Annotated in this window: 79 protein-coding genes, 1 pseudogene and 2 riboswitches; of the genes and pseudogenes, 27 read left to right on the top strand and 53 right to left on the bottom strand. The window is 66.7% G+C overall.

Annotated features, from left to right (window positions below; all coding sequences use genetic code 11):
* Positions 1 to 144 precede the first annotated feature (144 nt).
* Positions 145 to 1,230 (top strand): S1 family peptidase, encoded by a 1,086-nt coding sequence (locus A5732_RS13430; protein ID WP_076102549.1) that lies wholly within the window; start codon positions 145 to 147, stop codon positions 1,228 to 1,230.
* 12 nt (positions 1,231 to 1,242) lie between these two features.
* The gene (locus tag A5732_RS13425) at positions 1,243 to 3,114 is read left to right on the top strand and encodes a hypothetical protein (protein WP_253189064.1); all 1,872 of its coding nucleotides are present in this window, start codon (positions 1,243 to 1,245) and stop codon (positions 3,112 to 3,114) included.
* Positions 3,115 to 3,194: 80 nt separating this feature from the next.
* On the opposite strand, the gene A5732_RS13420 is transcribed toward A5732_RS13425, so the two are convergent.
* The 4 genes from A5732_RS13420 to A5732_RS13405 all read right to left on the bottom strand — a co-directional run bounded on the left by A5732_RS13420 (position 3,195) and on the right by A5732_RS13405 (position 6,344).
* A complete protein-coding gene (locus tag A5732_RS13420) occupies positions 3,195 to 3,494 on the bottom strand; it encodes a hypothetical protein (protein WP_142256604.1) in 300 nt (99 codons plus the stop codon).
* Positions 3,495 to 3,703: 209 nt separating this feature from the next.
* The gene (locus A5732_RS13415; RefSeq protein ID WP_076102450.1) at positions 3,704 to 4,396 is read right to left on the bottom strand and encodes an NUDIX hydrolase; all 693 of its coding nucleotides are present in this window, start codon (positions 4,394 to 4,396) and stop codon (positions 3,704 to 3,706) included.
* A complete protein-coding gene (gene wzt, locus A5732_RS13410; protein WP_253189059.1) occupies positions 4,389 to 5,174 on the bottom strand; it encodes a galactan export ABC transporter ATP-binding subunit Wzt/RfbE in 786 nt (261 codons plus the stop codon). Before wzt ends, A5732_RS13415 begins: the two co-directional genes overlap by 8 nt.
* A 90-nt stretch (positions 5,175 to 5,264) precedes the next feature.
* Positions 5,265 to 6,344, bottom strand: a complete 1,080-nt coding sequence (locus A5732_RS13405; protein WP_076102448.1) for a DUF190 domain-containing protein — start codon at positions 6,342 to 6,344, stop codon at positions 5,265 to 5,267.
* 152 nt (positions 6,345 to 6,496) lie between these two features.
* Between A5732_RS13405 and eno the strand changes: the two genes are divergently transcribed.
* Positions 6,497 to 7,765, top strand: a complete 1,269-nt coding sequence (gene eno / locus A5732_RS13400) for a phosphopyruvate hydratase (protein WP_076102447.1) — start codon at positions 6,497 to 6,499, stop codon at positions 7,763 to 7,765.
* A gap of 29 nt (positions 7,766 to 7,794) precedes the next feature.
* On the opposite strand, the gene A5732_RS13395 is transcribed toward eno, so the two are convergent.
* From A5732_RS13395 to A5732_RS13365, 7 genes are read right to left on the bottom strand one after another with little or no spacing between them, the layout of a single operon-like run.
* Positions 7,795 to 9,816: a proton-conducting transporter transmembrane domain-containing protein gene (locus tag A5732_RS13395; RefSeq protein ID WP_076102446.1), complete on the bottom strand. Its 2,022-nt coding sequence runs from the start codon at positions 9,814 to 9,816 to the stop codon at positions 7,795 to 7,797.
* Positions 9,813 to 10,619, bottom strand: coding sequence for an NADH:ubiquinone oxidoreductase (locus tag A5732_RS13390; RefSeq protein WP_076102445.1), 807 nt, complete (start codon positions 10,617 to 10,619; stop codon positions 9,813 to 9,815). Before A5732_RS13390 ends, A5732_RS13395 begins: the two co-directional genes overlap by 4 nt.
* On the bottom strand, positions 10,620 to 12,125 hold the full coding sequence (locus A5732_RS13385; RefSeq protein WP_076102444.1) for an NADH-quinone oxidoreductase subunit C: 1,506 nt from the start codon (positions 12,123 to 12,125) through the stop codon (positions 10,620 to 10,622). It lies immediately after the preceding gene.
* Complete coding sequence (locus A5732_RS13380; RefSeq protein ID WP_076102443.1) at positions 12,122 to 13,636, bottom strand: proton-conducting transporter transmembrane domain-containing protein; 1,515 nt, start codon at positions 13,634 to 13,636, stop codon at positions 12,122 to 12,124. Before A5732_RS13380 ends, A5732_RS13385 begins: the two co-directional genes overlap by 4 nt.
* Positions 13,637 to 13,640: 4 nt before the next feature.
* Entirely contained in the window at positions 13,641 to 14,324 is a 684-nt protein-coding gene (locus A5732_RS13375; RefSeq protein ID WP_076102442.1) for a hydrogenase, read from the bottom strand.
* Positions 14,324 to 15,283, bottom strand: a complete 960-nt coding sequence (locus A5732_RS13370) for a respiratory chain complex I subunit 1 family protein (RefSeq protein ID WP_076102441.1) — start codon at positions 15,281 to 15,283, stop codon at positions 14,324 to 14,326. Before A5732_RS13370 ends, A5732_RS13375 begins: the two co-directional genes overlap by 1 nt.
* Positions 15,280 to 15,735 (bottom strand): NUDIX hydrolase, encoded by a 456-nt coding sequence (locus A5732_RS13365; protein WP_076102440.1) that lies wholly within the window; start codon positions 15,733 to 15,735, stop codon positions 15,280 to 15,282. Before A5732_RS13365 ends, A5732_RS13370 begins: the two co-directional genes overlap by 4 nt.
* A 55-nt stretch (positions 15,736 to 15,790) precedes the next feature.
* Positions 15,791 to 15,864, bottom strand: a riboswitch (Fluoride riboswitch).
* A 215-nt stretch (positions 15,865 to 16,079) separates the two neighbouring features.
* On the opposite strand from A5732_RS13365, the gene A5732_RS13360 reads away from it, so the two are divergent.
* Positions 16,080 to 16,652 (top strand): histidine phosphatase family protein, encoded by a 573-nt coding sequence (locus A5732_RS13360; RefSeq protein ID WP_076102439.1) that lies wholly within the window; start codon positions 16,080 to 16,082, stop codon positions 16,650 to 16,652.
* Positions 16,649 to 17,884 (top strand): MFS transporter, encoded by a 1,236-nt coding sequence (locus A5732_RS13355; RefSeq protein ID WP_076102438.1) that lies wholly within the window; start codon positions 16,649 to 16,651, stop codon positions 17,882 to 17,884. Before A5732_RS13360 ends, A5732_RS13355 begins: the two co-directional genes overlap by 4 nt.
* Positions 17,885 to 17,949: 65 nt before the next feature.
* Here the strand turns inward: A5732_RS13355 and A5732_RS13350 are convergent, their stop codons facing one another.
* From A5732_RS13350 to A5732_RS13340, 3 genes are read right to left on the bottom strand one after another with little or no spacing between them, the layout of a single operon-like run.
* Entirely contained in the window at positions 17,950 to 18,216 is a 267-nt protein-coding gene (locus A5732_RS13350) for a hypothetical protein (RefSeq protein WP_076102437.1), read from the bottom strand.
* Between the two features lie 32 nt (positions 18,217 to 18,248).
* The gene (locus A5732_RS13345) at positions 18,249 to 19,754 is read right to left on the bottom strand and encodes a MutS-related protein (RefSeq protein ID WP_076102436.1); all 1,506 of its coding nucleotides are present in this window, start codon (positions 19,752 to 19,754) and stop codon (positions 18,249 to 18,251) included.
* Positions 19,751 to 21,301 (bottom strand): MutS-related protein, encoded by a 1,551-nt coding sequence (locus A5732_RS13340; protein ID WP_253189058.1) that lies wholly within the window; start codon positions 21,299 to 21,301, stop codon positions 19,751 to 19,753. The genes A5732_RS13345 and A5732_RS13340 overlap by 4 nt, the downstream gene beginning before the upstream one ends.
* A 21-nt stretch (positions 21,302 to 21,322) precedes the next feature.
* A riboswitch (Fluoride riboswitch) is annotated at positions 21,323 to 21,382 on the bottom strand.
* 179 nt (positions 21,383 to 21,561) lie between these two features.
* Here A5732_RS13340 and ettA point away from each other — a divergent pair.
* From ettA to A5732_RS13325, 3 genes are all read left to right on the top strand, one after another.
* On the top strand, positions 21,562 to 23,292 hold the full coding sequence (gene ettA, locus A5732_RS13335) for an energy-dependent translational throttle protein EttA (protein WP_076102435.1): 1,731 nt from the start codon (positions 21,562 to 21,564) through the stop codon (positions 23,290 to 23,292).
* A gap of 9 nt (positions 23,293 to 23,301) precedes the next feature.
* Complete coding sequence (locus A5732_RS13330) at positions 23,302 to 23,634, top strand: hypothetical protein (RefSeq protein ID WP_076102434.1); 333 nt, start codon at positions 23,302 to 23,304, stop codon at positions 23,632 to 23,634.
* Between the two features lie 475 nt (positions 23,635 to 24,109).
* Positions 24,110 to 26,074, top strand: a complete 1,965-nt coding sequence (locus A5732_RS13325) for a hypothetical protein (RefSeq protein WP_142256602.1) — start codon at positions 24,110 to 24,112, stop codon at positions 26,072 to 26,074.
* Between the two features lie 130 nt (positions 26,075 to 26,204).
* Here A5732_RS13325 and A5732_RS13320 read toward each other — a convergent pair whose 3' ends face one another.
* The 4 genes from A5732_RS13320 to A5732_RS13305 all read right to left on the bottom strand — a co-directional run bounded on the left by A5732_RS13320 (position 26,205) and on the right by A5732_RS13305 (position 28,821).
* A complete protein-coding gene (locus A5732_RS13320; protein ID WP_076102432.1) occupies positions 26,205 to 26,741 on the bottom strand; it encodes a hypothetical protein in 537 nt (178 codons plus the stop codon).
* A gap of 189 nt (positions 26,742 to 26,930) precedes the next feature.
* Entirely contained in the window at positions 26,931 to 28,178 is a 1,248-nt protein-coding gene (locus tag A5732_RS13315; RefSeq protein WP_076102431.1) for an AAA family ATPase, read from the bottom strand.
* Positions 28,175 to 28,561 carry a hypothetical protein gene (locus tag A5732_RS27050; RefSeq protein ID WP_142256601.1) on the bottom strand — a complete coding sequence of 129 codons (387 nt, stop codon included), beginning with the start codon at positions 28,559 to 28,561 and terminating at the stop codon, positions 28,175 to 28,177. Before A5732_RS27050 ends, A5732_RS13315 begins: the two co-directional genes overlap by 4 nt.
* Positions 28,561 to 28,821 (bottom strand): helix-turn-helix transcriptional regulator, encoded by a 261-nt coding sequence (locus A5732_RS13305; protein ID WP_076102429.1) that lies wholly within the window; start codon positions 28,819 to 28,821, stop codon positions 28,561 to 28,563. Before A5732_RS13305 ends, A5732_RS27050 begins: the two co-directional genes overlap by 1 nt.
* A gap of 104 nt (positions 28,822 to 28,925) precedes the next feature.
* Here A5732_RS13305 and A5732_RS13300 point away from each other — a divergent pair, with 104 nt between their 5' ends.
* Positions 28,926 to 29,531: a DUF6214 family protein gene (locus A5732_RS13300; RefSeq protein ID WP_076102428.1), complete on the top strand. Its 606-nt coding sequence runs from the start codon at positions 28,926 to 28,928 to the stop codon at positions 29,529 to 29,531.
* Positions 29,515 to 30,654, top strand: coding sequence for a tyrosine-type recombinase/integrase (locus A5732_RS13295; RefSeq protein ID WP_076102427.1), 1,140 nt, complete (start codon positions 29,515 to 29,517; stop codon positions 30,652 to 30,654). Before A5732_RS13300 ends, A5732_RS13295 begins: the two co-directional genes overlap by 17 nt.
* 333 nt (positions 30,655 to 30,987) lie before the next feature.
* On the opposite strand, the gene A5732_RS13290 is transcribed toward A5732_RS13295, so the two are convergent.
* Complete coding sequence (locus A5732_RS13290; RefSeq protein ID WP_076053874.1) at positions 30,988 to 31,275, bottom strand: hypothetical protein; 288 nt, start codon at positions 31,273 to 31,275, stop codon at positions 30,988 to 30,990.
* A gap of 949 nt (positions 31,276 to 32,224) precedes the next feature.
* Between A5732_RS13290 and A5732_RS13285 the strand changes: the two genes are divergently transcribed.
* Positions 32,225 to 32,560, top strand: coding sequence for a hypothetical protein (locus tag A5732_RS13285; protein ID WP_076102426.1), 336 nt, complete (start codon positions 32,225 to 32,227; stop codon positions 32,558 to 32,560).
* A 9-nt stretch (positions 32,561 to 32,569) separates the two neighbouring features.
* Here A5732_RS13285 and A5732_RS13280 read toward each other — a convergent pair whose 3' ends face one another.
* The 5 genes from A5732_RS13280 to A5732_RS13265 form a co-directional block, all read right to left on the bottom strand.
* The gene (locus A5732_RS13280) at positions 32,570 to 33,241 is read right to left on the bottom strand and encodes a DUF2510 domain-containing protein (protein ID WP_076102425.1); all 672 of its coding nucleotides are present in this window, start codon (positions 33,239 to 33,241) and stop codon (positions 32,570 to 32,572) included.
* A gap of 67 nt (positions 33,242 to 33,308) precedes the next feature.
* Positions 33,309 to 33,443, bottom strand: coding sequence for a hypothetical protein (locus tag A5732_RS27750; protein ID WP_290439400.1), 135 nt, complete (start codon positions 33,441 to 33,443; stop codon positions 33,309 to 33,311).
* 350 nt (positions 33,444 to 33,793) lie between these two features.
* The gene (locus A5732_RS13275; protein WP_064953314.1) at positions 33,794 to 34,228 is read right to left on the bottom strand and encodes a DUF4383 domain-containing protein; all 435 of its coding nucleotides are present in this window, start codon (positions 34,226 to 34,228) and stop codon (positions 33,794 to 33,796) included.
* Positions 34,229 to 34,303: 75 nt separating this feature from the next.
* Positions 34,304 to 34,882: a cyclic nucleotide-binding domain-containing protein gene (locus A5732_RS13270; protein WP_076102424.1), complete on the bottom strand. Its 579-nt coding sequence runs from the start codon at positions 34,880 to 34,882 to the stop codon at positions 34,304 to 34,306.
* 75 nt (positions 34,883 to 34,957) lie between these two features.
* Positions 34,958 to 36,514 (bottom strand): succinic semialdehyde dehydrogenase, encoded by a 1,557-nt coding sequence (locus A5732_RS13265; protein WP_076102423.1) that lies wholly within the window; start codon positions 36,512 to 36,514, stop codon positions 34,958 to 34,960.
* A 195-nt stretch (positions 36,515 to 36,709) separates the two neighbouring features.
* Here A5732_RS13265 and A5732_RS13260 point away from each other — a divergent pair, with 195 nt between their 5' ends.
* Positions 36,710 to 37,417, top strand: coding sequence for an ANTAR domain-containing protein (locus tag A5732_RS13260; RefSeq protein ID WP_436971825.1), 708 nt, complete (start codon positions 36,710 to 36,712; stop codon positions 37,415 to 37,417).
* 10 nt (positions 37,418 to 37,427) lie between these two features.
* Here the strand turns inward: A5732_RS13260 and A5732_RS13255 are convergent, their stop codons facing one another.
* Positions 37,428 to 38,228 (bottom strand): GAP family protein, encoded by an 801-nt coding sequence (locus A5732_RS13255; RefSeq protein WP_076102421.1) that lies wholly within the window; start codon positions 38,226 to 38,228, stop codon positions 37,428 to 37,430.
* A gap of 1,205 nt (positions 38,229 to 39,433) precedes the next feature.
* Here A5732_RS13255 and A5732_RS13250 point away from each other — a divergent pair.
* The 5 genes from A5732_RS13250 to A5732_RS13230 all read left to right on the top strand — a co-directional run bounded on the left by A5732_RS13250 (position 39,434) and on the right by A5732_RS13230 (position 76,295).
* Entirely contained in the window at positions 39,434 to 39,658 is a 225-nt protein-coding gene (locus A5732_RS13250) for an MbtH family protein (protein WP_076053886.1), read from the top strand.
* Between the two features lie 57 nt (positions 39,659 to 39,715).
* The gene (locus A5732_RS13245; protein ID WP_076102420.1) at positions 39,716 to 70,966 is read left to right on the top strand and encodes a non-ribosomal peptide synthetase; all 31,251 of its coding nucleotides are present in this window, start codon (positions 39,716 to 39,718) and stop codon (positions 70,964 to 70,966) included.
* A 156-nt stretch (positions 70,967 to 71,122) separates the two neighbouring features.
* A complete protein-coding gene (locus tag A5732_RS13240; protein ID WP_076053890.1) occupies positions 71,123 to 72,928 on the top strand; it encodes an N-acetylglutaminylglutamine amidotransferase in 1,806 nt (601 codons plus the stop codon).
* Positions 72,925 to 74,718, top strand: a complete 1,794-nt coding sequence (gene ngg, locus A5732_RS13235; RefSeq protein ID WP_076053892.1) for an N-acetylglutaminylglutamine synthetase — start codon at positions 72,925 to 72,927, stop codon at positions 74,716 to 74,718. Before A5732_RS13240 ends, ngg begins: the two co-directional genes overlap by 4 nt.
* Before the next feature lie 92 nt (positions 74,719 to 74,810).
* The gene (locus A5732_RS13230) at positions 74,811 to 76,295 is read left to right on the top strand and encodes an MFS transporter (RefSeq protein WP_076102419.1); all 1,485 of its coding nucleotides are present in this window, start codon (positions 74,811 to 74,813) and stop codon (positions 76,293 to 76,295) included.
* A gap of 10 nt (positions 76,296 to 76,305) precedes the next feature.
* On the opposite strand, the gene A5732_RS13225 is transcribed toward A5732_RS13230, so the two are convergent.
* The 6 genes from A5732_RS13225 to A5732_RS13200 all read right to left on the bottom strand — a co-directional run bounded on the left by A5732_RS13225 (position 76,306) and on the right by A5732_RS13200 (position 82,895).
* A complete protein-coding gene (locus tag A5732_RS13225) occupies positions 76,306 to 77,808 on the bottom strand; it encodes a serine/threonine-protein kinase (RefSeq protein WP_076102418.1) in 1,503 nt (500 codons plus the stop codon).
* A 95-nt stretch (positions 77,809 to 77,903) separates the two neighbouring features.
* A complete protein-coding gene (locus tag A5732_RS13220; RefSeq protein ID WP_076102417.1) occupies positions 77,904 to 79,667 on the bottom strand; it encodes a serine/threonine protein kinase PknE in 1,764 nt (587 codons plus the stop codon).
* A 171-nt stretch (positions 79,668 to 79,838) separates the two neighbouring features.
* Positions 79,839 to 80,180: a hypothetical protein gene (locus tag A5732_RS13215; RefSeq protein WP_064953303.1), complete on the bottom strand. Its 342-nt coding sequence runs from the start codon at positions 80,178 to 80,180 to the stop codon at positions 79,839 to 79,841.
* A gap of 122 nt (positions 80,181 to 80,302) precedes the next feature.
* A complete protein-coding gene (locus A5732_RS13210; protein WP_076053604.1) occupies positions 80,303 to 81,019 on the bottom strand; it encodes a pyrimidine reductase family protein in 717 nt (238 codons plus the stop codon).
* Positions 81,020 to 81,022: 3 nt separating this feature from the next.
* Positions 81,023 to 81,520, bottom strand: coding sequence for a flavin reductase family protein (locus A5732_RS13205; RefSeq protein ID WP_076053601.1), 498 nt, complete (start codon positions 81,518 to 81,520; stop codon positions 81,023 to 81,025).
* A gap of 94 nt (positions 81,521 to 81,614) precedes the next feature.
* A complete protein-coding gene (locus A5732_RS13200) occupies positions 81,615 to 82,895 on the bottom strand; it encodes an APC family permease (protein WP_076053599.1) in 1,281 nt (426 codons plus the stop codon).
* A 109-nt stretch (positions 82,896 to 83,004) separates the two neighbouring features.
* On the opposite strand from A5732_RS13200, the gene A5732_RS27745 reads away from it, so the two are divergent.
* Together A5732_RS27745 and A5732_RS13190 are read left to right on the top strand one after the other, a co-directional pair.
* Complete coding sequence (locus A5732_RS27745) at positions 83,005 to 83,748, top strand: ArsR family transcriptional regulator (protein ID WP_076102416.1); 744 nt, start codon at positions 83,005 to 83,007, stop codon at positions 83,746 to 83,748.
* Positions 83,749 to 83,750: 2 nt separating this feature from the next.
* Complete coding sequence (locus tag A5732_RS13190) at positions 83,751 to 85,226, top strand: multicopper oxidase family protein (protein WP_253189057.1); 1,476 nt, start codon at positions 83,751 to 83,753, stop codon at positions 85,224 to 85,226.
* 5 nt (positions 85,227 to 85,231) lie between these two features.
* Here the strand turns inward: A5732_RS13190 and A5732_RS13185 are convergent, their stop codons facing one another.
* Positions 85,232 to 86,356 (bottom strand): FAD-dependent oxidoreductase, encoded by a 1,125-nt coding sequence (locus tag A5732_RS13185; RefSeq protein ID WP_076053595.1) that lies wholly within the window; start codon positions 86,354 to 86,356, stop codon positions 85,232 to 85,234.
* 70 nt (positions 86,357 to 86,426) lie between these two features.
* On the opposite strand from A5732_RS13185, the gene A5732_RS13180 reads away from it, so the two are divergent.
* Positions 86,427 to 87,317: a hypothetical protein gene (locus tag A5732_RS13180; RefSeq protein WP_371915850.1), complete on the top strand. Its 891-nt coding sequence runs from the start codon at positions 86,427 to 86,429 to the stop codon at positions 87,315 to 87,317.
* Here the strand turns inward: A5732_RS13180 and A5732_RS13175 are convergent.
* Positions 87,314 to 88,231, bottom strand: coding sequence for a TIGR03619 family F420-dependent LLM class oxidoreductase (locus A5732_RS13175; RefSeq protein ID WP_076102415.1), 918 nt, complete (start codon positions 88,229 to 88,231; stop codon positions 87,314 to 87,316). The two genes, A5732_RS13180 and A5732_RS13175, sit on opposite strands and share 4 nt — an antisense overlap.
* Before the next feature lie 191 nt (positions 88,232 to 88,422).
* Between A5732_RS13175 and A5732_RS13170 the strand changes: the two genes are divergently transcribed.
* The gene (locus A5732_RS13170; protein ID WP_249266774.1) at positions 88,423 to 89,034 is read left to right on the top strand and encodes a PadR family transcriptional regulator; all 612 of its coding nucleotides are present in this window, start codon (positions 88,423 to 88,425) and stop codon (positions 89,032 to 89,034) included.
* Positions 89,035 to 89,038: 4 nt separating this feature from the next.
* Here A5732_RS13170 and A5732_RS13165 read toward each other — a convergent pair whose 3' ends face one another.
* Positions 89,039 to 90,790, bottom strand: coding sequence for a 3-ketosteroid-delta-1-dehydrogenase (locus A5732_RS13165; protein WP_076102414.1), 1,752 nt, complete (start codon positions 90,788 to 90,790; stop codon positions 89,039 to 89,041).
* 103 nt (positions 90,791 to 90,893) lie between these two features.
* Here A5732_RS13165 and A5732_RS13160 point away from each other — a divergent pair, with 103 nt between their 5' ends.
* Both A5732_RS13160 and A5732_RS13155 read left to right on the top strand, forming a co-directional pair.
* Positions 90,894 to 92,015, top strand: a complete 1,122-nt coding sequence (locus A5732_RS13160) for a Rieske 2Fe-2S domain-containing protein (RefSeq protein WP_076053613.1) — start codon at positions 90,894 to 90,896, stop codon at positions 92,013 to 92,015.
* A gap of 2 nt (positions 92,016 to 92,017) precedes the next feature.
* Positions 92,018 to 92,302, top strand: coding sequence for a ferredoxin (locus A5732_RS13155; protein WP_076053586.1), 285 nt, complete (start codon positions 92,018 to 92,020; stop codon positions 92,300 to 92,302).
* Between the two features lie 152 nt (positions 92,303 to 92,454).
* Here A5732_RS13155 and A5732_RS13150 read toward each other — a convergent pair whose 3' ends face one another.
* On the bottom strand, positions 92,455 to 93,363 hold the full coding sequence (locus A5732_RS13150; RefSeq protein WP_076053583.1) for a hypothetical protein: 909 nt from the start codon (positions 93,361 to 93,363) through the stop codon (positions 92,455 to 92,457).
* 360 nt (positions 93,364 to 93,723) lie between these two features.
* Here A5732_RS13150 and A5732_RS13145 point away from each other — a divergent pair, with 360 nt between their 5' ends.
* Entirely contained in the window at positions 93,724 to 94,269 is a 546-nt protein-coding gene (locus A5732_RS13145) for a TetR/AcrR family transcriptional regulator (RefSeq protein WP_249266773.1), read from the top strand.
* 67 nt (positions 94,270 to 94,336) lie between these two features.
* On the opposite strand, the gene A5732_RS13140 is transcribed toward A5732_RS13145, so the two are convergent.
* The 12 genes and pseudogenes from A5732_RS13140 to A5732_RS13085 form a co-directional block, all read right to left on the bottom strand.
* Positions 94,337 to 94,780 carry a nuclear transport factor 2 family protein gene (locus tag A5732_RS13140; protein ID WP_076053579.1) on the bottom strand — a complete coding sequence of 148 codons (444 nt, stop codon included), beginning with the start codon at positions 94,778 to 94,780 and terminating at the stop codon, positions 94,337 to 94,339.
* A 1-nt stretch (position 94,781) separates the two neighbouring features.
* The gene (locus A5732_RS13135; RefSeq protein WP_076102413.1) at positions 94,782 to 95,564 is read right to left on the bottom strand and encodes an SDR family NAD(P)-dependent oxidoreductase; all 783 of its coding nucleotides are present in this window, start codon (positions 95,562 to 95,564) and stop codon (positions 94,782 to 94,784) included.
* Positions 95,565 to 95,584: 20 nt separating this feature from the next.
* Positions 95,585 to 96,661: a hypothetical protein gene (locus tag A5732_RS13130; RefSeq protein WP_076053574.1), complete on the bottom strand. Its 1,077-nt coding sequence runs from the start codon at positions 96,659 to 96,661 to the stop codon at positions 95,585 to 95,587.
* A 45-nt stretch (positions 96,662 to 96,706) separates the two neighbouring features.
* Positions 96,707 to 97,691, bottom strand: a pseudogene (locus A5732_RS13125) (alpha/beta hydrolase).
* A gap of 12 nt (positions 97,692 to 97,703) precedes the next feature.
* Positions 97,704 to 98,576, bottom strand: coding sequence for an SDR family NAD(P)-dependent oxidoreductase (locus tag A5732_RS13120; RefSeq protein ID WP_076102412.1), 873 nt, complete (start codon positions 98,574 to 98,576; stop codon positions 97,704 to 97,706).
* A complete protein-coding gene (locus A5732_RS13115; protein WP_076102411.1) occupies positions 98,576 to 99,067 on the bottom strand; it encodes a nuclear transport factor 2 family protein in 492 nt (163 codons plus the stop codon). The genes A5732_RS13120 and A5732_RS13115 overlap by 1 nt, the downstream gene beginning before the upstream one ends.
* A 72-nt stretch (positions 99,068 to 99,139) precedes the next feature.
* Positions 99,140 to 100,165 (bottom strand): acyl-CoA dehydrogenase family protein, encoded by a 1,026-nt coding sequence (locus A5732_RS13110; RefSeq protein ID WP_076053567.1) that lies wholly within the window; start codon positions 100,163 to 100,165, stop codon positions 99,140 to 99,142.
* Positions 100,162 to 101,301 (bottom strand): acyl-CoA dehydrogenase family protein, encoded by a 1,140-nt coding sequence (locus A5732_RS13105; protein WP_076102545.1) that lies wholly within the window; start codon positions 101,299 to 101,301, stop codon positions 100,162 to 100,164. The genes A5732_RS13110 and A5732_RS13105 overlap by 4 nt, the downstream gene beginning before the upstream one ends.
* Entirely contained in the window at positions 101,301 to 102,077 is a 777-nt protein-coding gene (locus tag A5732_RS13100) for a crotonase/enoyl-CoA hydratase family protein (protein ID WP_076102410.1), read from the bottom strand. The genes A5732_RS13105 and A5732_RS13100 overlap by 1 nt, the downstream gene beginning before the upstream one ends.
* Positions 102,074 to 103,492: an aldehyde dehydrogenase family protein gene (locus A5732_RS13095; protein ID WP_076102409.1), complete on the bottom strand. Its 1,419-nt coding sequence runs from the start codon at positions 103,490 to 103,492 to the stop codon at positions 102,074 to 102,076. The genes A5732_RS13100 and A5732_RS13095 overlap by 4 nt, the downstream gene beginning before the upstream one ends.
* 20 nt (positions 103,493 to 103,512) lie before the next feature.
* Positions 103,513 to 104,619, bottom strand: coding sequence for a zinc-binding dehydrogenase (locus tag A5732_RS13090; protein WP_076102408.1), 1,107 nt, complete (start codon positions 104,617 to 104,619; stop codon positions 103,513 to 103,515).
* Positions 104,620 to 104,656: 37 nt separating this feature from the next.
* A complete protein-coding gene (locus A5732_RS13085) occupies positions 104,657 to 106,255 on the bottom strand; it encodes an acyl-CoA synthetase (protein WP_171975017.1) in 1,599 nt (532 codons plus the stop codon).
* A gap of 94 nt (positions 106,256 to 106,349) precedes the next feature.
* On the opposite strand from A5732_RS13085, the gene A5732_RS13080 reads away from it, so the two are divergent.
* Positions 106,350 to 108,290, top strand: coding sequence for a flavin-containing monooxygenase (locus tag A5732_RS13080; protein ID WP_076053554.1), 1,941 nt, complete (start codon positions 106,350 to 106,352; stop codon positions 108,288 to 108,290).
* A complete protein-coding gene (locus A5732_RS13075; RefSeq protein WP_076102406.1) occupies positions 108,287 to 109,174 on the top strand; it encodes an SDR family NAD(P)-dependent oxidoreductase in 888 nt (295 codons plus the stop codon). The genes A5732_RS13080 and A5732_RS13075 overlap by 4 nt, the downstream gene beginning before the upstream one ends.
* Positions 109,175 to 109,204: 30 nt before the next feature.
* Here A5732_RS13075 and A5732_RS13070 read toward each other — a convergent pair whose 3' ends face one another.
* From A5732_RS13070 to A5732_RS13060, 3 genes are read right to left on the bottom strand one after another with little or no spacing between them, the layout of a single operon-like run.
* Positions 109,205 to 109,642, bottom strand: a complete 438-nt coding sequence (locus A5732_RS13070; protein ID WP_076053549.1) for an SRPBCC family protein — start codon at positions 109,640 to 109,642, stop codon at positions 109,205 to 109,207.
* Positions 109,643 to 109,650: 8 nt separating this feature from the next.
* Complete coding sequence (locus A5732_RS13065; RefSeq protein WP_076102405.1) at positions 109,651 to 110,286, bottom strand: Dabb family protein; 636 nt, start codon at positions 110,284 to 110,286, stop codon at positions 109,651 to 109,653.
* Positions 110,279 to 110,626, bottom strand: a complete 348-nt coding sequence (locus tag A5732_RS13060; RefSeq protein ID WP_076053544.1) for a hypothetical protein — start codon at positions 110,624 to 110,626, stop codon at positions 110,279 to 110,281. Before A5732_RS13060 ends, A5732_RS13065 begins: the two co-directional genes overlap by 8 nt.
* 99 nt (positions 110,627 to 110,725) lie before the next feature.
* On the opposite strand from A5732_RS13060, the gene A5732_RS13055 reads away from it, so the two are divergent.
* Complete coding sequence (locus A5732_RS13055; RefSeq protein WP_076102404.1) at positions 110,726 to 111,964, top strand: NADH:flavin oxidoreductase; 1,239 nt, start codon at positions 110,726 to 110,728, stop codon at positions 111,962 to 111,964.
* Here A5732_RS13055 and A5732_RS13050 read toward each other — a convergent pair.
* The 3 genes from A5732_RS13050 to A5732_RS13040 form a co-directional block, all read right to left on the bottom strand.
* On the bottom strand, positions 111,941 to 112,864 hold the full coding sequence (locus A5732_RS13050; protein WP_076102403.1) for an alpha/beta hydrolase: 924 nt from the start codon (positions 112,862 to 112,864) through the stop codon (positions 111,941 to 111,943). The genes A5732_RS13055 and A5732_RS13050 overlap by 24 nt on opposite strands.
* Positions 112,861 to 113,724 (bottom strand): IclR family transcriptional regulator, encoded by an 864-nt coding sequence (locus A5732_RS13045; RefSeq protein ID WP_076053538.1) that lies wholly within the window; start codon positions 113,722 to 113,724, stop codon positions 112,861 to 112,863. The genes A5732_RS13050 and A5732_RS13045 overlap by 4 nt, the downstream gene beginning before the upstream one ends.
* A gap of 155 nt (positions 113,725 to 113,879) precedes the next feature.
* A partial coding sequence (locus A5732_RS13040) for an FAD-dependent oxidoreductase (protein WP_253189056.1) occupies positions 113,880 to 115,343 on the bottom strand: 1,464 nt, incomplete at its 5' end.

The raw sequence follows: 115,343 nt of genomic DNA, 5'->3' as shown, positions 1-115,343 counted from the left end.
GCGTCGGTAATCATGACAGTCACCACCAACAACGACGCGGGCGCCCAGAACACAACGCCGCCACGGCCCGCGGCCGCCGATCTTGAACCCGGCACACTCGACTGGCGGGTCCAGGTGGCAGACGGCGCGCACAAGTTCTTCAGAATGCCGCAGAACCCGGACGCTGCCGCGGCGATCGGCAAGACCATTCACCCCAAGACGATCGAGCCATGGTCCGTCGCCGACTTTTCGAAGTATTGCCAAACAATGGGCCTACGTGATGCCGGTAATGTCGTCGCCCTGACCCAGGTAACCCGCGCACTCGAGCGTGTCGGCTTCCTATTGCCGTGCGGCGAGGCGCGCAACGTGCCATTCCTGGCACAGCGGTACATCACGCAGGGTGGCGCCTCGCCGGGCCAGGTGGGTGGATACCTCTGGCTGTCGGCAATTTTCGGCGCGGACCTCATCATCCAGAGCTACAACGCGGTGACCGTCCAAATCTCCGGCACAGATGCCTCCGGCAAGCCGCACTGGGGCAGCGGCCTCGTCCTTGACCACACACACATCGTCACCAACAAGCACGTCGTGGCCGCGCTGGCTCCCGGCGAGCCCGTCGTGGTAAGCCCGTCGACCGGTGACGAGGACACCCAGGAGATCGCCGCCCAATTCGCCGCGTACCCGCACCCGGCGTTGGACGTCGCGGTCATCGAAGCACGGTTTCCCGCGGGCGAAGGTATGCCGCGATTACCTGGGATGGCTTTCCGCGACCCGGCATGGGCCGATGATGTGTGCCTGTTCGGCTACCCGCGCGTCCAGATGATCGCCGGGATGGAAATAACCGTGCAGCGCGGCGAGGTGGTCAAGCCGACCGCCGAGACACCCCGTGATGGCGACCTGCCGCGGCAGAAAACCTTCCTCTATTCGGCGATCGCGCGGCCGGGGAACAGCGGTGGGCCGATCGTCGCCCAAGATGGTCGGGTCATCGGCCTGGTGGTCGAGGACAGTTCGCCGACGACGCGCGCCGGCGCCGCAGGCTACGAGGACCCGACGCCGGTGACGCCCGAGGAACGGATCGCGCGCCTGGAGGCCGAGGTCGAGGAATTGAAGGCCAAGGTCCGCGCGCCGTCGTTCTATCGCGGCATCCCATCGAGCGAAGTCATCAAAGCGCTGAACGACCTCGGATTCGGCGGACTCGCGAAACTAGATGATTTGCCCCTCGGCGGCTCGTCGGTCTATCACCCAAGGGGATAGGTCGGCGTGGCTATGTTCGAAGAACGCGGCGTGCGGATGTTCGCCGCAGATGATACCGGCGGAGGAGGATCTGTTCCGAAGGAAGCGCCGCCGTGGTTTCCGTCACAGGCGGCCTACGAGGCCTTTCTCAAGCTGGTCGCTATGGACCTCGGGCCCCGATCTATTACCGCGACGAGCATCGACCTCGAGCATCTCGACGAGGACGACCGCAAAGACCTGCTGGGCAAGTACGCGCTGCGACCCTCACTGCAGTTCGTCTGCTCAACCTATGCTCGCCTGGACGCCGAAGCGCTCTATGGGCGCGACGCCGCCTTCGAGAAGCGCTTCACCGCGAACTTAGGCGGCGACCTAGCTGCGAAGATCAAGCCACCCATGAGCAAGGGCAGCCGGCTGATGCCGCCGCCGGCCCTAAATCAACTGATCCGCGAAGTGATCGAGTGGTGCGCCGACGACACCGGCGATGACAGCTTCGGTGCCTTGGGCAAGGCCGATTTCGTTCGGCTCCTGCTGTCCATCAACGGTGACCAGGAAACCCAGGCACGCCCGGACTTCTTCACCTCATGGCCGCCCAGCGAGGACGAAATCGCCGCCTACAACGCGGCAATGACCGCCGATGACGACATGGTGTTGCAGGAGATGCGGCGCCAAATGTCCTACGAATTCGCCCGGATGCAGACCGCCGCGACTCCGGTGCCCCACCTCGTCCTGGGCGACACGAATGAAACGTGGTTCAAGGCTTGGCCCGACGCGGCTCCGCACGACCTCATCGGCGATACCCCCGAGAAAGCATTTCTAAGCGCCACGAAAGTGCCTCTGCACGAAGTCATTCGGATGGGTTTGCTGTTGTGGGATCACACGAAGGCCGGCGACGTAACGCTCAACGCCAGCACACTGGAGACCGCGGTAGATCCCGCCGCGCTCGGGCTGCTGTCGTCGGCGGTGTTGCCGGTCAAGGCGTACCGCAAGCGGCTCGCGAAGGAGCGGACGAAGGGACTTCTTGCGCACCGCAGATACACATTCACCGAGCGGCCTTTGATCGAGATCGCCGGCGGCGAGTACATCGTGTTGCGACCCGCCTGGGTTCTGGACCGCTTCAGCGGCTCGCAGCTGTACTGGGAGACCTTCTTCGCATTCGGCGAAGACAAGACACCAACCGGTGAACAGTTCAGCCAGGCGATGAACTACGTGTTCGAAGCCACCGTCGGGTATTTGTTCCGGCGGATGACGCGCCGCGCCCGCCCGCAAATCACGCTGATCACTGAAGCCAAGATGCAGCAAGCTTGGACGAAGGGCGACAAAATCCCGTCGGTATGCGACTGGGTGCTGGTGTGGGACAACACATGTCTGTTGGTGGACGCGACTAACCACTGGCTCGACGCGAAGGCGGCGCAGGGTCTCGCCGATCCCGAGGACTACGCGGCCGACCTAGAGGAAACGTTCGTCAACAAGAAATTCGAGCAGCTACGGTCCACGAAGGACCTGCTCATCGACAACGGCTGGGAAGGACGCACATTCGACCAAAACACCGTGTTTGTGCCATTGGTCGTGGTCCCCAACGCCGGCATCCCGGCCAGCGTATCCGCCGATGTCGACATCAAGTTGCGGCTGGGTCAGCTCGGCCCGAACGTGAGGTCCCCGGGCATCCTCGTGTATCACGAGCTGCAGGTGTTTGAAGGGGTTGCTGAGCACCGAATGCCAACGAGGTTCGTCGACCTGATTGCGCAATGGCGGACCATGTGCACTAATTCAATGCCGGTGCGCCCGCAAACCTTCCTCGAACTACGGGGGCTCGACCGCCCGATGAGCGGCTTCGTCAAGGTTGCGAAGCGGGGCCTGCTCGACAACCTGGGGCAGCCGGTCCCTCAATCCGTGTCAAATCTTTGAATATCCCGCTCCCGAAGGCACCGTTGCCGATGTAATTGAGGGCCTCATCGGTCCGCCCATGCCGTCACCCCTGAAAGCGTTCAACCCTGATCCTCGAAGAGGTTGGCGGCTACGTCGGAGAGTTCCAACCCGAACCCGCCAGGTGCGTGATCGAGGAGACCCGCTCCGATAATGTCGCCAGTCAAGAGATCGACTAACCGGTACAGGCCGAACGTGATAGCCCGCTCATCCCGGCGACGCGACTTCTCCAACCGGTACCCCCGCCGATCGGCGACGCGACGAAGCCGGTTTTCATAGATCTTTCGTTCCATTGCCGTCAACGACTCAATATCATTCCGCGACAAAACGTCTCGTATTCCTGGAGTCGTGCTGTAAGCCATGCTCAGAACTGTACCCAGAAGTCGCTCTTGGATACTCGCAGCTCAGAACCTTGCGCCGTCGGCATATTTCTGGGAATGCGTACAGAGCAGAATCAGCAGTTTCGGCCATGTGCGCGCCGACAGGGCGGTACGGGGGGACCCTACCCCTCACGGTCAGCGTCGGGATCTTCACGCTGGGAAGTTGGCCATTGCCCCCAACCGATACACCTTCAATCTGGTCGACCTTGACCGGCTGGGCGATGGTTGGGACGTGCGCGTGCGATTTGAGCGTTGCTGTTGCGCCCGGCGATCGAGTGCGTCTGCGGCGACCGCCGTGGCGAAGTGAGCGGCAATGGTGGCAGCGCGGCGGGCCCCTGGCTGCGTAGCTTGGTGATGACGTCAGCGGCCTTTTTCGCGAGGCGGCATTCGTCGGCATGAGCCAGTCTGGAAGGCAGTTCGTCGATCGGTATCCATGCCACATGCGTGACCTCGTGGTCGTCGGCGGCCGTAAGTTCGCCGTCCCGAAAACGCAGCAGGTAGTGCTGGACGGTCTTGTGCACTATGTGAGCTTCCGCGCGGAACCAGTATTCGATACTGCCGAGCGCGGCGAGGATGTCGGCGCGGATTCCGGTTTCTTCCGCGATCTCTCTTACTGCGGTCTCTTCGGCCCTCTCGCCAACCTCGATGTGGCCCTTGGGCAATGACCATCGAATGCGGCCTCGACGATCAGGCGTGCCGATCACGACAGCCATTTGCGTGTCGCGGTCCAGGCCGTCAACGACGAGACCCCCAGCTGAGAATTCGTGCAGGGTCGGTAGGTGCGCCGGCCGGCGGCCGGCGGCGTCGCCCGACCCACCGTCTCGCGGACGGCGCCTCCGACGGCGCTGTCGAGGCGTGGCGTTTTTCCGGTTCGACTCAGCCATGAGACCGTGCGTCCGCTAGGAGCTCGCCAACGTAACGGGCAGCCTCGTTTCCTTCGTAGGCCCGCACCACCTCTTCGACACCGCCCATCGTCTGAATCTGGCCGCGATCGATCCATACCGCGGTCTTGGACAGTCGGGCGAGGAACTCGTTGGAATGACTGGCGAACACCAGGATGCCGGAGCGCTCGACGACGTTTTGCAGCCGTGTGACGGCCTTCCTCAAAAAATCGGAGTCGACTGATCCGATGGCCTCATCCAGCAGAAGTATTTCCGGGTCGATGGTGGTAACGACGCCCAGCGCGAGCCGGACCCGCATACCGGTGGAGTACGTGCGCAGAGGCATCGATAGGTAGTCGCCGAGCTCGGTGAATTCGGCGATTTCGTCGACTTTAGATTGCATTGCCTTGCGTGTTTCGCCGAGGAATAGCCCACGGATGATGATGTTCTCGTAACCCGAAATCTCGGGGTCCATGCCTACACCGAGGTCGAAGATGGGCGCTACTTTGCCCTTCACCGCAGCCGTCCCGCGCGTCGGCTCATAGATGCCGGACAGCAGCCGCAGCAGTGTCGACTTGCCAGCTCCGTTGTGGCCGACTAGGCCGAGTCGGTCGCCCACATTGAGCGAGAGTGTGACGTCGCGCAGCGCTTCGATCACGACGTTCGAGGTGTTGCGGCCGATGGTACCGCCAGCCTTGCCCAGAACTGTGTGCTTGAAGGAGCGGGTTTTGGCGTCGAAGATCGGAAACTCGACCCACGCGTGGTTGACGTCGATTCGCACTGGCGCTCGCGACGATTTGGCATACGGACCAATCATCCTGGGCCCCTGGCGATTCTCTGCTGACTCTGACATCGTTCTCACCACGAACACTCAATAATCGTGACGGGCAAGATCAGTTCCGCCTCGGCGGTCATCCCCGTCGACGGCGAGCAGTGCGGGGACCATCTCGCTGGTGACCAGTCCGTGTTCTTGGGTGAGTTCGTCAATGATGTCGAAGCTTTGCGCGATGTTGTCCGGAGTATCGACGATGATCGTGGTAACCGGGACATGGCGGACAAGCTGGAATAGCTTGTCGCCGTGGGGCAGGTGGTTTCCGTGAAATCCCCAAATACCGCGCAGCGCGGTAGCGCCTCGTGCATGGTCGGACTGACGCAGACGGCGTATCAGGGCGCGGTGGATCGGAAGGCCGTCGTGACGTTGTGCTTCTGACGTGTAGACCATGATCTTTTGCCACATCGCCATACCGTGTTCGTCGACTCCAGGCAGAGCGTGCGGCCGTGAGAACAGTTGGCCGTCGCGTTTGCAAACCTGAAGTCTCTCAACGGTGATCAGCGGCCGCCGCATTAGCCCCGGGAGTTCGTGCAAGACGCGCTCGACTTGTCCGCCGGAATCGACGGCGATGATCATCATCGGCACGTCGACGTTGCGCCCGAAGAATCGCGCGCGTTCCCGCTCGCCGCGCACGGTGCCGTCGACGCCGAGGAAGACAGAGGCCCCGGCCAGCTCTCGCCGGTGAAGCAGATCCACGATCGCGTAGTGGGCAGGCTCGGCAAAGACCTTCTGCTTACGGCCCACATAGACGGTGAGCTTGGTCGCGTCATGCTCCGGGTCGTCAAGGCTGAGTCCATCGTCGTCCTCCTGGAGGAGACGCGCTCTCTCGAGGGTGATCAGGCCTCGCTTGGTCAAAGCGGTTTGCCAATCAAGCACTCCTTCTATCTTGTCGCGGGTGTCGACGGCGATCACCGCCACGGGTGGGTCCTCGGACAGGCTCAGCGAGGTGTCGGTGCGCAGGTGGTGGCGAAGCCCAAATCCTTCGATCCCGCGCAACATCACGCTTGTGGCGATTTGGTGCCGGCCGTATAGGTCAAACAATGCCTCGGCGAGAAATTTGCCGTTGGCGCGTTGGCGTTCGCCGAAGTAGCTCGTCAGCTTGAGGCAATCGGTGGTCATGTGTCTCCCTCGTCTGAGTGACCGGCTAGTCGCCCCCGCTGGTAGTGTTCGTCTCCGACGGCGGTGGGGCTCGCCACAACCGCGGCGGCCACAGTGATGGCTGTGGCCGTGCGCCAACGGTCCCTGACTGGTTTGAGCTCAGGAGACCCGTTATGTCTGTGACGTTTTCGGCCGTTTCGGCGATGGAGGTGCTGGATTCCCGCGGGCGCCCCACCATATCGGTGCGGATGGCGTTGTCCGATGGACGCGAGGTGGTCGCCGGTGTGCCGTCGGGGGCATCCACCGGCAGTAGGGAAGCAGCGGAACTGCGCGACGGTGACGCGACGCGGTTCGGTGGTCGCGGTGTGAGCCAAGCGGTGTCGCACGTTGAAGGCGCGGTTGCCGACACACTGGTCGGCCACGCGTTCGACACCCTGGAGCAGCTCGATGCGGAGCTGATCCGGCTCGACGGCACTTCGAACAAGTCGCGGCTCGGCGCCAATGCGATCGTTGGCGTGTCGATGGCGGCGGCGCGGGCGTTCGCGATCGAATCGCAGCAGCCGCTGTGGCGCTCGCTGGCCCGTTATGGCGTGACGCCACGGTTGCCGGTTCCGCATTTCAACGTGATCAACGGTGGCGTGCACGCGCCAAACCCATTGGAGTTTCAGGAGTTCATGATCGCCCCGGTGGGTGCGCCATCGTTGCCTGAGGCGATTCGCGCCGGAGCGGAGATCTATGCGCGGTTGCGCGCCGAGCTCCAAGAGCGAAAGTTGGGCACCGGTTTGGGTGACGAGGGCGGCTTCGCTCCCGACATCGACTCCCCCGAGGAGGTGCTCAAGTTGCTCGTGGAGGCGATCACTGCGGCCGGTTACACGCCCGGGCCTTCCGGGGTGGCAATCGCGTTGGACCCCGCGGCCAGTGAATTTCACCGTGGCGGCTGCTACGAAGTTGGCGGGCAATCGCTTTCGAGCGAAGAGTTGATCCAACGGTATGCGCAGATGGTGGAAGAATTCCCGATCTGGAGTATCGAGGACGGGATGGGGGAATCGGACGACGATGGGTGGCGTGCGTTGACCGAGCGGCTTGGCGAGCGTATTCAGTTGGTCGGCGACGACAACTTCGTCACCAATCCGGCACTGATCCGCACGGCGATCGGGGAGGGAATCGCTAACGCAGCGTTGATCAAGGTCAATCAGGTTGGCACGGTCAGCGAGACATTGGAGGCGCTGCGGGTGTGCCGCGACGCTGGTTATGGGGCGATGATTTCGCACCGCTCGGGGGAAACCTGCGACACCTTCATCGCCGACCTGGCTGTCGGATCCGGTTGCGGGCAAATCAAATCCGGCGCACCAGCGCGCGGCGAGCGTGTTGCAAAGTACAACCGGCTGGCCGAGATCGCGGTGGATGCGCCCGACTTTGCGTTCGGTCCGCCGCCGCGCTGAGCGGCGTTGTGTGCTGCCGGCTCGGGTGGTCATGGTCGCGACACCGCGATGATCACGGCCAGTACGGCGAGCACGGCGAGCAGCATGTAAGCCATGTAGGCGTCGAGGCGACCCGATTGCAGGCGCTTGGCCGCCCGAGCCGCAGCCAGCAACGCCGCGATCGCCGGTCGGTACACATAACGATCGACGATTTCGACCACCTCGACCCGGTAGGTCAGGACGGGTTGACCGATGGTCTGGGTGGACGGCTCGACTGGGGCGCCGCGTAATTCGGTTCGGGTCAACAAGACATTGCCGAGCACGTTGCGCATGGGGTTGGCATAGGCGAAGGAGGTGTATCCGACGCCGCGGTCCACACCGGGCGACGCCGAGGACCACGGCGCCACCCACCGCACTCGGTCCAGGCGGCGCCCGGCCAGCCCGCTGGCCACCACGGCGATGAGCACGACCATCGCGGGCAGCACGATCCACAGCCAACTCGGCGACAGCGCGGAGAAGTCGCTGAAAACGGGCTGCAGCACCCAAGGTTTGGCGTTGGCACCCCGCGCCTGGTCGCCAACGAGCGGGGCCAGTCCGCGAGCGATGACGCGGATCTCTAGCGGCGCCAGCGCGGCCACGCCAAGGCAGCCGGTGATGAGCAGGGCGATCCCGATCCGCAACCATGTGTTGCGGTCCACACGGGTGCCGGCCGGGTAGAACGCGGGTTCGTCGATGCGGGGCGGGCCGAACGCGGTCAGCGCGACGACCCGGACGAATGTCACGCCGGCGACGCCGACGGTGAGGGCGACGAGTACACCGGCGACGGCGGTGCACAACTGCATGGCAAGGCTGGATACCCGGAATTGCTGCATCAGTGATTGCAGGATGAACCATTCCGAGGCGAACCCGGCCGTCAGCGGCAGTCCCGCCAAGGTGAGCGAGCCGATCACCAATCCTGTTCCCGCCCAGGGTAATCGACGCACAATGCCGCCCAGGCGATCCAAATTGGTGGTGTCCGTCGCGCCCTCGATCACCGACGCTGCGGTGAACAGCAGTGATTTGCCCAGGGCGTGCGTAATGACTTGGGCGGTGGCCGCGACCAGGCCGGCGGCAGTCAGCAGCGGCACACCGGCGGCGGCGCCGACCAGGGCAGCGCCGAAGGCGGCGAGGATGAGCCCAGCGTTTTCCACGCTCGACCAGCCGATCAACACCGTGAGGTCCGGGTGCACCGCGGCTTGCGCGATGCCGAATATTGCACTCATTCCGGCCAGTACCAGCACCACGCACGCCAGCCACAGCGGCGGGGCGCCGAACAGCTGCAGGGTACGCCACATGCCATAGAAGCCGACATTGACCGCGGCACCGGCCATCACCGCGCGTGCTGGCCCAGGCGCGGCGGCGTAACCGCGCGGCAGCCACACGTGCCCGGGCAACAGTCCGACCTTGATCGCGAACCCGGCCAACAGCAGCGCGTAGGCTGCCTGCCCCAGGGCACTGTGTGGGTCGACGCCAGCGGCGTCGAGGGCGAAGGTGTGAGTGTGCGCGGCCAGCAGCAGACCACCGAGCAGCAGTGCCGCGCCGCTGACCTTGCCAAACACGACCGTGACAAAGGATGCGCGTGCCCGCCCCGGCCGGTTCCGGTCGAATCCAGTCAGCAGGTAAAACGCGACAGTCAGGGCTTCCCACCCGAACAGCAAGACGAAAACGTTGTCGGCCGTGACGACGACCGCGACGGCGGCGATCGTCAGCACCAGCGCGGCAGTCAATCGGCCCTGCCGGGGGCCGGCAAACGCGGCTGCAGCGCACAATGCTGGAACGGCCACCCCGCCCGCGATGACCAGGAACAGTCCGGACAACGGGTCAACGTGCAGGGTCGCAGGGCCCAGCCCGCCCAGGGCACCCAGCGACAACCGCTCTTGGTGCCCGGCCAGCCCGCGTGCACCGGCAATGCCGAAAGCCACAGCCGACGCGGTCACCGCGGCCGAAGCCGTCAGGCGCAGTCCGCGCCGCTTGCTGGTGGACCATCCGGCGACCACAGCCAGGGCCGCAAGTGCTAGCCCGGCGGCGATCATGACGCCCTCCTTGACACGGCGGGGAGCCGGCCTAGTGCGAGCAGAATGCCGTGCAGCAGGCTGAAGGGGGAGGCGGGCGATCCGGGGATCCACACGTCGACAGGTAGCAGGCCGCCGATGCCGGTGCCGCCGGTGTAGCCGCCGCCGACCAGGCCGCCGCTGATCGCGTCGGTGCCAACCGCGATCACCACGGTGGGTCGGGGCATGCCCTCAAGGGTGCGGCGTAGCGGTTCGGTCATGCCGACCGCCCCGATTCCCGTGACTAGCAGCATGTCCGCGTGGCGCGGGCTCGCGGTGAAGAAGATGCCCAGCCGATGCAGGTCGTATACGGGATTGGTGAGGGCTTGTACTTCCCATTCGTCGCTGCCGTCGGAGCCGGCGTCGACGTGGCGTAGGTGCACCGAACGGCGCAGCCGCCGTACCCGTTTGGCTAGCTCGGCCCGCACCCCATCGAGTGCCTCATCGGTTTCGGGGACAGGGGAGACCACCAGACCGCCACGCTGCAACCGCGCGGTGTCGGCGCCGTGCGCCCATCCGAACCAGTCCGGGGCGGTGGCGACGCAGCGTCCGCACAAGATGCATTTACCCCTGTCCAGTGTGGGCATCTCGGCGACGGCGATCGCCTCGGTGGGACACCCAGCGGCGGCGTCGAGGGCTTGGCGCAACGGGACGTGATGGCCAACTCGACGATCGCGGGACAAGACCTCGACCGCGGCGGGGAACGCGTTGAAGTAAGTGTCAGGACGCTTCGGCCATTTCGTGGTGAGCAGGCCGTCACGCAAACCGCGGAAAAACACCACCATCTACATCGCCACCCCGGCATAACAGAGGCCGAAACTCGCCTCTATGAAGGGAAAGTCGGTGAATACGTCACCGTGGAAGACGTCGTGGAAGAGCACCATGTTGTGCAGCGAGGGTGTGCGGGCAAAGCAGCGCCCGACTCGGCCGTCGCGCAGCTCCAGGCCGTAGAGGACCTCGCCCTGCGGTGATTCGGCCCAGCCGGTGGCGAAGCCGTCGTGCGGGTTGACCGGTACATTCAGATTCCCATCGACCGGCCCACTGAGCCGCTGGCAAGCATGTTCGATCAGGTCGACGGCGGCGTCGATCTCGGCCCACCGGACCCGCAGACGCGCCATCGCGTCGCCATCCGCGCTAACGGCGGGCTCGAACACGGGCAATACTGGATAGCCGTCATACGGCCGATAGAGCCGGGCATCGTCGTCGAACCCCGACCCGCGACCGACCGGTCCCAACGCTCCATGGGAGGCCGCCAGCTTTCCGTCCAGCCGACCGGTGCCGCGGATGCGGTCCAGGAACGACGGGCTCTCCATCAACGCACGCCGATCCGCGCGGATGCGATGCGCCAAATCACCAATAACGGCGTGGAGGGCGGGCGGATCTATGCGCGGTGATGCGGATACGCCACCGACGCACACCACCGAGCGGCCAAACCTATTGCCGCACAGATGCGATACCAGTCGCATGGCCTGTTCTTTATGCCAGCCGAAGCGAGCGTTACCGATGGCGAGGCCGGCAGCGTCGCAGAGCCGCACGACCACGTCGAGGTGATTGGCGATGCGTTCGAGTTCTGCGTGGATGACACGGATGAGCTCGGCGCGTGGCGGGATTTCAATCTCGGCCAGGGTCTCTACTGCGTGGGCGAAAGCAAGGGCATGGGCGACGGAGGCGATGCCCTCGACGCGTTCAGCGATGAAGATGGCGTCGTCGACGCCGAGGCCTTCGAAGCGTTTGGCGATACCCCGGTGCTTGTAGTGAGGACGAATGTTGAAGTGCGGGATATCTTCTCCCGGCGTTTCGATGAGGAATTCGATCGATTCGTAGACGCCCGAGCGCACGGGTCCTAGCGGCAGCGTGAACACGCCATGCCCGGTGACGTCGACCGGACCTTGCCGGTCGCTTGCCGGCACCTCGCCGCCGGGTTCGCGATGTCCTGGGCGTGGGTGCAGCTGGCCGGGCTCCCACGGCAGCAGCAACGGATCCAACCGCGGGTGCCCGAGCGGTGTCACCCCGGACAAGTCGTGCAGGGCACGCTCGTACCAAAATGCCGCGGGCACATCTGATGTCAGCGCCGGATAGGTTAAGCCGCCGTCGGCGCCGGGGCTTAGCTCGGCGGATAGACATTCGACACCGATGCGGGTGACCAAGAGTGCGCGCAGTTGCGCGTCCTCGTCTTCTTGGTGGGTGCAATACAATCCCCCGAAGCGAGCGCCGGCGCCAAGGCGAGTCAGTACTTCGGCCCGCCATTCGGGAAGCGGCAGTCGGACTTCCATCGTGGCCGCGGTGGTCATCGGCCGGCTCCCGCCAAATCATTCGCCGCGTGGGTGAGCAGTTGGATCAGGTCGCCCGGCGGGGCAAGGCCAAGCAGCAGCAGCGCCGCGATACCCATCACTACGGGGATCACCATCCAGGCGCTGGGCTCGCCGCGCTCCATGGCGGCGGCCGTCGCGGCCCCAGGGCCGTCGGAGCGCGAGGGCGCGAACAGCATCCACGTGGTGGCGCCGGTGAGCCCGGCGAACGCGACAGTGACCAGGCATACCAAGGCCACCGCGGCGGCGTTACGGCGATCGGTCAACCCTCCGGCGATGATCTGAAATTCGCTGCGGAACAACCCGAATGGCGGCATTGCGGCGAGCGCGAATACCGCCAACAGGAACATCGGCGCCGACCACGGCAGCCGCGACATTGCGTCGCGAATGCGGTGAAGTTCCTTGGTGCCGTATTTCCGCACGAGCACCCCGGCGCCCATGAACGCGTTGCCCTTGGCTGCGGCATGGGCCAACACGTGGAGCAGCACACCGGCCAGGGCAAGCGGAACCCCGAAACTCACCCCAATCGTCAAGATGCCCATGTGCTCGACGCTTGAGTAGGCAAGCAGTCGTTTGATGTCACGCTGTTCCAGCAGATACAACGCCGCCAGCAGCAGGGAGGCGGCGCCGAATATCAGCAACACCAACTGCGGGAAGCGGGCGCCCAGTGGGATGATGGCGATCTGATAAAACCGCAGGATCGCGTAGAACGACACCGCCAGAAGTGATCCCGATAGCAGCGTCGAGACCGGGGTGGGGGCTTCGGCGTGCGCGTCGGGTAGCCAGGTGTGCACCGGAAACAGTCCGACCTTGGTGCCGAATCCGACAACGGCCAGCACAAAGGCAAGCGCCACCGGAGTGTGTGGCATGTTCGCAGCACCGCGCAGCAGCGGGTCGAACGCCAAGTCATAGGATTCGCCGAGCACCGTGGAGCCGGCGTAGTACATGAAAATCGTTGCCAGCAGGGCGATGCCGAGCCCTGACGAAGCAATGAGAACGTATTTCCATGCCGCCTCGGTCGCGCCCTCGGTGTCGTCCAGGGCCACCAGGAGCGCTGAGACGACGGTGGTGATCTCCACGGCGATCCACACCAGCGCCAGCCCGTTGACCAGCGGCGCGGCGAGCATCGACCATGCGAACGCATTGAGGCCGATGTAGAAGAGTCTGCTATAGCGGGCGAAGATGCGCCGGTCTTCGGCACCTGCCGCGACCGATGCGGCTTCGGCGGCCTGATAGCCAACGGTGTAAATGGCAGTCGTCATGTACAGAAAGGCGGTTGCCAACACGAAGACAACCGACAGCGCATCGGCGCGCAGGTAACGCAGTGCAGTCAATGTGTGATTAGTCGCGGGCACGATGAGCGCCACTGCGAATGCAAAAGTGGCAAAGCCGGTCGCCACCGTCAGCGCTGCGGCAACTTGCCGTGGCACCACGACGCAGGCGAGGGTTGTTAGCGCGGGCACCGCGACCAGAAGGACGAGCAGCACAGACATTTCGCTATCCCCTCAGCCGGTCCAGGGTTTCGGTGGATAGTGAGCGGGTGCGGCGGTGATGTGTGCGCATCAGCACGCCGAAGACCACGACCGCGACGAGCAGATCGAACAGGAACGCCACTTCGAGAATCAGCGGCATGCCTGCCGCAACCACGAGGCTGGCGAGCGAGACGCCGTTCTCCAGAGAGAAGAATCCGATGGCTTGGCTCACGACGTCGCGGCGCATGATCATCAGCACGAACGCGACCAAGACCACGGCCACCGAGAGGCTCAGCGCGGTTGTGGGTAGCACCGATGAGTGAATCCCGAGTATTCCTACGGAGAAGAACCCGAATCCGGTGATACCGATGGCCACCAGCACCTGGTTGGCCACTCCAACTGCGCCGCTGCCGGCGATCTCCGCGCGCGCGTCGCGCAAGAGCGCCAGCACAACCAGAGGGACTACGACCACCTTAAGCAGTAGTGAAAGGACTGCCAGTGCATACAGTTCGGGAACATTGCGGCCGTAGGCAACGACCGCGGCCAGCACGCTCACCGCCAGGGATTGTCCTGCGTACAGGCGCACCTGGGAGCGCAGCAGCGTCGCGCGCAGCATCCCGAATTCGAGCAGCAGCACGACGACCGCGACGGTGTTCGCGATACCGTCGAACACGGTGGGCACGGTCTGGCTGGCCGCCAGCGCGCTCATTAGCCACCTCCTAAATACAGAGTGAATACCGCGAGAACCGAGAGCAGTAGGGCGGCCGAGACGAACTCGGTGATCTTGAACAGCCGAAGTTTGGCGAAACTGTTGTCCAACACCGCGATCACGCATCCAAGCAGCGCCGCCTTGCCCAATAGCGCCGGGACCGCCAACGCAACGTCAAGCGGATGCGTAGTCGACGCCATGCCCCAGGGGGCGACGAAAACGTTCAGGAGAATTACATACAGGACAAGCTGTTTGGCCGCCGAGCCCCAATGCAGCAGCGCCAGATCTGGGCCGGAATACTCGAAGGACCGACCCGTTTCAATCATCCCAAATTCCGTAGTGCCAGTGTGGGTTTCGACAGGAATTCGGCCGGTTTCGTACAGAATCACCATAAACAACGCTGCGGAGGCCAGCAGGTGCGCTGGGCGCACGATCTGGTCGGGGCCGCTGCGCACCGTCGCGCCGAGCACATAGGGCAAATCCGTCGTGGTGATCGACGCGACAGCGAAGAACACAAGCAGCATTACCGGCTCGGTGATTGCAGCAAAAGTCTTGGCGCGACTGGACGCTAATTGCGCATAGCTGTCACCTGTTTCGGCCGCTGCGACCGCGACGACGAAGCTCGCGAACGCGAGAATGAGGCCGCCACCGAGGATATCGCCCATGTAGCCCAGCGGCAGCGGGTAGCTCGTCAGTACCGGAATCAGCATCGGAACCGTCAGGTAGCAGGCGAGGGACATCACCGGTGCCAGCCGAAAGAACGGTCCGGCGCCCACCGGTGTGAGGCTCTCCTTGGCAAAGAGCTTGGACAGGTCGAAATACGGCTGCAGGATCCGCGGACCGCGCCGGCCCTGCAGCCTGGCCTCAAACCAGGCGATGAGCCCGGTAACCGCCGGTGCGCCGGCCGCCACGGTCAGCACCTGCAGCACCTGCACGAACGGCAGCGGCAGACTCGTCATCGATCGCCCCAATCCGGGCGCCACATGTTGCCGAGGTAGCGGGCGTAACCGCCACGGCGCAGGTCGGGGAGGAAGCCGGCGATCGGCGGGCGCAGGATGAGTGTCTTCAGTTCGTCCCATCGGACCCATGCGGGCTGACGGCCCGGTTCGCCCGCCAGCCGCGAAGCGGTGTCGAATTCTTCGGCGATGAAGATGATTTCGACGACGCGATGATGGTTGACGGGGTCATTGACCTCTAGGACCAGGGCGCATCTGTTTGGGAAGACGTCGAGACCCGTCTCTTCACGGGTTTCGCGCCGCGCGCATGATGCTAGCCCCTCGTGTGGGTGTGGACGGCCGCCGGGCAGTACCCAATCACCGCGATCGAAACGCTGCACCAACAGGACAGCATCACCACGGACGACCGCTACTGCACAACGCAATTCAACCGGCGAATCTTCCACCGATGTCATCGAGCTGCCGCGCCCGGGTGCGTCCCAAAAGCAATAAAGGCCACCTGCGACTCCTTTGTTCGCAGGGGCCATCAGCCTTGTGGCGGTTCGGAAGTCACCTTCCGGGCGGGCACCATCGCCAGTCATCCAGTTGGTATCAGTTAATCAACAGTCCTACGGCCGGTCAAGCGACACCGTTGTGGTCGGCTACTGAGGGCGCGCCGAGGGTGGCTCCCGTCGCCCCTTGGCGACCGGTATGGCTTGGCCGGTAGGCTTGCTCGCGGCGATGGATCTCCGCCGGGATGACGCTACGTGTCCGAACCGCCCAGACGGGTTGATGGCTCCTAACGAACGGAAGGAGAGCCATGCCTGCCAGCGGTATCGACCGGGTCTATTTGGCCCGGCATGGACGCACCGCACTCAACGCTGACGGACGATTACGCGGCCTATCCGACCCCCCGCTCGACGACGTTGGGCAGGCGGAGGCCAAGCGCCTCGGCGAGGCGCTCGCCGCGTTTCGGCCGACGGTAGTTATCAGCAGTCCACTGCAGCGGGCGGTATCCACCGGAGAAGCGATCGGCGCCGCGTCACACGTCCGCGTCGAGGTCGATCAGCGGCTCAACGATCGCGACTATGGGCCGTGGACCGGTCAGCCACGCGCCGAGGTCGAACAACGGTTCGGCAGCGTCGATGCCGCACCTGGCGTCGAGCCGGCAGACGCGGTAGCTGCGCGTGCATTGGCGGCATTCATCGAGTTGGCCGACGAATACCGCGATGGGCCGCTGGTCATGGTTTCTCATGATGCGTTCAACACCGCGCTCCTTCGAATGCTCGATCCCGCTCTGGAGGGCATCGAGCAGCGCACGGCCTGCTACAACCAGCTCAGCCGCAGCGGTGCAGGGTGGCGAGTCGATTTTTACGATCGCAAGCCGGAATGACTCGCGTGAGGTCCGACGAGCGTTGGTTGACGCCCGGTGTCGGCGCCGTCGGGGCGGCGAGTTTCTTCTCCGACTCCGGCCACGAAATTACGACCGCGCTGCTGCCGACATTCTTGACGAGCACGCTGCACGGTTCCGCGGCGGCCCTGGGCGTGATTGATGGCTTCAGCGACGCGCTGGTTGGGGTGATGCAGCTCGTTGGCGGGCCGCTGGCCAATGATCCGCGCAAGCGAGCGCGCACCGCATCCGGTGGCTACCTCGGCACCGCTGTTGCCACGGGGGCCATCGGGCTGGCGGCCACGGTATGGCAGGCAGGGGTGTTGCGTGCGCTGGCATGGGTGTCTCGTGGGTTGCGTTCACCCTCGCGCGACGCTCTACTCGCGTCGATTACCCCGACCGCGGCCCACGGGCGAGCGTTCGGCCTCGAGCGCGCAGGTGACAATCTGGGCGCGGTAGCTGGGCCGCTGCTGGCGGCCGGCCTCGTGGCTTGGGTGGGTGTGCGCTCGGCTCTGCTGTTGGCCGCAATCCCAGGTGTATTCGCCGCCATCGCGATCTTTGTGGCCGCGCGGGAGGGCCGGCGGCACACCCGTGCTAACGGTGTAGCAGCGCGGCGCCGGCTTGATTTGGCGGCCTTGCGCAACGCCGGAATGCTTCGCGCGCTGGCGCCGGTGGCGCTTTTTGAGTTTGGCAACGTCGCGACCACACTGCTGATCCTTCGTGCCACCCAGCTACTGAGCACGCCATACCGATCGGTCACCGCGGCCACGTCGCTTGCAATCTTGATTTACGCCAGCCACAACATGATCGCGACGCTTGCCTCGTTGGTTGCGGGCCGATGGTATGACCGTGCTGGGCCACGCATCGTCTTCGCCACCGGGGCCGCGGTCTACGTGATCGGGTACGGGCTCTTCGCTGCGGGCGCGCACAGCATATGGCTCCTTGTGGTGGCCTTCGGCGCCGCCGGGGCGGGCATCGGGCTGGCCGAACCCACCGAATCCACGGTGGTGGCTCAGCTGCTACCGGACCACCTGCGCGGCAGCGGATTCGGTGTCTTGGGCGTGGTGCAGGCGGGGGGTGATGTCATCGCTACGATGGTTGCTGGGGTTTTGTACACGGTAATTTCCCCGGCGGCCGCGTTCGCCTATGCGGCCGCGTGGATGTTCGTTGCGGTTCTGGCCTCGGGCATGCTGCGTCGCCCGGCTGATCACCGATTCGACTCTGAGTCAGCCTGATTGCGGTAACTGGCACCGTCAGGTGCCTCCCGAACATGCGACCGGAACGAGTGCGTGGCGTCCGATCAGGACTCTTGCGTAATGCGGAAACCAAACAATGCCACGCCATCACTGTCAACGAACACGCCATCCGCAGCGACAACCTCTGCGCCCACCTTCCAGCAGTGCCGGGTGTCAACCGTCAGATGGTCCACGGCAGCACTCCCACCGGCACCCGCACGCGCGGCCTGGTAACTGTCGTAGACCGAGACGGTGCGTGAGCGCCCCGAGCAGGTGTCCGCGAAGGTCGTGACGGTGAGCACGTACATTCCGATCCCCAAATCCTCGTGCATGACACCAAATTGGCTTACCCTCGTTGCAATTCTTACTGTGCACCGGCTGGCGCACCGAACACGCGCCGGAACGAGTCGCCGCCGTAGCTAGTGGGTTTGGGCTCGGCGGGTGTCATCCGGAAGGTGCGCACGCCATCGGGGCGTCGCTCGGCGCGAAGGAACAAATACTCAGCGTCTTCGCGCCGATACAGGCCGTGCGCGAGATCATACATGTGGGTCACGTATACCACCTTGACGCCACATTCGAGCATCGCGTCAATGATCCCGCGGGCGATCTCGGCTCCCTCGCGTTCATTGGTCGACGCAAACGACTCGTTGCACAGCAGCATCGACTGCCGCCCGACGACGTCGACGATCGCGCTCATCCGGGCTAGTTCCTCATCGAATTTGCCGTGCGTCATGGTGTCGTCTTCTTCGCGTTTGAAGTGGGTGAACACGCCGTTGACGACGTTCGTGCGCAGCGATTGCGCTGTGACGAACATGCCCGCCTGTATCATCAGTTGCGCGGTGCCGACGCTACGCAGGAACGTCGACTTGCCGCCCTCGTTGGCACCGGTAAGCACGATCAGGGAGGCGCCGTCGGCGTCAATGGCGTTACCGGACACGGGCTTTTCGGTAGCCAGGCAGAGACCAACATCGCGGAGATCACGGCATGTGAAGGTTCGTGTGCCGATGGGGGTCGGCTCCGGGAAGCAAGTCGGCACACCGGCTTTGGTGAGCCTGTCGTACAGGTTCACACACCCCAAGTAGAACGCCAGCTCGGTGCGCAGCCGCCCGAAGAATCCTCGCACGTGGTCGGCGGATTGGGTGACTGTGTTGGCAATGTCGTTGAGAGCCTTGCCGGCCAAATCGGCCAGCGCCTGTGAGCCGGCCTCGTCGTGTGGATCGAGTTCAAAACCATAGCCGGTGTGGTTTCCAGTGAGTTTGTCCCACCAGCCTCGTCGCGGCGGCACATGCAGCGTGTGATCGTGCCCCTTGTTACCCGGCCCCAGTGTTGCCGAAAGCAGTGTGCCCCGTGGGAGGTTCAGCTCGGTGAGGTGCTCGACGAGTTGCCGCAAGTAGTCGTCGGTAAGCTGATCGGCGATCATTGTCGTCAGCTGGCGTAATCCGCCCGAACGAAATCGGTCTGCATGCTCGTCGCAGAGTCTGCGCAATTCTTTGAGGTTATCCACCAGCGGTCCTAGCAGCCGCACGGATCCGCTCAGGATTTGGCCGGGATCACGGAACACCAAACCGGCCAGGTACACCTTGCGCCGCACCTCGTCACCTTCGACAGCGATCGCGTACATGTGCTCGACAACATCGCGATTCGCCAGGCAATCGGCAAGTATGTGCTGGCGATAGACGATGACGTCGGGGTCGGACACACTGAGCGGGACCACCTTCTTGGCGACTTCGAGCAGAAAAGAGTCGCCGCCCGCCATGGCCTTATAGAGCCTCTGAAGCTCCAGATCATCCTCGGTGAGAAATGTCAGCGTGTTGGGCAGCCGCGGTGACAAGTCAATGTCGCGTTCGGGGTGCAGCAATCGGACTTTCATTGGCCAATCCTCCGCACCAGCACATCGCGCGCGAGACCGTATTTGTCTGCCAGTGCAGCCGCGTGGGCGAGGCCGTCGGCCGGCCGTCGCGTGAATTTGAAGGTGCGCCTTGTGGGATCGTCGTATGCCACTTCAGCGACCATGCTGACGCACGCTCGATGCAGGCTCGCGAGCTCGTCAAGGAAGGTGACGTAAACCGCCACGCAGTCGAGCGCGATAATCCGTTCGAGGACTTCGGCGCCGATCTGCAGGGAGTCATCCACGGTGGTGGACGAGAAGCTTTCGTTCATCACGATGATGGACGTGGGAGTGGCCCGTGACAGGATTTCGTGAATTCGCACCAGTTCGTTGTCGAGCTTGCCGTGCAGCGTGTCCAGGGTTTCCTCGCGCTCGAAGTGCGTGTAGATATCGTCGGGCAGCGTCAGTGTGGCTCCGCCGGCCGGCACGGGGCAACCGAGTGTCGCCAGATACGACAGCTGGCCGATCGTGCGTGCCAATGTGGTCTTGCCGCCCTGATTGGGTCCGGTAATCACAAAGATCCGCTCGGGTCCTTCGAGGCGAAAGTCATTGCACACCACAGTGTTACCGTCCTTTACTGCCTTCGCCGCTAGTGCGAGATCGAAGGCATCCTCGGCATATATTGAACCCGGATCATCGGTGATACTTGGATAGCTGAACCTCAGCCCGGCGTCAGTGAAGCGGCGGATGAATGTGAGGTAGGAAAGGTAGAAGTTCACCTCGCGGTGGAATCGTGCGATGGTGGCATCCAAGTAGGTCCGATGCTGAGTGCAGAATGCGTCGAGGTGCTTAAACTGCTCGGGATACAGCTTGGCAACGCACTGCAAAACCTGCTCTTCCACGTGGTTCATGTCGGGGAAATCCTTCATCCGCACGTGATAATCCTTGACCGTTTCGGAGGCGAACCGCTCGAAGGTCGCGGCGATGTCGAGGCTGTAATCGGGTTGGCCGTCATAGCGATCGACGTGGACCTTCAGCCCATCGATATGCACCACATAGCGGATCTTGCTCAATTTGGCTTGCATGTCGCCGATTTCGGCGACCAGCATCCGAAATCGACCACTATTCACGTAAGACGCGACATACTCGGCGAACTCACGTAGACCTTGCGACGACAGGGTGGTGCCTTCTAATTCGTCGCGCAGCTTGGCCACCGCGTCGCAAAACGCCTCGACTGCATACACAAACCAGCCCTGCCGTTGCAATGGATGCCAGAGCCGCCCGGCCCGGTCGAGCCGTTGCCGCATGGTACGCATGCCCCGGACAAATGCTTCGATCGGCGCGCGTACGTCGTCACGCTCCATGTCCCGGAAGACGTCATGGCGGTAGATAACAGCCGAAATGTCATGCAGGGGGAGGCAGAAGTAACGATCGAGATGTTCGTCGGCGTTGCCCCGGACGACATCGTTGACGATCTGGTCCAGATACAGATCCGAGAAACACTCTGGCGTAGTGAGATCATCGATACCCGCGCCAGCATCCGGGTGCATGAACAGGATGCTCTTGAATGAGGTCATCTTGCCGCTCACCTGCCTCTACCATGCACGGTTCAACGGGTAGAAGCCATCAGCCGGGCGGCGGTCGAGGCGAGCTTCATCGCCTTTCACGATGCTAGCGTCGCCAGCCTCTAGCCGCCAACGTCGACGCCCGTCCTGATCACCCAGGCTCTGGCTGGTCCAGGTTGACCCCTGCCTTCCCATCGGGCGAATCCGCGCTGGCAGGGGGCCGCCTCGGCGAGCTAACCTGGGAAGAACGCTGGCGGTGGGACTCGCCACCAATTGCGGCCCGCATGATTGGGCCCGCCGATGGTTCCTGGACGAAGAGCGATCCATGGGAGGCGGTCGTCGTGCAGTGGATCTATCAGCTAAAGTGCGCTCGGGCTGTGCGCGGCGAAAAAGTCATCTTTGACGACGTCACACTGTCGTTCCTGCCCGGCGCCAAGATCGGCGTCGTCGGCCCAAACGGCGCGGGGAAGTCGACCCTGCTGCGGATGATGGGAGGCTGCGAGCGGCCATCGAACGGCGAGGCGCGCCTGGCGCCGGACGTCACCGTGGGGCTGTTGCCGCAAGAGCCAGTTCTCGACGAGAGCAAGACGGTGCTTGAAAATGTGCGCGACGGCGTAGCCGACACCGCGGAGCTGCTGGCCCGTTACACCGAGATCTCTGCGCGTCTCGCCGAGGACGACAGCGACGACCTCATGGCCGAAATGGGTTCACTGCAAGAGCAATTGGACCAGCGCGATGCATGGGATCTCGACGCCCGACTCGAACAGGCGATGGACGCGCTTCGATGCCCAGCCGCCGAAACCGACGTCCGCGAGCTCTCAGGCGGGGAACGTCGCCGGATTGCGTTGTGCCGCCTGCTGTTACAGCGACCAGACTTACTGCTGCTGGACGAGCCCACCAACCATCTTGACGCCGAAAGCATAGCTTGGCTTGAACAACATCTCGCCAGATACCGCGGCACAATCGTCGCGGTCACCCACGACCGCTACTTCTTGGACAGCGTCGCGCAATGGATCCTCGAACTCGACCGCGGCCGCGCCTACCCATATCAGGGCAACTACACCACCTACCTGGCTACCAAAGCCGCGCGGTTGCAGGTAGAGGGGCGCAAGGACGCCAAGCGGCTGCGTCAGCTGCAACGCGAACTCGAATGGGTACGCGCCGGGGCGAAGGCCCGACAGGCGAAAGGCGGTGCGCGGCTGCGCCGTTACGAACAGATGGCGGCATGCGCGGCGAAAACTCGCCACCTCGACTTCGACGAGATCCGGATTCCGCCGGGCCCTCGGCTGGGAAGTCTGGTTATCGAGGCCGACCACGTGAGCAAAGCCTTCGGCGATCGAGATCTATTCCGCGAGCTCTCTTTCTCTCTGCCGCCCAACGGAATCGTCGGCGTCATCGGCCCCAACGGGGTCGGCAAGACCACGCTGTTCCAGATGCTGGCCGGCAACGAAGAACCCGACGCGGGCACCTTCAGAATCGGCGAGACAGTGCGGATTGCCTACGTCGATCAGAATCGGGCGAACATCGACCCCAACCGCACCGCGTGGGAAGTTGTCTCCGGCGGCGACGACGTGCTCCACATCGGGCCGGTGGAAGTGCCGTCACGTGCCTATGTCGCGGCTTTCGGCTTCAAGGGCCCAGAGCAGCAGAAACCAGCCCGGCTATTCTCGGGCGGCGAACGCAACCGACTCAATCTCGCACTGACTCTTAAGCAAGGCGGAAACGCGTTGCTACTCGACGAGCCGACGAACGACCTCGACACCGAAACACTAACATCGCTCGAGAACGCGATCGCTGAGTTTCCCGGCTGCATGGTCATCGCCGCCCACGACCGCTGGTTCCTCGACCGTCTGGCCACCCACATCCTCGCCTGGGAGGGCACAGAAACGGTTCCCGCGCAATGGTATTGGTTCGAAGGCAATTTCGCCGCGTACGAACAGAACAAGCTCACCAGGCTCGGCGCGGAAAGAGCTCGACCGCATCGAGTGAAATTTCGTCGCCTTAGCTGGGACTAAGAGAGTTACATGAGTTCACCGATACGTCGGATCCCGAACCTAGCCGGCCGTCACATCATGTTTTGGCTGCCGCCCGGTGGCGTCGACAACGGGGTATGGGCCAGCGCATGGGCGGAATTGGCCGATCTCGAACCAAGCGATATCGCACCAGTGTTGCACCTGCTGGCTGAGGCGGATGTGGGCGGCTACATCGCCACCCCCGGCGGCGCGTCACGAACAGGCAAAGTGATCCACCGCTTGTGGGTCGACTCGCTGCAATATCACCTCGCCGAGGACGTATTGATGCTGTACATGAACACGCGGCGTCAAGCTTCAGTCACTGATCGCCCCGAGTCACGCTAGGGCGACTAACCTGATGTAGGCCGGGCGGACAGTCCTAGACGCCGGTGCCTGCGAAGCATTGTTGATTACTGGGTGGGAAAACGACCACAAGTGCACCCCGGGCAGGGAGGGCGGCTCACTGTCAAAAGCCCCCCCAAACGTATCCGGCGACTTTGCCTGTTTCGGCCATGTTCCGGTGAACGGTGGCGGGAGGGGGTCTGGCCCCTGGGGTGGCGGTGCGTGACCTTAGTGGAGGGGTGCGCTTGCGCTAGCCTCCCCATTGCTAAAAACCTCTTCCATTCAGACATCAGCAGCGATCGAACCAGTCAGGTTGCACATGCAAAAACGTCGCTCGGACCACGAAAGAGCCGACGCATCGGCACGCTGTTTGTCACCACCGGCCATGGAGGCGCTTGAATCCCTTCGGAAGTTGCCTGATTCGAGATCGTTTGGCAGGGCTCGACAGCTGATCTCAAGCGAAGGCGCTGCAGCCCGCTTGAGCATCCAAGCTGCGATCGACGCCCTCCAGGCGATGATCGACCGTAGTGATCCGCTGCATCTCTACGGGGCTTTACACATGTGGGATGTTAGAGCAAGAAGCCTTTTGACTGCCCCGCAGATACACGGCTCTGACGCCATGCTTGAGTTCTTCGCCGGCTTGGTGACCAGCCGCCCCGAATCAGACGTCGTTGCAAATCTCCGTGGACGATTCGACCCGCAGATAGTCTTGGACGCCGAGAATCAACTGCGAACCATCGCCGAACTGCAAGCATCGATCGATTTCGCCGACGCATTCGAACGACCCGCACGGTCCTCCATCGAGAGAGCAATTGAACTGCTAAACCTCGAACGCCACTTCGACCGCATGGCTGGGTTTGACCGTCATTTGCGACGTATCGCCGACGCTATTTTTGGCCTCGTTGACGAAACCGCTAAGCAGACCTTGGGATTCAAGCTGAGCGATGCTCTTCGCTTTGCCGACATTTACAGTCAACGACTGCTCGAGCATTGGCAGTCAACCAGCGATCGGATCGTCGCCCATCACATGCCATCTAATCCAGGGGCGGACGAGGCGACTAAGTTGCAGTGGATGGTTTCGGAAATGCTGGCATTTGTCCTTGATGCGGCCGCTCCAGTTGAGGCGGAGGACGCAGATGAGCTGATTGCAGATAGGCTCGGCTTGTCCTCAACCTCGTTCGACAAGTTAGTCGCGGCGCTCGCCACTCCGCTTGGATCACAACAAATTTGCAACCTCCACGAAGACAATCACGTCCGCAATCACCCGATTCTCTTAATCTCAGATGGCCAGTGGATGTGGTGCCGACCGGAAGATTTTGTGCACTGCATGTTGGACTGGGCATTCGACGTCTGCCAACAGTCCGACAAGTTGCTCAAATCGTTCGATAAGGCCCGCCAGACTGTGGCCGAACGTATGCCCGGCCAGGTTCTGGCATCAATATTCGGTGAAGAAAGAACGTTTTCGAACGTCACTTATCCCGACGCCGAGTCGGATGCAGAGGCTGACATCGTCATGTCGCTTCCGGGAGCGCACCTGATAGTTGAGTGCAAGGGCGGTCGCATCACGGCGGCGGCACGTCGTGGAGCGCCAGGACGAGTTGAAAAGCACGCCGACCAGATGATTACGAAAGGTGCGGACCAGAATCTACGCACGGCCAATGCCATCAAAGCCGGCCTACCTCTGAAGGCTGGCGAAGGCGGCAAGGGACGTACCGTCCCGGTCGAGCGAGATGATTTGAGCTTGGGGATCATTGTCACACTCGACCGAATCGATCCGTTCAACACTCTGCTAGGCCGCCCAAGTTCCGACAGCCTCGGTGATCGCTCCTGGATATTGACACTGGCAGATCTTCTACTCATCGCCGACGTCCTGCCCAATCCAGCCGAACTTTTTGCATACGCGCATCGACGTACGGAAATGGTTCGGTCAGACAGTCATCGCGTACTCGTGGAGGCTGATGCGCTCGGGTCTTGGTGCGAGGACCGCCTCGCCTCGTTCAAACCGGTGATCCCGGGCAGATTTGTGTTGGTCGACCAGACTTCGAAACTGATAAACGACTACTTTGCTCTTAACACAGCTCTGAATGAGCTAGTCAGCGGAGCCGCGGCCGCTGAGCACATACCACGGCCGACCGCCGACGTACCTCCCGCCGTGCTTGACGCCCTCGACCGTCTATTCGCCGCCGGCGAGCGTATCTGGACGGAGCGGTGCGACCAAGCTTTTGAAGTACGCCCTTCCGACTGGGAAGTCTTTAAACGGCGTCTCGCGCTCGCCGAACATCCAGGATCTGCTACTAGTCGGATAGCACGCAAGAACCTTGCTCAAGCTCAGCGTGGATTCATGGTAGCCGGCTCACTCCCGGTAAAGCTCATGCCCGCCGGGACGGAGCCCGTGGATGACGAAAACTTCCTCGTGATTCGGATCAACCAAATCACACCGTAGCTCGGCAAACTACCGACCGAGAAACCATGGCTGAATGGTGCAGACGCGGCTCAAACTTAAAGGCGGGAACTGGCGTCCGCTGTCGGCGGTGTGGGCGCCAGCGGCGATTTGGGCGTCCTGAGCCAGCCCCTCAGTGTTCAGCTTTCACAGCAGCAATTCGACTCTCCAGTTCGGCTTCGACCTCGCGGCACTGCGCCCCCAGCGCGAAATAGGCTTGCAAAATCGGGGATTCGTCGCGCTCATCGGTAGAGGTGTTGCACCAGCGCCACTCGTCGGAAAGATCCCAATCGTCAACGACTTTCAATGCCGCGACCACTTGATCGTTCAACCCGGACTCAGGCGCAATCTGGTCGGCGGTGATCACACCGGCCTCGATTGCGTCCAGGCTGACACCGAACCACACCCTCAGTTGCCAGGACGGGTTCCAGTAGTCGAACCGCTTACGGGGTCGCGGGTTGTCAATGTTCGCGATGATGGTATCCGCGTCGTCAGCCAAGACCGGGTCCCAGTCGCCGGTCCATTTGACCTCGGACTGAACGCCGTTCGCGTCGACCCAGCCTTGGCGAGCCGTGTAGCGTTCCGCCTTGCCGTCGCTAATGCGAACCAGTTTCTGGGCATATTCTGGGAGTGCGTCGGCGTAATAAAACCACCGTTCCTCGATGCTCATTGCACCTCCACCCATAGCAGCGCGTACGCGACCGGGTCTATTCCGTGCCAAGCCCGGTTCCCCGGGGCCCTGAGGTGGCAGCTCGTAAACACTCAAGGTCACTTCAAGGCGGCAAGCTCGAGCGTGCGAGGTGCCGGACATCCCGTTGTTACGCCGGCACCGATCCCTTCCGGCGCAGCCTGCTGATGGTCACTGTTTGCTGAGCTTCGACGTGGCTGCGTTCGATTTGTGACCGTTTCGCCTTGCATGGTCGAGCGCTTGCTGGACCCGATCAGTCAGCCCTGGTGTTTCCCCCGTCAGACCTCCCGGAGGTGCATGTGGTGGTGATGAATCTGATGAAAGTACTGAATTGGCAGGTAGCCGGCCTGATCCGGTTTCATCACTTTCATCACTCGGTGATCGATCCGAAAAAATGACCTGACCGGCGTTTTCATCGCTTTCACCATTTTCACTCCCTATCGGTGTATAGGTGCCGCGGGCAGGTTTGGCAATGTGGTCGCTATCGGCCAGACGGGCTAGCAGATTGCCGGCCATGCGGTTATCGATTTGAAGATGCGCGGCCAGCTCGGCGGGGCTCGTGGCCGACCGGGAGTTGACGAACTCCAGGGCATCTAGGGATTGAGCGCCGAGTCGTGTTTGCCGCGTGGACTCGTTGCGAGTAGTCACGGTGGCGGCCGCGTCAAGTATGTCCATCCCGTCAAGCGACCAGATGCCCCGGTTGAATTTGATCGCGTATTCGTTTTCGGCGATGTCGCGACCGGTTACAGCAAGGACACCGTCGTCGCTCTTACGCCTCCGGCTGAGCAGCAAGGTGTAGTCGGCTGACCCAGTGATGCCCTGAGTGCCTGATACCGTGTCGAGCCAGTCGTCGGCGCGCATCTTGCGGGTGTGGTGGACGGCGACCAGTGCGGCCCCCGGCACGGCGTCGACAGTCATCTTGATGAGGGATCCGACTTGGTAGTCCGCGATGTACGGGTCGTCGCCAGGGCGGCGCTGTGGCCGAGCCTTGCCCAAGGTGTCGAGAATGATCAGCGGTGGAGTCGTGTCACCGCGATGCCTTTCCAACCATTCGGTCATGGTCGCAGTCACGGCGCCCGGCGAGACGTAGGTAATGATGTCCAGCCTTTGTGGTAGCGGCTGGTCGTGGTTGAGGGCCAGGAGCAGAACATGGCGGCCTTGTACGCTGATGCCGCCGAGTACGGCGCCGCCGTCGGCGCAGGCGAGAGCGACACCCGCTGCGAGCCAGCTCTTCCCGATCTTGGGTGACCCGGCCAAGATGCCAAAGCCCTCGGTGATGAGATGCGGCACGTGCTCGATTAGCGGGGGAAAGGTCATCACGTCTAGTTCTGCGGCGGTGATCATCCCGCTGAGTAGCGTTTGGTCGCGCCGGTCGGCCCTATCCGCAGACGCCTGGTGCGACGCGTGGTTGCCGCTCATAACGCCACCTCGCGATCGGAGTTGCTGTAGTCAGCGGCGATCGCTCTTACCGCGGCGCGGTGCTCGGTCGGGATGAATGCCCATATCCGTTGCAGCGCATCAAGGCCGCCGCGGGCGAAGCCTTCGCGGAAATGAAACGCAGCAATACCGAGTGCGGGGCGGTGATATTTGCGCCCTGGGTGCTCCGGGTCACCGCCTTCCATCCGCATCGCTGCTTCACGGCGCCGGCGCAATGCCGCCAACTTGTCGTACGCAAGGTTGCGGCCTGATCGGTTACGATCGCAGCTGTCGGTAGTGTCTGCTAACGATTTTTCGACGTCGGTCGGGTCTGGCTGGGCTCGGCCTTCGTCGTCTTCAAGGCCCGGCGGTCCCTCTTCCGCCATTAGTCCGCGCCAACAGGTTCGGTCCCGCGTGTGCCCGAACCTTCACCGACTGTCAGCCCCCGTCCGCCACCGCGAAGTCGAGCGACGTACGCATGAATCGATTCCGCGGTAATGAACGACCGTCGGCCGATCTTTACTTGCTCTAACTCACCTTCGTTGACCAACCGCCACAACGTCGTGTTCCCGACGCCGCCGATCAGTCGGCGCGCGTCGAGCTTCGGGTAGAGCAACCGATCGTCGGGCTCGGGTGCGATTGCCATTAGGTCCAGACTCCGTTTCGCTGTCACTCGCCGTGGTTCCGGCGGATACTGACAACAGTGACGTAGACAGACTGCTAATGACTACGTCACTAGCAGGTCAGATAATGACTATCTTCAAAGAAGAAGGCGCGATGTTATACCTGCAGGGCGACGGTGCATGGCTGGAGACGCGCGGGAAGATGGTGGCCGTCGGTGATAGGGCGATCCCGCGCAAGCTCGCTTACAGACAGCCGGGTGGCGACGGTATGCCTGCTTTGGAGGTCAGGATTGAGTTGATGGACGGCGCCCCGGTGGTGACATCTATCCAGTTCTCCGCAGCGCCCGGCACAAGCGGTGTGCGAGTCAACGACTTAAAGAGCCTCGCGGCCCAGCTTGAGGATCTGGTCGAAGATATCTGTGCTACGGCTGCCTGGGTCCGAAACACGTCTGGCGCTTTTAGGGACTTTCCGATATCAGCGGAGTCGCGACAGGCGGCAATGCCGTCGATTCGACGCGCGCGCAAAGCAACTCGGCGCAAGATCAACAAAGAGCTCTTGAAGCGGGTCGCCGACACGTACCGCGCCGCTGGCCGGGCCCCGACCAAGGCCGTGGCCGCGGCGTTCGGGGTGGATCATCGCACCGCCGGGCGTTACGTAGCGGAAGCGCGAAGAGAGCGTCTGCTCCCGGCGACAACACGAGGGAAAGGCAATGTTGATGGCGAAACGAGCTGACGGCGAGGGTAACGTCCGGCAGCGGGCCGACGGCCGCTGGGAGTCCCGTCTGAGCTATATCGATCCGGTAACGGGTTTGCGTCGCTCGGCCTCGTTTTACGGGGCGACCGCAGAGGCTGTGCGCATCAAGCTGGAGAAGGCCCGCGACCGCGTCAAAGTCGAAGCACCGGTACAGGATTCAAACACCCGGCTAGCCGAGTGGATCGACCATTGGGCGGATACGGCGCTGGAGGCATCGTCGCGAAAACTGTCCACAAAGTCGCTCTACAAGACGCTGGCGCGAAAACACCTGTGCCCAGCCCCATTAGGAATCACGCCGCTAGGCAGGCTGCGAAAGTCCCATATCGACGGACTGTTGGTTAGGCTGCGCAGCCAGGGTTTGTCCGATAGCACAGTGCGCCAGGTGTATACGGTGCTCCGCACGGTCCTTCATGACGCGAAACTGGACGGCTTGATCGCTGAAAACCCGGCGGTGCGGGTGGCAAGGCCCAGGGTGACGCGCACTGAGGCTAGGCACTTGAGTGCGATGGAAGTGACCGCGGTACTGGCGGCGGCCGAGGGGCTGCGGTATCGACCTGTGTTGATGTTAGTTGCAGCGACTGGCCTCCGCCGCGGCGAAGCGCTGGCGCTGCGCTGGGAGCACGTCAACCTCAATGAGGGCGCCTTAACGGTTGCGGCCACGCTGGCGCGTGTGGGGGAGAAGTTGGTGATCACCGAACCAAAGACGACGCGCTCGCGCCGCACAGTTCCGCTCTCACTCGGCATCGTATCGATGCTGAAGGCCAATAAGGCCGCGCAGGCGGCGGAGCGACTGCGTGCGGGCAAGCTGTGGATCGATAGCGGCCTGGTGTTCACCACCGAGTTCGGCGGCCCGGTCGAACCACGTAACGTGCTGCGGACGATGGAGACCGCCGCGGTGAAGGCGGGGGTCGAGAACGTCGGGGTTCACACACTGCGTCACTCCGCCGCGGCGGCGTGGCTGGACGCCGGCGTCCACATCAAGGCGGTTGCCGATCTGCTTGGGCACAGCTCGATCAGCGTTACCGGCGACATTTACGGACACGCCAGCGACGCGACGACGCGGGCTGCGATCGACGGCCTATCGGGCGCGCTCGGGCTGTAGTTTGCTGGTTTGACCCAAACGGTGACCCAAACCAGCCCCATTTTCGCCCACTTTCGCCGATCTTCGCTGAATGCCCCAAAATGGCTGTCTAGCTGCGCGTTCCGACTGTCGGCGAACTTCGGCGAACCTGGTCAATTTGACTGGGGGTCAAGTGGTCGCAGGTTCAAATCCTGTCAGCCCGACACAGAGAAAGAGCACCCCACAGCACCTCCGTCATCGACGGATGCGCGCCAAGCACCTTGTTTGAATCGCTGATTAGGTTGCATCAGTTGTCTCCCTTTGCTTTTCGCCCTTTGGTCCATTGAGTCGACCGGTGATCAGGCAGCGGGCGGGTCAGCAGAACTCGAGGTCCACGCTCCACTGGCCGTAGGCCCGGCCCGCCGCTCCGTCCTTGGCGGGTCCGACCCTGGGGTTCCAGTAGGACGCCTTGAACGGTCCACCCAGAGCCGGGTTGGCGTCATGGATATGACCTTCGCCGCCGACGGCCGGGTAGAAGTTGTCCCAACTGATCGACTGAAGGGCTGGCGGAGTACGCGGTGTGCAGCGAGCCTGCACTTGGTTGTAGATGGCCGTCACTGCCTGCTCGGCCGAGGCTTGATCACCGCTGTCCGCCTCCGCCAATGGGGCGCAGGCTATACCCGCCGCCAACACGACAGGTATCACAAGTGCATTCTTCACCAGCGCATCACTCCTCTTTCGGCACGCAAACGCCGGACCAGTTGCAATGGAGCCATCGCTGTGCATAGTTGCATTGCAGGGGTGTTGATATGTGCGATAAGCGGACACGTAGTCGCAGTCCGTGAATTGCGGCGTGTTGACGTTGTACACCATGCACTCGGGGTAAGCCGGTGGCTTCGCCGGAGATGACTGTGCCGCACCGGGATTAAGCACCGAGGGCCCTGGGGATTTGACGTGCATTATTCACCCCTTCGTCGGTAGCGACTGGCTGCCGTTACTCCGGCACAGTGTCGCGCCTTACATGAAACTCAAGTGAGTTTTGGCGAGCTTCATTGACTTCTATCGTTTAATGAGGTGGCGGAGATCCGCCGGAATATTGACGTTGAGTATTGAGATCCCCTGACGCGAGTAACGACGCGACTGTGGGCGTCGACAAGACTTCCCGGCTCTCCTCGCGGGCGGCCCGTGCTTAACAGCACAATGGCGGGGTAATCCAATGCGATGAGGCGAAAAGATGTTTCTGTCGGCGGATCCAAGGCCGCGCCGGCCCGCATACGCGACCTCGAGACGATTGATACCGAGCTGAGATTGCTGGCGACCCTTCGGTCGAGCGGCTCGGGAGCGGGGTGAGCCGCTGCCGTCCTTAGACGCAGCGGATGCGCTATTGGATGAGCGCCTTCGAGCCACTGAACGGCCGCAACCAATAAGCGCCGTGCGCGCGCCACACGCCATACAGGCGTAACGCTTTTTGTCCACCCTAAGCCGGCAACGGCGGACCATCGCCGTCAGTCAAGGCCACGACACTAAGGCAGGCGACTCCACGAACAGCACAAAATTCCCAGCAGCGGGGAGGGCGATCGCGCCGTCCGACGCGATGAGAGCATGGCCTCCGATGACCACGCACACCTGCATGGGCTGCGGCCTCAAAACCCGTTACTCCTATTGGCGCAACTGCACGGGTTGCGGCTTAGACACCCGCTGCTCAGCCGACCGAGTTTGGCCGGATCGGTATCAGCAGGCCGCGCTGGCATTCGCGGCGCTCGCGAGGATCGTCACCTTGATCGAGAAGCATCCGTCGGCCGCGTTGGCGCTGCTGGTGCCGGGCTCGCTCATCGCCATGGCCGCAGTCGCCGCCTACCCACTGGTGGCCGTGCCAGTGCTGATCCTGCTCACCGTGGCTATGGCGGCGTCCGTCCGCTACGAGGACACCCGCACCCCGCCGAAGTAGTGGACCGGCCTACGGCTGAAAGGCCGGAAGAACATTGCCGGAGTCGCGAATCTCCCAGATGCTGGCTTTGCTGATGCCATCGAAGTTGATTTTGTCCAAAGTCGCCCGCGAGTACGTGAGGTCGATGGCCACCTGGGTCGAGGTGTTGCCGTACGGGTCGGTCATCGGGAAGGTGCCCTGCACATTGACCGCGGACGCGTCCGGATAGGTCGCTCGCGCGTATTTGAGGATGTCGATGGTGTCCAGCCGGGCGCCGTCTTTGATCAGCTGCTCGGTGTAGTTGTCGCGGATGGCGAATCGGGCGTTGACCACGTCGCCGCTCGGGCTTGGAGCGGTGGTGAAGGTGACGCCGTCCGGCTTCTTGGGGCCGGCCGGTGTCGACGGCGTTGCCTCCGTCGGTCCCGCCGCGACCGAACCGCTCGATGGGGTCGAGTGGCCGGCCTTCTGCGGGTCGAAGATCCAGCTTTTGCCCACGAGGATCAGCAGGACAAGGACGCACAGCGCCGCCAGCGCCAGGACCGCCTTTCCGGAGAGACCCTTCTTCGGCGGCTCTGCGGAGAACGCCCACTCGCTGGTCCAGCTGGTGCCGTCGAAGTACCGCTGCAGCCCGTGGCCTACGGCGGGGTCGGGGTACCAGCCCGGCGCCGATTTCGGCGGGGGCGGCGCCTGTTCAGACGGCATCTATCCATTTTGGTCGTGCCAGAAAGATCCGGGCTACCCACCCCGGCGGCCGGTCGAGTCGCACCATTCAGTCCTCGCGGTCCGGCGCGGTGAGTTCCGGCGCGTTCTCGCGGGTCGCCATCCCGCCTTCGCGCCCGTGATCCACCGGGCCGGGGCGGCCGCCCTTGGGCTCTTCGTCGTCCCTCTCCGAATGCTTGCCCATCGCAACCTCCCTTCATCGACTGAACGACTACCCGCAGCCACCGATCCGAAGACCTCGAGGATAGAAGCGGGACCGCGGAAGCCGCTCCGCCAAGCCTAGGCTGCGAGCATGTCTGACGGCGACGCGCCAGGAGATGTGAATTCGAGATGGCCCCGGCGTGACGGTTCGGCGTTCGACGCGTCGGCGCGCAAGGCGCGGCCCGGGTGGCCTCCGAAGGCGCCCGCGGCTCCGCCCAGCCGGCCAACGAGAAGCGCGGCGAAAAGCTGGAGATCTTCGACGAGGCGCTGGCCCGGGTCGGCGAGCGCCTTGGCGCCATCGAATAGCGGCTAAACGGCCCCAAATACGTTGCGCTACGGCGCTTTCCGGAGATCAGCGAGCGAGTTTCGAAGCCCGCCATCCATCCGGATTTGGACGGCGGCGACCGCAACCATGATCGCGGCGGTTACCAAGTGCACCACCGCGTCGACCGTGTTGTTGGGAAAGTTGAACACGAACGCGACCTGATGCGAGAAGAAGGCCCAAATGCCCGGCAGTGCACCGGCTATCGCGGCGAGCAGTAGATATAGCACGGCCAGCGACTTCCGCAGCGCGCACACGAGCCCCGGAGCGAACAGCGCCAGACCGGCGACGGCGTGCCAGCCGTTGTAGTCCATGCCTAGCAGCTGCACGGTCGGCGCATCGGGCCCGGTCGCGAAGCTGGGATTGAGGATGAACCCGATCACGGCCTGAATGACATGAAAAACGCAGATGATCACCAGCCCGACCTGGGCGAAGCTCCACCTCACATTGCACCCCCTTGTGCGTGGCGAGTTGCCCGAATACTACGCCCGGTAGTAGATGGGGGTCAATGAAAGCAGCGGCTACGCTTTGCCGTCCCGTTCGATCCAACGGGTAAGCGCATCTTCGAGCGCGGTCGCGAGGTCCACACCGGCGCTGTCGGCGGCCTGCTCGAACCGCTCGACCAGGTCGGTGCGGACGGAGGCGCCCAACCGGGAGAACGGCGGTTTTGGCTTCGGCGGCAGGTCTACCGGCACGTGTCGCGCGACGGAGGCGTCGACTATTTCGCGGAGTGCCGGTATCTCGTCGAGCAACGTGTCGAGATCGTCGCGTTCTATCCGCAATAACTCGGCCGGCCCCATCGTCGTCACGGTCGCGGAACGCAGCCTGCCACGATGCAGCGCCGATTCGCCGATCACCTCGCCCGGACCCAGCGCGGCGACCTGGTCCCGGCCGACGTACACTCCCACCTCCCCGCTGAGCAGGATGAAGCAGGAGTCCGACGGAGTCTGCTCATGAATCAGCGGCAATGCCGCCGTTGTCGCGGTGCGATGGGCCACTCGGGCGAGACGCTGTAGTTGAGCATCCGAGAAGTTGCCGAATGTGGCGTACCCGCGTAGCCGCCGAGCGTCTTCCTCATATTGCTTCGCGTCGGCCTTCATAGCGGACTCCTGACGTGCGATGTGCCGCTGACATCGAGAGCGTAACGCGGATTTACGCTGGGCCGCCGGCGAATCTCACTTTCGGCCGGGAAGCTTCGATACCGTTCGCACGATGGGCAACAGCGACTTCTGCCACAGTTTTCCCGGAATGCCAAGGGGCGGATCGAGATTGAACATCCGCGCGGTCGCGATCGTCTGCGATTCGGTGTACTTCAGCAGGCCCTCGGGGCCGTGCCGGCGGCCGACGCCGGACTGGCCCATCCCGCCCATCGGCGCGCTGAGGCTGCCCCACGCGAATGCGTAACCCTCGTTGACGTTCACCGTCCCCGACCGCAACCGCGCGGCGACCCGCTCGCCGTCGGCCGATGAGCCGGCCCACACGCTGGCGTTGAGCCCGTACTCGGTGTCGTTGGCCTTCTCGACGGCCTCATCCACGTCGGCGACGGGATAGATCGAGACGACCGGCCCGAACGTCTCGTTGGCCGCGCACTCCATCTCCTGCGTGACGTCGGTCAGCACCGTCGGCTCGTAGAACAGCGGTCCGACGTCGGGGCGGGGCTTGCCGCCCGCAATCACCTTGGCGCCCTTGGCTTTCGCATCGTCGACGTGGTCCGTCACCGTGTCGAGCTGACCGGCGGAGATCAGGCTGCCCATGTCGACCGAGAAGTCATATGCGGTGCCCAGCTTCATGTTTCGCACCGCGGCACCGAACTTGCCGACGAAATCGTCGGCGATGTCCTTCTCCACGTAAATTCGCTCGATGGAGATGCACAGCTGGCCCGCGTTCGAGAAACACGCACGGGTGGCGGCCTTGGCGGCCTTGTCCAGGTTGGCCCCCCGCGTGACGATCATCGCGTTCTTGCCCCCGAGTTCGGCCGAGAAACCGATCAGCCGACGGCCCGCGTGTTCGGCGAGCTGCCTGCCGGTGGCGGTCGAACCGGTGAACATCAAGTAGTCGCAGTTGTCGATGATCGCGGTGCCGACCACCGAGCCCGGCCCGGGCACGATCGCATAGAGCGCCCGCGGCAGGCCGGCCTCATAGAGCAGCTCGGCGCACGCGAGCGCGCAGTACGGGGTCTGGCTGTCCGGCTTGAGCACCACCGCGTTACCCGCGAGCAGCGCCGGCACCGAGTCCGACACGGTCAGCGTCATGGGGTAGTTCCACGGCGAAATCACCCCGACGACGCCCTTGGGCTGGTAAGCGACCGTGGTCTTGCCGATCCCGGGAAGCAGCGCGGGCACCGTGTGGGGTTTGAGCAGGTCCGCGGCGACGCTGGCGTAGTAGTTCGCGTTCGCCATCAGGTCGATGATCTCCTCCTGCGCCGCCCAGCGGGCCTTACCGGCCTCGGCCTGCAGGAGATCCATCAGGAACTCGCGGTTCTTCACGACGAGGTCGCGATAACGGGCGATGACTGCGACGCGCTCGGTGACCGGGCGGTTCGCCCAGGCGGCCTGGGCCGCGCGCGCTTCGGCGAACGCGGCTTCGACGTCTTCGGCCGTGCCCACCGGGATCGAGGTCAGCGGCCTGCCCGTGAAGACCTCGTCGATCGTCTTCGTCTCGCGCGCGGTGAGGTCTTTGATGGCGGCGAGCTGACGCAAACGGTCGAAGACCTCGGCTGACGGTGCGGGCATGTCATTACCTCTCGAGCGGTGTCCAAAACACCAGCCTATGGGACGGAAGATTCATGCGCCGGGAGCTCTGGAGACGCTCCGCCTAGCCGACGAATCACGCTGCAGCGCAACCTGCGCGGGTTAGACGTTTCGACAAACGGGTAAGCGATTCCCACTGTGCGCAGCCACGATCGGTTCGAAGTGATCGCCCGAGAAATGGTCCAAGGGGCATCGGGCGTGTGTTGCCTGCTTCTCGATCGCGATTTGCGGATACGCGCGGCAAGCAAAGACTACGAGCGCGTCACGCTTCGCGAGCATGGCGAACTTCCCGGGCAATACCTCTTCGACGCCTTTCCGGACAACCCGAAGGATCCGCACGCCGACGGCACGGCGAAGCTCGCCTCGTCGCTGGAGACCGCGATGCGCAGCGGCAATCCCCACATGATGCGGATGCAGCGGTATGACATTCCCGATCCCGCCGCCCCCGACGAATTCCTGCCGAAGGTGTGGAGCCCCACCAACTCCCCGTTGCTCGATCACGGCGAGCTGGTGGGCGTGGTGCACACGGTCAAGGAAGTCTCGCAAAGCAGGCAACTTCTCGACGAGGTGGCGCGCGACGTCGATCACGGTGTCGCCTGGGATCCGGCGGACCTGCTGCACACCCTCGACGCCGTCAGCGCCGTGGAATCCACCCAATACCGCCGGCGCCAGCAGGCGCTGGCCACGGAGAACAGGCAACTGATGCGCGCCATCGCGACCCGAGACATGATCGGCCAGGCCAAGGGGATGCTGATGGAGCGATTCAACGTCGACGCCGATCGAGCGTTCGGCCTGCTGACCAGGCTCTCGCAGGAGACCAACACCCGGGTCGAGGAGATCGCCCGCAACCTGGTCCAGGCGGAGCGCCCGCCGCGCTCGGGCTGAGGCCCCCGCTTCAGAGGATGTGCAGACCCTGGGCCAGCTGTGACACCCCGACCACCGTGAACAGGGCAACCAAAATTTGCCGGTGGTAGGTCCGCACCCAGTCGTGCAGCACGAGCAAGAGGGATTGAGTTTTCGCCGGCGTGACCACGTAGCCGACGAGGATGACCTCGACCACGGCGTACATCAGGATGATGAACGCGACGGAAGCGCTGGCCTGCGCGGTGACGGATGCACCCGAGGCCGCGATGATCGCGACGATGAACAGGACGCCGTCGACCGGCACCGAGATGATGCCGATTACCCACGCGACCCACGAGGAGCCGCTCTCCCACGCGTTGTGAATGCGGCCGAGCAGACGCCGGAATGGCGATGGGTTCTCGGTGGACTCATCCGGGACCCGGGTCAGCAGCCGCGGCATCGCGATCGGTGCACCCGAGACCATCGACAGTTCCCGAGAGCGCTCGTCCTCGGGCGCGGGTTGCGGCGTCGGCGTCCGTCGACGGGTAAGGAAACGCACCGCCATCACGGCGGCGATCGACAAGCCGACCACGCCGAGCCCGATTTGGATCTTGCCGAGGGTCGAGCTCGTGGACGGGGCCGCCGAACCGTGCGCAACATGTCCGAACATCGGGGTGAGGTTCAGCAGCATCAGTGGGATGAGCAACTCGGGAATGCACACCGTCAACCCGCCGAGCCAGTACGCGAGCAGACTCGGGCCGGGCCGTGGCCGAGAAATCATCAGCAGCGCGAGCCCGAGACGGACAGGATTGAGCGCGGCCAAGATCCCCAAGCCCAGCACTGACCCCCACATGGTTCGAGGCTCTACCCGCGAGTGGTGGGGTCTAAACGCCGCCGAATCACTCGCGAGAACCTGAAAAATTCCGTTCGGCAAAGTGGGCTATGAATCAGCTGTGTGCGCCGAAACTCGATCGTGTCCAACGGATTCGGGCTGCGCCGACGCACGCGCAGCGGCGCAGGTGAGGGCGCGGATCTGCCGGGCGTTGATTCTGCGGCTTATGCCAACGGTTTTGGGGTAGCAGCGTTAGCCGGCGCGCGCCATACACGTGCGCTGGCGAACTTCGTGCCCGTTATGGGTGCGTGAGATCAATCACAACGTGCCTGCGTGACGGCCTGGCCGCGTGCCGGCGGCAGGCGAGCGGCAAACGTAGCCAGCGGCACCGCGCGCTCGACGCAACCCGACGGGCGCGGCTGCCCGGCCCTAACGCATCGCCGTGACACACCAGCTGTTGATAGCTACTGGCGGAAAGGTTCTGCGCGGACTGAGGCCATAACATGGGCCTTCGTATAGCAAGCGTCCATACGTTTTCGCATGGTGTGCGTGTGAGATTCGACATCAGCGCGATCGACGCTAGGCTTGTACAGCATATCCGTGAATGCGCTGCTAGGGGCCATTTAGTGACGCCTTTGCGGGACTGCGCTCGGTGGCGCCGCCAGGCGACCGCCGTGCGCTCCGGGTGAAACCGAAAGTCAGAAGCAAAGATTGGGTGATCGTCCGGGCGCGCTTTGCCTGTCGACTTGGGCAAACGGCCAACGTCGAGGGGCCTGACCGGCCGCGCAAGCGTTAGACGCGCGTGCCGGGCAGTGATAAATGCAACACCTGCACAACACGGTCTTTTGCTGCACGGCCACGCAACTGTGCACGAGTAGAATTTGGCGCGGATCGGGTTATCTAAGAACGGAATTCAGATGTTTCGGGATAGGACTGCTGGGTATCCGGCGATCGTGGATCGCGACGTCGATAGTCGTAGTGCAAGCGCGCGCCGGTTGCGCTGCTCGGTAACAACGGCTGTCGGCGCGGGGCCGAAATGGGTACCGCGACGATCGCGTCGCGGCGCCACACCCTCACGACCGAGCCCGCCGGCGCTGATATCCGGTGGGTGGGCCGGTCGTCATGCTGGCCGGGCCTAACGGCTCAATCCTCTTGCGCTGCAAGGACGCTCGCGTTGCGCGCAGCGTGAGTTGTAAATTTTCGTTGATGTAAAGGGGTCCATCCGTATGCCGCTCAATCCGTTCGATGACGACAATGGCCGTTTTTTCGTCTTGGTCAATAATGAAGAACAACACAGTCTTTGGCCAACATTCACTGTTATTCCTGCCGGTTGGAGAGTAGTTTTTGGAGAAGCCGACCGCGCCACATGCCTGCACTACATCGATGAAGCCTGGCCCGATATACGGGCGAAAAGTTTGCGCGACACGCTGAACGCGCCGGTTTCCGATTGATAGACAAATGTCGGTAAGAAGGGTTTCGGGGTCAAACTTTTAGTGGGGGGGCGTGTAGTGGAGCGTGCTGACCGGGCACTTTCTGTAACGCGGGGTCAACTGGATATCTGGCTGGCGCAGCAAACGGGCCATTTCGATGTGGCCTGGCAGTTGGGTGTGCTCGTACACATTGAAGGCGCAATAGACACCAATTTGTTGCATCAAGCTATGCGACACGTGGTGAATGAGGCTGAGAGCCTAAGGGCTTCGTTCTTCGAGGCCGATGGCCAGGTCTTCCAGAGGGCCGTCGAATACGACGATGTCGATCTTGTCTTCTACGATTTGACCGAGTCGCGTGATCCCGAGCGGGAAGTTCGTGAAACGGCTTCATCGATTCAGAACACGCCGATGCCACTCACCGGCCCGATGATCAAATTCGCTTTATTCCGGACCGCGCCGGAGGAGTACTACTGGTTCACGACCTGCCACCACATCGCCATCGACGGGATGGGCATTGCGCTGATCGGCCGGCGGATCGCGGCCATTTACTCCGCGCTCGCATCCGGGAAACCGATTCCGCCCGCGTTCTTCGGCTCGCTGCACGACCTCGTCAGTGGCGAGTTGGAATACGAGGCATCGCCCAAATTCGTTGAGGATCAAGAATATTGGACCGCGCACCGCCCCCAGGGCGACACGGCGGCCTATCCGACGACCGCGGCCGACGATGGCCGTGACCCGTATTCACCCTCTCCGCCAGTGCAACTGGATCGGTCGGTGGTCGGCAAGCTCAAAGAGCTCTCCAAGGCGCTGGGCGTCCGTCGGTCATCGGTTCTGACGGCCGCCTGCGCTCTTCTGGTGCGCGGCTGGTCCGCCGACGGCTCGGACGAGGTCGTGCTCGACTTCCCGGTCAGCCGGCGAGTCGATCCGGAGTCGAAGACCCATCCCGGCATGCTGGCCGGGGTTGTGCCACTTGTGTTGAATGCTGCGCCGGACACGACGTTCGCCGAGTTCTGCCAGCACGTCGATACGCGATCACGAGAAGCTTTGCGGCACCAACAATTTCCAACACGCACGCTCGACGGCGAAGGAGACTTCAGCGGTCCGAGGCAGGCGCCCAACCGTGTCGTCGTCAACTTCGTCCCGGCCCGCCTTACGCTCAGTCTCGGCGGCGTGCCTGCCACGGCGAAATACACCAGCTATGGCCCGGTGGGCCACTTCGGGCTGTTCTTCCTCGGATTCGGCGACCAGCAGTTCCTGAGCACCGTCGGTACGGGGCAACCGTTCTCGAACTTCGATGTTTCGGACCTGCGGGAACGGCTGGAGCGGATCCTGGCGGCGATGGTGGCCCATCCCGAAGGGCACTTGTCGTCGTTGGACGTGCTGCATGCGGATGAGCATGCCCACCTGGAAGAGGTTGGAAACACTGGGGTTTTGACCGAGCCGGTGAATTCGCCGATGTCGGTACCGGAGTTGTTCGCCACGCAGGTGGCCCGCGTGCCCGACGCCGTGGCGCTGGTGTGCGAGGGCGTGTCGGTGACGTACCGGGAGCTTGACGAGGCGTCGAACCGGTTGGCGCATTGCCTGCTGACCCACGGCGCGGGTCCGGGACAGACTGTGGCGCTGCTGTTTTCGAGGTCGGCCGAAGCCGTCGCGTCGATCTTGGCGGTGCTCAAGACCGGGGCCGCGTATCTGCCCATCGATCCCTCGTCGCCTAAGGCGCGGATCGAATTCATGCTTGCTGATTCTCGGCCGGTCGCCGCTGTGACGGCCGGGGAACTGGCGGAACGGTTCGACGGCCACGGCCTGACCGTCATCGACACCGCCGATCCTGGGATCGATGCCCAGCCTGCCACGGCACTGCCGATTCCCAATCCTGCCGATATCGCCTACCTGATCTACACCTCGGGAACCACCGGCGTACCCAAAGGCGTTGCGGTGACTCATCGCAATGTCACTCAGCTGATGAGCTCGCTGGATGCGGGCCTGCCGGCTGAAGGGGTGTGGTCGCAGTGTCATTCGTATGCATTCGACGTTTCGGTGTGGGAGATATTCGGCGCGCTGCTGCGCGGCGGACGCGTGGTGGTGGTGCCTGAGGACATAACCCGATCGCCCGAAGAACTCCACGACGTCCTGGTGGCCGAGGAAGTCAGCGTCCTGACCCAGACGCCGTCGGCGGTCGCGATGCTGCCGCGCGAGGGCCTGGAGTCCGTGGCGCTGGCGGTGGTCGGCGAGGCCTGCCCGCCCGAGGTCGTCGATCAGTGGGCGCCCGGACGGGTGATGGTCAACGCCTACGGCCCCACCGAAACAACGATGTGTGTCGCGATCAGTGCGCCGCTGGCGGCGGGATCCGGCGTGCCGCCCATCGGTTCCCCGGTCCCCGCCGCGGCCCTGTTCGTCCTCGACGGCTGGTTGCGACCATTACCACCCGGAGTGGTCGGCGAGCTGTACGTGGCCGGCGCCGGAGTGGCCGGTGGCTACGTCGGCCGATCCGGGCTGACGGCGTCGCGGTTCGTGGCGTGCCCGTTCGGCGAGCCGGGTGCACGCATGTACCGCACCGGCGACCTCGCGTCCTGGGGCCCCGATGGCCAGCTGCAGTATCTGGGCCGCGCCGACGAGCAGGTCAAGATTCGCGGCTACCGCATCGAACTCGGCGAGGTCCAGGCCGCGCTGGCCGCCCTCGACGGTGTCGACCAGGCCGTGGCGATCGCCCGCGAAGACCGTCCGGGCGACAAACGTCTGGTCGGGTACGTCACGGGGACCGCCGACCCGGCCCAGGCGCGCGCCGCGCTGGCCGAACGGCTTCCGGCCCACATGGTGCCGACCGCGGTCGTGGCACTCGAGGCGCTGCCCCTGACGGTCAACGGCAAGCTGGACACCCGCGCGCTGCCGGCGCCCGAGTACACCGCACGCGAGTATCGCGCCCCCGGCAACGCGATTGAGGAGATCCTGGCCGGCATCTACGCCGAGGTGCTCGGTGTGGACCGCGTCGGCGTCGACGAGTCGTTCTTCGAGCTCGGCGGCGACAGCATCATGTCGCTGCAAGTGGTGGCGCGAGCGCGCACCGCCGGGCTGACGTGCCGGCCGCGAGACGTGTTCGTCGAACAGACCGTGGCCCGGCTGGCCCGGGTGGCCGGCGTCGCCGACGGGGCAGCCCGTGAGGTCGACGAGGGTGTCGGCCCGGTGCTGGCCACCCCGATCATGCGGTGGCTGCAGGGCATCGAAAGCGCCGGCGGTCCGATCGACGAGTTCAACCAGACCGTGATGGTTCAGGCCCCCGCCGGGGTGACCGAGGCCGACGTCGCAATCGTGTTGCAGGCCTTAGTGGATCGGCACGCCATGCTGCGGCTGCGCGTCGACGACGACGAAGCCGGCGGCTGGTCCCTGCAGGTACCCGAACCGGGGTCGGTGCGGGCCACCGATTGCCTGCAATCGGTGGACGAATTGAACGACAAGGTGCTGCTGGAGGCGCGGTCGCGGTTGAACCCGGCCGCCGGGGCGATGCTGAGCGCGCTGTGGGTCGAGACCACCGGTCAGCTGACTGTGATCATTCACCACCTGGCCGTCGACGCGGTGTCGTGGTGGATCCTGTTGGAGGACCTCAACATTGCCTGGGCGCTGCAGAGCGCGGGGCAACCGGTGGAGCTGCCGCCGACGGGCACGTCCTTTGCCCGGTGGTCGACGCTGCTGGCCGACCACGCCCACCGTCCCAACGTCGTAAGCCAGCTGGGCGCCTGGAAGAAGGTGTCGGCGACTCCCGCCGCCCTGCCCGCGGCCGATGCCGAGCTTGATACCTACGCATCCGCGGGGCGCTTGTCGTTGCAGCTCGATGCCGAGACCACCGAGGCGCTGATCGGTGACGTACCCACGGCGTTCCACGCCGGCATCCAGGACATCCTGTTGATCGCGTTCGGCCTGGCCTGGGCCGAATTCCTAGGTGAGGCAACCGATTCGATCGGTATCGACGTCGAGGGCCACGGGCGCCACGAGGAACTAGGTTCGGACGTCGACCTGTCCCGCACCGTCGGCTGGTTCACCACCAAGTACCCGGTGTCGCTGGGCGTGGCCGGGCTGAGCTGGGCCCAGGTGACGGCTGGCGACCCGGCGCTGGGCCCGGTGATCAAACACGCCAAGGAGCAGCTGCGGGCCCTGCCGGATCCGATGACCTATGGGCTGCTGCGCTATCTCAACAACGAGGTCGAGCTGACCGGGCCCGACCCGTCGATCGCCTTCAACTACCTGGGACGTCAAGGCGCAGCGTCAGATTCGGCGGGGGAGGGTTGGCGGATCAGCCAAGACGGGCTGTCCCTGATCGGCGCCGCCGCGGCGGTGCACATGCCGCTGATGCACACCGTCGAGGTCAACGCCGGCACCATCGACACCGCCACGGGCCCACACCTGCATGCCGAATGGACTTGGGCGACTTCGGTTCTCGACGCAAGCCAGATAACCCGGCTGAGCCGGCTGTGGTTCGAGGCGCTGGCCGGTGTGTGCGCGCACGTGCGTGCCGGTGGGGGCGGATTGACCCCGTCGGACATCGCGCCTGCCCGCTTGAGCCAGCAGCAGATCGACGAGTTGCAACGCCAGCACCACGTCGCAGACATCCTGCCGTTGACCCCGCTGCAGCAGGGATTGCTGTTCCACTCCAGCACCGCGCAGGGCAGCGACGACATGTACGCGGTGCAACTGGATTTCACGCTGACCGGACCGCTGGACCCGGACCGCCTGCGCGACGCGGTGCACACCGTCGTCAACCGGCACCCGCACCTGGCGGCCCTGTTCTGCGAACAATACGAAGAGCCGGTGCAGGTCATCCCTGCCGATCCCGTCGTCGCGTGGCGATACCTCGATCTCGCCGGCACCGACGAGGCCGAAGCCGGCCGGATGATCGAGCAGCTGTGCGTTTCCGAGCGGGCCGCGGTGCGCGACCTCGCCGGCCAGCCGGCATTCCGGGTGGCGCTGATCCGCAGCGCGGACCGCCGGCACCGGTTCTTGCTGACCAATCACCACATCCTGCTCGACGGCTGGTCGTTGCCGATCCTGCTGCGCGAGATCTTCACCAGTTACTACGGCCAGCGGCTGCCCGCCGCCGGTTCCTACCGGGCGTTCCTCACCTGGCTGGCCGCTCGCGATCTCGACGCCGCCCGCGAGGCCTGGGGTGAGGTGCTGCACGGCTTCGAAACCCCCACCCTGGTCGCGCCGGATGGCCGATTGGGACAGGGCAGCCGCGGCTTCGAAAAGTCCTCCGTGCCTGAGCAAACCACCAAGGCGCTCACCGAGCTGGCGCGCTCCTGCCACACCACCGTCAGCACCGTTCTGCAGGCCGCCTGGGCGGTGGTGCTGACGTCGCTGACCGGTCAGCACGACGTCGTCTTCGGCACCCCGCGGTCCCGCGTCGGCCAGTTGGAGGTCGACGACGCCGAATCCATGGTGGGATTGTTGATCAACACGGTGCCGGTGCGCGCCAACATCAGCCCGACGACCACCACTGCGGAGCTGCTGGCCCAGTTGCAGAACAGCCACAACGACGCGCTCGAGCATCAGCACCTGGCGCTCAGCGAGATTCACCGCGTCACCGGTCACGACCAACTCTTCGACACGCTGTTCGTGTACGAGAACTATCCCGTCGAAGACGGCATGACGCTGGGTGCCGACGGGCTGGCCATCGCCGAGATCACCAACCGCGAGTACAACCACTACCCACTGACAGTGGAGGCGCTGCCCGGCAGCGAGCTCGGCCTGCACGTCGAATACGACGCCGAGGTCTTCGACACCGCCGGAATCGCCTCGCTGCTGGACCGATTCCAGCGCGTGCTGGCGGCGATGACCACCGATCCCACTCAGCGCCTGTCGACGGTCGAGCTGCTGGATCGCAATGAGCGCGAGCTGGTGCTCTCGCAGTTGTCGGGCGCCGGTGTCACCGGGCCGATCGGGGTGGCTCCGCAGCTCTTGGCCACGGCGCTCGCGACCGCCCCCAACGCGACGGCGGTGGTCGACGGTGATCGGGAACTGTCGTACCGCGAACTCGACGAATGGTCGACGCGGCTGGCGCGCAAGCTGATCGACGCGGGCGTCGGTCCGGAGCGCGCCGTCGGCGTGGCGATGGGCCGGTGCGCCGAACTGGTGGTCGCGTGGTGGGCCGTGGTCAAGGCAGGTGGCATCCACGCTCCGGTGGACCTCGACCATCCTGTCGACCGCGTCGCCTCCGTGCTGAACTCCGTTGACGCGGTGTGCGTGCTGACGCGTGGCACCGACGAGGTCGCCGGCGCCGGGTCGCGCCCGGTCGTGCGGATCGACGGACTGGACCTGTCCGCGCACAGCGCGGCGGCGATCACCGACGCCGACCGTCTGACACCCCTGACCGCGCACGACTCCGCCTACGTAATCTTCACATCGGGTTCCACCGGCACGCCCAAGGGTGTGCTGGTGAGCCATGCAGGTCTGCTGGGATGGGCTGCGGCGCAATGCAAGTCGTCCGGCTTGGACACCGACACGCGGGTGCTGATGGTGGCCTCGCCGACCTTCGACGCGTCGATCGGCGAAATGTCGATGGCCGCCGCGTCGGGGGCCGCGGTGGTGGTGGCACCGCCACAGGTGTACGCCGGCGAGCCGCTGACCGCCTTGCTGCAGAGCCAGCGGGTCAACGCGGCATTCCTGACTCCAACGGTGCTGTCGTCGCTGGATCGCGCCCGGCTGCCCGGCTTCGACAAGCTGATGATCGGGGGCGAGGCCTGCCCCAAGGAACTGGTCGCCGCGTGGGCGCCCGGGCGGCGGATGTTCAACGTCTACGGCCCGAGCGAGACCACCGTGTGGGTCACCTCCAGCGCGCCGCTGTCGGCCGACGGCCCGGTTCGCATCGGCACCCCGCTTCCGGGGGTGTGCGCGGTCGTGCTCGACGCCTGGCTGAAGCCGGTTCCGGTCGGCGTGGTGGGCGACCTGTATGTGAGCGGGCCGGCGCTGGGGCACGGCTACCTGGGGCGGGTGGACCTGACCGCGGAACGATTCGTGGCCAACCCCTTTGGCGCTCCAGGTGAGCGCATGTACCGCACCGGAGACCTGGTGCGCTGGACGCGCGAAGGCGACTTGGACTTCGTCGGTCGCGCAGACAGCCAGATCAAGCTGCGCGGCCAGCGCATCGAGCTTGGCGAGATCGAGAACACCTTGCTGGCCTGCCCGCAGGTCACCCAGGCCGCCGTCACGGTGCGCGACGGCGGCACCGGTTCCCACCTGGTCGCCTACATCACGCTCGACCACACCATCAGCGCCGACCACGACGAGGACAACGTCGAAGAGTGGCAACAGCTTTACGACGACCTCTACGGCGCCGACCTCGAGTCCGGCTTCGGCGAGGACTTCCGCGGCTGGAACAGCAGCTTCACCGGCGACGCCATCCCGCTCGAGGAGATGGTCGAGTGGCGCGCCGCCACCGTGGACCGGATCACCGCCCTGCGGCCGCGGCGTGTCCTCGAGATCGGTGCGGGCTCGGGGTTGCTGCTGTCGCAGATCGCCCCGCAGTCCGATGAGTATGTGGCCACCGATTTCTCGCCGGTGGCAATCGAGAACCTGGCCCAATCGATGGAGCGGCTGCGGTTGCCGTGGCGTGACCGGGTCGAGCTGCGAACCCAACCGGCCCATATCACCGACGGGCTGCCGCACGGCCATTTCGACACGATCATCCTGAACTCGGTCGTTCAGTACTTCCCCAACGCGGGATACCTGGCCGATGTCATCGACAAGGCCATGGACCTGCTGGCCCCGGGCGGCTCGGTCTTCATCGGTGACATCCGGAACCACAGCCTGCAGGGCGCGTTCCAGACCGCGATCGCGCTGGCGCGCGGCGGCACCTCCGCCACCGAGGCCGCGGAACTCCGCAAGCGGGTGCGCCACGCCATGCTCGGTGAGACCGAATTGCTCTTGGCCCCCGAATTTTTCACCACCTGGGCTGTCAACTGCCCATCGGCCGGTGGCGTCGACATCCAAGTCAAACGTGGATTCGCCGACAACGAATTGAACCGGTACCGCTACGACGTCGTCATCCGCAAAGCGCCGGCGCCCGTGCGCTCCGTCGCCGACGCACCCACCTGGTCGTGGACCGAATGCGCGGGTTTGGACGGGCTGCGCGACGTGTTGGCGTCCCAACGGCCCGCCGTCGTCCGCGTCACCGACATCCCGCACGCTGGCGTCATCGCCGACGTCCGCGTCGAAGCAGCGCTCGCCAAGGGGCAACCCGTGGCCGACGCGCTCGCCCAAGCCGACTCCGTCTCCGACACCGCCGTCGCCGAAGAGGTGCACCGCATCGGCGAGTCGCTCGGGTATCGCGTCGCGGTGACCTGGGGCGCCCAATCCGGCACTCTGAGCGCCGTTTTCGTCGGTGCCGCCGATACCACGCCCCTGACAGATCTCTACTTGCCGCCCACCGGAATGCGGCGGCGCACTAGCCACGCCAACGACCCGCGCACCAACACCAAGGTCGGCGAGGTACGCGAGCGGCTGAGCGCGTGGCTGCCGGAATACATGGTGCCCACGCACATCGTGGCGCTGGAGGAATTCCCGATGACCTCATCGGGCAAGCTCGACCGCAAGGCCCTGCCGGAACCGGAATACCAGGACGTGGACCGTTATCGCGCCCCGGCCACCGCGGCCGAGGAGATCCTGGTGGGCATCTACGCCCAGGTGCTCGGCGTGGAGCGGGTGGGCGTCGACGACTCGTTCTTCGACCTGGGTGGCGATTCCCTGTCGGCGATGCGCTTGATCGCCGCCGTGAACACCAGCATGAACTCGGATCTCAGCGTGCGCGCCGTGTTCGAGGCGCCGACCGCGGCCGAGCTGGCGCTCCTGGCAAGCGGCGACGGTGATCGGCCGGAGCCGTTGGTGGCGGGGGAGCGCCCGGCGGTAATTCCGCTGTCGTTCGCCCAGACGCGACTGTGGTTCATCGACCAATTCCAAGGGCCCTCACCGATTTACAACGTCACCGTTGCGTTGCGGTTACGCGGGGAACTTGACGCGGACGCGCTGGCCGCGGCGCTGGCCGATGTGGTCGGCCGCCACGAGAGCCTGCGCACGGTGTTCGCGGCAGCCGACGGAATCCCACAGCAGGTGGTGGTTCCCGCCGAGCAGATCGGCTTCGCCTGCGAGGTCATCGATGCCCGCGGCTGGCCGCAGGACCGGGTGCGTGAGCGCATGGCGGCAGCGGCCCAGTACGCGTTCGACCTGTCGAGCGAAAGCCCATTACACACAGAGCTTTTCACCGTCAACGACGACGAACACATGTTGGTGGTCGCCGTGCACCACATCGCCGCGGACGGCTGGTCGATCACGCCGTTCGCGCGCGACCTGGGCGTGGCATACGCCAGCCGGTGCGACGGGCACGCCCCCGACTGGGCACCGCTGGCGGTGCAGTACGTCGACTACACGCTCTGGCAGCGGGCGTATCTGGGCGACGTGGAAGACAGCGGCAGCCGCATCGCCGCGCAGCTCGACTTCTGGGCGGGCGCCCTGGCCGGGCTGCCCGAACGGCTGCAGCTGCCCACCGACCGGCCCTACCCGCCAGTCGCCGACCACCGCGGCGCCCGGCTGGCGGTGGACTGGCCGGCCGAGCTACAGCAGCAGCTGCGCCGGGTGGCGCGCGAGCACAACGCGACCAGCTTCATGGTGATCCAGGCCGCGTTCGCCGCGCTGCTGTCCAAGATGAGCGCCAGTGACGATGTGGCAGTGGGCTTCCCGATCGCCGGGCGCCCCGAGCCCGCGCTCGACGAGCTGATCGGGTTCTTCGTCAACACCCTGGTGCTGCGCGTCGACGTCGCCGGGGACCCCACCTTCGCCGAGTTGCTGGCCCAGGTGCGCCAGCGCAGCCTGGCGGCCTTCGAACACCAGGACGTGCCCTTCGAACTGCTCGTGGAGCGGCTCAACCCGACTCGAAGCATGACCCATCACCCGCTGATTCAGGTCCTGTTGGGCTGGGAGAACTTCCCCGGGGAGGTCAGCACCCCCGCGGCCGGGCTGGCACTGGGCGACCTGCAGGTCACACCCATGCCTCTGCACACCGACACCGCCCGCATGGACCTGACGTTCTCGCTGGCCGAACGGTTCACCGAATCCGGTCAGCGCGCCGGCATCGCCGTCACGGCCGAGTACCGCACCGACGTGTTCAATGCGGACACCGTCGAGGCGATGATCGAACGGCTGCAACGACTGTTGACGGCGGTCACCGCCGAGCCCGAGCGGCGGTTGTCCTCGGTGGATCTGCTGGATTCCGCCGAGCACGCCCGGTTGGCGAAGTGGGGCAACGAGGCCATCCTTTCCGAGCCGATGGAACCCGTGACGGTCGCGGGGCTGTTCGCCGCGCAGGCGGCGCGCACTCCGGACGCGGTGGCGCTGACGTTCCAGGACCGGTCGATGACGTACCGCGAGCTCGACGAAGCCGCCAACCGATTGGCGCACGTCCTGGTCGACCGCGGCGCCGGCCCGGGAGAGTCTGTCGCGCTGCTGTTTTCGCGTTCGGCCGAGGCGATCGTGTCGATCCTGGCGGTGCTCAAGTCCGGGGCGGCGTACCTGCCGATCGACCCCGCGCTGCCGGCCACCCGTGTCGAGTTCATGCTGACCGACGCCGCGCCGATGGCCGCGGTCACCACGGCCGAGCTGGCCGGCAGGTTCGACGGCTTCGACCTGATCGTCGTCGAGGTGGCCGATCCCGCGGTCGCGACGCAGCCCAGCACCGCGCCGCCCGCACCGGCGCCCACCGACCTGGCCCACATCATCTACACCTCCGGCACCACCGGTGTGCCCAAAGGTGTTGCGGTAACCCAACACAACGTCGCGCAGCTGTTCGACGACCTGCGCCTCGGTTTCGCCCTGTCGGCCGACCAGGTGTGGACCCAGTTCCACTCGTATGCCTTCGACTTCTCGGTGTGGGAGATCTGGGGCGCGCTGCTGCACGGCGGGCGGCTGGTCGTGGTGCCCGATTCGGTGTCGCGTTCACCCGAGGAGTTCCACGCCCTGCTGGTCCGCGAGGGCGTCACGGTGCTGACCCAAACCCCCTCGGCCGTGGGGCTGTTGCCCACCGACGGCCTGGACGGGATGTCGCTGGTGATCGGCGCGGAGCCCTGCCCGCCGGAGCTGGTTGACCGCTGGGCGCCGGACCGCGTGATGGTCAATGTCTACGGCCCGACCGAGACCACGATGTGGGCCTGCAAGAGCACGCCGCTGCAGGCCGGGTCGGGATTCCCGCCGATCGGGTCGCCCGTGACGCGCGCGGCGTTCTTCGTGCTGGACGAGTGGCTGCGCCCGGTGCCCGCCGGCGTGGTGGGCGAGCTCTACCTGGCCGGCCAGGGCGTCGGCGTCGGGTACTGGCGTCGCCCCGGGCTGACCGCGTCGCGGTTCATGGCCTGCCCGTTCGGCGAACCCGGCACCCGCATGTACCGCACCGGCGACCTCGTCTGCTGGGGCCCGGACGGACAGCTGCGCTACTTCGGCCGCGCCGACGAGCAGGTCAAGGTCCGCGGCTACCGCATCGAACTCGGCGAAATCCAGGCCGCGCTGTCCGCGCTCGACGGCGTCGAGCAGGCCGTCGTCGTCGCCCGGGAGGACCGCCCCGGCGACAAGCGCCTGGTGGGTTACGTCACCGGGTCGGCGGCTCCCGGCCCGGCGCGCGCCGCGCTGGCCGAGCGGCTCCCTGCCTACATGGTTCCGGCGGCGGTGGTGGTGCTCGACGCGCTGCCGGTCACGGTCAACGGCAAGCTCGACGCCCGCGCCCTGCCGGCACCCGATTACCGGGCCGTCGACAACTACCGCGCCCCGAGCACCGCGGTCGAGGAAATCCTGGTCGGCATCTACGCCCAGGTTCTCAATGTCGAACGCGTCGGCGTCGACGACTCGTTCTTCGACCTGGGTGGCGATTCGCTGTCCACCATGCGCCTGGTCACCGCGATCAATGCCGCGCTGGAAAGCGACCTTCCGGTGCGCGTCGTCTTCGAGGCGCCCACCGTCGCGCAGCTTGCCCCGCGCGTCGCGGAGAGCGCGGGCGGCCTGGAGCCGCTGGTGGCCGGAGAGCGGCCCGCGGTGGTTCCGTTGTCGTTCGCGCAGAACCGGCTGTGGTTCATCGACCAATTCCAGGGCCCCTCACCGCTGTACAACATGGCGGCCGCGCTGCGGCTGCGCGGGCAGCTCGACACCGAGGCCCTCGGCGCTGCGCTGGCCGACGTGGTGGGTCGCCACGAAAGCCTGCGCACCCTGTTCCCGGCGCACGAGGGCACCCCCCAGCAGGTGGTGGTGCCCGTCGAGAGCGCCGAATTCGGCTGGGACGTCGTCGATGCCACCGCATGGTCGGCCGGCCAGCTAAACGACGCCATCAAGGCGGCGACCCGCTACACCTTCGATCTGGCAGCCGAAATCCCCATGCGGGCACAGCTTTTCGCGGTTGCCAAGGACGAGCATGTGCTGGTGATCGTGGTACACCACATCGCCGCGGACGGCCTGTCGCTGACTCCGCTGGGCGCCGACTTGAGCGCGGCCTACACCAGCCGGTGCGCCGGGCAGGCCCCCGGATGGGCCGAATTGGCGGTGCAGTACATCGATTACACGCTGTGGCAGCGGGCCCAATTCGGTGACCTCGACGACAGCGCCAGCCGCATCGGCACCCAGCTGGCCTACTGGGAGCAGGCGCTGGTCGGCATGCCCGAACGGCTGCAGTTGCCCACCGATCGGCCCTACCCGCGGGTGGCCGATCAGCGCGGCGACAGCGTGGTCGTGGACTGGCCGGCCGAGCTGCAGGAGCAGGTGCGCCGACTGGCGCGCGAGCACAACGCGACCAGCTTCATGGTGGTGCAGGCCGCCCTGGCGGTGCTGCTGTCCAAGATCGGCGCGAGTTCCGATGTGGCGGTGGGCTTCCCGATCGCCGGGCGCCGCGACCCCGCCCTCGACCAGCTGGTCGGGTTCTTCGTCAACACCCTGGTGCTGCGCGTCGACGTGGCCGGTGACCCCAGCTTCGCCGAACTGCTGGAGCGCGTACGGGCGCGCAGCCTGGCGGCGTTCGAGCACCAGGACGTGCCATTCGAGGTGCTGGTGGAGCGGGTCAACCCGACCCGGAGCCTGACGCATCACCCGCTGGTGCAGGTGATGCTGGCCTGGCAGAACTTCGCCGGCCACGACGACCCGGCCGCCGGTCTGGCGCTGGGCGACCTCGAGGTCACATCCGTGCCGGTGGAGGACCAGTCGGCCCGGATGGACCTGGTGTTCTCACTCGCCGAGCGTCAGAACGCCGCCGGTGAGGCCGCCGGCATCGGCGGGCGGGTCGAATTCCGCACCGACGTGTTCGACGCGGCCACCATCGAGACGCTGATCGCGCGGTTGCAGCGGGTGTTGACGGCGATGACCGCCGACCCCACGCACCTGCTGTCGTCGGTGGACCTGCTCGACGAGGCCGAGCATGCCCGCCTGAAAGAGCTTGGGAACAACAACGTTCTGACCGGATCGGCGAACGCACCCGCGTCGTCGGTGCCCGAACTGTTCGCCACCCAGGTCGCCGCAGCGCCGGACGCCGTCTCGCTGGTGTGCCAGGGCCTGTCGGTGACCTACCGCGAGCTGGACGAGGCGTCGAACCGGTTGGCGCATTACCTCGCGGAGCGGGGCGCCGGTCCGGGACAGACTGTGGCGCTGCTGTTTTCGCGCTCGGCCGAGGCGATCGCGTCGATCCTGGCGGTGCTCAAGACCGGGGCGGCCTACCTGCCGATCGATCCCTCCTCGCCGGACACCCGGATCGAGTTCATGCTCGGTGACGCCAAGCCGGTCGTCGCGGTCACCACCGCCGACCTGGCCGGGCGGTTCGCGGGGTATGACGTGTCCGTCATCGACGTCGACGATCGACGCATCGATGCCCTGCCCGAAACGGCGCTGCCGCTGCCGACGCCGGACGGTGTCGCCTACCTGATCTACACCTCGGGTACCACCGGTGTCCCCAAAGGCGTTGCCATCACTCACCGCAACGTGACCCAGCTGCTCGTATCGCTGGACGCCGGCCTGCCGGCGCCGGGGGTATGGTCGCACAGCCATTCGCTGGCGTTCGACGTCTCGGTGTTTGAGATCTTCGCCCCGCTGCTGCGGGGCGGGCGGCTGGTCGTGGTGCCCGAATCCGTGGCTCACTCGCCGAAGGACTTCCACGCGCTGCTGGTCGACGCGCAGGTCACCGTGCTGACCCAGACCCCGTCGGCGCTCGGGATGCTCGCGCCCGAGGGCCTGGAGTCGGTGTCGCTGGTGATGGCCGGCGAGGCCTGCCCGGCCGAGGTGGTGGACCGGTGGGCGCCGGGACGGCTGATGATCAACGGCTACGGCCCGACCGAGACCACCATGTGTGTGACCATCAGCGCGCCCTTGGCGCCCGGCTCGGCCGCCAACGGGCCGGTGCCGATCGGGTCGCCGGTGCCGGGGGCTGCGCTATTCGTGCTCGACGAGTCGTTGCGGCCGGTGCCGCCCGGCGTCGTCGGGGAACTGTACGTCGCCGGAACCGGTGTGGCCGTTGGATATGTCGGCCGTCCCGGCCTTACCGCGTCGCGGTTCGTCGCCTGCCCGTTCGGCGGAGCCGGCACCCGCATGTACCGCACGGGCGACCTGGTGCGCTGGGGCGCCGACGGCCAACTGCAGTACTTCGGTCGCACCGACGAGCAGGTCAAGGTCCGCGGCTACCGCATCGAACTCGGCGAAATTCAGGCCGCGCTGGCCGGACTCGACGGCGTCGAACATGCGGTCGTCATCGCCCGCGAAGACCGGCCCGGTGACAAGCGCCTCGTCGGCTACATCACCGGCAGCGCCGACGCGAGCCTGGTGCGCACCGCGCTGTCCGAACGGCTGCCCGCCTACATGGTCCCGGCCGCGGTGATGACACTCGACGCACTTCCGTTGACCGTCAACGACAAACTCGACACCCGCGCGCTGCCGGCACCCGAATACGCCGCCGGTGAATACCGCGCCCCGGAAACCCCCACCGAGGAAATTTTGGCCGGCATCTACGCCGAGATCCTCGACGTCGAACGGGTCGGCGTCGACGACTCCTTCTTCGACCTCGGCGGCGACAGCATCTCCGCCATGCGCCTGATCGCCGCGATCAACGCGAGCCTGGACGCGGGCCTCGCGGTGCGCGTCGTGTTCGAGGCGCCCACGGTGGCCCAGCTGGCGCCCCGGATCGGCGAGGGCGGAACCGGACTGGACCCGTTGACGGCCGGGGAGCGGCCGGCGGTGATCCCGCTGTCGTTCGCGCAGAACAGGTTGTGGTTCCTCGATCAATTGCAAGGTCCCTCACCGGTTTACAACATGGCGGCCGCGCTGCGGCTGGACGGCCGGCTCGACGCCGACGCGCTCGGTGCGGCGCTGGGTGACGTGGTGGCCCGCCACGAGAGCCTGCGCACGCTGTTCGCGGCACCCGAGGGAACCCCGCAGCAGGTGGTAATCCCCGCGGACAAGGCCGATTTCGGCTGGGAGGTCGTCGACGCCGGCGGCTGGTCGGAAAGGCATCTGGAAGAGGCGATCGGCGACACGGCCCGCTATACCTTCGACCTGTCGGCCCAAATCCCCTTGCGGGCCGAGCTTTTCCGGCTCCGCGATGACCAGCACGTGCTGGTGGCCGTGGTGCACCACATCGCCGCCGACGGCATGTCCATCACCCCGCTGGTCCGCGACCTGGGGGTGGCGTATGCCAGCCGGGCCGCCGGGCGCGGCCCCGACTGGACGCCGCTGCCGGTGCAGTACGTCGACTACACGCTGTGGCAGCGCGCGCAATTCGGCGATCTGGACGACGGCAACAGCCGCATCGCCGCCCAGCTGTCCTACTGGGAAGACGCCCTGACCGGGATGCCCGAGCGGGTGCAGCTGCCCACCGACCGGCCCTACCCGCTGGTGGCCGACCAGCGCGGCGCCACCGTCGAGATCGACTGGCCGACCGAGCTGCAGCGGCGCGTGGGTGAGGTGGCGCGCCAGCACAACTCCACCAGTTTCATGGTCGTCCAGACCGCGCTGACGGTGCTGCTGTCCAAGATCGGCGCCAATCCCGATGTGGCCGTGGGCTTCCCGATCGCCGGCCGGCGCGACCCCGCGCTCGACGAGCTGGTGGGCTTCTTCGTCAACACCCTGGTGCTTCGCGTCGACGTCGCCGGTGACCCCACCTTCGCCGAGGTGTTGTCGCAGGTGCGCCAGCGCAGCCTGTCCGCCTACGAACACCAGGACGTGCCGTTCGAGGTGCTGGTGGAGCGGCTCAACCCGACCCGGAGCCTGACGCATCACCCGCTGGTGCAGGTGATGCTGGCCTGGCAGAACTTCGCCGGGCACGACAGCGGCCCCGCGGCCGGGCTGTCCCTCGGTGACGTCGACGTCACGCCGATGCCGGTGGACACCCAGACCGCCCGCATGGACCTGACCTTCTCGCTGGGCGAGCGCTGGACCGACGGCGGTGAGCCCGACGGCATCGGCGGCACGGTCGAATTCCGCACCGACGTCTTCGACGCGGCCAGCATCCAGGCGCTGATCGACCGGTTGCAGCGCGTGCTGCTCGCGATGACCACCGATCCCGCACAGGCGGTCTCGTCGGTCGACCTGCTCGACGACGCCGAACACGCAAGGCTCGACGAGATCGGCAACCGCGCCGCGCTGACCGGATCGGCGAGCCACACCGATTCCGTCCCCGCGCTGTTCGCCGCCCAGGCGGCCCGCACCCCGGACGCCGTCGCGCTGGTCTGCGACGACCGTTCGCTGACCTACCGCGAGCTGGACGAGGCGTCGAACCGGCTGGCGCACATCCTGAAGGCGCATGGCGCCGCCCCGGGACAGACTGTGGCGCTGCTGTTTTCGCGTTCGGCCGAGGCGATCGTGGCCATCCTGGCGGTGCTCAAGTCCGGGGCGGCCTACCTGCCGATCGACCCGGCGCTGCCCGAGTCGCGGATCGGCTTCGTGCTCGGCGACGCCGCGCCGATCGCCGCGATCACCACCGCGGAGTTGACCGACCGGTTCGACGGCCACGAGCTCAAGGTCATCGACGTCAACGACCCCGCCATCGACAGCCAACCCGCCACGGCGCTGCCGGCGCCGGGTCCGGAGAACCTTGCCTACCTGATCTACACCTCGGGCACCACCGGTGTCCCCAAAGGCGTTGCCGTCACGCATCGCAACGTCACCCAGCTGCTGACGTCCGGCGACTCCGGACTGCCGCGCAGCGGCGTGTGGTCGCAATGGCATTCGCTGGCCTTCGACGTCTCGGTGTGGGAGATCTTCGGCGCCCTGCTGCACGGCGGCCGGCTGGTCGTGGTGCCCGAATCGGTCGCGCGCTCACCGGAAGACCTGCACGCACTGCTGGTCGCCGAACAGGTCAGCGTGCTCAGCCAGACCCCGTCCGCGGCCGGAGCGCTCTCGCCCACCGGGCTCGAGTCGGTCACGCTGGTGGTGGCCGGTGAGGCCTGCCCGTCCGAACTGGTGGACCGGTGGGCGCCGGGCCGGGCGATGATCAACGCCTACGGCCCCACCGAGGCCACGGTCTACGCCGCCATCAGCGCGCCGCTGGAGGCGGGAGTACCGGGCGTGGTGCCGATCGGCTCCCCGGTGCCGGGCGCCGCCTCGTTCGTTCTCGACGAATGGCTGCGGCCAGTGCCCCCGGGCGTGGTCGGCGAGCTGTACGTGGCCGGCGCCGGAGTGGCCTGCGGCTACTGGCAGCGGTCCGGCCTGACCGCATCGCGCTTCGTCGCTTGCCCGTTCGGCGAGGCCGGCGCGCGCATGTACCGCACCGGTGACCTGGTGCGCTGGCGCGCGGACGGGCAGCTGGACTACCTGGGCCGCGCTGACGAGCAGGTCAAGATCCGCGGCTACCGCATCGAACTCGGCGAGGTGCGCGCGGCGCTGGCCTGGGTGGACGGCGTCGAGCAGGCGGTCGTGATCGCCCGCGAGGACCGCCCCGGTGATAAGCGCCTGGTCGGATATGTCACCGGCACCGCCGACCCGGCCGCGGTGCGTGCCGCGCTGGCCGAGCGGCTGCCGGGTTACATGATCCCGACCGCCGTGGTGGTGATGCAGGCCCTGCCGCTCACCCCCAACGGCAAGCTCGACACCCGCGCCCTGCCCGCACCGGACTATCAGGACGCGGACCGATACCGCGCCCCCGACAACGCGATTGAAGAAATTCTGGCCGGAATCTTCGCCCAGGTGCTCGGCCTCGAGCGCGTCGGCGTCGACGATTCCTTCTTCGACCTTGGTGGCGACAGCATCTCGTCGATGCAGGTGGTGACGCGGGCGCGGGCCGCCGGCCTGGTGTGCAAGACGCGCGACATCTTCGTCGAGCAGACCGTGGCCCGGCTGGCCCGGGTGGCCGAAGTGGTCGACGCCGAATCCGCCGTGGCCGACGAGGGCCTCGGGCCGGTGGAGGCCACCCCGATCATCCGGTGGCTGCAGGACGTGGAAAGCGCCGGCGGACAGGTCGATCAGTTCAACCAGGCCATGCTGGTGCAGGCCCCGGCCGCGGTCACCGAGGCCGACGTCGTCACGGTGCTGCAGGCCCTGCTGGATCGCCACGCCATGCTGCGGCTGCACGTCGACAAGGACGCCGCCACCGGCTGGTCGCTGACGGTGCCCGAGCCCGGCTCGGTGGATGCCCGCGCCTGCCTGCACGCGGTGGACGAACTGTCCGACGAGGCGGTCATCGAGGCGCGGTCGCGGTTGAACCCGGCCGCCGGCGTGCTGCTCAGCGCGGTGTGGGCGATCACCACCCGCCAACTGGTGGTGATCGTGCACCACCTGGCCGGCGACGGCGTGTCCTGGCGAATCCTGTTGCAGGACTTGAACATCGCGTGGGCTCAGCATCACAGCGGGCAGCCTGTGACGCTGCCCATGGCGGGCACCTCGTTCGCCCGGTGGTCGTCGCAGCTGGCCGAACACGCGCACCACCCGGACGTGGTGGATCACGCCGACACCTGGAAGCGGGTGGCTGCAACGCCCGCGGCGTTGCCCGCGGTGCGCCCCGACGTGGACACCTTCGCCACGGCCGGACACCTCTCGATGGAGCTGGACGCCGAGACCACCGGCGCGCTGCTCGGTGACGTCCCGGCGGCGTTCCACGCCGGCGTGCAAGACATCCTGCTGATCGCATTCGGGCTGGCGTGCGCGGAATTCGCCGGCGGTTCCGGCGCGCCGATCGGCATCGACGTCGAAGGCCACGGGCGCCACGAGGAACTGGCCCGCGACGTCGACCTGTCCCACACCGTGGGCTGGTTCACCACCAAGTACCCGGTTTCCCTTGCGGTGCAAGGTGTTTCGTGGGCCCAGGTCGCTTCGGGCGGCGCTGCGCTGGGCGCGGTGCTCAAAGACGCCAAGGAACAGCTGCGGGCCCTGCCGGATCCGCTGAGCTACGGGTTGCTGCGCTACCTGAACACCGACGTCGACCTGGACGCCCCGGAGCCGCCGATCGGCTTCAACTATTTGGGACGCCAGGGCGGTGCGGCCGAGCTCACCGACGACATGTGGCGTCCCGAGCCGGGCGGCTGGTCGGTCACCCGTGCGGCGACCGCGATCCCCATGCCGTTGATGCACACCGTCGAGCTGAACGCGGTCACGGTCGACGCCGCGGACGGCCCGCAGCTGCACGCCAACTGGACCTGGGCGCCGTCGGCGCTGAACGACGAGCAGGTGACCCGGCTGGGCCGGCTGTGGTTCGAGGCCCTGGCCGGCATCTGCGCGCACGTGCGCTCCGGCGGCGGCGGCCTGACGCCGTCGGACATCGCGCCCGCCCGCCTGAGCCAACAGCAGATCGATCAGCTTGCGCGCCAACATCACATCGCCGACGTGCTGGCGCTGACGCCGGTCCAGCAGGGCCTGCTCTTCCACGCCAACACCGCGCGGGCGACCGACGACCTCTATGCGGGACAGCTGGACATCAGCATCGCCGGCCCGCTCGACCCCGACCGGCTGCGCGACGCGGTGCAGGCGATGATCGGTCGTCATCCCAACCTGGTGGCGCGGTTCTGCGACCGGTACGACGAGCCCGTCCAGATCATCCCGGCCGACGCGGCGGCGTCCTGGCAGTACCTCGAGCTGGACGGCGACGCCGACGCCGACGCGCGGGTTCAGCGGCTGTGCGCCGCCGAGCGCGCCGCGGTCTGCGCCGACCTCGCCGAGCAGCCGGCCTTCCGGGTGGCGCTGGTCCGCACCGCACCCGACCGCCACCGGCTGGTGCTGACCAACCACCACATCGTGCTGGACGGCTGGTCGATGCCGATCCTGCTGGGGGAGATCTTCGCCGGTTACTACGGCCAGCGCCTGCCGGCGGCCGCGCCCTACCGCGGCTTCGTCGACTGGCTGGCCGAGCGGGACGTCGACGCCGCCCGCACGGCCTGGGCCGAGGTGTTCGCCGGCTTCGACGCCCCGGCCCTGGTCGGCCCCCAGGACCGCACCGAGCTCGGGCCGCAGAGCGTCGAGTCGTTCGCGCTGCCGGCCGACCTCAGCCAGGCCGTCACCGACCTGGCGCGCTCCCGCCACACCACCGTCAACACCGTGCTGCAGGCCGCCTTCGCGCAACTGCTGTGCGGCCTGACCGGCCAAGGCGACGTCGTGTTCGGCACCACCGTGTCGGGCCGTCCGGCCGAGGTCGCCGGCGCGGACACCATGGTGGGCCTGCTGATCAACACGGTGCCGGTGCGGGCGAACATCACCGCGACCACCACCACCGCCGACCTGCTCGACCAACTGCAGGGCGCCTACAACCACACGCTGGATCATCAGCACCTGGCGCTCAACGAGATTCACCGCATCACCGGCCAGGACCAGCTGTTCGACACCCTGTTCGCGTACGAGAACTATCCGATCGACGCCAGCGCGCTGTCGGCCGACCAGGAGCTGGCCGTCACCGACATCACCAGCCGGGAATCCACCCACTACCCGCTGACCGTGCAGGCCCAACCCGGCAAGGAACTGCGCCTGCAGGTCGAATACGACACCGACGTCTTCGACGCGGCGCGAATCGCAACGCTGATCGAGCGGCTGCGGCGGCTGCTGGTCGTCATGACCACCGACCCGGCGCGGCGGCTGTCCTCGATCGACGTGCTCGACGACGCCGAACACGACCGGCTGGACGGCTGGGGCGAGCGGGCCGTGCTGGCCCAGCCCGGAACGTCGGAGTCGATCCCGGCGTTGTTCGCCGCGCAGGCGGCGCGCAGCCCGCGCGCCGCGGCGGTGACCTTCGAGGGCCGGTCCATGTCGTACCGGGAGCTCGATGAGAAGTCGAACCGGTTGGCGCACTTGCTGATTGAGCGTGGTGCGGGTCCGGGCGAGTCGGTGGCGCTGTTGTTCCCGCGGTCGGCCGAGGCGATCGTGGCCATCCTGGCGGTGCTGAAAACCGGTGCGGCCTACCTGCCGATCGACCCGGCGCTGCCGGCGGCGCGCATCGAGTTCATGCTCACCGACACCGCGCCGATGGCCGCGGTCACCGTCACCGCGCTGGCGGACAAGCTGAGCGCCCACGACCTGATCGTCATCGACATCAACGACCGCGCCGTGGCACGCCAGCCCCGCACGGCCCTGCCGGCGCCGGCCCCCGAGCATGTCGCGCACATCATCTACACGTCGGGCACCACCGGTCTGCCCAAGGGCGTTGCGGTCAGCCACCGCAACGTGACCCGGCTGTTCGACGCGCCGGCCGTGTGCGTCCAGCTGTCGGCCGACCAGGTGTGGACCCAGTTCCACTCGTATGCCTTCGACTTCTCGGTGTGGGAGATCTGGGGCGCGCTGCTGCACGGCGGCCGGCTGGTCGTGGTGCCCGATTCGGTGGCCCGCTCACCCATGGAATTCCACGCGCTGCTGGTCGCCGAGAAGGTCACCGTGCTGAGCCAGACCCCGTCGGCGGTGCGGATGCTGTCGCCGCAGGGCCTGGAGTCCGCGGCACTGGTGATCGGTGCCGAGCCCTGCCCGCCCGAGCTGGCGGACCGCTGGGCCCCGGGACGGACGATGGTCAACGTCTACGGCCCGACCGAGGCCACCATCTTCTCGACGGCGAGCACACCGCTGGACGCCGGCTCGGGCGCGCCGCCGATCGGCTCGCCGGTGCCCGGCGCCGCCCTGTTCGTCCTGGACGGGTGGCTGCGCCCGGTGGGGGCCGGAGTGGTCGGCGAGCTGTACGTCGCCGGTCGCGGCGTCGGCTACGGGTACGTGCGCCGGCCCGGGCTGACCGCCACCCGATTCGTGCCCTGCCCCTTCGGCGAACCCGGATCGCGCATGTATCGCACCGGCGACCTGGTGAGCTGGGGTCGAGACGGCCAGCTGCAGTACCTCGGCCGCGCCGACGAGCAGGTCAAGATCCGCGGTTACCGCATCGAGGTCGGCGAAGTGCGCTCGGCCCTGGCCGCGCTGGACGACGTCGAGCAGGCGGTCGTCGTCGCCCGCGAGGACCGGCCCGGCGACAAGCGCCTGGTCGGCTACATCACCGGCACCGCCGATCCCGCCGAGGCCCGCGCGCAGCTGGCCGAGCGGCTGCCCGGCTACATGGTCCCGGTGGCGGTGGTGGTGCTCGACGCGCTGCCGATGACCCTCAACGGCAAGCTCGACGTCCGCGCATTACCCGCACCCGAATATTCCGCGGCCGGGTATCGCTCGCCGACCACCCCCACCGAGGAGATCCTGGCCGGCATCTACGCCCACGTGCTCGGGGTCGAGCGCGTCGGCGTCGACGACTCCTTCTTCGACCTCGGCGGCGACAGCATCTCCGCGATGCGGGTGATCGCGGCCGTCAACAGCGCCATGGACGTCGGCGTCCCGGTCCGCGTCATCTTCGAGTCGCCCACCGTCGCCCAGCTGGCGCCGCGCATCGGCGAGGACACCGGCCGGCTGGACCCGCTGGTGGCCGGCGAGCGGCCGGCGGTCATCCCGCTGTCCTTCGCGCAGAGCCGGCTCTGGTTCCTGGACCAGCTGCAGGGTCCGTCGCCGGTCTACAACATGGCGGCGGCGCTGCGGATGCACGGACGCCTCGACGTCCGGGCGCTGGGCGCGGCGTTGGGCGACGTGGTGGCTCGCCACGAGAGCCTGCGCACTGTGTTCGCCGCGACCGACGACACGCCGCAGCAGGTGGTGATCCCGGTCGAGCAAGCCGATCTGAGCTGGCGGACCGTCAACGCCCGCGGCTGGTCTGCGAGCCGGCTGCGCGAGGCCATCGACGCCGCCGCCCGCGAGACCTTCGACCTGGCCACCCAGATCCCGTTGCGCGCTTCGCTGTTCCACGTCGACGACGACGAGTACGTGCTGGTCGCCGTGGTGCACCACATCGCCGCGGACGGCTGGTCGCTGCGGCCGCTGGTCCGCGACCTGGGCGTGGCGTACGCCAGCCGGTGCGCCGGGCAAGCCCCCGACTGGGAGCCGCTGGCCGTGCAGTACGTCGACTACACGCTGTGGCAGCGCGCCCAGTTCGGCGAGCTCGCCGACAGCGGCAGCCGCATCGCCGGGCAGCTGGCCTACTGGCAGGACGCCCTGGCCGGCATGCCGGAGCAGTTGCAGCTGCCCACCGACCGGCCCTACCCGCCGATCGCCGACCAGCGCGGTGCGGCCGTCGAGGTGGACTGGCCGGCCGACCTGCAGCAGCAGGTCGCGGGGCTGGCCCGCGAGTACAACTCCACCAGCTTCATGGTGGTGCAGGCCGCCCTGGCGGTGCTGCTGTCCAAGATCAGCGCCAGCACCGACGTGGCGGTCGGCTTCCCGATCGCCGGCCGGCGCGACCCCGCGCTCGAGGACCTGGTCGGCTTCTTCGTCAACACCCTGGTGCTTCGCGTCGACCTGGCCGGCGATCCGAGCTTCACCGAGCTGTTGACCCGGGTGCGCACACGCAGCCTGGAGGCCTTCGAGCACCAGGACGTGCCGTTCGAGGTGCTGGTGGAGAGGGTCAACCCGACCCGGAGCCTGACCCATCACCCGCTGGTGCAGGTGATGCTGGCGTGGCAGAACTTCGCCGGGCAGGACAGCGAACCGGGCGCCGGGCTGGCGCTGGGCGACGTGCAGGTCACGTCGATACCGCTGGACACGCAGGTCGCCCGCATGGACCTGGTGTTCTCGCTGGCCGAGCGCTGGGAAGAGGACAACGAGCCCGCCGGGATCGGCGGGCGGGTGGAGTTCCGCACCGACGTGTTCGACGCGGAGACGATCCGGACGCTGATCGCGCGCCTGCAGCGCGTCCTCGAGGCGATGACGGCCGACCCCACCCGCGCGCTGTCGACCGTCGACCTGCTCGACCGGCGCGAGCACGCCCGGCTGGACGCCCTCGGCAACCGCGCGGTGCTGACCGCGCCCGCCACCACCGACGCGTCGGTGCCCGCGTTGTTCGCCGAGCAGGTGGCGCGCACCCCGGACGCGGTGGCGCTGCGCTGCGACGACCGCTCGTGGACCTATCGCGAGCTCGACGAGGCCGCCAACCGGCTGGCCCACCGCCTGGCCGGGCTGGGCGTCAGCCGCGGCGAGCGGGTCGCGCTGCTGTTCGGTCGCTCGGCCGAGGCGATCGTGTCGATCCTGGCCGTGCTCAAGGCCGGGGCCGCGTACCTGCCGATCGACCCGGGGCTGCCGGACGAGCGGATCGGCTTCATGCTCGCCGACGCCGCGCCGATGGTCGCCATCAGCACCGCCGAGCTGGCGGCGCGGCTGTACGGCCATCACGTCGTCGTCATCGACGTCGACGATCCCGCCGTCGACGCCCAGCCGTCGACCCCGCTGCCGACGCCGAACGCCGACGACATCGCCTACCTGATCTACACCTCCGGCACCACCGGTGTCCCCAAAGGCGTTGCCGTCGCACACCGCAACGTCGCACAGCTGCTGGCGTCGGGGGAGTCCGGCCTGCCGCGCGAGGGTGTTTGGTCGCAGTGGCACTCGCTGGCCTTCGACGTCTCGGTGTGGGAGATCTTCGGCGCGCTGCTGCAGGGCGGGCGCCTGGTGGTGATCCCCGACTCCGTGGTCCGCTCGCCGGACGACTTCCACGCGCTGCTGGTCGCCGAAGAGGTCACCGTGATCAGCCAGACCCCGTCCGCCGCCGACGTGCTGTCGCCCGAGGGCCTCGAGTCCGCGGCACTGGTGGTCGCCGGTGAGGCCTGCCCGACCGAGCTGGTCGACCGGTGGGCCCCCGGCCGCGCGATGATCAACGCCTACGGCCCCACCGAGGCGACGGTGTACGCCGCCGTCAGCGCGCCGCTGCAGGCGGGATCGCCTGTCGTGCCCATCGGCTCCCCGGTGCCCGGGTCCGCGGCGTTCGTCCTGGACGAATCCCTGCGACCGGTGCCGCACGGCGTGGTCGGCGAGCTGTACGTGGCCGGCGGCGGCGTCGCGGTCGGCTACTGGCGACGCGCCGAGCTGACCGCGTCGCGCTTCGTGGCCTGCCCGTTCGGGGCGCCCGGCTCGCGCATGTACCGGACCGGCGACCTGGTGCGCTGGGGCGCCGACGGCCAGCTGCAGTACCTGGGCCGCGCCGACGAGCAGGTCAAGATCCGCGGCTACCGCATCGAACTCGGCGAGGTGCGCTCGGCGCTGTCCGCGCTGAACGGCGTGGAGCAGGGCGTGGTCATCGCCCGCGAGGACCGGCCCGGCGACAAGCGCCTGGTCGGCTACATCACCGGGGGAGCGGACCCGGTCGAGATCCGGACCCGGCTGGCCGATCACCTGCCGGCCTACATGGTCCCGGCCGCCATCGTGACCCTCGCCGCGCTGCCGCTGACGCCCAACGGCAAGCTCGACGTGCGGGCCCTGCCGGCACCCGAATACCACGACGCCGACCGGTACCGCGCACCCGGCACCCCCGTCGAGGAGACCCTGGCCGGCATCTACGCCCAGGTCCTGGGCGTCGACCGGGTCGGCATCGACGACTCCTTCTTCGACCTCGGCGGCGACAGCATCTCCTCGATGCAGGTCGTGACCCGCGCGCGGGCCGCCGGCCTGGTGCTGCGCACGCGCGACATCTTCACCGAGCAGACCGTGGCCCGACTGGCCCGGGTGGCCGGCGTGACCGACGGCGAGTACGGCGTGGCCGACGAGGGCGTCGGCGACATCGCCGCCACACCGATCATCCGCTGGCTGCACAGCGTCGACGGTCCCGTCGATCAGTTCAACCAGACGATGGTGCTGCAGGCCCCGGCGGCTGTCACCGAGGCCGACGTGGTGACGGTGTTGCAGGCCCTGCTGGACCGGCACGCCATGCTGCGGCTGCGGGTCGACGATGACGCGGGCGAATGGTCGCTCACGGTGCCCGAGCCGGGCTCGGTTGACGCGGCCCAGCGCGTGCACGCCGTCGACGAGCTGTCCGACGCGGCGATCATCGAGGCGCGGTCGCGGTTGAACCCGGCCGCCGGCGTGATGCTCAGCGCGCTGTGGGTGGCCTCCACCCGCCAGCTGGTGCTGATCGTTCACCACCTGGCCGTCGACGGGGTGTCCTGGCGAGTGCTGCTGGAAGACCTCAACATCGCCTGGGGCCAGCACCACCACGGGCAAGCGATCGCGCTGCCCGCCGGCGGAACGTCGTTCGCCCGGTGGTCCGCGCTGCTCGCCGAGCACGCGTCGTCGCCGGCCGTGGTCGCGCAGGCCGACGCCTGGCGGCAGGTCGCCGCGACCCCGGCCGCGCTGCCCCCGGTGCGGCCCGAGGTCGACACCTACGAGACCGCCGAGAACATGTCGGTGACACTGGACGCGAGGACCACCCGCACGCTGCTCGGCGAGGCGCCGGCCGCATTCCACGCCGGCATCAACGACATCCTGCTGGTCGGGTTCGCGCTGGCCTGGGCCGAGTTCCTGGGTAATGTCGGCTCGCCGATCGGCATCGACGTCGAGGGCCACGGCCGCCACGAAGAGCTGGCCCCCGGAGTGGACCTGTCCCGGACCGTGGGCTGGTTCACCACCAAATACCCGGTCGCGCTGAACGTCGGCGGGCTGTCCTGGGCACAGGTCACGGCCGGCGCGCCGATCCTGGGCGCGCTGATCAAGGACGCCAAGGAACAACTGCGGGCGCTGCCCGACCCGCTGAGCTACGGGTTGCTGCGCTACCTGAACACCGAAGTCGACCTCGACGGCGCCGACCCGGCGATCGGGTTCAACTACCTTGGCCGGTTGGGCGGCGCGGCCGCCGAGCTCTCCGACGAGCTGTGGCGGATCAGCCCGGACGGCTCGTCGGCCACCGCCACCAGCACCGCGGTGCCGATGCCGCTGATGCACACCGTGGACCTCAACGCCGGCACCATGGACACCGCGGACGGCCCCCAGCTGCACGCCAACTGGACGTGGGCGGCCTCGGCCCTGGACCGCGAGCAGGTCGCCCGGCTTAGCCGGCTGTGGTTCGAGGCCCTGGCCGGCATCTGCGCCCACGTGCGCTCCGGTGGCGGCGGCCTGACCCCGTCGGACATCCTCCCGGCCCGCCTGGACCAGCAGCAGATCGACGAGCTCGAGCGGCGGCTGCGGATCGCCGACGTGCTGCCGCTGACCCCGCTGCAGGAGGGGCTGCTCTTCCACGCCGACACCACGCGAGGCAACGACGACCACCTGTACGTCGTGCAGCTGGACCTCACCCTGACCGGCCCCCTGGACGGCGACCGGCTGCGCGACGCGATGCACACCGTGGTCGGCCGGCACCCGCACCTGGTGGCCCGATTCTGCGACCAGTTCGACGAGCCGGTCCAGATCATCCCGGCGAATCCCGCGATGGTGTGGCGGCACCTCGAGTTCAAGCCGAACGGCAGCGAGCCCGAAGAGAAGATCCAGCGGCTGTGCGCCTCCGAGCGGGCCGCGGTCTACGACCTGGCCGACCAGCCCGCCGTCCGCGCGGCGCTGGTGCACACGGGCGACGACCGGCACCGCCTGGTCCTCACCATTCACCACATCGTGCTCGACGGCTGGTCGGTGCCGATCCTGCTGAACGAGACGTTCGCCTGCTACACCGGACAGCGGCTACCCGCGCCCGCGCCGTATCGCAGGTTCGTCACCTGGCTGGCCGACCGGGACCTCGACGCCGCGCGCGCGGCGTGGGGTCAGGTGCTGGACGGCTTCGACACCCCGACGCTGGTGGGGCCGCCGCAACAGCTGGAATTCGGCGCCCGCGGCGTGCAATCGTTCGCGCTGTCCGAGGACACCACCCGGGCGCTCAGCGAGCTGGCCCGCTCCAGCCACACCACGGTCAGCACCGTGCTGCAGGCCGCGTGGGCGCAACTGCTGGCCTGGCTGACCGGCCAGCACGACGTCGCCTTCGGCACCACCGTGTCGGGGCGGCCGGCCGAGGTCGCCGGCGCCGAGTCGATGGTGGGGCTGATGATCAACACCGTGCCGGTGCGCGCCAACATGACGCCGGCGACCACCACGACCGAGCTGCTCGGCCAGATGCAGCGCGGTCACGCCGAGACGCTCGACCACCAGCACCTGTCGCTGAGCGAGATGCACCGGATCACCGGTCACGAGAAGCTCTTCGACACCCTGTTCGCCTACGAGAACTACCCGCTGGACGCCTCGGCGATGGCGGTCGATCACGAACTGGCGATCGCCGACGTCAACATGTTCGAGCGCAACCACTATCCGCTGACCATGCAGGCCGCGCTGTCCGGCCAGGAACTGGGCCTGCGGGTGGAATACGACACCGGCGTTTTCGACACGGCGACCATCGCCGCGCTCGGCGACCGGCTGGAGCGGGTGCTGCTGGCGATGACCGCCGATCCGGACCGGCCGCTGTCGGCGGTCGACCTGCTCGACGCGCCGGAGCACACACGACTGGACGAGATCGGTAACCGCGCGGTGCTGGACCGGCCGCTGCCCGCATGGCCGTCGATTCCCGCCATGTTCGACGCCCAGGTCGCCGACCGGCCCGACGCGGTGGCGATCAACTGGGGCGGCACGTCGATGACCTACCGCGAGGTCGACGAGGCCGCCAACCGGCTGGCCCACCTGCTCGCCGAGCACGGTGCGGGCCCGGGAGAGTCTGTGGCGCTGCTGTTTTCGCGGTCGGCGCAGGCGATCGTGGCGATCCTCGCGGTGCTCAAGACCGGGGCGGCCTACCTGCCGATCGACCCGGCGGCGCCCGGCACCCGGATCCGCTTCATGCTCGACGACTCCGCGCCGATCGCCGCCGTCACCACGGCGGGCCTGCGGTCGCGGCTGAACGGGGCCGACCTGACGGTCGTCGACATCGAGGACCCGCGGATCGAGCACCAGGCGGCCACGCCGCTGCCGGCGCCCCCGGCCGACGACATCGCCTACGTCATCTACACCTCGGGCACCACCGGCGTCCCCAAGGGTGTCGCCATCACCCACCGCAACGTGACCCAGCTGCTGGAGTCCCTGGACGCGGGCCTGCCGCGGGTGGGCGTGTGGACGCAGAGCCACTCGTACGCCTTCGACGTCTCGGTCTGGGAGATCTTCGGCGCGCTGCTGCGCGGCGGGCGGCTGGTCGTGGTGCCCGAGTCGGTGGCGCGCTCGCCGAAGGACTTCCACGCCCTGCTCGTCGACGCGGAGGTCACCGTGCTGACCCAGACCCCGTCGGCGGTCGCGATGCTCTCGCCGGAGGGCCTGGATTCGGTGTCGCTGGCGGTGGTCGGCGAGGCCTGCCCGCCCGAGGTGGTGGACCGGTGGGCGCCGGGACGCGTGATGATCAACGCCTACGGCCCGACCGAGACCACCATGTGCGTGGCGATCAGCGCCCCGCTGACGCGGGGTTCCGGGACGCCGCCGATCGGGTCGCCGGTGGACGGCGCGGCCCTGTTCGTGCTCGACCCATGGCTGCGGCCGGTGCCCGCGGGTGTGGTCGGCGAGTTGTATGTGGCCGGCGACGGCGTGGCCGCCGGGTACGTCGGGCGGCCCGGGCTGACGGCGTCACGGTTCGTGGCCTGCCCGTTCGGGGCGTCGGGGACGCGCATGTACCGCACCGGCGACCTGGTCTGCTGGGGCGCCGACGGACAGCTGCAGTACTTCGGCCGCGCCGACGAGCAGGTCAAGATCCGCGGCTACCGCATCGAACTCGGCGAGGTCCAGGCCGCGCTGGCGGCGCTCGACGACGTCGACCAGGCTGTGGTGATCGCGCGCGAGGACCAGCCCGGCGTCAAGCGTCTGGTCGGCTACATCACCGGGACCGCCGACCCGGGCGAGGCGCGCACCGCGCTGGCCGGGCGGCTGCCGGTCTACATGGTTCCGGCGGCGGTGGTCGCGCTCGACGCACTCCCGTTGACGCCCAACGGAAAACTCGATACGCGGGCCTTGCCGGCGGCGCAATACACCGGCAGCGGGTACCGGGCCCCGGCGACGGCGACCGAGCGGGCCCTGGCGGACATCTACGCTCAGGTGCTCGGGGCCGACCCGGTGGGTGTCGACGACTCGTTCTTCGACCTGGGCGGCGACAGCATCACGGCGATGCGCGTGGTCGCCGCGATCAACGCCGGACTGGGCGTTGACCTGGCGGTACGCACCCTGTTCGAGGCGCCCACCGTCAAGGCATTGAGCGAGCGGCTGCAGGCCGGGGCGACCGACGCCGACGAGGTGGTTCCCGTGCAGACCCTCAAGGAGGGGTCCGGTGTGCCGCTGTTCTGCATCCACCCGGCGGGCGGGGTGAGCTGGCCGTACCGGGTTCTCGGGAAGTACGTGGACTGCGCGATCTTCGGCATTCAGCAAATCCCGCACGCCGACCAGGCCGCTCCGCGGTCCATCCGCGAACTTGCCGAGTTGTACGCCGACCGGATCCAAGAGGTCTATCCCGGCGGGCCGTACAACATCCTGGGCTGGTCGTTCGGCGGCGTCGTCGCCCACGAGATCGCCATCGAGCTGCAACGCCGCGGCCGCGTGATCGGGCGCCTGATCCTGCTCGACGCCCAACCCAGCATCGACGACGGCATCGCCCTGCCGGAGCACGCGCTGGGCGAGCAGCAGGTGCTCGACGACGTCCTGCGGGCCTACAACATCAGCACCGACGCGCACACCGGCCCGCCCACCGATGAGCAGTTGGCGGAACTGCTGCGCGAATCGGGGGTCGCGGACATCTCGCGGCACCAACAGCTCGTCGATTTGCTGGTCGGGAACCTCAACGACAACATCGAGCTGTACCGGCTCCACGAACCGAGGCTCTTCGACGGTGACCTCACCGTCTTCTCCGCGGTGCGGGACCAAGGCGATCGCAGTTCGCTGCTGGCCCGATCCTGGGAGCCGTATGCCTCGGGTGACGTCCTGACGTTCGCGGTGGACTGCACGCACAACGAGATGCTGACCGCCGACTCGGTCGAGATGTACGGCGAGCAGCTCCGGCGTCTGGTTCGCGCGGAGCGGCGTCGCGAACTGGCGCCGCACGAACGGTTCAACGCCGCGTCCGGTGACGACGAGCTGCCCACCAAGCGATGAGCGTGTCGGCCGGTTCGGGGCGACGGTGCGATCCAGTTCACACATCCGCCGATCGCGGTGATCACCATGCGTTGATCGCCGCTGTACGTGGCGCGTTGCAGCGCTTTTGGCGGAGCTCACGAGCACTTCGAATCGGACAACGGTAGGGTCAAAGGCGTGTGCGGAGTCACCGGGGAGGTACGGCTCGACGGGCAGGCGCCCGACGTCGCGGCGGTCTCAGCGATGGCCGCGGTGCTGACACCCCGGGGCCCCGATACGGGTGGCGCCTGGTCGCAGGGCCGCGTCGCGCTCGGCCATCGTCGCCTCAAAATCATTGACCTGACCGAAGCCGGTGCCCAGCCGATGGTCGACTCGGAGCTGGGTCTGTCGCTGGCGTGGAACGGCTGCATCTACAACTACAAGGAGTTGCGGCAGGAGCTCAGCGGGTACGGCTACCGCTTCTTCTCGCACAGCGACACCGAGGTTCTGATCAAGGCCTACCACCGGTGGGGCGACGACTTCGTCAGCCACCTGTTCGGAATGTTTGCCTTCGCCATCGTCGAGCGCGACAGCGGGCGGGTGCTGCTCGGCCGCGACCGGCTCGGCATCAAGCCGCTGTATGTGACCGAGGACAACCACCGCGTCCGGTTCGCGTCCACATTGCCGGCCCTGCTGGCCGGCGGCGGCGTGGACACCCGGATCGACCCGGTCGCCCTGCATCACTACATGAGCTTCCACTCGGTGGTGCCCGCGCCGAACACCATCCTGCGTGGGGTCCGCAAGGTGCCGCCCGCGTCGCTGGTGGCCATCGAGCCCGACGGCAGGCGCACCGTCACCACCTACTGGGCACCGGACTTCACCCGCCACGCGGATCGCGCCGACTGGTCGGAGCGCGACTGGGAAGACGCCGTGCTGTCCACGCTGCGGCTGGCGGTCAAGCGGCGCCTGGTCGCCGACGTGCCGGTCGGTTGCCTGTTGTCGGGGGGCGTGGACTCCAGCTTGATCGTGGGGCTGCTCGCCGAGGCCGGCCAGCACGGACTGTCGACCTTCTCCATCGGCTTCGAGTCGGCGGGCGGCGTCAAGGGCGACGAGTTCCAGTACTCCGACATCGTGGCCCAGCGCTTCGAGACCAACCATCACCAGATCCGCATCGAGACCGACCGGATGCTGCCCGCGCTGGACGGTGCCATCGGCGCGATGAGCGAGCCGATGGTCAGCCACGACTGCGTCGCCTTCTACCTGCTGAGCCAGGAAGTGGCGCGGCATGTGAAGGTCGTGCAGTCCGGCCAGGGCGCCGACGAGGTGTTCGCCGGCTACCACTGGTATCCGCCGATGGGCGAGGCCGCCGCGGCCACCCTGGACGGTGCCGTCGCCCAGTACCGCGGCGCGTTCTTCGACCGCGACGACGCCGGCGTCGATGCGCTGGTCGGATCGGGCATCGTCGCGTCCGGAGATCCCAGCCTGCGATTCGTCACCGAGCATTTCGCGCAGGCCGGCGCCGAAACCGGCATCGACCGCGCACTGCGCCTCGACACCACCGTGATGCTGATCGACGACCCGGTGAAGCGGGTCGACAACATGACGATGGCGTGGGGGCTGGAGGGCCGGGTGCCGTTCCTCGACCACGAGCTGGTCGAGCTGGCGGCGACCTGCCCGCCGGAACTGAAGATCGCGCACGAAGGCAAGGGCGTCCTCAAACAGGCTGCGCGACGGGTGATTCCGTCGGAGGTCATCGACCGCCCCAAGGGCTACTTTCCGGTCCCGGCGCTGACCCACCTCGAGGGCCCGTATCTCGACATGGTTCGCGACGCTCTGTATGCGCCGACTGCCAAGGAGCGCGGCCTGTTCAACACCGACGCGGTCGACGCGTTGCTGGCCAACCCGAACGGCAAACTGACCCCGCTGCGGGGTAACGAGCTCTGGCAGATCGCCCTGCTCGAGCTCTGGTTGCAGCGTCATGGTGTAACGGGCCCGGTTGCATGACCAAGGTCGATCCGTCCGGCGACCACACCGAGGCGATCACGCTCGGTCTGCATGACGCGTCGCCGCCAGAGCTGGTCGACGCGATGGCCAAGGATGTCGAGCTCGAATTGGGTTGGGGCCGGCTGATTTTCGGGCAGACCTTCGCCAATTCCCAGGAACTGGTCGAGGCGCTGCGCCGCGAGGGCCCCGGGCGTCGCGACATCTGCATCTACGCCCGCGAGTCGCACGTGGTGGTCGCCGAGGCGCCCACCGAGCTGTTCATCGACCCCAGCCACACCTACCGGCTGCGCTTCACGCCCAAGACGAAGAACCTGGCGCCGACGCCGCTGGGCGTGACGGTGCGCACGCTCAACGACCCGATCGATGCCGACGCCATGAACCGCGTCTACGTGCGCTGTGGCATGGTCCCGGCCGGCGTCGACGTGATCTGGGACAACCATCAGCACGTGCCGGCGGTGAAGTATCTGCTCGCGGTGCGCGACGAGGACGGGGCCGTGGTCGGCACGGTCACCGGCGTCGACCACGAGTTGCTGTTCAACGACCCGGAAGAGGGGTCGAGCCTGTGGACGCTGGCGGTCGATCCGGCCGCCGGGCTGCCGGGCGTCGGCGGCGCCCTGACCAAGGCGCTGGCCGAGCATTACCGCAGCGCGGGCCGCGCCTACATGGACCTGTCGGTGGCGCACGACAACGCCGCCGCCATCGGCCTCTACGAGAAGCTGGGTTTCCGTCGCGTCCCGGTGCTGGCGATCAAGCGCAAGAATGCGATCAACGAGCCGCTGTTCACCCCGCCCCCGGAGACGATCGACGACCTCAACCCCTACGCCCGGATCATCGCCGACGAAGCGTTGCGCCGCGGGATCTGGGTGGAGGTGCTCGACGCCGAGACCGGCGAGATCCGCCTGACCTACGGCGGCCGCAGCGTCATCACCCGGGAATCGTTGTCCGAGTACACCTCCGCGGTGGCCATGTGCCGCTGCGACGACAAGCGGTTGACGCGGCGCCTGGTCTCCGAGGCGGGCATCACCGTGCCCCGCGCCCGGCTGGCCACGTTCGACGAGAGTGACTTCGCATTCCTCAAGGAGGTCGGCGAGGTCGTCGTCAAACCGACGCGGGGCGAGCAGGGCAAGGGCATCACCGTCGGGGTCCTCCCGGACAACGGGCCCGACGACCTCAGCTCCGCGCTGGCGCGGGCCCGGCAGCAATACCCGGACGTGCTGATCGAGCAGCGGGTGACCGGCGACGACCTGCGACTGGTGGTGATCGACGGCCGCGTCGTCGCCGCCGCGCTGCGGTTGCCCCCGGAGATCATCGGCACGGGGGAGCACAGCGTGCGGGACCTGATCGCGGCCGAGAGCCGGCGCCGCTCGGCGGCCACCGGCGGTGAGTCCCGCATCCCGCTCGACGACCTCACGGAGTCGACGATCGCCGAGGCCGGCTGGAACCTGGACGACGTGCTGCCGCAGGGGACGCGGCTGCGGGTTCGGCGCACCGCCAACCTGCACCAGGGCGGCACCATCCACGACGTCACCGCGCACGTGAACAGCGAACTGTGCCGCGTCGCGGTGACGGCGGCCGAAGCGATCGGCATCCCGGTGACCGGCATCGACCTGCTGGTGCCCGACGTCACCGGCGCCGACTACTCCTTCATCGAAGCCAACGAGCGCCCGGGGCTGGCCAACCACGAGCCTCAGCCCACGGCCGCGGCCTTCATCGACTTCCTCTTTCCCGGCCACCCCGGCCAGCCGCAGGCCTGGACCCCCGAGGAGTCCCGGTCCGATCACCGTGGCTGACGCCGACGGGTGCGGCACCGGTTCGATACCCCGCGCAGCGCTAGCGGCGGGTCTGAGTGGGTAAATCTCTGTCAAACCCGAACGGAGACCGCATGAGTACGAGCGCGCAAACCAAGACCATCTCGACGCATGTGCCCGCGCGGCTGGACCGGCTGCCGTGGTCGCGGTTTCACTGGCGCGTCGTCGTCGGCCTGGGTGGGGTGTGGGTGCTCGACGGGCTCGAGGTCACCATGGTCGGCAACGTCTCGGCCCGGCTCATGGAGCACAACAGCGGCATCTCGCTGGACGCCGCACAGATCGGCATGGCGGCCGCGATCTACATCGCGGGAGCGTGTTCGGGGGCGCTGTTCTTCGGCCACATGACCGACCGCTTCGGCCGGCGCAACCTGTTCATCATCACCCTGGCGATCTATCTGGTGGCCACCGTCGCCACCGCGTTCGCGTTCGCCCCGTGGTATTTCTTCCTGACCCGTTTCTTCACCGGCTCCGGCATCGGCGGCGAATACGCCGCCATCAATTCGGCCATCGACGAGTTGATCCCGGCGCGGGTCCGCGGCCGGGTAGACCTGGTGATCAACGGAACCTATTGGCTGGGCTCGGCCGCCGGTGCTGGCGGCGCCCTGGTCCTGCTGAACACGTCGAACTTCCCGCCCAACGTCGGCTGGCGTCTCGCCTTCGGCATCGGCGCCATCCTCGGCATTTTCGTGCTGCTGGTGCGGCGCAACGTCCCGGAGAGCCCGCGCTGGCTGTTCATTCACGGCCGCGACGAGGAGGCCGAGCGAATCGTAGGCGACATCGAAGAGGCGGTCGAGCAGGAGACCGGCCAACCGCTGCCCGAACCGCAGGGCAAGGCGCTGCGAATCCGCCAGCGCACCGCGATCTCGTTCCGGGAGATCGCCGCCGTGGCGTTCAAGCTGTATCCGCGGCGCGCGATTCTCGGACTGGCGCTGTTCATCGGGCAGGCGTTCCTCTACAACGGCGTCACGTTCAACCTCGGCACGCTGCTCAGCCAGTTCTACGCCGTGCCGTCGGACATGGTGCCGGTGTTCTTTGTGCTGTGGGCCCTGAGCAATTTCGCCGGCCCGCTGGTGCTCGGGCACTTGTTCGACACCGTCGGCCGCAAGCCGATGATCACGCTGACCTACATCGGTTCCGCTGTCGCGGTGGTGGCGCTGGCGATCGTGTTTGTCACCCAGGCCGGCGGCGTCTGGGCCTTCATCGGCGTGCTGATCGTCGCGTTCTTCCTGGCGTCGGCGGGCGCCAGCGCGGCGTACTTGACGGTCAGCGAGATCTTCCCGATGGAGACCAGGGCGCTGGCGATCGCGTTCTTCTACGCGATGGGCACGGCGATCGGCGGCATCACCGGCCCGCTGCTGTTCGGTCAGCTGATCAACTCGGGCATGCGCAGCGAGGTCGTCTGGTCGTTCCTCATCGGGGCGGTCGTGATGGCCGCGGCCGGCCTGGTCGAGCTGTGGCTCGGCATCAACGCCGAGCAGCGCCCGCTCGAAGAGTTGGCGTTGCCGTTGACCGTGGAAGACGCTGAGCGCCAAGAGGATTCGGAGCCGGTAACGGACTAGACCGGGCAGGTCAGCCGTAGGCGTCCCACCACGTGTGCAGGTCTTCCACGGTGGCCGGGTCGCCGGTGACGTCGCTGAGCATGAGCCTCGCGTCGTTGGACCAGATCACGTTCGGGTGGTTGTTGTAGGTGCCGCACGCGATCAGGCCGGCCATGTCGTTGGGGGTCTCGTCGTAGTGCCAGCTGACCGGTGAGCGTCCCTCGCCGGGGCAGTTCACCAGGCTGACGTTGCCGACGTCGTCGCTGAACGCCTTCTTCAGCCGGTCGGGCGTTCCGAACAGCCCGTAGGTGGCCCGGGCCGGGCCGCCCGGCTGGGTGTTCTGTCCGCAGGTCACCATGGCCACCGCGTGCACCCAGATGCTGCCCGACTCGGGGGTGGCCGGCGTGCAGGTGCCCGGCAGGTAGCCCGGCGGGAGCAGGCTGATCAGCCGCGCCTGGTCGCCGCTGGGGACGGCGGTGGACGGCGGCGCGGTCTTGCCCGAGCTCGTCCGGTGCTGCGGCTGGCTGGTCGGTTTGAGCAGCAGCCAGACGCCGACGGCGCAGATCGCGACGGTGACGACGGCCGCGGCGGCCACCGCCGGCCAGCGGGTGCGCCGGCGCCGCGCCGGCGCGGGTGGGCTGATCGGGACCTCGGAGCCGGTGCTGCGCTCCAGGATCGTCGCGGCGCGTTCGCGTTCGGGGCTGGTCAGTGCCTTGTGCGCGGCGTCCGCCAGGGCGCCGGCGGTGGGGTAGCGCTCGCTCGGGTCCTTGGCCATGCCCGCCGCGATCACCGCGTCGAATGCCGGGCTCACGCCGGCGCCGTGTGCGCTGGGTTTGGGGATGGGGTGCATCATGTGCGCGGTGACCAGCAGCCCGGTGCTGTCGGCGCCATACGGCGGCGTCCCGGTCAGGCATTCGTAGAGCACGCACGCCAGCGCGTACACGTCTGCGCGGGACGTCACCTCGTCGCTCGAAAAGCGTTCGGGCGCCATGTATTTCAAGGTGCCCACCGCGGTGCCCAGTTGGGTGAGCTTCTCGTCGGTCTTGGCGCTGGCGACGCCGAAGTCGACCAGATAGGCGAAGTCGTCGCCGGTGATCAGGATGTTCTGCGGTTTGACGTCACGATGCGTCACCCCGGCGGCGTGGGCCGCGTCCAGGGCCGACGCGACCTGATGGATGATGGCCACCGCGCGCGGCGCGGGCAGCGGTCCCTCCCGTTCGAGCAGGCTGTCCAGGTCGACACCCTCGATGAGGCGCATCTCCAAAAACAGCTGGCCGTCGATTTCGCCGTAGTCGTGGATGGGCACCACATGCGGCTCCAGCAGCCGGCCGGTGATGCGGGCTTCGCGCTCCATTCGCTTGCGGAACACCGGATCCTGGCTGAACGAGTGCGACATCAGCTTCAGCGCGACGGTCCACTGCTTGACGGTGTGCTCGGCCTCGTAGACCTCGCCCATCCCGCCGCGGCCGAGCAGCCGCCCCAGGCGGTACGGGCCGAACATCGTCCCCGACCGCGACCCGTGCGCGTCGCCCATCGCCGACTCCAATCAACTCGCCGCAGGAAACGTACAACATCCCCCCGTGCGGCGAGCGCGGCTCGCCCGGCCCGCGGCCCCGGTTGCGCCGCTTGCTATCCGGTGAGTTTCGCCAGCCAGGCCGGATTCTGATAGTTCACCGCGCTAGTGCCGTCCCACACGAAGGGCGTGGAATTGGCGTTGTCCGCCGACAGGGTCGAGTAGCCGTTCGCCGCTTTCGCCTTGGCCGTGCCGATGTCGTCGCCGGACTTGATACAGGTGACGACGGCGGGGTCCGCGCCGACCGTCTTGGCCAATTGCGCGAGCTCGCCATCGGTGCGGTCTTCGGCGGCGCCCTCTTGCGGCTGAAAGTTGCTGGCGAACAAGCCGGAATAGAAGTCGGCGTAGACCTTCGGCTCGTTCTGCGCGGCGACGCAGTAGGTCGCCGCCACCGCTCGCGTGGAGTAGTCCTGGCTGTGCGACTTGTCGTCGAGGAAGTTCAGCAGGTGATAGCGCACGGCGAGCTTCTTGTTGCTCACGGCGGTGTCGATGTCGGTGGCGTTCGACCTGATGAAGCTGCCACACGGCGGGCAGATGGGTTCGTTGAAGATGTCGATCGTGGTCTGGGCCGCCGAACTGCCCACGAACACACCGTCATCGAGGACCCGCAACGCGACGGCATCCGGCGGTGGCGGTGGCGGGGTCGGGGCGGGCCGGGACTTCGAGTCCCAGGGGCGGACGACGCCGAGGATCACCCCGAGGAGCACCACCGTGAGGGTGGCGGCGACACCGACCCAGAGCCAGGGCTTGCGGCTGGCCCGCGGCGGTTGGCCCCAAGGCGGCGTCGGCGCACCACCGGCGGTGGTCCAGACAGGCGGGCCGCCCCACGCGGTGGGCTGCGCGGGCCAGGCGCCGACGGGCGGTTGGTGCGGCGCGGGGACGGGGATGCCCGCAGCGAACCCGCGGGCCGGCTGGCCGGCGAATGCGACCGGTGGCGTTGCCATTTGGCTGCGCTCCAAGATGTCGGTGGCGCGATCCTGGTCGGGTGCGGCCAGCGCGCCGTAGGCGGCCGCCGACAGGTCACCGCAGGTGAGAAAGCGGTCCGCGGGGTCCTTGGCCATGCCGCGGGCGATGACCCCGTCGAAGGCGGCAGGGATGCTGGGTCGGGCCGCGCTCGGACGCGGGATCGGCTGGTGCACGTGCGCGCCCATCACGCTGAGCTGGTCGCCGGTGTAGGGCGGCGAGCCGGTCAGGCATTCGTACAGCACACAGGCGAGCGCGTAGATGTCGGCCTGCGCGGTTATCTCGGAATCGCCGAACCGCTCCGGGGCCATGTATTTGGCGGTGCCCACGGTGGTTCCGAATTGCGTGAGTTTTTCGTCGGAAGTGGCGCTGGCGATGCCGAAATCGACCAGGTAGGCGAAGTCGTCGGCGCTCACCAGAATGTTTTCCGGCTTCACGTCCCGATGCAGAATCCCGGCGGTGTGAGCGGCGTCGAGCGCCGAACCGATCTGGCGGATAATCGCTATCGCCCGCGGCGGGGAGATCGGCCCGTAGCGCTTCAGCATGGTGGCCAGGTCTTTGCCGTCGATCAGCCGCATGTCCACGTACAGCTGGCCGTCGATCTCGCCGAAGTCGTGGATCGGCACGACGTGCGGTTCGTGCAGCCGTCCGGCGGTGCGGGCCTCGCGCTGCATCCGCGAACGGAACACCGGGTCGTTGGACAGGGTGCGCGACATCAGCTTCAGGGCCACGATGCGCTCGCGGACCGTGTCCTCGGCCTCGTAGACGTCGCCCATGCCGCCGCGACCGACCAACCGCCGCAGCCGATACGGCCCGAATTGCGTACCCTCCCGCGAATCCGCGGTCGTGTCACCCATCGAACACTCCTCACCCGCCTGCCGTGCGCCGCAAACCGGCCGCCGGCGCCGGCACCGGGCCGGCGACCGCGCCGAATCCGCGTATGCGGTGGCATGCAGGCATAAGGCTAAGGTTTTCGCGACCGCGGGGCACGGCGAATAGCGAAAGCCAGCTAATTCAACGGTGCGGAATTAACGGTGGTCGTCGTCACCGGTGGCGCGTTCGGTGAGCCCCTCTCGGGACAGCGCCCGGACGAATCCGTACGCCTGCATCCCGGCCGGTCCGGGATTGTCGAAGATCCATTCGTTGATTTTCTCCAGCGCGTTGGCCAGGTCGTCGCGCTTGACCCGCACCAGGTAGGTCTTTCGGTCGTCGTCGGGATCCTCGATGGAGTCTGCGACCGCGACGGGGTTCTTGAACGCGTAGGCGATCCCGTGCACCGCATCGTGGTTCAGCGCCCATTGAATTTCACTGGGGCGCAGTCGGTTCACCGCCAGATTACGGTAGTCATGGTCGTGCTCTGAACTGCTCACCTGGCCGGTGATCCTATTCTTGATCGGGTTTCAAACCGGGCATTTTCATCATAGGAAGAGGCGCCGTTGGCTGCATGTCGAGCGCCTTCCCGCGCCCGCATTCCGGGCGAGCGCGGCCGGGGTCAGCGGCGATATTTCAAATACAGATAGCCGTCGCAGACCAACGCGTGCTCGAGTTGCATGGTGACCGGGGTGGTCAGCCGCGCCGGGTGTGTCCGGTAACCCAACGGCTGGCTCGCCGCCAGCTTCGGGGCGAGGGTCACGCAGATCTCGGTGACGGCATCGGCTTCCACCAGCTCGTCGAGCAGCGTCGGTCCGCCCTCGCAGAGGATGCGGTGCATGCCCAGCTCACGCAGCATCGCGACCGCGCGCGCGACGTCCACCGAGTCCTCCCCGGCGACCATGACGTGTTGCCGGTCGCTGTCGGGGTCCTGGCGTGCCGCGGTTCGCGCGCAGGTCACCAGGATCGGGGGCTGATCCGGATTGCTGAACAGCCGGGGCGGTAGTTCACCGCTGCGGCTCACCACGGCGATCGGGGGCGGTTCGGCCCGCCCTTCGTGATGGCGTCGGGCGCGCGCCGCATCGCTCAGCTTTACCGGGCCATAGTTTTCGGCACGGGCGGTGCCGGCGCCGACGAGCACGACGTCGGCGAGGCCGCGCAGGATGTTCAACAGCCGCTGATCGGTGGGGCAGGACAGCGGACCGGCGCGACCGCCGAACGCGGCGGCGCCGTCGGCGCTGAAGATCATGTTGGCGCGCACGCCATCCGGGGGGTCGGCGTAGAACGGCGCGAGTTCGATGATGCTGGGGACGGCACTGATCCGGGGCGACTCGCTCACGCGCTAGGCCTCATGGCCGGGTTCCAGCTCGCGAACGTCGCCGAAGGACACCCAGGTTTCCAGTTCCCTTGGCGGACTGCCGCCCACCGGCGCCAGCAGGTGCCCGACGTGGTCGCCCAGCGAGAAACGTTCCAGGATCTCGCCGACGAACCACGCGGCGGCGTCGTCGAGGATGGGCAGCCCTTCGGGGCCGGGATGCCAGGAACATCGGTCGAACTTGTCGACCTTGTCGCTGGTCTGGCTGCCGAAGAGCTCGACCACGTCCAGGTGGTCGTGGTCGAACACGTGCACGGCCAGGTGGGAAGCGTCGTGGGCGATGCGGAAGGTGTGGTTGCGCTGGGACAGGCCGACCAGGAACCGGGGCGGATGGATGCTGGTCTGGCTGGCGAAACCCACCAGGCAGCCGGCCGGGGTGCCGTCGGCCTGCGTGGTGACGACGAACATCGGATAGTTCAGCAGCGCCACCAGCTTGTCGAATGCTTCGGTTTCCGGGTCGGACATCCGCTCAGTCTTCCCCGTCCGGCGCTCGGGGAATCGCTTCGCCGCGAATTGCCCGGTGGCGGGGTGCGACCGGCCCCGGCGAAGTTCGCCGAAGTCAGCTGCGATTCCGGTTGCGCCGCAACCTCATCGGGGCAACGAAGCGCCGAATCAGGTAGGCGGCGACGCCGACGCCCAGCACCACCACACCGGAAAGCACGGACCACAAGGGCATCGCGAACGCCAGCACCACGCAGCCGAGCAGCCCGATCACCGGAATGGCGCGGTGTGGGCGCCCCTCATCGGGGCCGAGGGTGAACGCGGCGGCGTTGGCGACGGCGTAGTAGATCAGCACGGCGAATGATGAAAACCCGATGGCGTCCCGAAGGTCGGTGGTGGCGGCCAGTATCGCGACGACGACACCGATCAGCAGCTCCGCGCGGTGGGGCACTCCGAACCGTGGGTGCACGGCGGCCAGGGCGTGGGGAAGATGGCGGTCGCGCGCCATGGCCAACGTGGTGCGCGAGACCCCGAGAATCAGCGCGAGCAGGGAGCCGACCGCCGCCACCACCGCCCCGATCTGGACGCCGGGAACCAGCCAGCCGTTCCCCGCGGCGCGGGCCGTTTCGACGAGCGGGGCGGCGGTCTTGGCGAGTCGTCCCGGTCCCAGCACACCCAGCGCGGCCACCGCCACCAGCGCGTAGACGGCCAGGGCGATCGTGAGCGCCAGCGGTATCGCCCGTGGGATGGTGCGCGACGGGTCGCGCACCTCCTCGCCCAGCGTCGCGATGCGCGCGTAGCCCGCGAAGGCGAAGAACAGCAGGCCGGCGGCCTGCACCACCCCGCCCAGGGTTGCGCCGCTCAAGCGGAGATGCTCGGAACCGGCCGCCCCGGAAGTGAACGCGGCGACGATCACGGCGGCCAGCACCGCCAGCACCACCGCGACGATGATGCGGGTCAGCCAGGCCGCCTTCCGCACTCCGGCGTAATTGACCGCCGTCAGCGCCACCACCGTCGCGACGGCCGCCGCGTGCGCCTGCGCCGGCCATGCATAGACGCCCACAGTCAGGGCCATCGCCGCGCACGACGCGGTCTTGCCGGCGACGAAGCCCCACCCGGCCAGGTATCCCCAGAAGTCTCCCAACCGTTTTCGGCCATAGACGTAGGTGCCGCCCGACGCGGGGTAGCGCGCCGCCAGCCGCGCAGAGGAGGTGGCGTTGCAGTAGGCCACCACCGCGGCCAACGCCAGGCCCAGCAGCAGGCCCGAGCCGGCGGCGCGCGCGGCCGGCCCCAGCGCCGCGAAAATGCCGGCGCCGAGCATCGACCCCAGCCCGATCACCACCGCGTCGAAAACGCCGAGGCTGCGGCGCAATTCGCCGTCGGCCCGCGGGGTGCTCATCGGGGTGCTTCCGGACACGCGGTTCCTCGAAGTCGGAGTAATGGTCACGCCTGTATCGCCTCGCGCAGCGCCTAACCTATCAAATTGATTTGATGTATCGTGCGGAACTATGGCGGCGGCCCAACGAGCGGACGTTCCAGTGCTGATGCAGATGGCGGCGCACCCACTGCGGTGGGCGCTGCTGACCGAACTGGCAGCCGGGGACCACCGGGTGCGGGAATTGGCTGCCGCCGTCGGCGAGCCGCAGAACCTGGTCTCGTATCACTTGCGGCTGTTGCGTTCGGCCGGACTCGTCGATGCGCGACGCAGTAGCTTTGATGGCCGCGACACCTATTACTGGTTGAACCTGACCAAGTGCGCCAAGGTATTTCGTGACGCCGCCGCGGCTTTGCATCCGGCGCTGGCGGCCGGGCTCCCCATCGAGCCGGCACCGCGGTCGGTGTTGTTCTTGTGCACCGGCAATAGCGCGCGCTCTCCCATGGCCGCGGCGCTGCTGGAGAAGCGCGGCCAGGGCCGCATTCGGACGGCAAGCGCGGGCAGTCATCCGAAATCCCAGCTCCATGCCAACGCCATCCGGGTCATGCGCGAGGAATACGACATCGACCTCAGCGGCACCCGGCCCCAATCCCTGGCCGCGGTTTCCCGGCGACGCTTCGACTGCGTCATCACGCTGTGCGACAAGGTGCGCGAATACGCCCGCGACCACGACCTGGCCACCACGATGCATTGGAGCCTGCCCGACCCGTCGGCCGCCGGCGCCGGATACCCGCAATTTCGGCGCGTGGCAGGCGAATTGAGCCGGCGCGTCGACTTCTTCGTGCCCCACTTCAGCGCCCCTACGGTCGGGCGCTGACGATGGCGCTCAACCGGCGTCAGTTCGGCAAGTGGGCCGGCGTCGCGCTGGCGGCCGCCGCGGGAAGCGCCGGTGCCGCGTGTTCGCACCCCTCGCCCGGCGGTCCGCCCGGTGGCAAAGCCGATTACACGCTGCGGATCGGCTCCGGGAAGGCCGAGCTGGCCCCGGACCGGATCGTGTCGACCCTGACCTATAACGGTCAATTTCCCGGTCCGCTGCTGCGGTTCAAGGAGGGGCGGCGCACCTGGGTCGATGTCTTCAACGACACCGATTCCCCCGAGCAGTTGCATTGGCATGGACAGCACGTCGGCGTTGACGTCGACGGCGCCGCCGAAGAGGGCACCCCCGACATACCCGCGCATGGCATGCGCAGGATTTCCTTTGTCCCCGGTCCGGCGGGCTTGCGCTTCTATCACACCCACGTCGTCCCACGCGCCGATCTGTCGCGCGGACAGTACAGCGGCTTGGTGGGCCCGGTCTACATCGAGCCCGCGCACGACGCCGGCGCATACGATCAGGAAATCTTCTTGACGCTCAAGGAGTTTGAGCCCGCCTTCAGTCGCGGGGGCGACATGGCCAGTGACTTTCTGGCCGGTGAACAGGATCAGGATCTCAAGGAGAGAGGCGAGTCGGCGATGGCCGCCTCGCTGGGTCGTGGCGAGTCACCGGGCAACGAGGTCGGGTACGGGGCATTCGCGATCAACGGGCGCATGCTTGGCCACGGCGATCCCATCCGCGTGCAAGCCGGTCAGCGGGTGCTGTTCCACGTGCTCAACGGCAGCGCCACCGAGACACGCAGTTTGGCCCTGCCCGGGCACACCTTCGGCATCGTCGCGCTGGACGGCAACCCGGTGCCCACGCGGGCCGCCGTGCCGGTGTTGTGGCTTGGGGCGGGCGAACGGATCTCGGCCATTGTCAGCATGACCAATCCGGGTGTCTGGGTGCTGGGCGATCTGTCCGACGACGACCGCGGTCACGGAATGGGTGCGGTCGTCGAATATGCCGGGCGCACCGGGGCTCCGCAATGGGCAGCGCCCCCGCCCTTCTCGTGGGATTACCGGCTGTTCGGCACACCCCAGCGGGCGGACGCTCAACCGCCCGACCGCACCATCGACATGTTGATCGAAAAACGCAACGCCGCCGACAACGGTTTCAATGCCTGGACGATCAACGGTGTGCCCTTTGCGATGGACACGAACAAGCCCGTGCTGGACATCGAGCGCGGCAAGCGTTACCGGCTGCGGTTCCGCAACGCCAGCGATGACCTGCACCCCATGCACTTGCACCGGCACACGTTCGAAATCACCCGGTTCGCCGGAACACCGACCGCCGGCGTCCGCAAGGACGTCGCCATGCTCGGCGGCTACCAGAGCATGGAGATCGATTTCGTCGCCGATCAATCCGGCCTTTCGCTGCTGCATTGCCATCAACAAATCCACATGGATTACGGGCTGATGCTGCTGCTCAACTGCACCTGACGCGCTTACCCCAGCGGGTCGTTCTGGCGCACCCCCCGATACATGCCCCACCGCACGACCCACGGCATCACCACGCGCTCGACCGACCAGGACGGAAAGCGGAAGGCGTGGCCGGTGGGCAGGAAGACCTCCAGCCCGTTGGGCTGTATGCCCACTAGCGAGCCCCACCGCCGCGTCGGCGCCCGGTAGCTGCGCAGCGGCCGGCCGGCGAAGTCGGCGAGGACGTTGCGGGCCACCAGGGCGTCGCCACGGTTACGGGCGGAGCTGCGCAACGGATCGGTCGCCGCGACGTCGCCGACCGCGAACACACCCCGGTGGCCGGGCACCCCCAGCTCCGGCGTGACGCGCACGAACCCGCGCTCATCGAGCAGTTCCGGCGGCAGCCACTCGGTGTTGGGCCGCACCCGCCCGATCGCCCACAGCACGGCTTCGGCGTCGGCCGGGGGTTGCCCGGTGCTCCACTGGACCGGTCCGCTGGTCAGTTCGTCGCCCGCGAACCCCTCGGTCAGCACCGCGCGGTGTCCCGGGTGCAGGCCGACGCCCAGCTGGGTCAGCCGGCCGCGGATCCGCTGCCAGATCCGTGGATGGTGCCCCTCGAGGGCGCACTCACCGGGGAAGTACAGGTCGATCCGCTTGTCCGGCCACGTGGTTGCCATGTTGAGCGCGCTGCTGACCGCCGCGGCCCCGCCGCCCACCACGACCACCGACGCGGCGGCGGCGAGCCGGTCGTGCGCGGCGCGCAGTCCCGCGCCGATCTCGGCGGCCGACTGCATGGTCGGCTGGCGCCAGAAGCCGTTGCTGACTCCGGTCGAGATGACCAGCGCGTCGTACGGCTCGGTGATGGCCGCGCCGTCTTCGCTTCGGCCGAAGACGGTTTGGGTGGCCAGGTCCACCCCGGTCAGCGTCGCCTGCACGATGCCAACGCCGTCGAGGCGGCGGAACCGGTCGAACGGAATCCAGTAATCGCGTGCCCAATCGTGCGGGCGCGAGAGCCGGACGCCGAGTTCCTGGCCGCTCACCAGCCCGGGTTTGGCCGAGATCCCGACGACGTCGGCATGCCGGGACAGCCGGATCGCCGCGAGGACGCCCGCGTCCCCGAGCCCGGCGACGATGACACGCTTACGGTTCATGCCGTTATCCTGCCCTGCGTAGCTTGCGGGCGAGCCGTTGACCGATCCGAGCGCGAGAGGGGCACGTCAGTTGATCGTCTCGAGCAGAATCGATAGCCCGGAGCGGCTGGGGGAGTCCGGGGCGTCGGCGCATCCGCGGGTGAGCGCCGCGCTGCGCACCGCGGTGCGTGCGTCGGCCCCTCGTCCCGCTGCGGCCCGGCGCGCCGCCAGGGACTTCGAGAAGCCCCTGATTCCGGCGGTCATCGCCGAGATCCGGTGGTCCTTCACCCGGCCGCGCACCTGGCTGATGGGTGTGGTGGCCAACGTGATCTTCGCCGCCGGCTGGTTGCTGGTGCAGCCGCTGACCCCGGTAGGCCGTCACCCCGACTGGGTGATCCTGGTGGGCACCTACTTCTCCTCGTGGGTGCTCGCCGACGTCACCACCACCAACTTCCTGGGCGCCGACCATTACCGCATCCTTCGGGGCCTATCGGACGGCGTGCCGTTCTGGCGAATCCTGTTGATCAAGAACCTCGCCCTGGTCGCGATCGTCGGGCTGCCCACCCTGGCCGCCGCGGTTGTCTTGACGCTGTGGCTGGAAACCCCGGCGCGGCTTGGCATTACGATCCCCACCGTCGCGGTGCCCATCGTGTCCTGGCTGGGTGTCGGCAACTTCATCTCGGTGCTGCATCCGGTCAGTGTCGAGCCGCTGATCCGGCGCTGGCGCCAGCGCGGCGATCTGCGCCGCACCCGCAGTTGGGTGCTGGCCCTGACGTTGCCCTATGCGCTGTACTACGTGGCCGATCCGATGAACGGGGTGGAGCACCGCGTGTTGTGGCAGCAGGCGCCCGCCCTGATCTGGCCGGTGTTCGGGCGCGAAACCAAGAGTTTCGTCCACCTCGCCATCGCCATGAGCGTGTGGGTCACGGGCAGCGTCGCCGCGGTGTATTGGGTGCGTCGGCGCGGATTGCAGATCCGCTAGGACACTTGGGGTTTGATCTCCTCGATGACCCATTGCGCGTAATCGAGGTATTCGTCCACGCCACTGACGGCGGGGACGGGAACCGCGGTCACGGTCACGCCCTGCTCGGCGAGCCAGTTCAACCGGTCGACGATCTGTGCGGCGCTCATGCCCGGCCGGTCGTTCGCGCGGCGGGCGACGTGTCCTTCGCCGACCCGGTTGGTGCCGAGCCCGTGCATCACCTCGAATTCCCGGCCGTCGTAGGCGGGCTGGGACTTGATGTAGTCGAGTTTCTCGGCGATCTGTTCAGGTTGTGTGAGGAACGGCCACCATCCCGCCCCGAAGGTGGCCGCCCTGCGCAGCGCGGCGTCGGCGTCCCCGCCGATCCAGATCGGAAGATGGGGCTTTTGAACGGGTTTCGGGTCGAAGGCGATGTCGGCGAACGACACATACCGGCCGTCGAATCGGGGTGAGTCGCTGGTCCACAATTCGACGATCGCGGCCAGATACTCGTCGGCGATGCGGCCCCGCTCCTGGAACGGCACTCCGAGCAGCTCGAACTCGCGGGCCAGCCATCCCACCCCGAACGTCACCATCATCCGGCCACCGCTCATCCAGTCCGCGGTGGCCAGCGCTTTGGCCACCACGATGGGGTGCTGCAGCGGCAGGATGGTGACGCAGGAGTTGATGGCCACCCGCTCGGTGGCCCCGGCGATGAAGGCCTGGGCGGTCGTCGAGTGCAGATAGTGCGACCCGGACAACTCGACGTGGTCGGTGGGGATGACGAGATGCTCGGGCACCGCGATCATGTCGTAGCCCCACCGGTCGGCGCATTGCATCATGCGGCGCTGTTCGGGCCCGGTGACGGCCGCCTCCCAGGGCTGCGTAATCGCCTTGAGGCGTAGCAGGTGCGGAACGGGAAAGGCGAATTTCACGGGGCAACTCCTGCTGAGCTCTCGGGTAGCTAAGGTCGTGGGCAGTCCCTGTAACAATCGCACGGGCATCCCGACCAGCGGTCCACGCCAGGCGACCTTTTCCAACGAGTTGTTAGTCTGGCGACGTGGACGGGCCTGGCGACAAACCCACGAAGGCGGCACTCGCCGCGACGAGTTGGGCGCTGCTGGGCATGATGTCCTACGAAGAGGAAGTCTCGGGCTACGACCTCAAGAAGTGGATCGACTGGAGCGTCGACCTTTACTATTGGAGCCCGTCGTACAGCCAGATCTATACGGAGCTGAAGAAGCTCGAGAGCCTGGGCCTGGTGACATCGCGCGTCGAGCACGACGAGGGCACGCGCAGCCGCCGGCTGTACAAGATCACCCCGGCGGGGATGGCCGCCGTCACCGACTGGACCAACAACGCGCCGGTGGACCCGCCGATGCTCAAGCACAGCGTGTTGCTGCGGGTGACCTTCGGGCATCTGAGCAACCCGGCGCGGCTGAAGGAACTGCTGCAGGAGCACGTGGCGTATGCCGAAGCGCGACACCGCAAAGCGGTGGAGGACGCCGAGGGGGCGGAGATCGAACCCGCATGGGCGTATTCGGTGATCGCCCTTCGCTGGGCGGCCAAGTATTACGCCGCCGAGCGAGAGTTCGCATTAGAGCTGATGAAGGACATCGACGAAGCGGACGCCATCATCGAGAAGGCCGCCAAGGGCGGCTACGGGCGCCCGCGTCCCACGCCGGGCTTCTGGCGCGAGGTCGAAAAACAGGTCGAAGCCAAACGCGAAGCCGACTAGCGAGCTAGTGCTGGCGGTGGCGATCCGCCTGGCCCGGCTCCACCGCGCTTGCCGTCGCCGTGCCCGCTGCGTCGCGGGCCGCGATGTAGCCGTAAACGAGTCCCTGCGCGATCGTCGCGCCGGCTCCCGGGTACGTCGTTCCGAAGGCGTTGGCGGCGGTGTTGCCGATCGCGTACAGCCCGGGGATTGCTGTCCCGTCTTCGCGCAGCACCCGCGCCCGCTCGTCGGCCCTCAGTCCGCCGCACGTGCCGAGATCGGAGAGCACCATCCTGACGGCATAGAACGGCCCCCTGAGCAAGGGACGCAAGTTCGGATTCGGGGCTATTGTCGGGTCGCCGTAGTACCGGTCGTACGCACTGCGCCCCCTGCCGAAGTCGGGATCTTGTCCTGCGCAAGCACTTTCGTTGAATCGGAGCATCGTCGCGGTGAATTCCGAGACCGGGACGTTCATGTTCGCGGCCAGCTCGGCGTGGCTGTCGGCGCGCACCGCGATGTCCGCGTCGTACCAGGCCTGCGGAATTCGCATCCGCGGAAATAGTTCGGCGCCAAAGACATAACTGTTGCGGTATTGCTGGTCGAAGACGATCCACATCGCTTCGACAGTCGTTCCCGCACGCTCCAGTTCGAGCAACCGCTGGCCGAACGACATGTAGTCTGCGGACTCGTTGGCGAACCTGCGGCCGTTCTGGTCAACGATCAGCGAGCCCGGGAGTGACCGTTCGGCGAGCATCACCATCGGCGCCTTGCCCGGCAGGGGTGCGACGGCCGGGAACCACCATGCCTGATCCATCAAATCGATGTCCGCCCCCAGCTCCTGCGCCGCGCGGATGCCGTCGCCGGTGTTCGATTCGGCGCCCAGGCTCAGGTTCGCGCCCAGCGCTTCGGACTGGAATTTCCACCGGAGGTCCATGCTGTGGTCGAATCCGCCCGTCGCCAGCACCACGCCTCGACGAGCCGTAACCGTGACTTCGCGTCCAGCGTGATCCAGGACCGCGCCAGTTACCCGGCCGTCGTCGCCGGCGAGCCGCAACAGCGTGGTCTCGGTCCACAGGGGGATTCCCGCCCGCAGCACTCCCGCGAAAAGGCCGGCCGTCAGGCCTTGGCCACCGGCCGCGTAGTGACGCCCCAGCAAAAGACCGCCGACGCCCTGCGTCACTCGTTTGAGGATCGTCGGGATGCCCTTGCGCGGCACCCGCGCCATCAGATTCATCCAGCGGTAGTCCGCGCCCGTCGTCGGGATCGGAACGGCGGCCTCCATGACCCCGGGCCGCAGCCGGGAACGGTATTCGCCCAGCACCGAGGTGTTCAGTGGACGACATTCGCAGGTGCGACCCGCGGCGCTGCCCCCGGCTTGCTCGGGATGGTAATCCGAGTAGTCACGGGCCCAGAAGAGACGCAGCGGGGTGGTCCGGCGTAGCAGCTCGACCGTTGCGGGCAGGTGGGCCAGGAACGCGGCAGACCGCTGCCCCGGTGCCGACCCGGCGACCAGCGACGCAAGGTATGTGGAGGCGCGTTCGGCGGTGTCGTTGGCACCGGCGTCGGCGAGCACCGGACTTGCGGGCAGCCACAGTGCACCGCCGGACCGGGCGGTCGAACCGCCCACATATGACGACTTCTCCACGATGAGCACCGATAGCCCAAGCTCATGGGCGGCGAGCGCGGCAGTCAAGCCGGTGCCTGAACCGACCACCAGTAGGTCGACGGTCATGTCGGCCACTGGAAGTCCGGCGGGAATCGTCGTGCTCGGCGCGGTCACATCACAGAACGGTAGGCGTGGGCGCGGCGGCACAGCAACGGTCTTCCTGATGAGTGGAACATCTGCCCCCCGAAGCCCGGTCGAGGGGGGTTGAATGATGCCCATGAGTTTGCAGTCTGATTCCGACGAAATCCGGCTCATCGAGGCGCAGGCGGCCCCCACGCGGTTCGCGCGTGGCTGGCACTGTTTGGGTCTGATCAAGGATTTCGGCGACGGTAAACCGCACGCGGTCAACGCCTTCGGGCAGAAGCTCGTCGTCTTCCGCGGCGGTGACGGAAACATCAACGTGCTCGACGGCTACTGCCGGCACATGGGCGGCGACCTGTCCCAGGGTGAGGTCAAGGGGAACGAGATCGCCTGCCCTTTCCACGACTGGCGTTGGGGCGGCGATGGTCGCTGCAAGCTGGTGCCCTACAGCAAGCGCACTCCCCGGCTGGCGCGCACCCAGGCATGGACCACTCTGCAACAGGACGGGATGCTCTTCATCTGGAACGATCCCGAGCGCAAACCACCTCCTCCGGAGGTGACGATCCCGCGCATCGAGGGCGCCACCAGCGAAGCGTGGACCGATTGGCACTGGTACACCACCGTGGTGGACACCAACTGCCGCGAAATCATCGACAACGTCGTTGACATGGCGCACTTCTTCTACATCCATGGGTCTCTGCCCACGCAATTCAAGAACATCTTCGAAGGCCACGTGGCGACGCAGTACATGAATAGCGCCGGCCGTCCCGACATCGGCGGTGAGGGTCCCAAGATGCTCGGGACCACCTCGGTGGCGTCCTACTGGGGTCCGTCATTCATGATCGATGACCTGACCTATCACTACGAGGACGCCGACCACCAGACCGTGCTGATCAACTGTCACTACCCGATAGACGCGAATTCCTTTGTGCTGCAATACGGAATCATTGTCAAGAAGTCGGACGCCCTGCCCGAGGATCTAGCCATGCAGACCGCGATCACCCTCGGCGACTTCGTCAAGATGGGCTTCGAGCAGGATGTGCAGATCTGGCGTCATAAGGCGCGCATCGACAACCCGCTCCTGGTCGAGGAAGACGGTCCGGTATATCAGCTGCGTCGCTGGTATCAGCAGTTCTACGTCGATGCCGCCGATGTGCAACCGGATATGGTGAACCGCTTCGAGTTCGAGCTGGACACCACCCGACCCTACGAAGCGTGGATGAAAGAGGTCGATGCCAATTTGGCGGCCAGGGCCTGACGATGCTGGAAGCGTCTGTGCGCGAAGATAACCGGCTCGAAGCGGCGCCGATGGTGCCGGTGACGTGCCGTGAGTGCGGTGCGCGGGTGCTGGCGCGCAAAAGCAGTTGGAACCAGACCAGCGTGCAGTGGGACGCGGCGGCCTCGGCGCGCTGTGTCGAGCGGCGGGAGGCCGAGCGCCTGGCCGGCCATCACCGGGGACCGTTTCTGGCGTGTGCCGCTTTGCGTGATTCGATCCAGGTCGCCGTCGCGACAGGAGAATTGGCGATTGTCGACCCGGTAGCCTGACCGGCGTGAGCGGCGAAGCGCGAAACGATCCTTCGTACAACGGCGGCAAACTCAACAGACTCATTCGACGTGCCGCACCCGTCTGCGACCGGCAGGCTGTCGATCGCTGACGCGTCGACGCCGTGCAGAGGCGGGTGCGGCATCGTCGCCTCCTACGTGGACGACGCCGGCATGATGGGGATCTTCTTCATGGCACTGGCGCGCGGATCAGGCGCCGCCGCGGCGGCACGATGATTTTCTTCACCCCGGGTATAGGTCCACACGCAGAAGGGTTCACCGACGGCGAATTTGAAGTCTTTTGGCGGCAAGTTGATCTCAAGTTTGCAGCCAGGAAAGAACGGTGCTGAGATGCGTTGCTCGAAAGTGCAGTTCATCCATGCTCGCGCGGGTGGGTAGAGACCTTCATCGGTGTACTTCTGCAGAACCTCACAACGACGCATGTTGAGCACCACATGATCAGGGTTGTACACGATGTATTCACCGCCATACCCCAGCGTGCCGTCGATGCTCAGACACGCCAGCTTGAGAAAGTCGACGACATGCACGGGCTCGATCTTGAGCACCTTGGCCAGCTTCGGGTATTCGTAATCGATGATGAGCTGGTACATGTCCGGTAGTCCCAGCCAGACCTCTTCTTCGGGAATGATTTTGGTCCACTGATCGATGAAATAGTTGTGTCCTTTGAGGTATTGGTCCCAGTAAGTCTTGATGAGCCGCATCAGCGCATCCTTGGTCAGATCCTCGGTCTGAACATCGAAGGGAATCGCTTGGTACTGGGCGTTTTTCCAGTCCCAGGCCGGGGGGGCGATGAAACGGCCCATGGGCATCACCTGGCGCATTACCGCCCTCGACACTTCGGCGGCCACGTCCATGGCGGTGTTAATGCCGACTTTCTCTGAGTAGATTTTGACGTGGGCATAGGGCATGAAGTTCAACGTGTCTTCGAACACGCGGGCCAAGCCGAGAAGAAAATCGCGTGAGAAGTCTTCGATATTTCCGACCTTGCCCATGAAGTCGTGGGAGTAGTCGTCGTAGTTCAGTTGGGCTGATTCGGTGGTCATTGCTCCTCCTAGTAACTTGCGATGTCGTTGCATCGCCTTCGCGTGGTGTCACCCGCGTCGGTCGAGGGTTTTGAGGTCCACCCCGGGCTGGTACACGGCCAATAACTCACCACGTATGCTGTGTCAGATTCGGCATTCCTGGCAGAATCTGACATGTTGAGGGTAGGGCTATGACAATGCATCTCGCCGTCTGGCTTCCCGCTCAGCGGGACCTCGCGCGCCGTGGATACGCGCGTGAGCAGTACAGACAGCTACGATGAACGCGCTAGGCGGGTATCAGGGAGCCGCAACGTGAGGGTAGTGAGCAGGCCCGCGACATTGACGGCGCGGCGTTCCGCGGAACTCCGCGTGGAAATCGCCTTGGCGGCCCGCGACCTCTTCCTGGCGGAGGGTTCGACCTCGGTTACGGTCGAGCGAATCTGTGAAGCGGTGGGCATCGCGCCGCGTACCTTTCACCGTCACTTCCCGGTCAAAGAAGACGTCGTGATGCCGCTGTTTCAACGATTCGGCGCACTGAGCATCGACGTTCTCGAAAACGCCGCGCCGACCAGCGGCACCGTCGACACGCTTGTCGAAGCGTTCGCAACCGAGGTCCCCAAGCGTGGGCAGATCGACATCGACCGCGCGTTCATGGCGCTAATGATCGACGACCCCCAATACCGACTGCGGTGGCTGGATTGGGGACAAGATCTCATCGACCCCGTCTCCGCGTTTCTGGCCGATCGATTCGACATCGGCAATGATCCGTTCACCCGAGAGTTGCCGGCGCAGTTGGTTATTCAGGCTTGCCGGTGCGCCTATGTTCACTGGGTACGGGACGGCGACTTCGGCAACCTGCGGTCCACCCTGCGCGTTGCCATGCAGATGATCGTCCGAAGCCTGCCCACTCTGTCGCCCCCAGAGTGATACGGCGCAGCTTGGTACGGTGAACCCGCCATAGGCCTTGGGGCGGACCGATACCCGCCGGCACCAGTCACCCACCAAATACGTCGAGTGCTCCGACGTACGCGCGGTTGGCCTTGACGCGCTCAATCAAGCACCACGATCCATCAGGGCGGCGCCGCCAAGTGTCGTGATAGTCGCCGATGGTATAAAACCGCGTCGTCGGATCGGCTGTCGAGTTCAGGTGCACGTCGCGGATATAGGAACGGCTCACCGCGGTATCTCCCGTGACGTCGATGATGATGTTGCCCAAGAGGTGTTGAGTGGGACCGCACTCGTCGAGGAACCCGCGAATCGTTTCGATGATCGCAGTGCTTCCCTCCAGTCGCCCTGTCCCGAGATCCCCTTGGGCATCCTCGGCCAGAATTGCGGCCATCACCGCGTAGTCGCGGTCGTCCATGGCTCGGGCGAACAGGTTCAGCGCGCGTTCCACATCATGCTCATCGCACAGAACCTGAAGTCGATCAGTAACCATGTCAGGCGTGAGCTCCGCCGTCGACGCGAATCTCGGTCCCGGTGAGGAACGCACCGTCGTCGGAAGCCGCCATGGCGATCACCGCGGCGACCGCGCTCGGGTCGCCGAGAATTTCGCTGTCCTTACCGTGCAGCAGCGGAGTTTGCTTGGCCCACAGCCCCAGGTCATAGCCGTCGGGCATTTTCTCCAGCGTGCTGTTGGCCAGTGCCGTCGAGATCCCGCCGGGTTGGATGTTGACCGCGCGCAGCCCCTGCTTGGAATACTCGAGTGCCAGCGAATGCGTGAAGCTCAGTATGCCGCCCTTGCTGGCGGCATACGCGGCCATGTAGGGGTGGGCGAACGACGCGGCGGTGGAGGTGAAGTTGACGACCACACCGCGGCCGGATTCGAGCAGCGCCGGTAACGCCTGGCGGGTCATCAGGAAGGTGCCAGTCAGATTGACTGCCAGCGTCCTGTTCCAGTCGGCCAGCGTGGTCTGGTGAGTGTGCGAACACGTCTGTACGGCCGCGACATTGACCAGCACCTCGAGGCCGCCGAGGTCGGCTACCGCGGCACCGACTGCGGCAATGACATCCCCTTCGACCGAGATATCCAGTACGGCGGTGGTCAGGCGTTTACCGGTGCCGGCGTCGTCGGCGGCGGCAGCCGTGCGTGCCAACCCCTCCGCGGAGATGTCATAGGCCACCACGGTGGCCCCTTCGTCGAGCAGACGGGCTGCGGTGGCCGCACCGATCCCGGAGCCGGCCCCGGTCACGATTACGCGGCGGCCTGCGAAACGGTCCATGACGCAATGCCTCTCGGTGATCAGGTCAGCTGGAACGCGCTCAGCGGCGCCTGGTCGGGATAGGTGGTTGGACCCCCGACGTCATAGGCGGCGTTGAGGGCAGCGATGAATTCTGGGTCATGCAGTGGCTCACTCGGGACCTCGAGCTTGATGCCCTTGGCATTGAGGTCATCCAGCATCATGTCGATCGCGCGGTCGATGGTGATGTCGTCGGAGCCTTCCATATTTTTCTTGAGTTCGTCGTAGTCGGAGAAAACCTCGGCCGACCAGTGGACCAGGAATCGCAACTCGTCAGTGTGGTGGCGGGCGATGATGTCGTCGCCGTTCTTGAGCAGCCAGTGGTTGCGATCGGACGGGTCGCCCGTGAAAACTGTGTCGAACGCCAAACCGGTGGGAACCTGTTGTTCCAGTGGCCCGTTGGCTTCCCCGCGGTGCACCATCATCTCGTTTTGCACCACCACGCCGCGATTGTTGATCGGCGGCAGCACTCGCGCCGGGGCTTTCAGCGGACCGTCGGGCCAGTAGGTAAAGCCACTTCCGGCGTCGAGGGAGAACCACGTGATCACCTGCGCCATTTTGATCAGGTAGTCGGAGAACAACCCCGACTTGCCCATGACGCTGCACAGCCAGGTCGGTGCGTTCTCGTGGCGTACACCGCGAAAGCTCGGCGAATCCAAGTGACCCGGATCGCGGTTGGCGCAAGGGCCATTGATGTTGAAGAGCATCATCTCGGGCTTGGCGTACTCAGCGTTCCAGTAGCGCTTCGCATGTTCAAGGAAAGCGGCGTTGTAGAAGCAGTCGTGTAGTTCGGGGTACAGCACAGCGCCATAGCTGGCGAGGTAGCCGCGGAACGTCGGCGTAAGAAACAGGTCCAGCGAGGGGGTGAACCCCTCAGGAAACGCACCGCTCATCGTCGCCATCAGCTCATCGGCGGACGCGAAGTGCTGGGCGATAATGAGGCGCCACGGACCGTGCGTGTGCACCACATTCAATAGGCGCTCGCGCTGGTCGTCGGTGTAGACCTTGTCGATTTCGCGGGGCGGGGCGGCCGGCCGCAGCACGTCGGAAAGCTCCATCCGGCGCTCGTCGGTGAGCATCAGCTGTCTCCTTTGCGGTTCAAGGTTTGTTGATTGTGCGCAGGATCAGCGCGATGCGGTGTACGGCTGTCCGGTGATCGGGACGTCAAAACCGCAGCGGATGGGCGAACTTGGCCCGCAGCAACCCGCCGATCTCGGCGAGCGCCAGCCGGCCGCGAGCGGTGGCATCGGAACGCATCAGAAAGCCGTGGTACATGCCGGGATAGCGGGTGAGGGTGGTCTGCACGCCGGCGTCGCGCAGCCGGCCCGCGTAGCGCTCACCCCAGTCCCGGATGGGGTCGCAGCCCCCGGTGACCACGATCGCCGGTGGTAGACCGGACAGGTCGGCCGCATACGCCGGGACCAGATATGGGTCGGTGGGGGGTCCGGCGTCGCCATCGGCCAATGCGTGCATGTAGTCGATGTCGTCCCGGGCGAGCAGTGGCGCATCGGGCAGCATGACGATCGAGGCGACCGACATGTCGCGGTCCAGGCCCGGATAGAGCAGCACCTGCGCACAGACGGTCGGTCCGTGGCGATCGCGCGCGGCCAACGCCACTGCCGCCGCCAGCGACCCACCGGCGCTGTCGCCGATGACCGCGAGCCGATCAACGTCGACGCCCAGCTCGCCGGCGTTTCGCGATACCCATTCGGTGGCGCCGTAGGCGTCCTCGAATTGGGCCGGCGGCGGCGCCTCCGGGGCCAGCCGGTAGTCCACAGCCACGACGGTGGCCGCGGACGCCGAGGCGAGTTCGCGCGCCAGCGGCTCGAACGAGTGGTTGGACCCCATCACCAGTCCGCCGCCGTGCAGATAGATCAATACCGGCCCGCCGGAATCATTTGTCGGACAATAAATCCTGACCGGAATGTCGCCCGTGGCAGCGGGGATCAGCCGTTCGGTGACGGCGGCCATCTCGGGCATCGCCGCCGGCAGCGGCGCGGACTCGAGTCCCGCGCGCACCGCGGCCAAACCCCGTTGCCGCATCGGAGCGATCTCGCCTAGCGAGGCGACCCGGGCGGCCGCGTCGGGATCCAACGCATAAGGCGTCATGTGGTTGCCATGTCACTGCGGCGCGGATTCAAATCGGGTCTCGGTCCTAAGTTGTGGGGATTGTTGTGCGGCAAGAACATTGGCGCGCTCGACCATCGCCGCGCCCACGCTGTCCGGGTGGGTGTGCAGGTAGAAGTGGCCCTCGGTGGACTGCGTGAAGATCATCTCGGCGGCTTCCAGCGGATCCATCGACGCCGCCTTGATGTCGAGCATCGTCGAGCGGTGGCCTTCGGCTGCGGCCACGTCACTGGTTACGCCGGGTTCGACACCGCCCGCTGACTCGAAGATGTTCGAGCGCACCGGTCCGGGCAGCACGGCCTGGACGTGGATGTGATGGTGGTGCCCGGTGGCCTGCACCTCGAGGTGCAGACACTCGGTCAACGACAGCACCGCATGCTTACTGACGATGTAGGGCGCCTGTAACGGGATCGCTACCACCGCGCCCACCGACGCGATGTTCCACACCCAGGCTTGCTCGTCGGTGGCCATCATCTTCGGCAGAAATGCACGCACGCCGTAGAACACGCCGTTGACGTTGATGTCCATGATGCGCCGCCAGTTGGCCACCGGGGTGTCCCACAGGTAGCCGAATTGCTCGATGCCGGCGTTGTTGACGAGCAGGCGCACCGGTCCGACGTCACGGTAGGCGCGGTCGGCGAGGTCTCGGAGGGCATCGGGATCGCGCACGTCGCAGAGGACATCGTGTGCCACGCCACCCGCCGCAGACAGTTCGTCGCGCAGTGCGGCCGCGGCGTCCGCGTCGATGTCGGCCAATACCACCGTCATGCCCAGCCGGGACGCGTACCGTGCTAGCCCGGCTCCCAGGCCGGATCCGGCGCCGGTGATGACCGCGACACCGCCTCCGAATGCTTGTCGAGCACCCATCACTGTGCGCCGGCGCCGCTTTCGGCGTGCAGTTCCGAGAGCAGGACCGAGTTGGTGGCGTCGAGAATCACGTCCATGTCGGTGAACTCCAGTCCATTGGGACCGCGCCGAACGGCGACGTTGACCACCCCGCTGGACACCGCGAACGGCACGAAGTTCGCGATCTGGTTGACGAAGATGTAGAACCGCGCGCGGGTGGCCCCGTCGTCAGTGCCGTCCGCGCCGGTGCGGTGCACGTTGGTCGCGTGGTGGCGCAGTGGGTAAGGGCTCTGCTCGCGGTGCTCGGACAGCCATCCCATCACCGCGTCGCGGCCCTGGAGCTCCGGAGACATCAGTTCTTCGAAAGGACTTGCGCCGGAATCGCTTCGGGTCAGGTAGTGCACGTCTTCGGCGTAACTGGCCGCCAGCTCGTCGTAGTGGCCCTCGTCGTAGTGATACCAGAAGGATGCGATGAATTCCTGCAGTTCCGGCAGCGTGATGTCGTCGCTCATCCCGTCAGTCAACCCCGAGTGTGGTCGCGGTAACACCGCGGATGCCCGGTCAGTGGAACACGGCTCCGGGACTCAGCCCGTGATGAGGCTCCACAGCGCGCCGGTGCTCGCGTACAGCGCCGCGTCGGTCACCCGCTCGTCCCAATACCGCACCGAGCCGAACTCCGAGCGCCATGCGAGCGCGGCCCGGGTGAACTCGTGCAACCGGTGCTCCCGGGTGGTGCCGATCGCGCCATGCAGCTGGTGGGCGTTGCGCACCACCACCGACGCCGCATGGCCGACGCACGAACGCGACACGGCCACCAGGAAATCCAAGTCGGGTGTCGACCAGTCGCCGGTGACCGCGGCGTGCAGCGCGGCCTCGGTCGCCGCTCGGGCCAGTGCGGCCTCGGCGGCAGCATCCGAGATCAGGCTCTGTATGGCTTGGAACTTCGCGAGGGGGCGGCCGAACTGGACCCGTGCGGTCACATGCTCGACACACAGCTGCAGGATGCGGTCGAGGGCGGCACTGGCCTGGATGGATCGGACCAGGGCCGCTTTCATCCCAAGCTGGTCGATGAGCGCCCGGTCCACCGGAATCCCGTCCAGCCCGGCCAGATCGGCGGCCACTGTGTCTCGCGGTTCGCCGATCAGGTTGCTACCCGGAGTGATCGAGAGCCGCGCGGCGGCGACGTCGGCGACCTGGCGGCCGCCCCCGCCGCGCCAGACGACGACGATCCGATCTGCCGAAGCCGCCCAGGGCACCGCGGTCGCAGTGCCCCGATTGTCGAGCACGCATACGGTCCGAACCGCATCGTCGACCGGAATACCGGCCGCGTCCAATAGCCAGCATGCCAATAAATCGTGCTCGGCCAACGGGATTCGCACCCCGTGATCAACGGCCGCAGCCAGAAGTTCGGCCGCTTCATACCAGTTTGCCCCGCTGCCGCCGTGCTGTTCCGGACCGGTCAAACGCACCAGACCGAGCTCGTCGAGGTGACGCCACAACAGCGGGTCCCGCTCGATCGTTGCCAAGGGCGGATGCGTGTCCCGGTAATCGGCAAAAACCGCCCCCATCATGTCGACGAGGGCGCTGTCGACCGACGGCCCGGCGCTCATCGCAAGCCCAATCCGCGCGCCAGGACGCCACGCAGCACCTCGTTGGTGCCGCCGCGCAGCGTGAAACCGGGTCGCTGATCCACGGCCGCACGTACCAGATGGGCGAACAGGGAATCGGGGGAGTCCTGCAGATCGGCGAACTCCGCGATATCACCCTCGGTGGTGGTGCCCAGCACCTTGACGACCGCCGCGGGTAGGTCCGCCGGCTCGTGTCGTTCCAGCGCACCGGCCACCGCCGTGGACATCCGGTGCAACCCGGCGATGCGCGCCACCAGACGTCCCAGATTCGGATCGCGGGGTATGGCGTTGGACGCCATCCGGTCGGCGCAGGCCGACAACAGCACGAACGTGGACAGGAACCGCTCGGGTCCACTGCGTTCGAAGGCGAGTTCCGAGGTCACCTGCCGCCAACCGTTGCCGATGTCGCCGAACACCAGGTCGTCGGGGACGAACGCCGAGTCCAGGATCACCTCGTTGAAGTGGTGGGCGCCGTTCATCGACACGATCGGCCTGATCTCGATGCCGGGCCCGTGCAGGTCGACGATGAACTGACTGAGCCCGGCATGGCGTTGCTCGGGATCCACCGGCGCGGTGCGCGCCAGCGCGATGAACCAGTGCGCCAGGTGCGCCCCCGACGTCCAGACCTTGGTGCCGGTCAGCGACCAGCCGCCGTCGACGCGCTCGGCCCTGGTGCGCACGCTGGCCAGGTCCGAGCCGGAGTCGGGCTCGCTCATGCCGATGCCGAAGAAGCACTCGCCGCGAACGATTCGCGGCAGGAACTCCGACTTCTGGTCTTCGGTGCCGTATTTGAGCAGCGACGGCACAATCTGACGGTCCGCGATCCAGTGCGCGGCCACCGGGGCGCCGGCCGCCAACAGTTCCTCGGTCACGACGAAACGATCCAAAAACGAGCGTCCGTGCCCGCCGTATTCGACCGGCACGGTCATGCCCAGCCAACCGCGCGCGGCGAGCGCGGCGGTGAACTTCTCGTCCCAGCCCGTCAGCCAGGCATCGATCGATGGTGTGAACGCCCCGGCGGCCAGTTGGTCGGCTAGGAAATCGCGCACTTCGGTGCGCAGGCCTGCGGTCGCCGCGGCGTCGACGCCGGCGGGCGGCACCAAGCGGGGCAGCGTCATCAGCGCGTCTGCCACTTCTGGATGCGTTGCCCGTGTTCGGCGGAGGCGTGGGCCAGCGGCTGCATGGCCGCGGCCATGCCCAGCGTGGCGTCGAGCGTGCCCGTGCGTGACTCTCGTAGGAGCCGCTTGGCCATGCGCAGTGCATGGGGCGGATTTTTGCTGATCCGCTCGGCCAATGCCTGTGCCTGGGTGAGCAGTTCGTCGTGCGGCACCACCCGGCTGACCATGCCCCATGCCAGGGCGGTCGCCGCGTCCACGCGGTCGCCGGTGAATGTCATCTCGGCGGCGCGCTCATATCCCACCGCACGCGGCAGGAACCAGGTACCTCCGTCTCCGGGAATCAGACCGAGCTGCACGAAGCTCTCGGCGAATGACGCGCGTTCCGAGGCGATCCGGATGTCGCACATCATCGCCAGGTCGCAGCCGGCGCCCACGGCGGCCCCGTTGACCGCGGCGATCAGGGGTACCTCCAGCAGGTCCAGCGCCCGCGGGATGCGCTGGATTCCGGCGATGTAGGCGTGCCGCTGGTCCAGTGCGTCCAGGCCGAACATGCCGTCACGGTCGGCCATCTCCTTGACATTGCCGCCGGCGGAGAAGATCTTGCCTGCTCCGGTGAGGATGACCGCGCGGATCGAGGTGTCGGCGTTGGCGGCGTAGACGGCCTCCTCGAACGCGGCGATGAAATCGTGGCCGGTGATCGCATTGCCCACCTCGGGCAGGTTGATCGTCCAGACCTGAGTCAGTCCGCTCGCGGCGATATCGAGAGGCGCGTTCATGCTGGCAACTGTAGAGACTTGGTCTGCAGGTACTCCTCGAACCCGGCGCGGCCCAGTTCGCGGCCGATGCCGGATTTCTTGTAACCACCGAAGGGCGCGACAGGGTTGTACTTGCCGCCGTTGATGTCGAGCTGACCGGTTCGTACACCGCGGGCGAAGGCGATCGCGCGCTCGGTGTCGCCGGCCCACACCGCGCCGGACAGGCCGTACGGGGTGCCGTTGGCGATCCGCAGAGCGTCGGCGTCGTCGTCGAACGGTATGACCGCCAGCACCGGACCGAACACCTCCTCCTGGCCCAGCTCCGAGTCGGGGTCGACGTCGGCGAACACCGTCGGTGCCACGTAATAGCCCACCTCGCGGACCTTCTCGGATCCGCCGGTGACCAGCCGCGCGCCGTCGCGCTGCGCGCGCTCGATGTAGCCGCGCACGGTGTCGAACTGCTTGGCCGAAGCCGACGGGCCGATCCGGGTCGCCGGATCGAACGGGTCACCCACGGTGTACTTGGCCGTCGCGACCCGAGCCACCTCCAGTGCCTCGTCGTAGCGCGACCTGGGCACCAGCATTCTGGTCCAGGCCATGCAGGTCTGGCCCCCGTTGAGGAAGGCGTTGCTGACGCCCACCTTGACCGCGGTGGCCAGGTCGGCATCATCGAGGATCACGTTGGCCGACTTTCCGCCCAATTCCAGGGCTACCTTCTTGACTGTGCGCCCGGCCAATTCGCCGACTCGGGCGCCGACGCCGGTGGAACCGGTGAACGAGACGAAGTCGACGTCGGGATGATCGGCGAGCCGCTCGCCGATCAGCTGCCCGCCGCCCGACACCAGGTTCACCACCCCGGCGGGAAGGCCCGCCTCCTCGACGGCCTCCACGAACTCGAACACCGACAGGGGCGCCTCGTTACTGGGCTTGAGCACCACCGTGCAGCCGGCGGCGATCGCCGGCAGCACCTTGGCAACCACTTGATACAGCGGATAGTTCCACGGGGTGATCGCCCCGACCACGCCGTAGGGTTCCCGGACGACCAGCGAATTGCCTACGCGCTCTTCGAATTCGAAGGTGTCCAGCACCTCGGCGAAACCCCGGGCTACCGCCAGCGGCACTTGGGTCTGCACGGTTTGGGCGATGCGCAGCGGCGCGCCCATCTCCCGGGCGATGGTCTCGGCGATGTCGGGCAGTCGCTTTTCCATCGCGGCGATCACCTCGGCAATCCGCTCGCGACGCTCGGCGATGCCGATCAGCGGGTCGAACGCGCGCTGGGCGGCGGCTACCGCGGCGTCGACGTCGGCCGTGGTGGCCGCGGGCACCGACCCGATCGGCTTCTCGGTCGAGGGGTCGATCACCTCGATGGCGTCACGCCCGTCGGGCTCGACCCACTTTCCGTCGATGAACAGCGTGCTGCGGTCGTAGTTGTGCATGGTCTTCTTTCGGTTTTCGATCAGGGGATGATGCTGGCGCGGACGTCGCGCTTGCCTTCGGCGGCCGCGAATGCCTCGTTGATGTCGTCGAGCGAATAGCATGCCGCGGCAAGGCGGTTGAGTGGCAGCCGGTCTTGGTTCTGTTCCAGGAAGGTCAGCGCCCGCGACAACACCTCCGGGGCATAGAGGGAGACGCCGATCATCGTCTTGTTCCCGAACACGAACCGGGAGGGGTCGAACTCGAAGGTCTTGCCGATGTTGATGTTGCCGATCTCGACGTAGCGGCCGAATTGGCCGAGCAGCTTGAGCCCTTCGTCGATCGCCGACGGGTGGCCGACCACTTCGACCACGACGTCGGCGCCCTGCCCGTCGGTCAGTGTGCGCACGATCCTGGCCCGGTCTTTGACCTCGGTCACGTCGGTTATGTCGATGACGTTGTCGGCGCCGAAAGCGGTTGCCAGTTCCAGGCGTTCGGGAACGCCGTCGATGGCGATGACGGTACCGGCGCCGCGCGCCTTGGCGACCGCGATCGCGTACAAACCGAGCGCGCCCGCGCCCTGCACCACGACCGTTTCCCCGAGTTGCAGATCAATCCGCTCGAGACCGTACATCACTTGGGATAGTGCACAATTGGCGCCGGCGGCGTTATCGTCGGACACGCTGTCCGGCACTTTGTAGAGCACCGCCCCGGCCGGCAGCAGGTAATAGTCGGCGTAGCCGCCGACGAAGTAAGGCGGTTCGTCGGCGCGGCCGAGCATCGCCATCTTCAGGCTGATGCAGGCGTTGCGCCTGCCGGCCAGGCAATTTCGGCATCGGTGGCAGCAGAAGAAGTAGGGGAAGACGACACGGGTGCCGAGCTGCAGCGGTCTGCCGTTGGAATCCGTGCTGACACCGTCGCCGAGCGCTTCGACCGCGCCGACCATTTCGTGACCCAGGACGGTGGGCAGTTGACCGCCCAGGCCCCGGGTGGCGAAGGTGCCGTGCCAGGCGTGCACGTCCGAGCCGCAGATGTTGGCCCGGGCGACCTTGACCAGGATTTCGCCGGTGCCCACATCGGACAGGGTTACCGTTTCTATTTCGAAGGGCTTTCCCGGCCCATCGAATCGCGCTATGCGGCCTTTGTGCATCGGAAGTGAATTCCTTTCGGGCAGAGCAATATCGAGATCAGCAGGGCACCTGATTTTCCAGGGTGAAACGCTCCCGAAGCAACCGTTTGAGCAACTTACCGCTAGGGTTCTTCGGCAGCGCGTCCACGAAGAAGACGCGTTTGGGTGCCTTGAATCCGGCCAGGTGCTCCCGGCAATGCGCGACGAGGTCATCCTCGGTCATCTGGGCGCCGTCGCGCGCGACCACGGCGGCCACCACGGCCTCCACCCACACCGGGTGGGGCAGGCCGAACACCGCGACTTCTTGAACACCGTTGTGCCGGTAGATGATTTCCTCGACCTCTCGGCTGGCTACGTTTTCGCCACCGGTCTTGATCATGTCCTTCTTACGGTCGACGACCTGCAGCAGTCCGTGCTCATCGTAGTAACCCAAGTCCCCGGAGTGGAACCAGCCGCCTCGGAAGGCCTCGGCGGTGCGTTCCGGGTCGTCGAGGTAGCCCGGCGTCAAATGCGGGCTGCGGTGGGCGATTTCGCCGACTATGCCGGTGGCGACGGGATTGTCCTCGTCGTCGAGGACCACCGTTTCGACGTTGACCACCGGCCGGCCGGCGGACCCGGCGTGCGCGTCCTGCTCGTCGGGTCCCAGTGCGGAGGCCAGCGGCGCCATCTCGGTCTGGCCGTAGAAGTTCCACAATCGCAGAGCCGGTAGCCGGTCGCGGATCTCGTGCAGGATTTCCACCGGCATCGCCGAGGCGCCGTAGTAGCCCTTACGCAGGCTGGACAAGTCCACCTGATCGAACAGCGGTGAACGCAGCAGCGAGATCCACACCGTCGGGGGAGCGAAGTAATTGGTGACCCGGTAGCGCTCCATCGTGCGCAACACCGCTTCGGGCTCGGGCCGCGGCAGGATGATGCTGGTGGCGCCGAGGTAGACATCGGTGGCCAGAAAGTTGTCAAGCTGGGCGCAGTGGTACAGCGGCAGCGAGTGGATCTCGACGTCGTCCTGCGACATCTCGCCGGCGACGATCGTGCTGACGTACTGCCACATCAGGCTGCGGCCGGTGTGGATGGCGGCCTTGGGACGGGACTCGGTTCCACTGGTGTACATCAACCGCACCGGCTGGTCGTCGTCAATGCACGGGTTCGGGGCAGGCGTGTCGGTGGTCAGCCACTGGGCGAAGTCGGCCCACCCCGCCGCGGGCCGGCGTCCGGTGGGTACCAGAGCGACCTTGGTCCGCACCACACCAGTGCGCCGGATCGCCTCCTCGGCGGTCTCGGTCAGCTCCGCTTCGACGATGAAACCGGTGACCCGGCTGTGACCAAGGATGTAGGCGATCTCCTCGGCGGTCAGCATGAAATTGACCGGAACCAGGACCACGCCGGCGCGCGCCGTCGCGAATGCGAGCACGGCGTACTGCCAGCAGTTCCGAGATAACAGGGCGATCCGATCGCCGACCTGAAAATTGTTGTCGCGCAACGCGGCCGCCGCGCGGTCCACCAGATGGTTGAATTCGGCGAAGGTCAAAACGACATCGCCGTCGATGATCGCGATCTTGTCCGGCTGCCGGAGGGCCGAGCGCCGGGGAAGGTCGCCGAGTCCGTGGCTACGCGCCCTGGCGATCGAGGTATCGAGGTCATCCGGCTGCATGGCCGTCACGGTAAGCGCCGATTCAACTGATCGGGTCGTGCGTGTCCCGCTGAGTAGACAAGGGGCCTGCCCACGGTTGCGAAGCACACCGATACTCGTTGCCATGAGCACTGGTGTCCCCGTCACGACCGACAACGCCGGACAAGCGGATCTGGACCCCCGAGAAGTCGACGAGCTTCGGGCCAACCTGCGCCAAGCGGACCCCGGCGTACTGGTCGCTGTGCTGGCGCAGCTGACCGGGGACCCGGCCGTGGCCGAGCGGTTCGCGTCCAAGATCAGCTACGTGCCCGATCCGCCTGAGCAGGCCGGTGTCACCGACCCGGAGACGGCCAGGCAACTCATCGACGAAATCGTCACGGCGTTGGGGTCGCCCCGACCGGCGGATGCGGTTCCCGCCGATGATCTCGACCTGTTCGCCCGTGTCGCCCCCGTTGCGCTCGGGGGAGAGATCGGCCCGGAATATCTGCACCTGCTGCTCGAGCAGGGCGGATTTCAGCCCTCGCAACCGGTGCTACCGCGCACCGCAAAGCTCCCCGAGGATTTCCGTGTGGTCATCATGGGCGCGGGCATCGCTGGGATAACCGCCGCGCTCGCGTGTGCCGACGCCGGTATCGACTATCAGATCATCGAGCGAAACGACGAGGTGGGCGGCACTTGGTACACCACAACGTATCCCGGCATCGGGGTGGATACACCGTCGGCGTATTACTCGCTGTCGCGCGACATCAACGGCGACTGGTCGAGCTACTACCCGCAGGGCGCGGAATACCAGGCCTATCTCGTGTCCGTGGCGGACAAGAACGACCTGCGCAAGCGCACCCGCTTAGGTACCGAGGTGGAAGCCCTGTGGTGGAACGAGCGGCGCCGGCAATGGCAGATACACTCGGTCGGCCCGGATGGGATGCGCGACGTCAGTTATGCCAACGTTGTCATCCCGGCGGCAGGCTACCTCAACCGGCCGCGTTGGCCGGATCTGCCCGGCCGCGAAACGTTCTCAGGAATTTCCATCCATTCCGCGCAGTGGGATCGCGAGCTCGATCTCACGGGTAAGAGGGTCGCGATCATCGGGGCGGGTTGCACCGCGGTCCAAATCGTCGACGCGACCGTGGACCAGGTCGCCCAGATGACGGTGTTTCAGCGCCAGCCGCATTGGGTCGCACCGCGACGGCGTGCGTCCGACGATGTTCCCACCCACCAGCGCTGGCTGGGCACCCGGTTGCCGTACTACGCCAATTGGGTTCGGCTCAAATCGTATTGGGGGACATCGGACAACAACTATCCGGTGATCCTGCACGACCAGGAATGGGCGGGCGAACATCTGTCGATCTCGCCGGCCAACGACGTCTTGCTGAAGATGTGCCAGGAATACATCGATCGTGTGTTCGGCGCGGGAAGCGAGCTCGCGCGCAAGGTGACGCCCGACTTCGCTCCCTACGGCAAGCGGATCATTCGCGACCCCGGCGGCTACTACGCGGCGCTGGCCCGCGACCACGTCGACGTGGAGGCCAGTGAGCCGGCCCGGGTGAACGAGGCCGGGATCGTCACGGCGGACGGCAGACAGATCGACCTCGACGTCATCATCTACGCGACCGGCTACTACCTGGATTTCCTTTCCACCGTGGATATTCGGGGCCGAGATGGCACGAAGCTGACCGACGAGTGGGGCGACGCCCCCCGGGCCTACCGCGGCGGGATGGTGCCCGGATTCCCCAACATGTTCATTTCCTCGGCACCCAACTACAGCCCCGGACACGGCGCCGGTCACAACTTCGGCGTCGAGGTGATGGTGCACTACGTGATGGAATGCCTGCAGTTGATGGCGTTGCGCCAGGCCGCAACCATCGAGGTGACGCAGCGCGCCTACGAGAGCTACGTAGCCAAGATCGATGCGACCATGGCCGGCACCGTGTGGTGCCACACCCCGTCGGCGCACACCTATTACCGTTCGGGCGGGGGCCGGATCGTGACCGCCTTCCCGTACCGTCTGGTGGATTTCTGGCACGACCACCGCGCCCCCATCGAGTCGGATCTCGAGCTCAGATGAATGGAATACTTTGTGGCAAAACGGCTTTGGTGACCGGAAGTAGTCGGGGCATCGGCCGGGCCATCGCGCAGCGGCTGGCCGCCGAGGGTGCCACGGTGGCCGTCACCGCCCGATCGCACGCCCCCTCTTTGTCGATGCGGGCCGGTACGACCGCCGCCCTGCCCGGTACCATCGGCGAAACGGTGGGGCTGATCAAGGCCGCCGGGGGGTCGGCCTTTGGCATCGCGAGCGATCTGGAGGACGCCGCGCAACGCGACGTCTTGGTCGACGCGGTCCTCGACCGCACCGGCCGCATCGACATCCTGGTCAACAACGCCGGTTTCGCCGACTACTCGGTGGTCGAGGACATGAGCCTCGACACGTTCGACCGCACCGTGGAGCACTACCTTCGGACACCGTTTGTGTTGACCAAAGCCGCTGTGCCGCATATGCGTAAGCAAGGCGCCGGATGGATTGTCAACATAGGCTCGGTTACCGGAGTGGCACCGGTGCGCCCCTACCGCGAATACAACAAAACTTCTGGCGACGTCATCTACGCGTCATGCAAGGCGGCGCTGCACCGCTTCACGCAGGGCGTGGCGGCCGAACTCCTCGACGCCAACATTGCGGTGAATTGCGTCGGCCCATCGACGGCTGTTCGCACACCCGGTGCCGCGCAGCTGATCCCGGATTCGTTCCCGACCGAACCGGTGGAGTATTTAGCCGAGACGGTGCTGGCGATGTGCCATGTTCCGGCCGCGCAGCGTACGGGCCTGGTTGCGTTCAGTTTGCATTACCCGTGGTCGCAACAATTGCCGGTGCACAGCCTCGACGGCACGACGGTGTTGTCGCCAATGCAGCCACCGGCGACGGCCAATCCGAACATCCTTTCCGCGGGGATCTGAGGCGATCTTCACGCTGACGCGTATCGCCGATCAGGCGGGACGGTGCTCGGCTCCCTTGGCCAAAGCGGCCGCCATTCTGGGCATGCTCGCGCGTAGCATCAACCAGATCAAGGGGCCGGTGAAGGGAATCCGCGGGCGGAATGTCGCCCGCCAGACAATAAGCGATCCGCCGGCTCGCTCGTTGATGTGAACATCGGCGCGATGGTCGGCGACCGGGATTCCGGACAGGATGCTGTAGGCATGGTGATGCGGCCCGTCGTCAATCAGGATCTTCTCGCGCATGGTCAAACCACTCACATTGACCTTGCGTAGGCGGCCTTGCTGTGTGCCGGAAGTTCCCGGACCCTCCCAACAGGCGCTGCGCGCACCGGACAACCAATCCGGCCACCGCTCGGCATCGACGAGAAGGTCATAGACGACCTCCGGCGGCGCAGCGCATGCCCGTTGGAACCGAATTGAGTAGTGCATCGCGTGGATTATCCACCGGGCCGAAGAACGGCCGCGTCGCTCCGGCAGAAACTGTGGCAGACGCGATCGCGCACGATGATCTCGGGACACTCGGGGTCGAACCAGCGATCCACCACCGCCCAGTGGATCGGATGCATCAGATACGGGCCCATCAACCCGCCTGCGTCGGTGAAGAGTTGTTCGAACACGTGGGTCCACGCCGAGATACCGGTCGCCTCCTCGACCCGGCTGAGCTGCCAGTCGGTGATGGTGCGCACGTAGCGCGGCATCCGTTGCAGGTCAGCCTCGAAACGCGCGATGGTGGCCTGGTCGGTGCCGGTGAGCACGCTTAACAGCAGTGCCCGGTACACGGTTGCGGGCTGGTCTCTCCGGTGTGCCGGCATTCCCGAGTAGGCCGCACCGTTCACCCGGCTGACCGCGGGGTCACCCAAGACCTCGCCAAAACATCCGGCCGCGCGATCCCACTGATCTTTGGAGGCGAAGCGCAGGTGGGCGAGGATGTCGCCGCCATTGCGCGAACCGGGCAGGGTGGGTTCCACCATCCAGCGCAATGGTGCAGCGTTGGAAGCCGCGTCGCGCAACTCGTCGAGCATCCGGTCGCGGTCGGGTTCGGCGACGTCGATCAGGCGGGTGACGCTATACATCGCAGAGTCCGTCCACGTCGTCGGCCGCCGCGGCGAAGGACCGCGACCGCTCGGCGACCAACTCGCCTATCCGCGACCACCATTCGCCGAGCGTCGGGTCGGGGCGGCCTTTCCAGGTCATCTCCCACCACGCCTGCGTACTCGGCAGCGTCCAGCTGACCGTGACGACGTTGCTGTCGTCGTCGAACCAGATCGGTGGGCTGACGAGAATGTCCCGCAACGTCATGCCACGTGCCCGCGCCCCGGGGGCGTACTCGGCGAGGTAGGCCTCGACGAATCGGCGGGCACATCCGGGTCGGGTCACCACGCGGTCGATCACGAAGATGTCGCCGTCGGCCATAGTCCGACCGTAGGACACCCACGTGGGCCCGCGTCGCCGGCTCCCGGCCATCGGGAAGGTGCCGTTGACCGTCGCCGCATGCGGAGTAAAGGTGGCCGCATGAGCGCAGTGCAGCCGGAGCCCTTCGCCCCCGCAGCCCTGGGTCCAGTGACCTTGCGCAACCGAGTGATCAAGGCCGCCACGTCGGAAGGCCGTTCGCCGCACGGCCTGGTCACCGACGACTTGATCGAGTTCCACCGCGCCTTTTCCCGCGGAGGCGTCGGTATGACGACGGTCGCCTATTGCTGTGTCTCCGCGGAAGGGGCCAGCGCACCCGGGCAGATCGTGATGAGCGAGGCCGCCCTGCCCGGCCTGCGAAAGCTGGCCGACACGGTCCACCGGGACGGGGCCGCGATCTCGGCGCAATTGGGTCACGCCGGTGTCGTGGCGCACAAGAAGCTGACCGGGGTGACCCCGGTGGCACCGAGCAGGTTCATCAATCCCGCGTCGATGAGTTACTGCCGCGAGATCACCCGCGACGAAATCGCGAGGGTGGTCGACCAGTTCGGTGCGGCGGCCCGGGTCGCGGCCGAGGCGGGCTTCGACGCCGTGGAACTGCATTTCGGCCATCTGTACCTGCCTAGCTCGTTTTTGAGCCCGCTGATCAACCGGCGCAGGGACGAGTACGGCGGCGACATCGACAACCGGTCGCGGTTCTGCCGTGAGATCGCCCGACGCGTGCGCGACGTGATCGGCGACCGCATCGCGGTAACCGCGAAGCTCGACATGGACGACGGTGTGCCCGGCAGCATCTGGGTCGACGAGGCGCTGCGCACCGCCGCGCTGCTCGACGCCGATGCGACCCTCGATGCGATCGAATTGACGCAGGGTTCTTCGGTTTTCAAGCCCATGTACCTGTTTCGTGGTGACGTCCCGGTCAGGGAGTTCGCCAAGGTCATGCCGCAGCCCATGCGCACCGGGATCCGGTTCATCGGAAGGTGGGCGATGGGCGACTACCCCTACCGCGACCTCTACATGCTGGAGAATGCCCGCCAATTCGTCCCGGTCATGCGCAACACCAAGCTGATCCTGTTGGGTGGCATCACCAATCGTGAGCACGCCGAGACCGGGATGCGCGAAGGTTTCGATTTTGTGGCGATGGGGCGGGCGCTGCTGCGCGAACCCGACCTGGTCTCCAAGATGGTCACTGATCCGGCCGCCCGCAGCCGGTGCACACACAACAACAAGTGCATGGTCACCGTGTTCGGCCGGACCCATTGCGTGCTGGATCCCGGGCAGCGTTACGGTGCGGCAAAAATGTTGCCTGCTAACGGGTTACCGCTGCAGCAGCTCGACTAGGCCGGCGGCTGCATCTTTGCGTGCCCGCTGAGCGATGTCGAGCATCGGCATCGTCATAAACCCATGGATTCCGCCCTCGTAATGCAATTGCACGGTCGGCACGCCGGCCGCCGTCAGCGCGGCACCGTAAGCCAGGCCCTCGTCGCGCAGGGGGTCGTGGCCGGCGATCACCAAGACGGCAGGCGGTAGTCCGCGTAGGTCGGCGTTGAGGGGGGCGGCGTAGGGGTGCGTGCGGTCCTCATGCGACGGCACGTAGGAATCCCAGTACCACTGCATCGCCGGTTTCGGGTTGTAGTAGCCCTGGCCGAACGTTCGGTAGGACTCGGTGTCGAAGTCGGGCGCGATCACCGGGTAGAGCAGCAGTTGGGCGGCAGGCATGGGTCCACCGCGGTCGCGGGCCATGATCGCGGTGACCGCGGCCAGATTGCCCCCGGCGCTGTCGCCGCCCACGACCTGATGCCCGGGATCGCCGCCTAGCGCAACGGCGTTTTCGGCGGCCCAACAGGTCACGGCGTACATGTCCTCGGCGGCCGCCGGCCACGAATTCTCCGGAGCCAACCGGTAGTCGACTGAAATCACAACGGCTGGAACAAGGTTGGCGATGTTACGGCATAAGCCATCGTGACTGTCCAGGTCGCAGAACACAAATCCGCCGCCGTGCGCGTAGACCACGATGGGGAGTGGACCCGCGGCGCCGGGCCGGTACACGCGCACGGGAACCTGGCCAACCCGGCCGTCGACCGTGCGATCGGCGACCTCGGCGATGGGTTCGGGCTGGGCCGACGGTACGAATCTCGACTTGATCAGTGCTCTGGCCTGCGCCCCGGTCATGTCCTGCACCGGGGGGAAGCCGTCGTCCAGTTGTTGCAGGATGTCGGCGATCTGCGGGTCGAGGCTCACGCGAACTGCAGAGCCGGGCGGGGCGCCGGGGCCGCGTGCTGGGGCCGATGCGGAAGCAACGGCCGCAGCGGCTGCAGAGTCGGGGCAACTCGTTGCGGGCCGTCTTCCACATTGCGCCAGATGCCCATCGCGGTCATGCGCACGGGAGCCGCGAGCCGCTGGTCGAACCTCATGCGGTTCATGGGTCCGCACACCGAGACCGCGGCGACGGCCTCACCGGGGCCCCCGATGGGCGCTGCAACACAGCCGAAGCCGAGCAGCGATTCTTCGCGCTCGAATGCGACGCCGTGCGCCCGGACTTTGGCCAGCTCGGCTGCCAGCTGCGGGGTGGTGGAAATCGAGTATTTGGTCAGACGAGCCTGGGGACCGACCTGGCCCGTCCGGTGGGCGTCCTCGCCCTCGTAGGCCAGGATCGCCTTACCGATCGCGGTGCAGTGAGCGGGCTGCCGACCACCGACACGGGTCGGGATCACGCCGGCCATTTGATCGCCGATCTTCTCGAGATAGACCACGTCGGCACCGTCAAGGACCGCAAGATGCACGACAAGTCCTGTGGCGCGGTGCAATTCGCCCAACAGGGGACCGGCGGCGCGCACCAGGCGGTCCTGATGCACGGCCAGCGAGCCCAGCTCGACGAGCCGCATGCCGAGCTCGTAGTCGCGGCCGTTGCGACGCAGCCAGCGCAGCTGCACCAGGCGCTCGAGCATCCGATGAGCCGATGACCGGGGTAGGCCGGTGCGCCGGACGATCTGGGCCAGCGTGAGGCGCCCCGGGCCGTCGAACGCGTCCAGGACGAGCGAGATGCGGTCGATGACCGCCGTGGGCGCGGCGGATTCCGTGGTGTCGGCGGTCGGAGCCATCGATCAGTCCTCCAATACATCTGTGTATCTGGATGGCATATTCCTATTAGGAATATCTATTCCTATCACACTCGTGTGGTTGCTGTCACACGCCACACGAACAATCGCCGCCGGACTCGGTCATGTCCGACGGCGATCAAGTGATCGGGTGCTGGTCAGCCCTTGGCGGCGGACCGTCCGGCGCGGCGACCGTAGAAGCTGCCGTCACCGAGCGAGACGCCGCTGGCGTACCCCCACGCGGCCAGGCCGGCGGTGCAGCGCCCGGCGGCGAAGAGCCCCGGGATGGGTTCGCCGCTGACGTGCAGCACCTCGGCGTCCAGCGTGGTGGCCAGCCCGCCCAGGGTGAAGCCGCCGGTGTTCTCCCGCAGGTCGACGGCGCCGACGGGGGAGCCGATCGGCTTGATCCACTCCGGCTTCTTGTGCAGCAGCGGATCCTCGCCGCGCGCGGCGCCCTCGTTGTACGCGGCCACCGTCGCCTGCAGCGAGCCGGGCGGCAGCCCCATGTCGCGCTCCAGGTCGGCGACGCTGTCGGCCACCCAGGTCGCCGGGCGCAGCATGAACTTCGGCGACCACGAGGCCATCGCCTCCTCTTGCGCATCGCCGTCGATGATCAGGTAGGCGACGTTGTCCTGCTGGTAGAGGGTGAGCTGCCCGATCCGGCCCGGGTAGGTGTCCTCGGCGACGTAGCGCTGCCCGCGGCCGTTGACCAGGATGCCGCGCACCAGCTGCTGCGGGTCGATGAAGATCGCGACCTCGGTGGCGTCCATGTGCGCCAGGTCGGCGCCCAGCGCCTGCGCCATCCGGATCGCCTGCCCGTCGTGCTGCTCGATGGAGGCGGCCGGCCGGCCGGCGATCCGCGGCGCATACCGCTGGACCATCGCTTCGTTGTAGGCGAAGCTGCCCGTCGCCAGCACCACCCCGGACCGCGCCCGGACGTTCATCTCGGTGCCGTACTTTCGGGCGCGGATGCCGACCACCCGGCCGTCGGACTCCACGATCAGCCGCGACACCCGCACGTCGTAGCGCGCCCGCGTGCCGGCCGCGGTCGCGGTCTCCACCAGCGGCTTCATCAGCATGTAGCCGGCGCTGGCCTCGCCCTGCTTCTTGTTCTGCATCTGCGGGACGTGCCCGCGCGGCGCGGGGGAGGCAATGGTGTTGAACGGGAACGAGTTCTCGCCGCCGCTGTACATCAGCCCCTGATCGCCCATCGGCTCCCAGCCGGGCTCGGAGAAGAACTCGGCCTTGAAGGGGACGCCGCACCCGACCAGCCAGTCGAAGTGCGCGACGCTGCCCGCGCAGTAGTCGGCGATCCTGTTCTCGTCGGCGCCGGGCCCCATCGCGACGTTGAGGAAGGCCGCCATGTTGTCGACGGAATCGGTGAAGCCACAAGCGGTTTGGATCGGGGTGCCGCCGCCGAGATAGATGAACCCGCCGGCCATCGACGCCGCGCCGCCCCAGGAGCCGGTGCGCTCCAGCACCAGCACGTCGGCGCCGGAGCCGGGCGCCGCCCCCCCCCCCGCCCCGCCCGCGCCCCCCGGGGCCGCGCCGACGCCCGGCGGCGCGGGGCCCCCCCCGGTGGTTGACCCCCCCCCGCCCGGGGGGCCGGGGCCGTGGGGGTT

Origin of the sequence: Mycobacterium colombiense, assembly GCF_001953985.1 — a bacterium.
Taxonomy (GTDB): domain Bacteria; phylum Actinomycetota; class Actinomycetes; order Mycobacteriales; family Mycobacteriaceae; genus Mycobacterium; species Mycobacterium colombiense_B.
The sequence above is the reverse complement of the archived record's forward strand: the minus strand, read 5'-3'. Positions and strand labels throughout refer to the sequence as shown.

Coding starts and splice junctions, on each gene's coding strand:
- A5732_RS27050 (WP_142256601.1), bottom strand. CDS start 28,561: ATGGCGGAAGAGGGACCGCCGGGCCTTGAAGACGACGAAGGCCGAGCC.
- A5732_RS13300 (WP_076102428.1), top strand. CDS start 28,926: ATGACTATCTTCAAAGAAGAAGGCGCGATGTTATACCTGCAGGGCGAC.
- A5732_RS13065 (WP_076102405.1), bottom strand. CDS start 110,286: ATGTATAGCGTCACCCGCCTGATCGACGTCGCCGAACCCGACCGCGAC.
- A5732_RS13295 (WP_076102427.1), top strand. CDS start 29,515: ATGGCGAAACGAGCTGACGGCGAGGGTAACGTCCGGCAGCGGGCCGAC.
- A5732_RS13140 (WP_076053579.1), bottom strand. CDS start 94,780: ATGGTTACTGATCGACTTCAGGTTCTGTGCGATGAGCATGATGTGGAA.
- A5732_RS13370 (WP_076102441.1), bottom strand. CDS start 15,283: ATGACGAGTCTGCCGCTGCCGTTCGTGCAGGTGCTGCAGGTGCTGACC.
- A5732_RS13350 (WP_076102437.1), bottom strand. CDS start 18,216: ATGCACGAGGATTTGGGGATCGGAATGTACGTGCTCACCGTCACGACC.
- A5732_RS13265 (WP_076102423.1), bottom strand. CDS start 36,514: ATGCCCGCACCGTCAGCCGAGGTCTTCGACCGTTTGCGTCAGCTCGCC.
- A5732_RS13060 (WP_076053544.1), bottom strand. CDS start 110,626: ATGGCCGACGGCGACATCTTCGTGATCGACCGCGTGGTGACCCGACCC.
- A5732_RS13105 (WP_076102545.1), bottom strand. CDS start 101,301: ATGACGCTGCCCCGCTTGGTGCCGCCCGCCGGCGTCGACGCCGCGGCG.
- A5732_RS13305 (WP_076102429.1), bottom strand. CDS start 28,821: ATGGCAATCGCACCCGAGCCCGACGATCGGTTGCTCTACCCGAAGCTC.
- A5732_RS13425 (WP_253189064.1), top strand. CDS start 1,243: ATGTTCGAAGAACGCGGCGTGCGGATGTTCGCCGCAGATGATACCGGC.
- A5732_RS13280 (WP_076102425.1), bottom strand. CDS start 33,241: ATGCCGTCTGAACAGGCGCCGCCCCCGCCGAAATCGGCGCCGGGCTGG.
- A5732_RS13225 (WP_076102418.1), bottom strand. CDS start 77,808: ATGGGCGACGCGCACGGGTCGCGGTCGGGGACGATGTTCGGCCCGTAC.
- A5732_RS13095 (WP_076102409.1), bottom strand. CDS start 103,492: ATGCACAACTACGACCGCAGCACGCTGTTCATCGACGGAAAGTGGGTC.
- A5732_RS13200 (WP_076053599.1), bottom strand. CDS start 82,895: ATGAGCACCCCGCGGGCCGACGGCGAATTGCGCCGCAGCCTCGGCGTT.
- ettA (WP_076102435.1), top strand. CDS start 21,562: ATGATTGGGCCCGCCGATGGTTCCTGGACGAAGAGCGATCCATGGGAG.
- A5732_RS13390 (WP_076102445.1), bottom strand. CDS start 10,619: ATGGTGGTGTTTTTCCGCGGTTTGCGTGACGGCCTGCTCACCACGAAA.
- A5732_RS13205 (WP_076053601.1), bottom strand. CDS start 81,520: ATGTCCGACCCGGAAACCGAAGCATTCGACAAGCTGGTGGCGCTGCTG.
- A5732_RS13120 (WP_076102412.1), bottom strand. CDS start 98,576: ATGGGTGCTCGACAAGCATTCGGAGGCGGTGTCGCGGTCATCACCGGC.
- A5732_RS13100 (WP_076102410.1), bottom strand. CDS start 102,077: ATGAACGCGCCTCTCGATATCGCCGCGAGCGGACTGACTCAGGTCTGG.
- A5732_RS13270 (WP_076102424.1), bottom strand. CDS start 34,882: ATGAAGGCCGACGCGAAGCAATATGAGGAAGACGCTCGGCGGCTACGC.
- A5732_RS13430 (WP_076102549.1), top strand. CDS start 145: ATGCCGCAGAACCCGGACGCTGCCGCGGCGATCGGCAAGACCATTCAC.
- A5732_RS13115 (WP_076102411.1), bottom strand. CDS start 99,067: ATGAGCGACGACATCACGCTGCCGGAACTGCAGGAATTCATCGCATCC.
- A5732_RS13220 (WP_076102417.1), bottom strand. CDS start 79,667: ATGGGTGACACGACCGCGGATTCGCGGGAGGGTACGCAATTCGGGCCG.
- A5732_RS13160 (WP_076053613.1), top strand. CDS start 90,894: ATGAGTTTGCAGTCTGATTCCGACGAAATCCGGCTCATCGAGGCGCAG.
- A5732_RS13190 (WP_253189057.1), top strand. CDS start 83,751: ATGGCGCTCAACCGGCGTCAGTTCGGCAAGTGGGCCGGCGTCGCGCTG.
- A5732_RS13155 (WP_076053586.1), top strand. CDS start 92,018: ATGCTGGAAGCGTCTGTGCGCGAAGATAACCGGCTCGAAGCGGCGCCG.
- A5732_RS13090 (WP_076102408.1), bottom strand. CDS start 104,619: ATGCACAAAGGCCGCATAGCGCGATTCGATGGGCCGGGAAAGCCCTTC.
- A5732_RS13075 (WP_076102406.1), top strand. CDS start 108,287: ATGAATGGAATACTTTGTGGCAAAACGGCTTTGGTGACCGGAAGTAGT.
- A5732_RS13055 (WP_076102404.1), top strand. CDS start 110,726: ATGAGCGCAGTGCAGCCGGAGCCCTTCGCCCCCGCAGCCCTGGGTCCA.
- A5732_RS13360 (WP_076102439.1), top strand. CDS start 16,080: ATGCCTGCCAGCGGTATCGACCGGGTCTATTTGGCCCGGCATGGACGC.
- A5732_RS13260 (WP_436971825.1), top strand. CDS start 36,710: ATGGTCCAAGGGGCATCGGGCGTGTGTTGCCTGCTTCTCGATCGCGAT.
- ngg (WP_076053892.1), top strand. CDS start 72,925: ATGACCAAGGTCGATCCGTCCGGCGACCACACCGAGGCGATCACGCTC.
- A5732_RS13320 (WP_076102432.1), bottom strand. CDS start 26,741: ATGAGCATCGAGGAACGGTGGTTTTATTACGCCGACGCACTCCCAGAA.
- A5732_RS13380 (WP_076102443.1), bottom strand. CDS start 13,636: ATGTCTGTGCTGCTCGTCCTTCTGGTCGCGGTGCCCGCGCTAACAACC.
- A5732_RS13250 (WP_076053886.1), top strand. CDS start 39,434: ATGCCGCTCAATCCGTTCGATGACGACAATGGCCGTTTTTTCGTCTTG.
- A5732_RS13385 (WP_076102444.1), bottom strand. CDS start 12,125: ATGACCACCGCGGCCACGATGGAAGTCCGACTGCCGCTTCCCGAATGG.
- A5732_RS13375 (WP_076102442.1), bottom strand. CDS start 14,324: ATGAGCGCGCTGGCGGCCAGCCAGACCGTGCCCACCGTGTTCGACGGT.
- A5732_RS13345 (WP_076102436.1), bottom strand. CDS start 19,754: ATGAAAGTCCGATTGCTGCACCCCGAACGCGACATTGACTTGTCACCG.
- A5732_RS13330 (WP_076102434.1), top strand. CDS start 23,302: ATGAGTTCACCGATACGTCGGATCCCGAACCTAGCCGGCCGTCACATC.
- A5732_RS13230 (WP_076102419.1), top strand. CDS start 74,811: ATGAGTACGAGCGCGCAAACCAAGACCATCTCGACGCATGTGCCCGCG.
- A5732_RS13135 (WP_076102413.1), bottom strand. CDS start 95,564: ATGGACCGTTTCGCAGGCCGCCGCGTAATCGTGACCGGGGCCGGCTCC.
- A5732_RS13355 (WP_076102438.1), top strand. CDS start 16,649: ATGACTCGCGTGAGGTCCGACGAGCGTTGGTTGACGCCCGGTGTCGGC.
- A5732_RS13080 (WP_076053554.1), top strand. CDS start 106,350: ATGAGCACTGGTGTCCCCGTCACGACCGACAACGCCGGACAAGCGGAT.
- A5732_RS13070 (WP_076053549.1), bottom strand. CDS start 109,642: ATGCACTACTCAATTCGGTTCCAACGGGCATGCGCTGCGCCGCCGGAG.
- A5732_RS13365 (WP_076102440.1), bottom strand. CDS start 15,735: ATGACATCGGTGGAAGATTCGCCGGTTGAATTGCGTTGTGCAGTAGCG.
- A5732_RS13315 (WP_076102431.1), bottom strand. CDS start 28,178: ATGAGCGGCAACCACGCGTCGCACCAGGCGTCTGCGGATAGGGCCGAC.
- A5732_RS13130 (WP_076053574.1), bottom strand. CDS start 96,661: ATGCTCACCGACGAGCGCCGGATGGAGCTTTCCGACGTGCTGCGGCCG.
- A5732_RS27750 (WP_290439400.1), bottom strand. CDS start 33,443: ATGGGCAAGCATTCGGAGAGGGACGACGAAGAGCCCAAGGGCGGCCGC.
- A5732_RS13150 (WP_076053583.1), bottom strand. CDS start 93,363: ATGACCACCGAATCAGCCCAACTGAACTACGACGACTACTCCCACGAC.
- A5732_RS13045 (WP_076053538.1), bottom strand. CDS start 113,724: ATGGCTCCGACCGCCGACACCACGGAATCCGCCGCGCCCACGGCGGTC.
- A5732_RS13185 (WP_076053595.1), bottom strand. CDS start 86,356: ATGAACCGTAAGCGTGTCATCGTCGCCGGGCTCGGGGACGCGGGCGTC.
- A5732_RS13255 (WP_076102421.1), bottom strand. CDS start 38,228: ATGTGGGGGTCAGTGCTGGGCTTGGGGATCTTGGCCGCGCTCAATCCT.
- A5732_RS13395 (WP_076102446.1), bottom strand. CDS start 9,816: ATGATCGCCGCCGGGCTAGCACTTGCGGCCCTGGCTGTGGTCGCCGGA.
- eno (WP_076102447.1), top strand. CDS start 6,497: ATGTCTGTGACGTTTTCGGCCGTTTCGGCGATGGAGGTGCTGGATTCC.
- A5732_RS13110 (WP_076053567.1), bottom strand. CDS start 100,165: ATGAGCGCCGGGCCGTCGGTCGACAGCGCCCTCGTCGACATGATGGGG.
- A5732_RS13420 (WP_142256604.1), bottom strand. CDS start 3,494: ATGGCTTACAGCACGACTCCAGGAATACGAGACGTTTTGTCGCGGAAT.
- A5732_RS13415 (WP_076102450.1), bottom strand. CDS start 4,396: ATGGCTGAGTCGAACCGGAAAAACGCCACGCCTCGACAGCGCCGTCGG.
- A5732_RS13285 (WP_076102426.1), top strand. CDS start 32,225: ATGACCACGCACACCTGCATGGGCTGCGGCCTCAAAACCCGTTACTCC.
- A5732_RS27745 (WP_076102416.1), top strand. CDS start 83,005: ATGGCGGCGGCCCAACGAGCGGACGTTCCAGTGCTGATGCAGATGGCG.
- A5732_RS13405 (WP_076102448.1), bottom strand. CDS start 6,344: ATGACCACCGATTGCCTCAAGCTGACGAGCTACTTCGGCGAACGCCAA.
- A5732_RS13170 (WP_249266774.1), top strand. CDS start 88,423: ATGATGTCCTACGAAGAGGAAGTCTCGGGCTACGACCTCAAGAAGTGG.